Below are 115,343 nucleotides of genomic sequence, written 5' to 3'. Positions count from 1 at the left end.
CACAATGGCGATTGGCCCGGCGAGGCGAATAATAAAACCGCCGTCTTTGGTCATGGTAAACAGTGATTGGTAGGTGAACCATTCACTGACAAAACCATTGAATGGCGGCAGGGCTGAAATCGCCATACATCCCACCAGAAAGGCCAGTGCGGTATAAGGCATCATTCGGGCCAGCCCGCCCATCTTTTCCATGTCTTTGGTGTGTAAGCGATAAATGACCGCACCGGCCCCGAGGAACAGCAGCCCTTTGAAGACGGCGTGGTTAAGCAGGTGGTAGAGCGTACCCAGTAAACCCAGCGCGGCGAGTACTGGTTGATGGCTGGCAATGCCAATCATACCGACACCAACCCCCATCAGGATGATGCCGATATTCTCAACTGTGTGATACGCCAGTAGCCGTTTGATGTCGTGTTCGGCCAATGCGTACAGCACGCCCAGCACTGAGGACACTGCACCGAAGCCCAACACCACCACGCCCCACCACAGTTGGCTGGCACCGAGTAAATCAATGCCGACTTTGATGATGCCGAAGATGCCTATTTTCACCATGACGCCAGACATCAGGGCTGAAGCATGGGACGGGGCGGCAGGGTGCGCTCGGGGTAACCAGCCATGCAGTGGTAGCATCCCTGCTTTGGCACCAAAACCGAAGAAAGCCAATAAGAAGATAACCGAGGCCATAACGGGTTGTGGATTAGCCTGCCGGAAGGCGGCAAACTCCAGGCTGCCGCTCAGGCGGTACAGCAGGAAGAACGCAATCATAATTAGCACGGAACCGGCGTGGGCAATCAGAAAATAGAGCAAGCCCGCGCTGATGGCATCGTCATTTTGGTCAGAAATCACCAGGAAGTAAGACGCCAATGACATCATTTCGAAGAAGATAATAAAGTAGAAAGCGTTATCCACCACCACCAACGCCACCATTGAGGCGATGAACAGGTTCATAAAGACCCCCATTCCCCACGCCCCGCGCCCTTTGTATTCCTGTACATAGGCCAGTGAATAGAGCGCGGTTATCACCACCAGCAATGAGATGACCATCAGCATAAATGCGGCTAAGGGATCAAGACGTAAGCTGAATGCCACGAACGGGAATGGCCCGGCGGCAGTGAAGGTGATAATCCCGCCGCCAAGTAGGGTGGGGGCCGCGGCAAACAAGCCCGCAATGCCACCTAACAATGACGCCAACCCAGAAGCATAAATCGCCAGTGTTTCGCGCCGCGCCAGTAGCAGAGAAAGCAGTGCGCCAGCCAGATAAAGCAGTAAGGAGAGCCACAGTAGCTCAAGCGAATTCATCATCTTTTCTGCTCCTCGTGAGAGATAGCGGACGAATTGTCCACGGCCATAAAGGGCAGCTCGTTGGCAAACCCACTGGCGGCAGCCAGGCGCTTGGCGTGATTTGCCTGTTCAATGCTGTGCTCATCCACCAGCATCAAGGCGTTAGTCGGGCAGACCCGCACACATTCCGGCCCTTGAGATTGGAAGCTGCATAAGTCGCATTTCACGGCAACACTGCGTACTCCGGCATTCCAGGCAAGGAACGGATGCATGTTGGCCGAGCTGAATGGCACATCAGATAACAGGGTCATCGGTATGTATTCAGGGAAATTTTCTGGCACAGCCAAGGGTTTACTGCCAGCCGGTGTAATTGCGCCAAATGGGCAGGCGATACCGCAGAGCTTGCAGCCGATACAGGTGGTTTCATCCAATTCAACGGCGTTATTGGTCAGGGTGATGGCATTGACCGGGCAAACCCGCGCGCACCATGCATCTTCACAGTGACGACAGAGAATCGGTGCCGTAACCGTGGCATTACGCATAACAGTCAATCTGGGATGCTGTTGTAGACCCTTGGCTTTATGCACCTGGCTGCAAGCAGCCATGCAGGTATTGCATCCAATACAAAGCCTCGGTTCCGCAATCACAAAGCGGTTCATGGCCATACCCTCCGGGACAAAAATCTGGTGACAGTCAGGCTGATAGCAATCATTTCCCAGCTCCAAAGCATATTCTGTGCCAGCACGGTGGCCGGCAATACAAAAGAGTGGGGAAGCCGCGCCAGTAGCGCATTAAGGTGATACCAGACAAAGGGCAGGAATTTAAAAGGCAGTAAAAACAGAGGGATTGCCGCAGAGAAGTGTCGACAATAGTGACGAAATCCTCACTGTTTGATGACACTTCGACAGTGATTATTCATTTCGTGAATTCATACCTAAGCAGTACTGATAAATAATGATATTTATCAATCTGTTGTGTTGGTTATCGATTCCATGAAATAGCCAGTATTACTGGCATCGTCTTTGCATTAATTTTGCCAGAGAAATCCATACTGGGAGAACAGTCATGCATGAGATTACCTTGTGCCAAAATGCTATTGCCATGATGGAACAGCAGGCACGGTTGCACGGCGCACAGAGAATTACTGGCGTGTGGTTGGAAACCGGCGTCTTTTCCTGTGTCGAGCCGCAGGCGTTGGAATTCTGTTTTGAGCTGGTGTGCCGTGGCACTTTGGCGGAAGGCTGTGTTTTACATCTCAGCCAGCAGCAATCACAAGTGTGGTGCCATGACTGCCAACAACAGGTTAATTTGCTCAGCAGTAAAGTAACCCGTTGCCCATTGTGTGCGGGCAGCCATTTGCGTATTGGGGCGGCTGATGATGGCGTGATAATTAAGCGGTTGGAGGTGGAATGAATTTACTTTTTTTATGCCGTGACACTGCAGGAGCTGGATTATGTGTATAGGCATCCCCGGGCAAATTATCGTGTTGGATGACACTCAACCAGGCACAGCATGGGTGGATGTCTGTGGCGTGCGCCGCTCGGTCAATATTATGCTGGTGGCTGCGGATGAGCAGACTAGTGCAGGATTAATCGGTCATTGGGTTTTGGTGCATGTGGGGTTTGCCATGAGCCGGCTTGATGAGGATGAAGCTCTGGAAACGTTGCAGTTATTGCAAGAGATGGGGGAGGTGGAAAGTGATGTTGGGGCATTTTTAGGGCAAAGGGGGTAATTGAAAGCGCTTTTGATTGAACTTAACATTAAATCAAAAGCGCATTTAGAATCATGGTGCTGGTGCTGGTTTTTTCGCTTTTTCTTCTGCCAGTCGGTGTTCCAGTTCAACCAGTTGCTCAGGGGATACGGCGGGGTAACCTTGCGCATCATCCGGTATCACGTGTACTGCCGGAATAGGGATTAATGGCCCCAGGAAGCGTGGCTCGCGTTTCATAATATAGAGATCTGACAGCGCGCCGAGGCGGGCAAAGATCTCACGAACCCGAACATTGAGCATATCTTTGGGGGACGGCACCGCAAAACACTGCGCTTGAATCCCCATATGCATAGCGATAAACAACGCCCGCTCGCAATGGAAACGCTGAGTAATGATAATAAAATCATTGGTATCAAATACTTTTCGAGTACGTACAATAGAATCTAATGTGCGAAAACCAGCATAGTCCAACACGATATCAGAAGGCGCGACACCCGCTGCAATCAAGTCACGGCGCATGGTCATCGGTTCGTTATAACTTTGCAGGGCGTTATCACCGCTAAGTAGCAAGTAGCTTACTTTACCGCTGTTGTAGGTATTTAACGCGCCTTGAATTCGGTATTGATAAAACTGATTAATACCACCGGTTTTATAATACTTAGCCGTGCCTAAAACCACACCAACCTGCCGGTGCGGTAAGTCTTGCAGATCATCGTAGATAAAAGGGGCTGTTTTCCAGCTAATCCAGCGATCGAGTGCAATAGCTGTCACCATCAGCAACCCTGCGATGATAATTAAGCTAATAATCAGGCGTTTCCACATTCTCTGGCCTTTAATGCATTCAATTCACTGGCGATACTGCAAGGCTACTGTACCCACCGATATCATGCCAATAGTTTCTTCTTATTATATTAATGATTGAGGGGTAACTGATGACAGTAGCGTTAGACTATAAGCGGCCTGAGCAGTAGCGCAGGCCGGATAATAACTAGAACGAGGTTCGTTTATAAGTCCGATACTGCGGCTGCCAATAGTTGTGCTCAATGGCTTTAGCTAATGCTTCCTCAGAAGTGACAATAGCGACCCCCTGCAACTGCGCGGCTTTCCCTACTTGCATAGCGATAGTTTTTGAAACCGACTGAATATCATCGATATTGGGTAGTAATGCTCCTTCGCCGTTCTGCGCCAGCGGTGAGCACTCCGCCAATGCACGGCTGGCGGCCATCAGCATACCGTCGGTAACGCGTTTGGCACCGGATGCCAGCACCCCCAAACCAATGCCGGGGAAGATATAAGAGTTATTGCATTGTGCAATTGGATACAGTTTCTCTTTATAGCTGACAGGTGAGAATGGGCTACCTGTTGCGACTAATGCTGCGCCATCCGTCCAGTTAATAATGTCTTCTGGCCGTGCTTCTACCCGTGATGTTGGGTTCGACAGTGGCATCACTATCGGGCGCGCACAGTGCTTGTGCATCTCGCGGATCAACTCTTCGGTAAATAACCCCGGCTGGCCAGAAACCCCAATCAGCACGGTAGGTTTGGCATTACGGACCACATCCTGCAAAGAGATTGAGTCACTGGTCAGATTCCAGCTTTGCAAGGTATCGCTTTTTTGCACCAATTTACTTTGGAAATCTAATAAATTAGGCAGTTTATCAGTCAACAGACCGAAACGATCGACCATAAAGACCCGCGCTCTAGCCTGTTCTTCACTCAGACCTTCCGAAATCATTTGCGCAATGATTTGCTCAGCAATCCCACAACCGGCTGAACCTGCACCGAGGAAGGTGACAGTTTGGTCGCGCAACTTGCTGCCAGCGGCATGACTTGCCGCAATCAGGCTACCCAATGTGACCGCTGCTGTGCCCTGAATATCATCATTGAAACAGCACAGCTCATCACGGTAGCGGTTGAGCAGTGGCGTCGCATTGTTCTGAGCAAAATCCTCAAACTGCAACAACACATTCGGCCAGCGGCGTTTGACTGCCTGAATGAATTCATCAACAAATGCATAATACTCATCGCCGGAAATACGCGGGTGACGCCAGCCCATATAAAGCGGGTCGTTCAGACGTTGGGGGTTATTGGTGCCCACATCCAATACCACTGGCAAGGTATACGCCGGACTAATACCACCGCAGGCGGTATACAACGACAGTTTACCAATAGGAATACCCATGCCACCGATACCTTGGTCGCCAAGGCCGAGAATGCGTTCGCCGTCAGTAACTACGATAACTTTCACATTTTGCTTGGTGGCATTTTGCAGCATGTCATCAATGTGTTCGCGGTTTGGATAAGAGATAAATAACCCGCGCGCACGGCGATAGATATCTGAGAAGTGTTCACAAGCTTCTCCTACCGTCGGGGTGTAAATAATGGGCATCATCTCGCTAAGATGCGCTTCCAGCAGGCGGTAAAACAGGGTCTCATTAGTATCTTGAATATTACGCAGATAAATATGTTTATCGTCGTCATTTTTGAAATCTTGATACTGACGATAAGCACGTTCAGCCTGTTCTTCGATGGTTTCAACCGCTTCTGGCAATAAGCCGTGTAAATTGAAGTGGCTGCGCTCATCATTGGTGAAGGCGCTACCTTTGTTCAATAAAGGGAATTCTAATAGGATCGGGCCAGCGTAGGGGATGTACAGGGGGCGTTTACTTTCGTATTCCAGTTCCATGAGTTTCACTCTTAAACGTTATCAAGTCGTTACCCTGATCCTAAAAGATAAGAAAAAAATGTACAGCTTTTGTTAGTTAAATATGTTGGCTATCAGTAAATGTGGGCTGTGTCACATTCATGGGGTAAGTCCACAAAGTTGTATTTTGAAAAAATCCTCATACACATCTAAATGATTTAAATCGCAGTCTTGGAGCACATTTCCACCTGATTATTAGCGATAAGACAGCACTATTTATATAAATGAAACTATAACAGTTATTCAAAAACTCTTTTAATTTGAAGGGAAAAATGCGATTTTTATCCCCGAATTACAATAGTAAGAATTAATTAAATTAAAAAAATTTATTAATTAACAATTGAATGCCAGCAAAGAAGACTATGTAAGATGATTTATAATTTAAATTCCTATCGTAATTAATACGCAATTTGTAGTGTTAAAATAATTGATTAAAATAAAAATGGATAAATTCAGTGTTATTACTCTGATGCTTCTGCTATCAGGTTGCTCAAACTATACGATACCAGTAGAAAATTTATCTGATCTCTCGAATGATAATTTGTGCATCGCTTTGGGGGAGCGCAACGACAATGGGCCGATGGTTATTCGCATCACAAAAGAGATTGAAAGTCGGGGGGATGTAATTAATAAAGAGCGATGTTATATCGCCTCTTCAATAGCAATACAAAACAGTAAACAAGAGTTAGGAGCCACACCTTATCATCCACCCACTTCATACTGTGGGCTGGATCCTCAATGTATCCCCGTTCAACTGAGAGACATACTTTTATTACGTAATGGGAAGTAGTTAGCCAACAAATGACGTTGTACAGCGGGTGTTTATCGGGGCTAGCCAGGTAACCCCGTTGCGGTTTTATCTGTTTAAAATGTCACACGTTTTACATCGCTACAGCCTAATGCGGCCAACGTTGCTTGGGTGGCATTCCACTGCGAAAGCATAGAATGTTGACCTTCAACTAGCACCGCCCGGCGGATAGGGAGGTAATCCTTACCAGACATATTAGCCATAATTAATGCCGCTTGCAGCGGTGGCAAGCTTGGATTAAAAGCTGCATTTTCAGCATAGCGCCCGGTATAAATAATGCCTTCGGCGGTTTCCACTGCCACACCGCTATGGGAGTTACTGTAGGGTGCATGGCTGTGGTTCGCGCCCTCCAATGCGGCCTGAGTCAGATCATCAGCATTAGAAAGGGTATAACTGTGGTCAACAGGATCCATAAGTAGAGTCGTGATATTCAAATCTTTCGGGCCGAAAGCGTCTGGCAAATATTGCCCCAGAGTTGATGCTGGGCGATTTGGCAGATGAATATGCAGATCGGTTCCACTGTTTAGTTCATTCATAAATTGGCGGCAATGGCCACACGGCGTGTAATTGACGGTAATAGAGACAAGGCTGGCCTCATTATGCAGCCAGGCATGTGTTACCGCACATTGTTCGGCGTGGATAGTTTGTTGCAATGGGGTGCCACTAAACTCCATATTGGCGCCGAAATAGAGATTGCCGCTGATACCGCAAGCAATAGCCCCGACCTTGAAATTAGAGACGGGCGTTAATGCACAACTGGCGGCCAGTGGTAGCAATGCAAATGCTAGCGCATCATCATCTAACCCACTGTTGCTTTTCACCGCTTTCACTTGATCTGCTGTCAGCATTGCAGGGAAATCGTTTGCGCTCATGATTGGTTCAAGTGCGGATTGCAGTGAGGCGGGCAACTTAGCCCAAGCGTCATGAAAACGTGCTTGCATAGGGTTCTCTCCAATAGTTACGGGAAACTATTTTAGGCAGCTTGGGGCTTTCTTGGTGTGACGTGGATCTCGTTATATATGAAATTCATGCAAGTAAAATCTCAAATGAGAGATGTATCTCAAATTTATGCATAAATCCTCACTATACCCAATATATTTCAAGATGCAGGAAGGCGGCAAGCGAGAGAACCGCGATGAGCTTACATGAGTAAGTGATTCGGGCAAGTGCGCGCAACCAACACACCAGCAGTTTGAAAGATGATGGATATATTAGCCAAATAAATGTAGCAGCACTGGAAACAAAAAGGGCGCCAGCAGTGAGGTGATAATCCCGCAAATTACCAAGGCCAGTGAGCTGAATGCCCCTTCCTGAAAATCTAGCTCAGCACAACGGGCGGTACCCAGAGCATGCGATGCCGTCCCCATAGCCAGGCCGCGTGAAGCTTTAGTAGTGATTTTCAACAAATTCAACAAACTGTGACCAAACACCGCCCCCAGAATCCCAACAAAAATAACGCACACCGCGCTGATCGCCGGTAAACCATGAATAGATTCGGCCACCGCCATAGCAATAGGCGTGGTGACAGATTTAGGCAGTACTGACGCGGCAATTTCAGGAGTCGCCCCCATCCACAGGGCCACAGCAGTACCACTGACCATAGCGGTTATACTGCCGATAAAACAGATGCTAATGATTGATTTCCAGCGCGCGCGAATTTGATGCAATTGCTCATACAGCGGGAAAGCCAACGCTACGACTGCAGGCTGCAACAGATCGTTTAGGACTTTGCTACCAGCAAAATAATTGGCATAAGGCATATGTGTCACCAACAACAATGGAATGATAACAACCATTGATATCAGCAAAGGGTTCAGCAACGGCATTTTCAACCAACGGGCTAAACGGCGTGCACTGAAGAACACAATTAACGTGAGTGGCAGCGACCACCATAAGTTACTGATCATTTGTCCTCCTCGGAGTGAGTGGGAGAACCAATCACCTTGCGCTCACGATGGACATAATGCGAGCTGTAACCGACGACCAACATCACAACCAAGGTACTGACAACGCAGGAAACCACGATCGGGCCGAACTGCTTGGTGAGCTGGTCATAATATTGCATGACGCCAACACCGATCGGTACAAACAGCAGCGCCATGTAGCGGATTAAGAGGTGACAACCGGGTTTTACCCATGTCGAAGGCAAAATCTGTGAAGAGAGCAGGGCAAACAGAATCAGCATCCCGAGAATGCTACCGGGGATGCTGATGGGCAGCAGCAAGGCCACCGCTTTACCTGCCCACAAACACAGATAAATAATGGCGAAAGCCCGCAGATACTGCCAGCAAAGTGAAGTCACATTGCGCATAAAAAGAGTCCTGAGTGACGGAATACATTCATCATACAATTAACCTTGGCACTGTGCTAGGTATCACACTATGAATAATTTTTATGGAATGATGCCAATTACGACTCGTCTTGCAACTGAGAGGGTTGATGAGCTGGCGATTTTGCTAACTGGTAGCCGCGATAGAAAAATACCAGCCCCAAAATAGCCGCCACAATCAACATGTAGAACATCATCTCGGGTACGGCATAGGCCAACAGAAAGCCGCAGAGTACCGGGTTCGCAGCACCACCTAATTGACCGAGGTTCTGTACGCCATAGTAACTGCCTTTGAGATTCGCGGGTGCAATAAAATCGATAAACAGATATTCGACCGGGATAACAATAATCTCACCCAAGGAGAAAATCGCCATCGCTAGCATCCATATGGGGATTGACTGTTGCGCGGCCATAAATCCGAACAAACCAATAATAAAGAACAGCGTCCCCAGCATCAGCCAGCGCATTAAGTTCTGCTGATTCATACGGCGGCTTAATAGGTATTGCAAGGTAATGACAATGGCCGCATTGACTGTCATCACAGCGCCAATCACCTGATAGGCAAATTTGGCATCAGAAACAGTAATCAGGTATTGAGATAAATAGCCGGAGAACTGACCAAAGACAATGGCACTGAGCATGCTGCCGACGGTGAAATAGATCAGCCGTTTGTCATGGCGCAAAATACGAAACGTTTGGCGGAAATCTGGCACAGATTCAGTCTGCGTATGCTCCGTGACTGACATATCTGTACTGTCGATTCTGAATTTCAGTGTGATGGCAACCAACAACGCCAGTATGCCCGAAATGATAAAGGGGACTTGCGGCCCCATACTGACGACCAAAACACCCAATCCTGGGCCAACCGCCCAGCCAACATTGACGAGTGTGTAGTTGGCCGAGAAGGCTTTGATACGCTCATTGACTGGCAACCAGTCGGCAAAACAGGCTTTAATAGCGATGCTATAAACTGAGTATGCCGAATGCAACAATGCCAAAATCAGGATAATCCACGCCGGATGCTCAATCCACGGTAAGGTAAAAAAGGTGGCAGAAAACAGAGTAATTGCCAGCAAAATCAACCGCTTTTTATTGAATTTATCTACCAGATAACCGCCATACAGACTGGTGAAAATCCCTAAAGTCAAACTTGCTCCCAAGACCAGCCCTACCTTGTCTGGCGCTAGCTGAAAGTGTTCGGCCAAATAGATAGTGATAAACGGAAGTGTTACCGCTCGGCCAATGGTCAACACCAGCGAGGCAATCAGCAGGTTAGTGACACGCGATGGAAATCCTTTCATGGTATTTTCTTATTTTTAATTATGGGTAATAAGTTGTTTCTATGCGGATTGTTGCCAATAAAAAGGATGACACGCACAGCATTACGACGCGGCTCAGCCAATTACAGTAGACTATTGCAAGAGCGAAAGAGAGAGGGAGGAGGAAATTTTTTTGCAAATAGCAGATCGACCTGAATCGACCTGCCATTAATCGCGTTGTCCAAAGCTATTGGCGCTGCAGCCAGGTGGCCAGATAACCCCTGTGACTTTAAGGACCAGGGGATGATTAACCTAAATATTCGATGATAGATAGCCCGCCATTATAATCGGTGCTGTAGATAATCGCTTGAGCATCAACAAACACATCACATGACTGAATCACTTGTGGGCGACCGGGTCGTTTATCCATCATTTTTTCCGGTGCAGCGGGCACCAGAGCGCCAGTTTCTTTCGGCTGATAGGGGTTGCTGATGTCATAAGCCCGGACCCCCGCATTTTGATATGTGGCAAAAATCAGCGATGAACTGATAAAACTGCCAGGCCGGTTCTCATGCAGATTATGCGGGCCAAAATGTGCGCCTTTTTTTACATAATCTTGCTCATCCGGCACGGGGAAGGTTGAGATACTCACCGGATTGCTCGGCTCACGAATATCAAATACCCAAATATGTTTCTCGCCATCCTCTTGGTTATCCAGCACAGCTTCATCCAGTACCACCAGTAAGTCGCGTTCTGGTAGGGGAAGTGCAGTATGAGTCCCGCCGCCAAAAGGGGGACTCCAGTTACGATGACTGATCAGTTTTGGCTCAGTACGGTCGCTGACATCTAATAGTGTCAGGCCACCATCACGCCAACTGCCGTAAGCTGTATCACCACTGACAATGGCATGGTGTAATGCATAGCGCTTACCTTCAGGCCAGCTTGCTTGTTCCCCCACAGCGGTATGCATACCGGGTAAAGCATAACGCCCGGCAACCTGAGGTTTTTGCGGGTCAGCTAAGTCAATGGTCAGAAAAATATAATCACTGTAGCCGTCGAGCAGCGCAGAAACATAGGCCCAGCGCCCACCGACATACCAAATACGGTGGATACCGATGCCATCGAGTGGCAGAAAACTTATCTCGCGGGGCTTGTCCGGTAGCGAAATATCAAAAATACGTAAACCGGCACTCCAACTACGGCCTTCTTGTCGGGTACTGACCGTTTGGGCCACCGAGCGGGTGTAATACACTTTCTCTTCGGCAAAACTAGCGTCAGCAAACAAGTCACGGGCATTAATGACCAGTAGTAAGTCATCATGCGCTTGTAAGTGGACATTCCACGTATTGGGTGGCGCGGCGATAAAACCAGCCGGACGTGGTTTTTTTGCATCTCGTACATCAATAATCGAAACGCCCTGTGACACCATATGGCCGACATAAGCGAAACCACGATGCACCATCACCTGCACGCCATCGGGCTTTCCACCTTGGTCACTGTGACCAATCAGCCGCATATTGCGGCTGTATTCAGGTGTTGGCAAAACTCCTTGCGCTGCCATTTATTTCACTCCAAATCAATTTTTCGCATGAGTCTTTAATGACGTATTACGAGATTAATGACAAAGCCATTGATAGTTTGGCGAGTACATACCTAGGGGCACTTCGGCGGCTTGCGCCGCTTGTATTTAAAGCGAATAGCGACCCCAACGGCACGATTCTCCTTCTTGATTCTTTCAGCAGTCTGACTACTGACCATTTTTGGCAGCAAGGGTAGCAAACCAAGGTGAGTTGAAATCATCAGATTGCCCCCAGCCAGGGATGATTTTACTCAAACCCGAAACGTTAACTGGACCCGGTTGGCTCGCCAGCAGTGCTTGTGGAATAGAGGCTGCGCGGAATTCATAACTGGCTGGGGTCTCTTCACCGGCAATTTTCTTGGCAACCAGGCGTAAGTTAACGGCGCCAATAAGCTTAGGGTCGACAGCAACGCTGACTTTCCAAGGGCTATTCGCTTCGCGCATTAACTGCAAATCCTGATTCGAGATGTCAATACTGTACAATTTGATCTCTGTACGACCATTCTCTTGCAAGGCTTTATAAGCACCCTGAGTAAAGGCATCCCAAGTCCCCCAGATTGCATCGATTTTCCCTTTCGGGTATTTCGCCAAGACTGCCCCTACTTTATTTGCGGTATCGCCTTGAACATCGGATGAAACAGCACCTATAGATTCCAGTTCGGTAATACCTGGATTTTGTTTCAACAGGGCTTGATAAGCGGCCTGGCGGCGTTCCATCGGTGGGAATCCGGCTACCCAGAGCTTGATAATATTCGCTTTACCGTTGAAGTCCTTGACCAACTGACCGAAGGATTCATTAGTCAGTGAGGCATCGTCTTGCTGAGTGACGGTCAGACCGGGGATATCACCCTGAATGGCAGTATCAAATACAGACACAGCGATGCCGTTCGCCGCAATGCGTTTTACCAGTTCAGTCGAGTAGGGGTCACGGCCCTGAGAAAGAATAATCCCATCGTATTTCTGGCTAATAGCCTGATTCACAAAGTCCTGAAAACGCGCGTCATCACCATTGCTTAAGAAAGTATCGACTTTGAAACCCAGCTTTTTACCTTCTTTCAATACACCAGACAGGAATTGAGTGGTGTTATCGTCGGAACCTAAATTACGGATCACAGCAATTTTAATTTGCCCTTGATGCTTGGCAATAGCATCAGGAATAGGGGATACCGTGGCGGTGTCCGCAGCAAATACTGGCAGTGCCGTCAACAGGCCTAGGGCCAGTAATGGGAAAGTAATTTTTTTCATCCGGAACTCCGTCATGGTGTTGATAAGTGATGCAATGTGTACGGAACTATCATTCATTGTTATGGCTATCTTTGTGTCTAGACGTCTATCTGTCTCTGTGTAGCATCATAACCATAACTATTTTGATAAGGAATTAACTTTGTTATGAATTTTTGGATCGCGTTATATCTTTTAGTTTGGACAGCTTAAATAAGCAGCAAAGTACCGGAGAAAGTTGAGTATCATGAGAGCAAATAGAACTAATAACCTTTTGTTCTCAGTGGTTTTATTCCAGCGAAATTTTATAACCTTATTTTTATTGAGACAAATATTAGCGAGAATATTTTATTTCGCTACTTAGTCAGTCCTGATACTCTAAATAGGATTGAGTCATAAGAATAAAATAATAGTGGTTAATTACCATAAAAAAATGAATTTTCACCATTTTAAATTTAATGATATTTAAAGGATTAAAGTCACCATGGTTAAAGTTAGCAGCCTATATAAATAAAGAAAGGATAGCACTGATATAGCACAGCTGAATTTGAGTTATGACATTAATAATCCCACATTTCGTTATATGTCTCGTAGTGAATGTCTTGTTTTATTTTTCCGCTACGTGTTGGCACTAATGACAATTATCTTTCTGGTCACTATTTTATTTCCAGACTTGATTGATGAAATTGTGGATTTTTCTGTTTCGTCTTTTCTAGCGGTACTATCATTGGTGCTGTTGCTACCTTGTTCATACCGTTTGGCTAGTCAAAGGTTAAGCCCATATTTATTAATGTTTCACCTTCTTCCACTCGGGTTTTATTTCTTGCACAGCTTATTAGCATTAAGTTTATCAGGTTTCTTCTTGCTTTATTTTATTGCTATAAATATATATGACATAAAACCACCGACATGTGAACGCAGAAAAAATCTGGTTTCAGCCTTACCTAATGAGTACCCATTTGGGCTGACGCTGATATTTTTTAGCTTAATATACATAAGCTTCTTTCTGTTTCTTGAATTTGATGATGCCATCATTTCTCTGATGATATCATCGTGGATTTTCTTTTTACTGGCTAAATGGCATTGGCCGGTTGTGGTATTAAATATAGTGGGTTCTATCGGTGTATTCTGGTTTTTCTCGTCAGGTTTCGTGGAAGTAAAACATCATAAGAATATTATTATTAATGCTCTGGTTAAAATTTCTTTGCTGGATAATATTTTATTCCTGATTTTCTCATTAAGTTTATTTATTAATATGCTGTTTTGGTTGGAGACTTGGCAACGAGAGCGGCAACCTAAAGCTAAAAGTGAGTGAAAATATTTTTAGCTCATTAATAGGCAATAAAAAAGCCGGTCAGATTACCTTATGACCGGCTTTTTTACGTACTAGAGCATGATTACTTCACTTGCATACCTGGCTGAGCACCATTGTCAGGGCTGAGCAGGAATATGTCTTTGCCACCAGGACCAGCAGCCATCACCATGCCTTCTGAAATACCGAAGCGCATTTTGCGCGGAGCCAGATTTGCCACCATGACGGTGAGTCGGCCTTCCAATATTTTAGGATCAGGGTAAGCCGAACGGATACCAGAGAAGACCTGACGGGTTTCACCGCCGAGATCCAATTTCAGTCTTAATAGTTTATCTGAACCTTCGACAAAATCTGCTTGTTGAATCAGCGCGATGCGCATATCTACTTTAGCAAAATCATCAAAACTGATGGTTTCCTGAAGTGGGTCATCGGCTAATGGGCCGGTTACCACGGCGGTTGCCGCCATATCTTCTTTAGAAGAGGCAACCATTTCGTTCACCTTATCCACATCAATGCGGTTAAACAGCGCTTTAAAGGCATTAATCTGATGGCCTAACAGAGGTTGTTCGATGCTATCCCAAGTTAATTCGGTATTGAGGAAAGCCTCAGTGCGTTCAGTCAGTGCGGGTAGCACCGGCTTGAGATAAGTCATCAGCACTCGGAACAGGTTGATACCCATAGAGCAAATAGCTTGTAAGTCGGCATCACGGCCTTCTTCTTTTGCCACTACCCAAGGTGCCTGTTCATCAACATAACGGTTGGCAATATCGGCCAGAGCCATAATTTCACGAATTGCTTTACTTGATTCGCGATTGCTATACGCATCGGCAATACTGGCTGCTGCATCGGTGAAGGTTTTATATAATGCAGGATCCGCAAGGTGATCGGCTAACTTGCCAGCAAAACGCTTATTGATAAAACCCGCATTACGCGAGGCCAGATTGACCACTTTGTTGACGATATCGGCATTGACGCGCTGGACGAAATCTTCCAGATTCAAATCAATATCATCGATGCGAGAGGATAACTTGGCGGCGTAGTAATAGCGCAGACAATCGGCATCCAGGTGTTTCAGGTAAGTGCCCGCTTTAATGAATGTGCCACGAGATTTCGACATTTTTGCGCCGTTCACCGTGACATAACCATGAACGAATAGGTTGGTTGGCTTACGGAAGTGACTGCCTTCCAACATCGCTGGCCAGAACAGGCTATGGAAGTAAACAATGTCCTTGCCAATGAAATGATACAGATCGGCTTCAGAATCTTTACGCCAGAACTCATCAAAATCTAAATCGCCGCGTTTATCGCACAGGTTTTTGAATGCGCCCATATAGCCGATAGGGGCATCAAGCCAGACGTAGAAATACTTACCTGGTGCATCCGGTATTTCGAAACCAAAATAAGGGGCATCGCGGGAGATATCCCACTGTTGTAGGCCTGATTCAAACCATTCCTGCATTTTATTCGCAACTTGTTCTTGCAGTGCGCCGGAACGTGTCCAAGCTTGCAACATATCGCTAAACGCAGGTAAGTCGAAGAAGAAGTGCTCAGATTCGCGCATGACCGGCGTCGCACCTGAAACCGCAGATTTTGGATCGATAAGTTCAGTCGGGCTGTAGGTCGCGCCACAGACTTCACAATTATCGCCATATTGATCGGGTGACTTACACTTGGGGCAAGTGCCTTTAACAAAACGATCAGGCAGGAACATCCCTTTCTCAGGGTCATAGAGCTGAGAAATAGTCCGATTCTTGATATAGCCATTCGCTTTTAGACGGCTGTATATCAGGCTCGACAGTTCACGGTTTTCATCACTGTGGGTAGAGTGATAGTTATCATAACTGATAGCAAAACCGGCGAAATCTTGTTGGTGCTCCTGGCTCATCTCAGCAATCATTTGCTCCGGTTCGATACCCAGTTGCTGAGCTTTCAGCATTATTGGGGTGCCGTGGGCATCATCTGCACAGATAAAATGAACCTGGTTGCCGCGCATTCGCTGGAAACGGACCCAGATATCTGCCTGGATGTGCTCGAGCATGTGACCGAGATGAATAGAACCGTTAGCGTATGGTAGCGCGCACGTCACCAATATTTTTTTCGCGACTTGAGCCATAGTGGGAAATTGCTTTCTTTATGTCGATTAAAGGGTCTTTGATGTTAACCGATATACTGGCTTGTCGCTAGGGTAAGGCGGTCTGCGAATGGCCTTAAGTCATAACAATGTTGTTTTAGACCGTTTTCAGCATATTTGGTTATTAACAATTCAGTTATGTGGGCTGAACCCGTTTTCTCTTTATTAGGCTCACACAGGTGTGACGGAGTTCTGGTACACTATTATTGTCTAATAACGATAAGTTTTGTTGGTTAATAACGATAAATTCAAGGAGCCGGGATGAGCCCAAAATCCCCCGAGCAGACCACCCCTGACCTGCTGCAATCACAAATTTCAAAGGTTCTTGCTGCCTTTACACACCCAACTTTGCAAAAGAGCCTGACTGAGCTGCGTGCTATTCATCACTGTGCCTTATTGGACAATGTGCTACATATCGAGCTGGTGATGCCTTTTGCCTGGCAGTTCGGTTTTGACCTATTAAAAGAGTCCGTCAGCGGAGAATTGCTGGCAGTGACGGGTGCCAAGGCCATTGACTGGAAGCTGTCTCATAATATCACCACCCTGAAACGCGCCAATGATCAACCCGGAGTCAAAGGGGTGCGCAATATTGTGGCGGTCAGTTCCGGTAAAGGTGGGGTGGGGAAATCCAGCACCGCCGTGAACCTGGCACTGGCCTTAGCTGAAGAGGGCGCAAAAGTCGGTATTCTGGATGCTGATATTTATGGTCCTTCCATACCAAACATGCTGGGTACCACAAATCAGCGGCCAACCTCCCCTGACGGTAAGCATATGGCTCCGATCATGGCCCACGGTATTGCTACCAACTCGATTGGCTATTTGGTCACTGATGAGAATGCTATGGTGTGGCGTGGCCCTATGGCCAGCAAGGCCTTAATGCAGATGTTGCAGGACACCTTATGGCCGGATTTGGATTATTTGGTCATCGATATGCCGCCGGGTACCGGTGATATCCAATTGACATTGTCACAGAATATTCCTGTCACTGGCGCGTTGGTGGTGACCACGCCACAGGATATTGCCTTGATTGATGCCATGAAAGGCATCGTGATGTTTGAGAAAGTGCATGTGCCAGTGTTGGGCATCATTGAAAATATGAGTATGCATATTTGCAGTAATTGCGGCCATCTGGAGCCTATTTTTGGTACCGGCGGGGCAGAAAAACTGGCTCAGAAATATCATTGCAAACTGCTGGGGCAAATTCCGTTGCATATTTCACTACGTGAAGATCTCGATCGCGGCGAGCCAACGGTAGTTAGCCATCCTGACAGTGAATTTGCTGATATCTATCGTCAACTGGCATCCAACGTTGCGGCAGAGATGTATTGGCAGGGGGAAGCAATTCCGACTGAAATATCATTCCGCGCGGTGTAATAACCTCTATACCCCCTGCGGCGTCAAACGCAAAGGGTATAACCCAAAGTCATTGGCGTTGCAGGTAGGCAGCAAACGAATGAGTCCCGATGAGCTGACACAGGTCAGTGATTCGGGTGAGTGAGTACCGCTAACACCGCTGCAGCGTCAAAGACGCAGGGTATTGTGCTGGCATCAAACCCGTTAACTCCTTATAATTGGCGCGCTCAAAGCACCTTGTGTGCTTTGTCTCCCTTCACACTTCGTAATCAGGTCTTTAATTTTATGACTGACAAAGCACACCAGTGCGTCATTATCGGGATAGCGGGTGCCTCAGCCTCCGGGAAAAGTCTTATCGCTAGTACGTTGTATCGTGAATTGCGTGAACAGGTGGGTGACCAACATATTGGTGTCATCCCTGAAGATGGTTATTACAAAGACCAGAGCCACCTGTCGATGGAAGAGCGGGTCAAAACCAACTATGACCATCCCAGCGCCATGGATCACAATTTATTGTTAGAACATCTGCAATCGTTGAAAGCGGGCAAGCCGATTGAACTGCCGCTTTACAGTTACACCGAGCACACACGTAAAAAAGAAACCGTCCATTTAGAACCGAAAAAAGTGATTATCTTGGAAGGGATCTTATTGTTGACTGATATTCGTCTGCGTCAGGAGATGAACTTCTCGATCTTTGTCGACACACCGCTGGACATCTGTTTGATGCGCCGAATGAAGCGTGATGTCAATGAACGCGGCCGTTCTATGGATTCGGTGATGGCTCAATACCAGAAAACAGTGCGTCCAATGTTCCTGCAATTTATCGAGCCTTCTAAGCAATATGCTGACATTATCGTCCCACGCGGCGGTAAGAACCGTATTGCGATCGATATCCTTAAAGCAAAAATTAGCCAGTTCTTTGAGTGATGTTCGTCTGGACCTTTGCTTCTTTATATGGCAGTTTTCATAAAATGTGAGCTGTAACATACGAATTTTGATGGGGATTTTAGCAATGAGACTGTGCGATCGTGACATAGAAGCCTGGTTGGATAGCGGTAAGCTGGGGATTGATCCTCGCCCGCCAGTAGAACGAATTAATGGTGCCACAGTCGATGTCCGCTTAGGAAATCAATTCCGTGTCTTCAATGGTCACACCGCCGCATTTATTGATTTAAGTGGCCCGAAAGATGAAGTCAGCGCAGCGCTAGAGCGGGTGATGAGTGAAGAGATCAATTTACCGGAAGGGGAGGCGTTCTTCCTGCATCCCGGTGAGTTGGCGCTGGCAGTCACCCTTGAATCGGTGACTATCCCCGATGATTTGGTCGGCTGGCTGGATGGCCGCTCTTCATTGGCTCGTCTTGGTTTGATGGTGCATGTGACAGCCCACCGAATCGATCCCGGTTGGCAAGGCAGAATTGTACTGGAGTTCTATAATTCAGGTAAGTTGCCGCTGGCACTGCGCCCTGGCATGCTGATTGGCGCGCTGAGTTTTGAGCCACTTTCTGGCCCAGCAGCTCGTCCTTATAACAGTCGTCAGGATGCCAAGTATCGCGGTCAACAAGGTGCTGTAGCCAGCCGTATTGATAAAGACTAGCCATTTTTCTCGCTGATTTTTTAGCCTGTTTGGACGTTTTAGCCTGATTAGACAAGAGGATGTCATGAGACGATTACTAACGACGTTAATTATCCTGCTAGTGGTATTGGTAGCTGGGATGAGCGCATTGGTATTGCTAGTAAATCCTAATGACTTCCGTGCTTACATGGTCAAACAGGTCGAAAGAAAAAGTGGTTATCACTTGCAACTGGAAGGTGATTTGCGCTGGCATGTTTGGCCGCAACTGAGCATTATCGCTGGCCGGACGGCGCTAACCGCCCCTGGCGCTAAGGCACCTGTGGTCAGTGCTGAGAATATGCGCCTTGATGTCAAACTTTGGCCGCTGCTGTCGCACCAACTTGATGTTAAACAAGTGATGCTAAAAGGGGCGGTTATCCGCTTAACCCCTGATAGCGAAGCACAACAGCAACCAGGAGCACCGGTTGCGCCGACGGGTAATGCACCGGTTAATGAGCAACGCGCCTGGAAGCTTGATATCAACAAAGTTCAGGTTGCCGACAGTTTGCTCATTTGGCAGCGTACAGATAATGATCAAGTCAATGTTCGCGATATCAATCTTGAACTTCAGCAAGATGCTCAGCGCCAAATAAATGTGACGCTTGCCAGTCGTATTAATCGCAATCAGCGAGATGTAACTTTCTCTATGGTTGCTGATGTAGATATGAGTCATTATCCACAGCAATTCGGCGCAAATATTAGCCAGTTCAGCTATAAATTGGAAGGAGCGGATATTCCTGTGGGGGGCGTCAGCGGCGAGGGTTTATTACAAGCCAGCTATCAACACGATATTCAGCAATTACTGCTCAATGATCTCAGTTTCACGGCAAATAGTAACCAGTTGACCGGGAGTGTCAAAGCGACTTTTGGCCCAGTTCCTGAATATGTTATTAATCTGGCTGCTGATAATCTCAACTTGGACTCTATCTTCGGTTGGGAACCCAAAAATACCGTCAGCAATGAGAACACCGCCAAACCGGCTACGGTGACCGCGCCGGTAATTGCTATTCAAGCCGATGATGATGTCGGACAGGACTTACAAGCCTTACGTGATTTTACCGCGCAAGTTACACTCACTGCGAATAATTTGATTTATCGCGCAATACAAGTCTCTCAGCTCAATCTACAGGCATCAAACCAGCAAGGTGATCTCCAGATTAGCCGCTTGACTGGTAATGCATTGGGCGGAGATTTTTCGCTACCCGGTTTGCTGGATGTGACCGGTAAGAAGGTGATTGCTGCTATCAATCCAGTGATAAACCATATGGAATTAGGCCCGGTATTGGCAGCCGTGGGTTTACCTCAGACGATGACCGGTAAATTCTCCATGAAAGCACAATTATCTGGTGATGGGATTAATGTTGAGGCGTTTAACCATCACTGGAAAGGTAATGCGCAGTTCAGCATGAATGATGCGAGGTTAGAGGGGCTGAACATTCAGCAACTTATTCAGCAAGCGGTCACGCGTAGTTCCAACGATGTTAAAGGCCAAGACCGCTATGAACGTTATACGGCGGTTAAACAATTGCAAGCGAATCTGGCCTTGAACAGAGGAAAGATGAATATCAGTGACCTCAGTGCCGATTCCGAATTGATTGCTATTAATGGTAAAGGTGAGCTCAACTTACCGGCACAGCAATGTGATATGAATTTGTCGGTGCGAGTGATACAGGGCTGGAGTGGTGAAGATCGCTTGGTCAAGTTTTTACAAAACACTAATATTCCACTGCGTATCTATGGTTCCTGGACTCAACTGAGCTATCAACTGAATGTTGAGCAGCTCTTACGGAATGAATTACAACAGCGCGCTAAAGAAGCACTGCGCGATTGGTCCTCCCGCAATGAGGATAATCGGGCTCGTCAGGATCTGAAAAAGCTTATTGATAAGCTTTAATACGGCATCACCCTCAATAGTAACAAGGCTATAGGGGGTGATAGTTTCTCTTTGTTATTTTCCTGTTATTGAATTGTTCGCCAATATCACCTGTCTAAATATAAAATCCTCTCTCCTGCTCACAAACTAATATTTGTTTCTAAAATCTCTTTGAATTATTGATAGATGTCATAAACTCGCCGGTGGACTTTGGGCAGAGTGCAGAGCGATTTCTGCGTTTTAACAATAATAATGACTGATACCTGAAGTCATCGGCATGCCGCTGGTTGCGATGTTATGCCGAAAGCAAAGGGTATTCAGCAACAAATGGGTATTCGGCGAGAGAGGCTATATGTTAGATCTTTTGATTGGGGTTGTAGTGGCCATCGGTGTCGGCCGTTATATTATTAAAGGCTACTCAGCCACCGGCGTACTCATGGTCGGCGGTTTACTGCTATTAATTATCAGCGCCCTCATGGGTAAAAACGTCTTACCTGCCAGTGCAACATCAACGGGGTGGCGGGCGACGGATATTGTCGAGTACGTTAAAATCTTGCTGATGAGCCGCGGTGGCGATCTTGGCATGATGATCATGATGTTATGTGGTTTTGCTGCCTATATGACCCACATTGGTGCGAATGATGTGGTGGTTAAGATTGCATCCAAACCACTGCAAATGATCAACTCCCCCTATTTATTGATGGTCGCCGCTTATATTGTAGCCTGTTTGATGTCTTTGGCTGTGTCATCGGCAACTGGATTGGGCGTATTGTTGATGGCGACATTATTCCCAGTGATGGTTAATGTTGGTATCAGCCGGGGTGCTGCGGCCGCAATCTGCGCATCACCCGCAGCTATCATTCTGGCACCCACCTCGGGTGACGTCGTATTAGCAGCAAAAGCCTCTGAAATGCCACTGGTCGATTTTGCCTTTAAAACCACATTACCGATTTCCATTGCTGCGATTGTTTGTATGGCCATCGCTCACTTTTTCTGGCAGCGTTACCTGGATAATAAAAGCCAGGAAAAGCATGAAATGATGGATGTTAATGACATAACAACCAATGCTCCGAGCTTTTATGCCATTTTGCCCTTTACACCCATTATTGGTGTGTTGATCTTTGATGGTAAATGGGGGCCAGAACTACACATCATCACGGTATTGGTTATCTGTATGCTGATTGCCGCAGTGATTGAGTTCTTGCGTAGCTTCGATGCGAAGACGGTATTTACCGGCCTTGAAGTGGCTTACCGGGGGATGGCCGATGCATTTGCCACTGTGGTGATGCTGTTAGTTGCCGCGGGGGTATTTGCGCAGGGATTGAGTACTGTTGGCTTTATCAGCGGTCTGATTGGATTAGCGCAATCATTCGGTACCGGCGGCATTATTATGATGTTGGTATTGGTCACCATCACCATGCTGGCAGCCATGACGACGGGTTCAGGTAATGCGCCGTTCTATGCGTTTGTTGAATTAATCCCGAAACTGGCAGCACAAATGGGGATTAATCCGGCCTATCTGGTGATTCCAATGCTACAAGCTTCAAATCTAGGCCGTACGCTCTCCCCGGTTTCTGGCGTGGTAGTGGCTGTGGCAGGTATGGCAAAAATATCCCCTTTTGAAGTGGTGAAACGCACCTCAGTACCGGTACTGGTTGGGCTGGTGGTGGTCATTGTTGCCACAGAAATTCTGGTTCCTGTACATTTATAATCTCTGACAGTAATAAAAAAGCCGGGTGGCAATAAGCGACCCGGCTCTACTCTTCACTGCTCACTCGGCCTGATAATTTTATATCGCCAAAGTATTACACTTCATAATCAGGGGCTGGAACTTTCAGCGGCGTTATCTTAACTTTTAAGATACGATGGCTGCTTACTTCAATTGGCTCAAACAGATAGTCACCAATTCTCAGTTGTTCACCGACTTTAGGTATCCGCTGGGTATACTCCATCAATAATCCGGCCAAGGTGTGATATTCACGTTTTTCATCAATCGGTAGCGGCAGGTAGAGCACCAAATCTTCCAACGGCATATAGCCATTCGCCACCCAACAGCCATCATCAGTTTGCTGAATGTCATGACGGGCATCTAGCTCTTCACCCGCTACAGGCAGGTTACCTGCAATCGTTTCCATCACATCGGTCAGGGTGACGACCCCTTCAATAGAGCCAAATTCATCCACCACAAAGGCAAAATGGGTTTGCGCCTGACGGAATTGCTCCAAGGCCATCAACAGCGAAACCTGTTCAGGGAAGATTAATGGCTGGCGAATCAAGGTCCGTAAATCGAGTTTTTCGTTCGCTAATTGCTGCTTTAATAAATCAATGACGTGAATGACACCCAGAGGCTCATCTGTTGAACTATCTTCAGTGACGACAATTCGGGTATGCAGGTTTTTCGTCAGTAACTGAGTCAGCTTCTCGGGTGGATCATTCAAATCGAGATACTCCACATCATGGCGAGAAGTCATGATGCTGCTGACTGTTCGTTGTGCCAGCCCCAATACCCGCTCAATCATTCGGCGTTCTTGCTCGTTGAAGACCTCTTGGCCCACACTGGTATTATCAGCAATCAAACTGGCCGTATGGTTATCCAATTCAGCTTCTTCGTGTTTACCACTCAGCATTCGCAGCACTGCTTCTGCTGTCCTCTCCCGTAGTGGACGGACGGTCGACAGGAAGCGGCGGCGGTTGAATTGTGCAAACTGATTCAACGACTCAATAATTACTGAGAAGCCAATCGCGGCATATAAATAACCTTTCGGAATACGGTAGCCAAAGCCCTCAGCCACTAGACTAAAGCCGATCATCAGTAAGAAACTCAAGCACAGAATGACAATCGTGGGATGTGCGTTTACAAAGCGAGTTAATGATTTGCTGGCTAACAGCATCAGACCGATTGCGATACAAACTGCTGCCATCATGACCGCGAGGTGATCGACCATACCAACAGCGGTAATCACCGAATCGAGAGAGAAAATAGCATCCAAAACCACAATCTGTGCAACAACCGGCCAGAACCGCGCGCCTTTACGCTGCTGATTTTGTTGGTGATCTTTGCCCTCAAGCCGCTCATTAAGCTCCATAGTGGCTTTGAAGAGCAGGAATACCCCGCCGATCAACATGATTAAGTCACGCGCACTGAACGGATGATTAGAGATTGTGACTAATGGCGCGGTGAGTGTTGCTAACCATGAGATACTTGCCAATAACACCAGACGCATGACGAGTGCGCACAGCAGCCCAGTGACTCTGGCCTTATCTCGTAGATGACGTGGTAGCTTCTCCGCCAAAATGGCAATAAATATTAGGTTATCAATACCTAACACAATTTCGAGCACAACCAGCGTTGCCAGCCCAGCCCAAATAGTAGGATCTGCGATCCATTCCATATATCTAACTTCACCTTTTATTTCTACGGCTTATGCCACTAAAGCGAATAATGGGCCTATAACATGAAATTTTCAAATCTAAATATAAAAAAAGGATGATATTAATGGTAAAAAAAACAAAAATGAAAAAGAAAGAAAATAATCGTAACATATTGAAAGTAAAGGTTTTTTATGATTCTTCAACAGTATGGAAGTAATGTAAACTAACAGACATTTCCTAGTTAAAATTAATGCTATATAATAGATAATCAGTAGGAATGATTATGTGAGTATAATTTGCTCAGAAGAATCATACATCTATAATTAAGTGACATTCATAATATGCTGCAATTATGACCAAATAGCTATTGGTAGCTGTAAAGCCAAGGGCGGTAGCGTTGTTAAACCAAGTGATTACACAGATTATTATTCCAAAATGAATAATTTTCATTCTCGTTTGAGCTGTAGTGCTTTTTAGTTCGCAACTTTATAGTGATAAGGATATGTAATGTTACTTCCGGTGATTATGGCTGGCGGAACTGGTAGTCGTCTGTGGCCGATGTCAAGAGAGCTTTATCCTAAGCAATTTTTACGTTTGCATGGGGTAAATTCGATGCTGCAGGAGACTGTAAATCGTCTAGAGGGAATTTCTGTTAGAGAACCAGTAGTCATTTGTAATGAAGAGCATCGTTTCTTGGTTGCTGAACAGTTACGACAAATTAATAAACTCTCCCATAATATAATATTAGAGCCAGTTGGACGTAATACTGCCCCCGCCATTGCATTAGCTGCACTAAATGCCATTTCTCAAGGTGACGACCCAATAATGCTGGTGTTGGCTGCCGATCACATCATCAATGATTGCGACGCTTTTCATCAAGCAGTCACCAACGCTATTCCATTCGCCAAAAAAGAGAGTCTGGTGACCTTTGGAATTGTACCAACTGGCCCTGAAACGGGCTATGGATATATACAGCGCGGTGAATCTACAGTTAATGATATTTCTGAAGCCTTTAAAGTTAAACGCTTTGTTGAAAAGCCTAATTTGGAGACGGCAGAGCAATATATTAATTCAGGCGAATATTATTGGAATAGCGGCATGTTTATGTTCCGTGCCAAACGATATATTCAAGAATTAGATAAGTTCCGGCCAGATATTCTTGAAGCCTGCAAAGCAGCAATGAAAGATTCAGATTCAGACAAAGACTTTATTACCATAGATAAAGATAAATTCAGTGCCTGTCCGGATGAGTCGATAGACTATGCAGTGATGGAGCAAACCAGCAGTGCCGTTGTAGTGCCGCTTGATGCAGGTTGGAGTGATGTCGGCTCGTGGTCTGCGCTCTGGGATGTAAGCAATAAAGATAAATTGGGTAATGCCGTTACGGGCGACACATTCCTGCACGATACACAGAATTGTTATATTAATACTGATGAGAAATTAGTTGCCGCTGTAGGGGTGGATAACTTAGTTATTGTTAGTACTAAAGATGCTGTATTGGTGGTAGATAAATCTAAAGTGCAAGATGTAAAAAAAATTGTTGAATATCTCAAGCAAACAAAACGCAGCGAATATCGTCGTCATAGAGAAACATACCGGCCTTGGGGCCGTAGCGATATTATTGTTAATGAGCAACGTTTTAACGTCAACCGTATTACCGTCAAGCCAGGTGGTTCGTTTTCTATGCAGATGCACCATCACCGAGCAGAGCATTGGATCGTATTATCAGGTACGGCAAAAGTGACAATCGGGGACAAGACCTTTTTAATCACAGAAAATCAGTCTACTTTTATTCCTATTGGATCTCTTCATATGCTAGAAAATCCAGGCAAAATTTCACTGGAACTGATTGAAGTTCAATCAGGCTCTTACCTGGGTGATGACGACATCATTAGAGTTAAAGACCATTATGGCCGTTGCTGATTTAGAGGAAACAATGAATACCTTAACTTGTTTTAAAGCGTATGATATCCGTGGTCAATTAGGCTTAGAACTAAATGAAGATATCGCGTACCGTATTGGGCGTGCTTTTGGCGAATATTTAAAACCAAAAAGGATTGTTGTCGGTGGTGATGTCCGCTTAACCAGCGAATCATTAAAAATGGCCTTAGCTGAAGGACTAATTGATGCTGGTAGTGATGTTTTAGATATCGGTTTAAGTGGTACTGAAGAGATTTACTTTGCAACTTTTCACTTAGGCGTTGATGGCGGAATTGAAGTGACAGCCAGCCATAATCCAATGAATTACAACGGCATGAAGTTAGTGCGGGAAGATGCAAAACCTATCAGTGGTGATACCGGTTTACGTGATATCCAAAGACTCGCAGAAGAAAATAATTTCGTAGCACCGGATCAAAGTAAAAGAGGAAGTTATAAGAAGATTTCGATCCTCAATGAGTATGTTGATCATTTAATGGGCTATATAGATTTTAAAAATTTCACCAGCCCTTTGAAACTTGTAATAAATTCCGGTAATGGCGCAGCCGGACATGTTATTGACGAAATTGAAAAACGTTTTACAGCTGCTAAGCTTCCTATCGAATTTATAAAAGTCCATCACCAACCTGATGGCAATTTCCCTAATGGTATTCCTAATCCGTTATTGCCTGAGTGCCGAGCCGATACAGCAAAAGCTGTTTCTGAATCTGGCGCAGATATAGGGATTGCATTTGATGGTGATTTTGACCGTTGTTTCCTGTTCGATGAAAATGCCCAGTTCATCGAAGGCTACTATATTGTTGGTTTGCTAGCAGAAGCTTTCTTGAAAAAAGAACCCGGAGCAAAAATTATTCATGATCCGCGTTTGACCTGGAATACAATAGATATCGTTGAAAAAGCAGGAGGTATTCCTATTATGTCAAAAACAGGACATGCCTTTATAAAAGAAAGAATGCGCAAAGAAGATGCAATATATGGCGGAGAAATGAGTGCTCACCATTACTTCCGAGACTTCGCCTATTGCGATAGTGGTATGATTCCTTGGTTGCTGGTGGCTGAATTACTGTGCGTTAGAAATATGACCTTAAGCCAATTAGTTGGTGACCGTATGAAAGCATTTCCGGCATCAGGTGAAATCAATCGTAAGCTGATGAACGCTAATGAGTGTATTGCTAAAATTAGAGCTATTTATGAACCTGATGCTATTAATGTCGATTTAACCGATGGTATCAGTATTGAATACAGTGATTGGCGTTTTAATTTGAGAACTTCTAATACAGAGCCGGTTGTTCGTTTAAATGTCGAATCGCTAGGAAATGTGGTGTTGATGAATGAAAAGAGCCAAGAAATTTTAACATTGCTGTGCGGGGAATGATTTTGAAAGAGTTTTTTCAAGCAATTTATCATTATCGAGGTTTTATATTTGGCGCGGTTAAGCGAGATTTTCAGTCTCGCTATCAGACAAGTATGCTAGGCGGTATTTGGCTTGTCATTCAACCACTCGCGATGATAATCGTTTATACTGTGATTTTTTCAGCAGTAATGAAAGCTAAACTTCCTGAAGTAAATGGAACTTTTGCTTATAGTATTTATCTATGTACAGGGATTTTGCTTTGGGGACTTTTCTCTGAAGTTGTCAGTAAAACAATGTCCGTCTTGATAGATAATGCAAATCTACTGAAAAAATTAAACTTTCCACGAATCTGTTTGCCAATCATCACCGTTAACATAGCATTATTGAATTTTTTAATAATATTTATTCTATTTGTTGTTTTTCTGATCGCGACTAATAATTTTCCTGGAACAGTATTTTTCTTAATTATACCTATAATTATAATTCAACTAGTATTTTCAGTTGGCCTAGGTATGACCTTGGGTATTCTTAATGTGTTTTTCAGAGATATTGGTCAACTTATGGGAGTAATACTTCAGTTTTGGTTCTGGTTCACGCCGATTGTTTATCCGATTAGTATTCTACCTGATTCAGCTAAAAAGTTGATGAGCTATAATCCTATGGTTGCGATTGTTAATGCCGCTCACGGTATAATGGTTAATAAAGTTGCTCCGGAGTGGTCAACACTTGTACCAATAATACTATTAGGAATAACGTTTATTCTAATTGGTTTATTTCTGTTCAGAAAGCATGCCAGTGATATAGTGGATGAACTGTAATGAATATTATTTCTATTGTTGGGGTTGGGAAAGCTTACAAAAAATATCCTTCACGATTTTCAAGGCTTATCGAATGGTTACCTTTTTGTAAAAAAAATAGGCATACATTGAGATGGGTTCTGAAAAATATTAACATACAAATCAAACAAGGTGAGTCTGTAGGGATTGTTGGTGTAAACGGTGCTGGTAAAAGTACTTTATTAAAAATGGTGACGGGCACCACTCAACCAACAGAAGGTAAAATAGAGCGGCATGGCACAGTGGCTGCGCTCCTTGAACTAGGTATGGGATTTCATCCTGATTTTACTGGTAGACAGAATATCTATATGTCTGGGCAGTTGCTAGGATTGAGCGATAAAAAAATATCAGAGCTAATGCTAGAAATAGAGGCATTTGCTGACATCGGTGATTATATTGATCAACCAGTGAGAGTTTATTCCAGTGGTATGCAGGTTCGGCTTGCCTTTAGTGTTGCAACAGCTGTTAGACCCGACTTACTGATCGTTGATGAGGCATTATCTGTTGGTGATGTAGCATTTCAGGCTAAATGTTTTAGGAGAATTAATAGTTTTAAAGAACAAGGAACAACTATCCTTTTTGTAACTCACTCGCTGGAGGATGTTGTCAAACATTGTCATAACGCAATTTTACTCGATGATGGTAAAGTTGCTATGTTTGGTGAACCAAGAGAAGTTATTAATGAGTTTAGAGATAGAATGTTTGGCAAAACAATCAAGCGCTCCACACCGACATCAGATATGAGTGGGGGCATTGGACTATCTACTGAAGATATTTATCACACTAAACCCTATTATCAGAGAATTGAGCATCGTTGGGGTAATCAAGATGCAACTATTACCGATGTCATAATATCTACGGATAGTGATGAGTTTCCCCCAACGATAGATACAAATGATCTTATAAGAATAAGATTTAGAACTGTTTTCCATAAAGATGTCAAAAACCCTGTTTTTGGTTTACTGATTAAAACACTAGATGGGCTGAATATTTATGGAACAAACTCTGAAATTATTAGTGGTTCGAAATACGGAAATGTTGCTGCCGGAGAGATTATCGATAGCGAGTTTTCTCTTAAAGCCGTAATGAACTCGGGGAATTATTTATTATCTTTTGGGGTGACAGCACAAGATGAAGATGGAAATGATATTCCTCTAGATAGACGATATGACTCTTTACTGATCAATATACACAGCGATAATATTTTTGTCGGAATATGTGATGCGCAAGCAAACTATAACACTAAGAGTTTCAAATGATGAATATTGAAAAATACGTAGCATCATTGCCTGAATGTTATCAACTAATTTATGGGTATCCAGAATTAGAGGTTATAACATCCAGGAACTGCAATGACAGACTTGTTATTGTTGAGAATGTGGTTAAAAAGCTTCAACAAAAATTGCAGAGGCCAATAAAATTATTAGACTTAGGGTGTGCGCAAGGTTTTTTCTCTCTGAGTTTGGCAAAGTATTGCAGTAAAGTTAAGGGAGTGGATTTCCTAGATAAAAATATAGAACTTTGCAATGCGTTGGCTGAAGAATTCTCGATTGGTCATGTAGAGTTTTATCAAGGTACAGTTCAAAGTGTTATAGAATCAATTGATTATGCTGAATATGATCTTGTTCTTGGTTTCAGTATTTTTCATCATGTTTGTCACAATGATGGTTATTTATCTACCAAAAACCTAATCAACTCTCTGGCAAATAAGGCCGCTGTTCTTTTGTTTGAGTTAGCGGTAAAAGAAGAAGGTCTATATTGGGCAGAGCAGTTACCAGAACATGCCGATAGTATTTTAGATGATATTGCATTTAGCTGGAAATTAGGTGAGTTTGGCACCCATCTTACCGACGTAAAAAGACCTTTCTATTTCTCGAGTAGTAAATATTGGTTCATCGATAATGAGATAGAACCCATAAATGATTGGTCGAAAGAGTCCCATGAGTTTGCCCATGGTATTCACCAAGATTCTCGACGTTACTATCATTCTAACGACAAATTTCTGAAGGTGTATAGTTTTGTAGGTGAGCTTGCTGATTTCAATAGAAAGGATCTTGAGAAAGAGGTTGAATCCTTGCAAATCCTTTCTCAATTTAATCTTAAAAAGGTTAACTTACCTCATCTGTATTCACACATCGAAGAGCGTAATGTTGGATGCTTAATCTATAGCCTTATTCCTGGTGACCGCCTGAGCCGATTTATTTTTCAACATAAATATTATAATCCGTTAAATATTTGCCGTAGCGTTTTGGAACAACTGTGTGAGCTTGAATTTCATGGTTATTATCATAATGATGTTCGCGTATGGAATGTTTTGATAGATGATGATAACGCAAGCCTTATTGACTTTTCCTCAATAGGAAAGAATAAGTCAGACGTCGTGTGGCCTTATAATATTTTTCTGAGCTTTATTATTTTTATAAATGAAGTTGAACAGCAGAAAGAACCTGTTTTGCTGCCTAATCGTAGCCCGTTATTCTTGCTTCATTGGCCAAAGTGCATTGAGCTAAAGTTATGGCTGTCGAGTATTTGGGAGTTACCAGCAAATGAGTGGTCATTTACTAAATTTAAAGAGTTGTTAGACTTAGTACTCGACACGGCATATGATGCGAATGAAAGATTTTTACCGCCCATCATTCCTGGAATTAATATAGCTTTATGGCTATCAGCTAATGAGGCTCTTTTCAAAGAGACTGTTATTGTAAGGGATTATTTAGATACTACTTGTGCACCAATTAACATCGATTTTACTTCAATTGATGAACAAGATGGATTGCAAAACAAACGAAAAGAATTGATCAAAGTCATTAAACAAAAAGAGACCGTCCATCAACAGCTACTAAATAATCTTACTGACCAAGATGAGCGACAGAAACAGTTGATTGAGCACAATAAACAGCTAGTATTGGAAAATGCTTCATTAAAAGAATTGATAGGAAATATTTATTCAAGTACATCATGGTTAATAACGAAGCCATTGAGACTGATCAAGCGAATATTTATTAAATAGTTAGATTCTCTGATGAACTCATAGAATTAGGAATATATGAAAAGTAAAAAATGGTTAGATTTGACAACCTCAATGCTTTGGGCTGGTGGTGTCGTTGGAATTGTTCGTGCAGAATTGGAAATTGCCGCAGCTTTAGGTAAACTCGATAATGAAATTTCTTTCAGCATGTTTAAAGATGGAAACTTCATCGAGATTCCGCATCAGGACATTCCTTGGATATTTAGTGATGCTAATGTTACAGATGAATATTTGGCTAAAAGAACTTGGGGCCAACAATCTGTACAAATTGAGAAAAATAATATCGTTCAAGCGACACAAAAAATTAATAATTTTTTATCAAGTTTGAATGCCAGTATGCCAAGCCGTGGACGCCGTCTGCAGCACTCGCTATCTCTTATACTGCAGGAAACACCAACTAGCTTACGCCCTATTGTACGTGTTTTAGCTTGGCTACCTTCCAAGATCATTGGTATGGTAATCAAAACTCGTGAAGTATTGAGCAATAGTAGCCAGATGGCTCAGAGTCCAGCTAGCAGTGATCCAAATGCATTTAACCATCCTTATCAAGCGAATGATATTATTCTAAGCGTCGGTTGGTCTGATAGTGGTAAAGAAATCTATTTTACTAAACTCAAAAAACAATTACCGACCATCAAAATAGGTTACATGGTTTATGATACGATCTTAGTTGGTGAGACAACGCATCATTTGTATCGTCCGCAGGAAGAGGAGAACTTCCGTCGTTACTTTAGTTGGATATCTGAAAATTGTGACTTTATCTTATATGGTGGTATTAGTCCTCAGAATGACGGGACCACATATCAGAAAAAAATGGGATGGAGAATTCCCGCAAGCACTGCAATTCCTTACGGTGGAACCGATCCTATTAAAGTTAAAGATACCTCAAAAGACGAGGAAATATTAAAACGGTTGGGTATCTCATGTGATTTTATTATAACTGTCGGTACGATAGAAATACGAAAAAATCATGATGTTTTATATAAAGCATTTACATTATTGGTAGATGATGAAATAGAAAATCTGCCGCAAATGGTATTTGTTGGCAAACCCGGTTGGCGCACTGCAGATTTGATCGATACTATCCGACGTGATCCAAGGATCGGTAATAATATTCTAATTTTGTCACCTAATGACGAAGAGCTAGATGTATTGTATCGTAACTGTAAATTTACTATGCTTCCAAGTTTCTACGAGGGATGGGCATTACCTATGCCTGAAAGTTTCAGCTATAATAAGCTTTGTCTGGCAGCAGATGTGGAGCCATTGCGTGAAATTGGAAAAAATTGTGCGGTTTATATCGATCCATTAGATGTTGTTCAATGGGCTGAGAAAATTAGTTACTATATTAACAATCCGAGTGAGCGCGAAGCTCGGGAATTATTAATTAAAGATGAATGGCACTCAACTTCGTGGTTGGAATGTGGTAGCAATATCTTAGGTGCTGTAAATAAATATAATGATGCATCTTTCCCTAGTTATACTCCTCTTAATATGTGGTTTGATTTAACACTTTCTTATTCTGTATGGCGTGGTGGCGTAACAGGGATTATTCGTAGTGAGTTGATACTTGCACATAATTTGGAAAAGCTTGTTCCAAGTTTAAGATTTTATGCATTTTATGAGGGGCGTTTCTTTGAGATTCCGCGTGATAATTTAATCTGGTTGTTCGCGTCACCCGATGTAGGAAGCCAGTACGCTGATTTCCAGCGTTTCTGGGCAGAAGCGGAAGCCTCTGGTCGTGGGAATAGAATACCTTTTGATTGTTTATTACCGTTACCTGTTCCTGCTGAAACAGAAGCTGTAGATGATAAGAATCTATACAAACCACAAAAAAAATCGGTCTTCAAGAGGTATACGCAATCTGGAGCTTATTTTATCAGCATCTTACCCAAGGCATTGCGAGATAAAGCCATTCGCATTGCTGATAAACTCGGAGTTATTCCGGATAGTGCCTCTCCGGAGCGTATTGTGGAAACCTCCCAACTCTCTGCAGCGGAAATCAATTCACGTATGATGGAAGAAGTTGCCAGGTTATGTTCTGGTCCAGCTCAGGCAATTCCATTCGATACGGGAGATATTGTTTTTTCTGCTGGTATAAATTGGGATCCAAGGCCACTTGCTGAAATAATAAAAGCGAAGAAAGTTATTGGCTTTAAGTTTAGTCAGGTTATTTATGATGGGACACCACTCATTACGCCGCAATTACACGCTGCTGAAGCATATGAATGGTACAATCGGTTCTTCTACTTAGCAACATTAGCAAGTGATTGCATCATTTATGGCGGCGAGACAGCAATGCGGGACGGTAAAGTTTGGCAGTCTTCATTTGGCTGGCCAGTTACTGATGGGATAGCACTCAAGTTTGGTTCTGATATAACTCCACAACTCGAACACTCTCAGGATAAGACTATTTTGCATGATATGGGAATAACTAGCCCATTTATATTGAGCGTTGGAACATTGGAAATACGTAAAAACCATGAAACGCTATATAAAGCCTATCTCAAGTTATTAGAGGAAGGTTTTGAACAGATCCCGCAACTTGTCTTTGTTGGTGGCCCTGGCTGGAAAGCAAAGGATCTCTTCGATATCATTTCCCGTGACGACCGAGTTAATGGGAAAATTCTCATCCTCAGAACGACTGATCAGCAGTTGGATGTTTTGTACCGTCATTGTAAGTTCACTTTACTGGCTAGCCTATATGAAGGTTGGAGTTTGACCTTGCCAGAGAGTCTTGGCTATAAAAAATTCTGTTTAACCTCTGATGTTGATCCGCTTCGGGAAATTGGACGCGACTTGGTGGATTATATACATCCTTGGGATGTGGCTGGCTGGGCTAGTAAAATCAAATTTTACTCAGTGCATGAGGATGAACTACAACGTCGAGAAGAGCGCATTCGCAAAGAATGGGTGCCGATCTCTTGGGTTGATTGCGCTCACAACGTTATTGCAGATTTAAAATCGATTGTAAATAAAGGATTGGGGGTTAAATGAACGGGACTCGAGTATTAGTTACTGGTGGCAGTGGTTTTATTGGCCAGTATTTAATGGCTGAATTAAGAAAGCGTGGGGCCATTGTTATCGGCACTTGTATTGGCTACCAGCATAAAGAAGATTTTGTTCCTGTCACTCTGTTCGAGACGGAAAAACTAAAATCTCTGATTGAAGAATTCAAGCCTGACTGGATTGTTCATTTGGCCGCAATAGCCCTTGTGACACATGGCGATATTGAACAGATTTACGGTGTTAATGTATTAGGGACAGAGAATTTATTTAATGCTGTTTTGAGTGTTGATATTGAGCGACCTAAGATGCTTCTGGCTAGTACCGCAGGTGTATATGGTAACCAGGATGCAGAGTACTTACATGAAGGATTGCCCTACAATCCAGCAAACCATTATTCTTACAGTAAGATGGTTATGGAAATGCTGGCGGAAAGATATCGTAATGACATAACTATTCATATAGTGCGGCCATTTAACGTCATTGGGGCAGGCCAGGCTGAATCTTTCTTGGTACCTAAAATTGTTAGACATTATTTTGACCACAAACCTGTTTTGCAATTAGGTAATATTGACTCTGTGCGTGATTATGTAGAGGCCAAACGCTCTGCATGGATGATTTCTGAACTAATGTCTCGTGGGCATCAAGAGCCATTCACTGTTAACTTGTGTTCAGGGCGAGGTTGGACAGGTCATGATGTACTTGATTATCTTGAGGAAATAAGTGGTTTTAGACCCAAAATAGAAATTGCCAACCAATATATTCGTAAGGATGAAGTATGGCGGCTGGTGGGAGATCCATCATTGCTGACTAAGTACCTTGGTCAAGAGCCTAAGTTGCCTGACCTGAAAACAATATTAGCGTCAATGTATTCGGCAATGGTTTAGGTAATGAGTAATGTTACACTAATGCAATTTGCCTTTCCCTGATAATAATATTCTACTCAGCTGCTTGTTTCATCGTCTCAAACCTCTCGATTTGGGTTTGAATCGAGAGAACGATGAATCGAAATTTTCTAGTTTTTTAGCAATACAAAGATGGCTACTGCTCTCATCTTTTTCCTGTTATTCTTACCCCTATAGTTTAGAATATGACATTTTTTTATGTGGCCTTATTATTTCTGAATCGTGTTACAGCGGTTAAGCTACTCGGCATATGTAATATTTACGATGGAATTCTGATTGCTGATTTTAGTTGTGAGTTAGAAATATAAAAAATAAATATTTTCAGTGATTGTTCGGTATGGCTAATAGCAATATAATACTACTAGCCTTTTTATCATGTTATTTATATGTGTTTTTATGATTAGTTTTTACAAAAAAATATAGACTTTCTTGCAACGGTTTTTGGGGGCATTTTTTTGATTAACTAAATATATACGGACAGATTAGTGTGGGTACCTTTGTAGTTGATGAGCAAGGTTAGCTACTCGTTTTTGAGTAATTGGTTGTTAACTTCCATGCGACGTAGATTATGGCGTGTTGGTTCCACTATTCTCAGTTTGTATGGGCATTGATAGCGACGTATTTGGTGATGATGCTAGTTAGTGCTATTATTTCGGCTATCACATATTGATTTATAGAAGAGTTTTCTGCCCCCACACTAATAACAAGTTATAGGGGATTATTTGATGCTACGGATTTGTCTAAAGCACTAATGAAATTATATAGTGAGGAAGTGATGAAATCAGCAGTTATTACTGGTATTACCGGGCAAGATGGTGCTTATTTAGCAGAGTTGTTGCTTGAGAAAGGGTATAAAGTATACGGCACCTACCGTCGAACCAGTTCTGTTAACTTTTGGCGTATCGAAGAATTAGGCATAGATAAACATCCTAATTTGCATTTAGTTGAATATGATCTCACCGATCTCTCTGCCAGTATTCGCTTGTTACAAGCTACGCAAGCAACTGAAGTGTATAACCTCGCTGCACAGAGTTTTGTCGGTGTTTCTTTTGATCAACCGGCAACAACGGCGGAAATTACCGGTATTGGGCCACTGAATCTGTTAGAAGCCATTCGTATCGTTAATACTAAAATTCGGTTTTACCAAGCTTCCACCTCTGAGATGTTTGGTAAAGTCCAGGCGATACCCCAAGTTGAGGACACGCCGTTCTATCCGCGTAGCCCTTATGGTGTCGCTAAACTATATGCGCACTGGATGACAATCAATTATCGTGAAAGTTACGGTATTTTTGGTTGCAGTGGCATTCTGTTTAATCATGAGTCTCCACTGCGCGGCCGAGAATTTGTGACTCGCAAAATTACTGACTCAGTTGCAAAAATTAAATTAGGCAAACTGGATATTCTCGAATTAGGGAATATGGATGCTAAACGTGACTGGGGTTTTGCCAAGGAATATGTAGAAGGTATGTGGCGTATGCTGCAAGCAGATGTCCCTGATACTTTTGTTTTGGCAACTAACCGTACTGAAACGGTACGTGATTTTGTTTCCATGGCATTCAAGGCTGCTGGTTTTAATTTGCGCTTTGAAGGTAAGGATGATAATGAAGTTGGGATTGATACAGAAACAGGAAGAATTTTAGTCAAAGTTAATCCGAAGTTCTATCGTCCTGCAGAAGTTGAGTTATTAATTGGTAATCCGCAAAAAGCCAAAGATGTATTGGGCTGGGAGCCAAAAACGACACTTGAAGAACTCTGTAAAATGATGGTTGAAGCTGATTTAAAAAGAAATGAAGCTGGGTTCTCATTCTAAAATAAATCCCTATCAAAATTGGTAGGGATACTTGGTATATAAGTATGAAAGTCATATTTGGTACTGACCCGATTAAATATCCACTAACAGGAATTGGTCGATATGCTTATGAGTTAGCCAACTGCTTGAATGAAAGCCCTGAGATATCTGAGCTTTCATTTCTTCAGGGACATAAGCTAAGTAAGATGATACCGCGAGCCAAGGAAACTAGTTCTTCGAGCCAGGGATTACGTCATCTAGCGCAAAAAAGTAAGATTGTTTCAGAATTATATCGGCTTACAGCTCCTTGGCTGAAAACGTTAGTACTTAAAAAACACCCCGATGCAATTTATCACGGACCTAATTTCTATTTGCCTCCTAAAGTTGGGCCTAGTGTAGCGACTTTTCATGACCTGTCCGTCTTTACATTGCCGCAATGTCATCCTCCGGAGCGAGTCCGTTTCATGCAGAAAGAGTTATTATTGACCATGAAGCGTGCAGACATCTTAATTACCGACTCAGATTTTACCCGACGGGAAGTGATCGAATACTTCAATTTATCCGACAATAAAGTTTATTCAGCAAAACTGGCCAGCAGTGGCGACTTTTATCCCCGGGATCCTGAGTTGATTGCTGCTGTGATATCCAGTTATGGTCTTCAGGCTGGTCAATATTGTTTATTTGCGGGCTCAATTGAGCCGCGTAAAAATATCGAAACGTTATTGTCAGCCTATGAAAGATTATCTCTTGGATTACGGCAAGCTTACCCGCTAGTGCTTAGTGGTTTCAAAGGGTGGAAAAGCGAATTATTGCATGCCCGTTTTGAACGAGCCGAGCGTGAAGGGTGGCTATATTATCTCGGGTATACTAAGTCGGTTGATTTACCATATCTATTTGCAGGTGCTAGAAGTTTTATTTTCCCATCGCTGTATGAAGGGTTTGGATTACCAGTATTGGAGGCTATGGCTTCGGGAGTTCCCGTGGTGTGCTCCAATAGCTCCTCTTTACCTGAAGTTGTTGGCGAATGTGCGCTTACATGTGCCGCTTTAGATGTTGAAACCTTGACGGTTTTAATTGAAAAAAGCATTGAGGATAAGGTTTGGCGTGAGTCTGCAATCACAGGCGGTTTAAATTGGGCTAATACCTTCTCCTGGAAACGATGTGCTCAGGAAACAATTAAAGCCTATAAGCAGGTATTATAATATAATGATAAAAGTGCTACATTTTTATAAAACATATTATCCAGATTCTTTCGGCGGAGTTGAGCAAGTCATTTTTCAATTATGTGAGGGTGGGGGAAGTCGTAGTATTGACTCGACAGTACTTTCTTTGAGTAAGCGAGGCTCTATTGTAAATCAAAAAATAGGATCACATACGGTATACTGCTCACCAGTGAACTTTGAGGCAGCATCGACACCATTTTCATTTCAAGCGCTTAAAGATTTTAAAAAACTGGCTAGTCAGGTTGATGTAATCCATTACCATTTTCCATTCCCTTTTATGGATATGCTTCACTTTCTTTCTGGTATTAATAAGCCTACAGTTGTTAGTTATCATTCGGATATTGTTAAGCAAAAAAATATTTTAAAAATATATGCACCGTTAATGAATCGATTTCTTGGTAGTGTTTCGCGCATTGTTGCTGCGTCTCCAAATTATGTCGCTACAAGCGTAACTTTAAAAAAATTCGCTAATAAAGTGAGTGTTATCCCTTATGGCCTTGACGAGAAATCTTATCCGATACCAACATTAGAACGCCTTGAATTATGGAAAAATAAATTTGGTTCGCGTTTTTTCCTGTTTGTGGGTGCCTTTCGTTATTATAAAGGCCTTCATATTCTTATCAAGGCAGCTCAAAACTCAAGTTATCCGATTGTTATTGTCGGGGCTGGGCCTATCGAGTTGGAACTGAAAAAACAGGTTGAAGAGTTAAAAATTGATAATATTCATTTTCTTGGGGCTGTATCCGATGAAGATAAAGCAGCACTTTTGACTCTCTGTTATGCAGTAGTTTTCCCTTCTCATTTACGTTCTGAGGCTTTCGGCATCACTTTATTAGAAGGTGCAATGTATGGTAAGCCTCTAATCTCAAGCGAAATCGGGACAGGAACAACATTTATAAATATTGATCAACATACTGGAATAGTTGTTCCTCCATCGGATCCTACAGCATTGAGAATTGCTATGGATAAATTATGGGATAATGTTGAGCTATCAGAACAATTTGGTCACAATGCGAAAAATCGTTATTTAGAAAACTTCACCTCTGAAAAAATGGTTTCAAGCTATATTGATTTATATAATGAGATTATTAAAAAATAATTTTTGGCTTTAGTACTCATATTATTTAATAAGACTTATTTTTATTAATAGTCTAACACTTATTCAACTTCCTATTCATGAAACCAGACGAAATATTTACTGATATTCTAATAAAGTAATCAGGAACATTCTGATGTAAGCTTTAACGTAGATGAATAATGAATAACTCAAGCTTATTTTTCTTAATCCGCAGAATTAATCTAACCAGATTTAACTGTTCAAAGTTGAAGAGGTCATCGCAATGAAGTGTTTAAAAGCAGTCATTCCTGTTGCCGGGCTTGGCACCCGCATGTTGCCAGCGACCAAGGCGATTCCGAAAGAAATGCTGCCAGTAGTCGATAAGCCCTTGATTCAATATATTGTTAATGAATGTGTTGCTGCCGGGGTCAAAGAGATTGTATTGGTAAGCCACTCGTCCAAGAATGCAATAGAAAACCATTTTGATACATCGTTTGAACTGGAGGCGGCACTAGAGTCACGGGTCAAGCGGCAGTTATTAAAAGAGATTAAAAATATTTGTCCGCCGGACGTTACTATTATGCAAGTGCGTCAAGGTCACGCCAAAGGGTTAGGGCATGCAGTACTGTGTGCTCAACCGATGGTGGGCGATAATCCCTTTATTGTATTGTTGCCAGATGTGTTACTCGATGATTCAACAGCTGATTTGTCGACAGAAAACCTTGCTAGCATGATTAAGCGCTTTGAGGAGACCGGACGTAGCCAGATCATGGTGGAACCGGTGCCTCAAGCAGATGTTTCCAAATACGGCATTGCTGATTGCGGCCATGTCGATTTAGCACCGGGTGAAAGTACTCTTATGACTGCGGTGGTAGAGAAGCCTTCTATGGCTGATGCGCCGTCTAATCTCGCTGTGGTTGGGCGCTACGTTTTGTCCAAAGATATTTGGCCACTGCTGAAGAAAACTCCGCGCGGTGCTGGTGATGAAATTCAACTGACTGATGCTATCGCGATGTTAATGGAGCAAGAACCGGTTGAAGCTTTCCATATGACAGGTAAATCCCATGATTGCGGCGATAAATTAGGCTATATGAAAGCCTTCGTGACTTATGGTGTTCGTCATAATACTGAAGGTGAAAATTTTACAGCTTGGCTGAAACAGCAAATCAACTAATTCTGTTGTCATCGACAGAATATGAATAGATTTTTATTTCGCTTTATATAATCAGTAGGTTAATTATGACCAAATTGAAAGCAGTCATTCCAGTGGCAGGTTTAGGCATGAGAATGCTGCCAGCAACGAAAGCCATTCCGAAAGAAATGCTGCCAATTGTTGATAAGCCATTGATCCAATATGTGGTTAACGAATGTGTTGCTGCTGGCATCAAAGAAATTATTTTGATAACCCATTCGTCCAAGAATGCAGTCGAAAACCATTTCGACACCTCTTATGAACTGGAAGCCATGTTAGAGGCGCGAGTCAAGCGACAGCTATTGGATGAAGTGCAATCTATCTGTCCCCCGGGTGTGACTATTATGCATATTCGCCAAGGGCATGCTGAAGGATTGGGTCATGCTGTGCTATGTGCAAAGCCACTGGTGGGTAATGAGCCATTTGCAGTGTTGTTACCGGATGTATTGATTGATGATGCCAAATCAGATCTGACTAAGGATAATTTGGCTCAATTGGTTAAACGCTTTGATGAAACCGGTGTCAGTCAGGTATTGGTACACTCGGTCGAGCCAGAGGCATTATCTAACTACTCGGTGATTTCCTGCGAAAAGTCCGATTTGGCGGCGGGTGAAAGTAGCCAAATTAAAGCTATGGTCGAGAAACCACAAAGCCCAGTTGACCTACAGTCAAACCTGTCTGCTGTTGGGCGCTATGTTCTGTCTGCTGATATTTGGCCACTGTTGGAACAAACAAAGCCAGGTGCCTGGGGACGAATTCAACTGACTGACGCCATTGATGCATTGACGGAGAAGGTGCCAGTGGATGCTGTGGCCTTGACCGGACAATCCTATAACTGTGGTGAAAAACTCGGTTACATGCAGGCATATGTCGCTTATGGCCTGCGCCATCCGCAGCAAGGTGCTGAGTTTAAAGCCTGGCTGAAAGAATTTATGGTTTAACCAATGGTTAGAACAATGAAAAGCAATCCATGTGGTTGCTTTTTTTTTGTATAAAATTGGCGCGATAAATAAATCAGGTTGGCCGTTATCTCTGATAAAGCAAACGTGTGCGAACAGCAACTGGTCAGTTGTGCTATCTATCGCACCAATCACTACCCAGCTGACATAATCCTGAGTTAACATGTTTCCCACATCAAAAACCTGTTGGTCTTAGGGCCGGTAACAGGTGTCATCTCTCAGACAGGAGTTTTTTAATGTCCAAACAACAGATTGGCGTTGTCGGTATGGCGGTGATGGGCCGTAACCTGGCGCTCAATATCGAAAGCCGTGGTTATTCCGTTTCTATTTTTAACCGTTCATCAGACAAAACTGACGAAGTCGTTGCCGAGAATCCAGGTAAAAATCTGGTGCCGAGCTATACCGTAGAAGAATTTGTTGATTCACTGGAAAAGCCACGTCGTATCCTGCTGATGGTGAAAGCGGGTGAAGCTACTGATAAGACGATCGCTTCACTAACGCCACATCTTGATAAAGGTGACATTCTGATTGATGGCGGTAATACTTATTACAAAGATACCATTCGCCGTAACCGCGAACTTTCTGCACAAGGCTTCAACTTTATTGGTACGGGTGTTTCCGGTGGCGAAGAGGGCGCATTGAAAGGCCCATCTATCATGCCTGGTGGGCAGAAAGAAGCCTACGAGCTGGTTGCTCCTATTCTTGAGAAAATTGCTGCCCGCGCTGATGATGGCGATGCTTGTGTGGCTTATATCGGTGCAGACGGTGCTGGCCATTACGTTAAAATGGTTCACAACGGTATCGAATACGGCGACATGCAGTTAATCGCCGAAGCTTACTCTCTATTGAAACAGTCTTTGGGCTTGAGCAACGAAGAGCTGGCAAGCACCTTTGCTGAGTGGAACAAAGGCGAGCTGAATAGCTACCTAATTGATATCACTAAAGATATCTTTACCAAGAAAGACGAAGCCGGTAAATATCTGGTTGATGTTATTTTGGATGAAGCCGCGAACAAAGGTACTGGCAAGTGGACTAGCCAAAGTTCTCTGGACTTAGGTGAGCCACTGACACTGATCACTGAATCTGTATTTGCCCGCTACTTATCCTCTCTGAAAGATCAACGCGTTGCGGCCTCTAAAGTGCTGACTGGCCCAACAGTGAAACCTTTCGAGGGTGATAAAGCTGAGTTTATCGAGAAAATCCGTCGCGCATTGTACTTGGGTAAAATCGTGTCTTATGCGCAAGGTTTCTCTCAGTTGAAAGCCGCTTCTGAAGAAAATAACTGGGATCTGCATTACGGTGAAATCGCTAAGATTTTCCGTGCTGGTTGCATCATTCGCGCTCAGTTCTTGCAAAAAATCACTGATGCGTATGCCGAGAATGCTGATATTGCTAACCTGCTGTTAGCACCTTACTTCAAGCAAATCGCTGATGAATACCAACAAGCATTGCGTGATGTGGTGTCTTATGCTGTTCAAAACGGTATCCCAACACCGACATTCTCTGCGGCGATTAACTACTACGATAGCTACCGCTCAGCGGTGCTGCCAGCCAACCTGATTCAGGCACAGCGCGATTATTTTGGTGCGCATACCTATAAGCGTACTGATAAAGAAGGTGTTTTCCATACCGAGTGGATGGAGTAATCATTTTAACGGATTACGCGTTGTCTTAATTTTTTTGGCAAAGAGGATTCGATGACTTAAAACAGGTGGAATGCTCAGAAGAGTACAGCGTCCGCGCCAGGACGGTGCGGCTCGAGCCTCCAGGAATGGATTAATGGCGTCTTTACGATCTGAGTGTTTGTCCTGTCTTACTGCGGGCAACCAAAACGTCAGTATTTGATATTTGCCTTAATAAAAACGCCCTAGATGCTGAGTCGAGGGCGTTTTTTGCTGATAAGAAAAGCAATCAGGTAATTACTTCTCGTGACGTTCGCGCAGGCGACCTATCACTTTACTGAGATTCAAGTCCTGATCCTGCAATAACACCAGCAAGTGATACATCAGATCTGATGCTTCATTTGTTAGCTCTTCGCGGTCATTCACTGTCGCGGCGAGGGCAGTTTCTACCCCTTCTTCACCCACTTTCTGCGCGATACGTTTAGTCCCGCTGGCATACAGTTTTGCAGTGTAGGAACTGGCTGGATCTGCAGACTTACGCGAGGCTAACAACTGTTCTAGTTGATACAAGAAGCCCCAATCACTGGCAGCTGGCGCAAAGCAACTGTTATTGCCTAAATGACAGGTGGGGCCGATAGGATTGACCAGAATCAGCAGGGTATCATTATCGCAGTCTGGGTAGATATTAACGACATTGAGGAAATGGCCAGAGCTTTCGCCTTTGGTCCATAAACGCTGTTTAGTGCGAGAGAAAAAAGTGACTTTGCCGGTTTCTTCTGTCACAGCCAGCGCTTCTTTGTTCATATACCCCATCATCAGAACTTCGCCAGATATGGCATGCTGAACGATGGCTGGCATCAGATTGTCCACTTTTTCCCAATCCAGTTGGGTAATTTGTTGTTCGCTTAACACACTCTTATCTCCACGCCTTGTTCAGACAAATACTTTTTCAATTCGCTGATATTAATGATTTGCTTATGAAACACAGAGGCTGCCAGCGCGCCATCGACATCCGCATCACGGAAGGCTTCCAGGAAGTGCTCTGGTGTTCCGGCTCCGCCAGAGGCGATCAGTGGAACATGGCAGATAGTGCGCATCTGTTTCAATTGACGCAAATCGTAGCCATTACGCACGCCATCTTGATTCATCATATTCAGCACAATCTCACCGGCTCCGCGTAACTGGACTTCTTTTATCCAATCTTCGGTCCGCCAGGTGGTGGCTTTGGTCCGTTTTTCATCGCCGGTAAATTGATAAACCTGATAACTGTCACTTTCTTCGTCATACCAGGTATCAATACCTACCACGATGCATTGTACGCCATAGCGATCGGCCAGGCGGGTAATCAACGTCGGATCAGCCAGTGCTGGTGAGTTGATTGAGATTTTGTCCGCACCGAAAGTTAGGATTTGACCGGCATCTTCCACACTCTTAATGCCACCTGCGACGCAGAACGGAATATCAATCACTTCCGCAACTCGTGATACCCAACTTTTATCAACAACCCGTCCATCAGATGAGGCAGTGATATCATAAAATACTAGCTCATCAGCGCCTTCCTGTGCATAGCGCTGTGCCAACGGCACGATATCACCAATGATTTCATGATTGCGGAACTGGACGCCTTTAACCACTTGGCCGTCTTTTACATCCAGACAAGGAATTAACCGTTTTGCCAGCATGCAATCGCCTCCTTCACGTTAAATTTACCGTCCAAGAGTGCACGGCCGACAATCACACCTTGCACACCGCTGCTACGCAAACGGGCAATATCATCCAGGCAACCAATGCCGCCAGAGGCTTGGAATGCCACTTGTGGGTAGCGCTGGCACATTTCCTGATACAGCTCGACATTCGAGCCACTCAAGGTGCCATCGCGGGAGATATCCGTGCATAACACATGCTTTAGGCCGAAAGGCAGATATTGTTCGACAATCTGCTCCAATGTGGTGTCGGAGTTTTCTTGCCAGCCACTGATCGCCACTTCTTTGCGACCTGCATCATTAATACGTACATCTAGTGCCAATACAATGGCTTCAGCACCGTAGCGTGCAAACCATTGTTGCACCATTTCCGGCTGTTTAACGGCGGTTGAGCCAACGACAACACGCGTTGCACCAGCGTCCAGCAGTGCGACAACATCTTGCTCATTACGGATACCACCGCCAACTTGCACCGGGACATCAACACCAGCCAGTAGCTCACGCAACAGCGGGATCTGGCGGGCGGCGGGATCTTTAGCACCGGTCAAATCGACCAGATGTAATACTTGAGCACCTTGCTGCTGATAATCCTGCAAGCGCGGCAAAGGGTGATTGCCATAGTCGCGCTGTTGGCCGTAATCGCCCTGATGCAAACGCACCACCTTGCCTTCGATCAAATCCAAAGCGGGAATAATCATGGTGCTTACATCTCCAGAAAGTTTTTCAGCAATTGGGCTCCAGCGGCTCCGGAGCGTTCCGGATGAAACTGCACGCCAAAGAAGTTGTCTTTTTCGACAGCGGCGGTAAACGGCTCGCCGTAATTGGCTTGGGCGATGGTATTTGGGCATATTGGCATTGCATATCCGTGCACAAAGTAGAAATAAGTTCCGTCTGGGATACCGCGGAACAGATGATTGCCCGCCTGAGGCGTAATCTTATTCCAACCCATATGCGGCAGTGGCAAACCGAAGTCCATCATCTGTTTTACCGGCGTATCAATAATACCGAGTGTTTCAATACCGCCGCTCTCTTCACTGCTGGTTGCCAGCAATTGCATTCCGAGGCAGATACCTAGCACCGGTTGGGTGCAGCTCTTGATAAGTTCAATAAGATCACGTTGCTTCAACTGTTCCATCGCCGAGTGAGCTGTACCCACTCCGGGTAAAAACAGCTTATCGGCGCGCAGAACGATTTCCGGGTCACGGCTGATAACCGGTGCATAACCTAAACGCTGCACCGCGTAGGTGACAGAGGAGAGGTTGGCGCAACCCGTATCCAGAATCACCACATTCATCAAAGCACCCCTTTGGAACTTGGCAGAGTATTACCCTCAACACGGATCGCCTGGCGTAAAGTACGGCCAAACACTTTAAACAGACTTTCAACCCGGTGGTGATCGTTGCGGCCTTTGGTTTTCAGGTGCAGGGTGCAGGCCATGGCATAAGAGAGAGAGCGGAAGAAGTGCTCGACCATCTCGGTGCTCAGGTCGCCGACCCGCTGATAGTTAAACTCCGCTTTGTATTCCAAATGCGGCCGACCGGAAATATCCAGTGCGCAGCGTGCCAGGCATTCATCCATTGGCAGTACAAAACCAAAACGGCCAATCCCGCGTTTATCGCCCAGTGCGTTGTTAATCGCCTCACCCAATGCCAATGCAGTATCTTCTACGGTGTGGTGATCATCGATATAGAGGTCGCCACTGACCTGGATATCCATGCGGAAGCCGCCGTGAGTGGCGATTTGGTCCAGCATATGGTCGAAGAAGCCGACGCCGGTTTTTATCTTGCTACCGCCTTCGCGATCCAGCCAGACATCAACATCAATGGCAGTTTCTTTCGTGACACGGTTAACGTGAGCATGGCGATCGCGCTGGGTCAGTTGCTTGGCAATTTGTGACCAATTCAATCCATCGCGCTGATAACGCAAGCCACTGATGCCCATATTTTGTGCCAGTTGCAGGTCAGTCTCGCGGTCGCCGATAACATAGCTGTTGGCGTTGTTCATCACACCTTCGGCCAGATAGCTTTCGACTAATGCGGTTTTGGGTTTACGGCAAGCGCAGTTGTCCGCCGGTAAGTGTGGGCAAATTAAAACTTGCTCAAAATTGATCCCCTGAGAGCTAAAAATCTGCATCATCAGGTTGTGTGGTGGATCAAAGGTTTCTTGCGGGAAACTGGCTGTACCCAAACCATCCTGATTAGTGATCATCACCAAACGATAATCCGCTTTTTGCAGAGCTAATAATGCCGGGATCACATCTGGCTCCAGCGCCAGTTTCTCCAGCCGATCAACCTGATAGTCTTCCGGTGGCTCGGCAATCAGGGTGCCGTCTCTGTCAATAAAAAGAAATTTCTGGCTCATATCGTTTCCTTACGGAGGCTGGCAGTATTGGTATTATTCGGGCTATCAACACCTGGCAGGGGAATAAGGGCGGCAATCACGCGCTCACATTCCTGACGGGTACCAATTGTGATACGCAGGCAATTAGATAGGCTCGGTTGCTTGTTCTGATCGCGCAAAATAATGCCCTGATCCCACAGTGTTTTGAATACGCTACTGGAGGCGGTGAAGCGCGCTAATAAATAGTTACTTTCACTGATAAACACTTGCTCAACACAGGCGCAATTTTGCAACGCATTTTGTAGCCATTCACGATTAGCTTTCACTTCGCTTACCCGTTGGCGCATTTGCTCTAAGCCCTGCGGGCTGAGTGCCTGTGCGGCGATATCTGACACCGGTGTGGATAGTGGGTACGGCGCAATCACTTTAAGTAGCAATTGGATGATATCGCTGTTCGCCAGGGTAAAACCACAACGTAAACCAGCTAATGCAAAGGCTTTCGATAAGGTGCGCAAAATGACTAAATTCGGATAATCTTTTAGCCAACTGCTCACCGAAGCTTGTGGACAAAATTCAATATAGGCTTCGTCGATAACCACAATAGCGCGGCCTTGTGCCAACTCCAGCACTTCGCGCAAATCAGCCGGGTTGATCAAATTACCGGTTGGATTATTGGGGCTGCAAATATAGATCAGTTTTACCCGATCTAAACTTGCTTTAATCGCCGGTAAATCTAGCTGCCAATCCGCTTTGGTTTGTACGGCGCGCGATTCAACACCAAAGGTTTCGGCGCTGACGGCATACATACCATAGGTCGGTGGGCAGAACAGAATGGCATCTTGCCCCGGCTCGCAGAAGGCGCGGATTAGCAGCTCAATTCCTTCATCGGCTCCACGGCTGACCAAAACTTGATCCGTTGCTAAACCGGCATAAGCAGCGTAACGCTCGATAACCCGTTCAGGCTGGCATTCAGGATAACGGTTAAAGGTCTGCGCTGTTAGCTGATATTCTGTCGCTAATGGATATTCATTGGCATTGAGCCACACATCGCCATTACCGCCCAGACGGCGGGCAGACATATAAGGTGTCAGGGCACGGACGTTGGCGCGGGCCAGCTCCGTGACATTGGCAGATTGACTCATGTTTGCTCCTTTTGGGCGGCTGTCAGGGCAGCGACGCGTAGGGTAACGGCGTTTTTGTGGGCGGTCAGTTGTTCAGCCTGAGCCAGCGTTTCAATGGTTGATGCCAGACCCAGCAAGCCTTGCGGAGTTAATTGCTGCACGGTCATACGCTTAACAAAATCAGCCAATCCCAAACTGGAATAGGTTGAGGTGTAACCATAAGTCGGTAATACGTGATTGGTGCCAGAGGCATAGTCACCCGCGGATTCTGGCGACCAGTCCCCCATAAACACTGAGCCGGCATTATCAATTTTATCGATAATATCTTCCGGCTGACGTATTTGCAGAATCAAGTGTTCAGGCCCGTATTGATTGCTGATATCAATACATTGCTGCAAGTCTTTGGTGATAATCAAACGGCTACTTTCCAGTGCCTGACGGGCAATGTCAGCGCGGGACAATTGCTTAAGTTGTTGCTCAACTTCGACCGCAACGGCCTGAGCAATCGCGGCATCTGGTGTCAGTAAGACCACTTGTGAGTCTGGGCCGTGCTCAGCCTGAGACAGCAAGTCTGAGGCGATAAACGCCGGTGTCGCGCCGCTGTCAGCGATAACTAATACTTCTGATGGGCCTGCTGGCATATCTATCGCAGCACCATCTAAACGTTGGCTGACCTGACGTTTTGCTTCTGTGACGTAAGCATTGCCCGGCCCAAAGATTTTATTCACTTTCGGCACTGATTCGCTGCCAAATGCCATTGCAGCAATCGCCTGGGCTCCGCCAATTTGGAACACTTCCTGGATACCGCACAATTGCGCGGCATACAGAATTTCATCAGCTATAGGCGGAGGAGAACATAAAATAACTCGCTGGCAACCGGCAATGCGCGCTGGGGTGCCGAGCATCAATACGGTAGACAGTAGCGGAGCAGAACCGCCGGGGATATACAGGCCGACGGAAGCAATCGGGCGGGTGATTTGCTGGCAACGCACGCCCGGTTGAGTTTCAACATCCACCACTGGCATTTTCTGCGCGTTGTGGAAGATTTCAATATTACGCACCGCTTGCGCCATAGCTTGCTTGATGTCGTCATTCAAGCGGCTGGCAGCTGCGGCTATTTCATCGCTACTGATGCGAATATCAGCCACCTGCACGGTATCAAAGCGTTGGCTAAAATCACGTAAGGCGCTGTCGCCCTCGTCTTTCACCCGGTCAAGGATCTCACCGACTGTTGCGGTGATTCGCTCAGAAGCATTAATAGCCGGGCGGCTCAACAGCGCTTTTTGCTGTTCTTCGCTGCATTGCTGCCAGTCGATTAGGGTATTGAAATTCGTCGGCTGCATTCCTTACTCCATCATCTTTTCAATCGGTAATACCAGAATAGAGCTTGCACCCAGTGCTTTCAGTTTTTCCATGGTTTCCCAGAACAGAGTTTCGCTACTCACCATGTGCATCGCTACGCGGCTCTTGTCACCGGCCAATGGCAGAATGGTGGGGCGCTCGGCACCCGGCAGCAGCGTGATAATTTCGTCCAGACGTTCACTTGGCGCGTGCATCATGATGTATTTGGATTCACGTGCTTGAATCACACCCTGAATTCGGGTCATCAGGCGGTCAATCAGCTGTTGTTTATCAGCTGGCATTTCGCCATCACGCTGAATCAGGCAAGCTTTAGAGCGGTAAATTACTTCAACTTCGCGCAGGCCATTAGCTTCCAGGGTGGCACCGGTTGACACCAGATCACAGATGACGTCGGCCAAACCGGCACGTGGTGCCACTTCAACTGAACCATTGAGCAAACAGGATTTAAAAGTCACACCTTGCTTATCAAGATATTGCTTTAAAATGTGTGGGTAAGAGGTGGCGATACGCTTATTTTGTAAACATTGTGGGCCGGTATACTCGGTATCAAGCGATGCGGCCAGTGACAGTCGGCAACCACCGAAATCTAGACGGCGTAAGGTGAAGTAACGTGGGTCTTCACCTTGCGCACGGCGGCTCAGCAACTCTTCTTCCAGTACGTTCTCGCCAATGATCCCTAAATCAACCACTCCATCCATCACCAGCCCCGGGATATCGTCATCACGTACACGCAGGATATCGATTGGCATATTTTCAGCAAAAGCAATCAGGCGTTGTTGTTGTAAATTGATTTTAATCCCGCAGCGCGACAACAGCTCATGGCAATCGTCACTGAGGCGGCCTGATTTCTGCATCGCAATGCGTAAACGTGTTTTATCCAGCATGGTAATCCTCTTCTCTTTTAACTTTATAAAATGGTGAGCAACAAAAAAGCCCTCGGAAGATTATCTTCCGAGGGCTTTCTCTATTGCGTTCTACCGCCACCTGGAAGATTCGTTAACCGTCTTCCAGCACACATCGGCCTGCAAGACTAGTCAGGATGATGGTGATGATGGTGATTAAATTGAACGCGATTCATAGTAGCTTCTCTGTTTGGGCTTCCTGAGATAATCAGAATAGCCATATTTGTGACGTGCTATAATTTCTGTCAATCAACGTAAACCATCCTGCGGGTAGCGCGCAACCTTTTTTTCACCTGACGGCTTTACATCACGGTGATAAGTTGCGATTTATCGGTCAGTAATCGTTTTCTTTTCAGCGGTTATCTCTCATTTTTCTGTCAGTTTAAGCAGGAAATTGTTACGTATAGCCATTACACAGACAAATAAAAATACGTGCATAATATCGAGTCATTATTAGGTGACATTCGTTGGCGTAGGTTATTAGTATGGAGTGGGTTGTCGGTATGAACCGGTCGAGGGTAATTGAGATGAAAAAAGTAGCCATTATTGGTTTGGGCTGGCTGGGCATGCCACTGGCGCAATCACTGGTCCGACGCGGGGTGCAGGTCGTCGGAAGTAAAACCACGCTAGATGGCGTTGACGCTGCCAGAATGAGCGGAATTGATTGCTATCAACTGAAACTGACGCCGGAGCTGATTTGCGACCCGGATGACTTAGAACAGTTAATGACGGTAGATGCACTGGTTATCACCTTGCCAGCTAGCCGTACAGCTGAAGGGGGGGAACAGTATTTTCAAGCGGTGCAGATGGTCGTCGACAGTGCGTTAGCGTTCGGTGTACCTCGCATTATTTTTACCAGTTCTACTTCGGTTTATGGCGAAACTCGTGGCCGAATCAAAGAAGACTCCCCCCTGCAACCGGTGACCTCTGCGGGCAAAACGCTGGCAGAGCTCGAACTCTGGTTACACAAATTACCCAATACCTCGGTGGATATTTTACGTCTGGCGGGGCTGGTGGGAACAGATCGCCATCCTGGCCGTTTCCTTGCCGGTAAAACTAATGTTAAAGGTGGTTCGCAGGGCGTTAATTTGGTGCATCAGGAAGATGTCATTTCTGCCATCGAATTGCTGCTCAATCTGCCCAGAGGCGGCCATATTTACAACCTGTGCGCGCCAGCCCATCCGCGCAAACGCGATTTTTACCCTGAGTGCGCGCGTGCGTTACAACTGACACCACCTGAGTTTGCACCCGAGGAGGTGGAGGAAGCACCCCGCGAGATTGATGGGAGTAAGATTTGCAGTGAATTAGGGTTTGAATATCAATACCCAGACCCGGCAAGAATGCCTTTGAATTAGTCAAATGAAAGGGCTGCATACTACGTACAGCCTTTCACTTATCTGTATATCACCGCTTTTGATGAATATAGGTCAGTGCCAGCGCCATCGCGAGAACCAATCCTTTGATAATATCCATCGCGTAGTAAGGCACTGACAGCATCACCAGCCCATTTTGCAGTACACCAAGGATAATCGCACCAATTAAGGTGCCGAAGGCGTTGGGTTTACCGGAACCGGCGAGTGAAAAGCCAATATAGGCTGCTGCCACGGCATCCATCAGATAGCCGCCGCCGGCATTGACTTGTGACGAGCCAATCCTGGATGCCAGCAAAATTCCCCCCAGCGCCGCCAGCAGAGATGACAATACATAAGCCAGCACTCGATAACGCACCGTTCGAATGCCCGCCAAACGCGCCGCTTCCGGATTTCCACCGATGGCATACATCCGACGACCATGCTTGGTCAGCGACAAATACAACTGCACTACAATTGTTACCGCCAACATAATAAGCACTATCACCGGCACTTGACCCAGCGCTGAAAACATCTCAGGAATGACACCTTCCGCCATATCGCCGCTGGGTAGCAGCATATTCTGCGTAATAGAGCCACCATAGCTATACGTCATGGCCACGCCCTGAATCACAAAGAGGCTGGCCAAGGTTGCCAGCATATCGGGGATTTTCAGCACCACAATCAGAAAGGCATTAAACAGCCCCACCAGAGTACAAATAAGTAAGGTCAGGATGATGGCTCCGGTAGTGCCAAACCCGTACCAGACAAACAGTGATACTACGATGGCATTCGCCAGCGACGCGGTGGAGCCAACCGATAAATCAAAGCCGCCAATCGACAGGGAAATCGACACGCCGATAGCAATCACGGTCACAATAGCAATGGAGCGTAAAATGTTGATGATATTGTTGGGATCAAGAAAATTGTCTGAGGCTAGCCCAAATAACGCGATTAGCGCCACAACGGTGAGCAACATCCCCCATTTGTAGAGAAAATCAAACAACTGGTGACGCCACGGCTGTGCGTCTTGCAGGGGTATTTCTTTACTCACTGAGGGGTTCCTCCAGTTGAAAATAGTAATAATGTTTCTTCATCGATATCGGCGGCATTCAGTTCAGCCACAATACGCCCATCCCACAACACACAGATACGATCACATAAACCGACTAATTCAGAGAATTCACCGGAAGCATAAATAATACCTTTTCCCTGCCGTGCTAACCCATCAATCAGATTGAATAGATCCTGTTTGGCTTTGATATCCACCCCTTTGGTTGGCTCATCAAAAATCAGCACTTGGGCATTCCCGCGCAACCACTTACCGATCGCCACTTTTTGCTGATTCCCCCCAGATAAGCGGGCCAGTTTTTGTTGCGGCGAAGAGGTGCGGACTCCCAGTCGCTGAATAAGCGCTTTAGCCCAACTCAACTCCTGGCGGCGGCTAAAAATGCTCCAGCGGGAAAAGCTGTCATCAGCGGCCACACTCAGGTTCATCGGGATACCTTCGTGGATAAAAATGCCTTCTTTACGTCGCTCTTCTGGTACCAAAGCCAACCCCTGCGCGACAGAGCGGTCTGGCGAACGCGGTTTCCACGGTTTGCCCTGTAATTCACCCCGATCAACACGGCTTGGCGTGGCACCAAATAAGGCTTTGCACAATTCGGTTTTACCCGCTCCAGCCAACCCGGCAATCCCTAAAATTTCTCCTTCATGCAATGTCAGCGAAATATCGTGTAACTTGTGTTGGTCATGTAATCCCTTAACGGACAATAAGGTTTTGTCGCTGAAAGCGGCTCGTCGAGGGGGATAAATATCATCCAAAGTATGGCCGAGCATTTTTTCGACAATTTGTTCACCACTCAGGTCACCCATTGCATCATGGCTGATCTTGCGGCCATCGCGTAATACGGTCAGTTGATCACAAACTTCCCGTAACTCATGAATGCGGTGCGAAATGAAAACGATGGCTATCCCTTCGGATTGCAGGCGACGAACCACTCTAAACAGACGCGCACTCTCTTCTTGATCCAGTGGCGCGGTGGGCTCATCCAGAATCAGAAAACGGCATTGATGGGAGAGGGCACGGGCTAACAGCACCTGCTGCTTTTCGGCTAATGTGCAGGATTCCAGACGCTGGCGCACATTCAATTTGAGATCAAGTTGCCCGAGTAGCGCTTCTGCCTGACGGTACAGATGCGGCCAGTTAAACAGATGCCCCTGTTCAGCTAGCGTATCCAGCATAATATTTTCTGCTACTGACAGCGTTGGAATCAGCGCAACATCAACTTCTTGCTGAACCACATGAATACCATGCTGTTTTGCCTGACGGGGTGAGTGAATATCTACCTGCTGACCATCAATGAATATCTCACCGCGATAGTGATTGTGGGCACCGGAAAGGATCGCCATCAAGGTCGATTTACCCGCCCCATTAGCACCGACTAATGCATGTGTCGACCCACCTTCCAGTGTAAAATCAACTTGTTGCAAGGCATGAAATCCAGAAAACGAGATAGAGATATTTCGCATCTCAAGGCGGGCGGGAGTGATGGTAGACATAATTTCGATGACTGCCCTATAAAAGATTGTAACGAAACAGGCAGTCAATAATGCTGCTTATATCATTCTTTTTTAACACAGTTTCTATTATTCGCAACAAACTAAAATAGTTAAGGTATATCAAAAAATTATTAAACAATGCTAAGTATGCCCTTAAGATGGGAAAACGCAGATGACATCACAACTTAAAATAAATAATGATTGAAAAGGAACAGGGGCATGAGCACGAACGCAATTCGAGTGCAGGTAGGGCCTGCCAACTATTTTTCTTTTCCAGGCGCTATCGACAAACTGAGTGAGTTTTATCCTCGGGCGGCACGGGAAAATGCGCTGTGGATCTATGGCGAGCGTGCTTTGGCCGCGGCGATTGATTATCTGCCAGTAGAATTTAACAGCCCTCAGGCGGTGCGCGCTCCATTTTCGACCCATTGCAGTGAATCTACTGTTGCTGATTTAGTCAGCGCGGCGGGCAGTGATCGGCAAGTCGTTATAGGCATTGGCGGTGGGGCGGTATTAGATACGGCAAAAGTAGTGGCGCGTAAACTTGGTTTGCCGCTGGTGGCCATTCCGACTATTGCCGCGACTTGTGCGGCCTGGACACCACTGTCAGTTTGGTATGACGATGCCGGACAAGCACTGAATTTTGAAATATTCAAAGATGCCAATCACTTGGTATTGGTTGAGCCGCGCATTATTTTGCAAGCGCCAGCGGAATATCTGCTGGCTGGGATTGGCGATACCCTGGCGAAATGGTACGAGGCGGTGGTCCTTAGCCCGCAACCAGAAACGTTATCTTTGACAGTTCGTTTGGGGTTACAGGCCGCTTTGGAGATTCGCAATGTGCTGCTCAAACAGAGTGAGGCTGCATTGCAAGCGGTGAAACAGGGTGAGTTGACACAAGATTTCCTGGATGTGGTCGATGCAATTATTGCCGGTGGTGGTATGGTCGGTGGGCTGGGTGAGCGCTATACCCGAGTGGCGGCTGCGCATGCGGTACATAACGGTTTGACACTATTGCCACAAACTGAACATTTCCTGCATGGCACTAAAGTCGCCTATGGAATATTGGTTCAGACTGCCTTGTTGGAGCAGGATGAAGCCTTGCAATCACTGATTGTGGCATTTAATCAATTGGGCTTACCAACACATCTGGCGGCGCTGGATATTGATATTAATGACCGCGATGCCATTGAGTTGGTGATTGGCCGAATTCTGAAGCCGAGTGAGTCAATTCATTATCTGCCTGTTGAGCTGAATTCAGACAAAATGTGGGCTGCGATTGAGCGGGTGGAAATTGCCGCTCAGCGCTGATACAGCATAGAAATAGCCGTTTAGATCAAACTGTCATAAGAATATTGTTTCAAGCGGTTTAACATCTTGTTTTTTGCTCCCTAGTTAGGGCAAAATACACGACATGGAATAACCGACGTTTAAACGCGTCGGTTATTTTTTTGCATTCGTGTTTTCACAAATCAAGAGGCCGGACAACGATCCGGATAGATAAACAGGTCCGCGAGCGATTATTCACATACGAAAATCGCCGTTATGAGGAAAGAAAGATGGGGCAATTATTCACACTGGCGCCGGTGCCCACCGGTATGCGCTGCACATGCAGCGATTATGGAGCAACAGGTATAGCACATACCCGTTACACCGCTCTCGTTTCCCCACTTACGTATCCCAGGCAGATACGAAGTTTCCCCGTCACCTCTGACCTGCGAGCTACACTTGCAAATTGGGTTAAAGGTATGGGGAGGCTGAATCATGACGCATAATGCAACTGTTGCAGTCGGCACCAATCAAACTGGCACCAATAACCGCGTTCAACTCAGAAAAACACTGACGTTGGTGCAAGTTGTGATGATGGGTCTGGCTTATTTACAGCCAATGACCATTTTCGATACTTTCGGCATTGTTTCCGGCTTGACCGATGGTCACGTCGCGACTTCTTACGCCATTGCGTTGATAGCAGTGCTGTTTACTGCCATCAGCTATGGCAAATTGGTTAAGCGCTTCCCGTCTGCGGGTTCGGCCTATACCTATGCCCAGAAATCCATTAGCCCAAATGTTGGCTTTATGGTGGGTTGGTCATCATTGCTGGACTATCTGTTCATGCCGATGATTAACATTCTGTTGGCAAAAATTTATCTCGAAGCTATCTTCCCTGGTGTGCCATCGTGGATTTTTGTTGGCGCGTTGGTCAGCTTGATGACGCTGTTTAACCTGCGTGGTATCAACGTGGTAGCCAACTTGAACTCGATTATTGTTGTGGTTCAGGTGGCTATCATGGTGGTCTTTATGGGGCTGCTGATTCACGGTGTTTATCAGGGCGAAGGCGCGGGTACACTAGTTAGTCCACGTCCGTTCTACTCTGAAAATGCCCACTTGGTGCCGATGATAACCGGGGCCACAATATTGTGTTTCTCATTCCTCGGTTTCGATGGCATCAGTTCACTGTCTGAAGAAACCCCGAATGCGGGCAAAGTGATCCCGAAAGCGATTTTTCTGACGGCATTGATTGGCGGCGTGATCTTTATTGTCGTGTCTTATTTCCTGCAACTCTATTTCCCGGACATTTCACGCTTCAGTGACCCTGATGCGTCACAGCCGGAAATTATGTTGTTTGTTGCCGGTAAATTCTTCCAGTCAGTTATTCTGTGCTTCTCCTGTGTCACCGTATTGGCATCAGGTATGGCCGCGCACGCCGGTGTTTCCCGCTTGCTCTATGTGATGGGGCGAGATGGAGTATTCCCGGAGAAAGTGTTTGGTTATGTGCATCCGAAATGGCGTACTCCAGCCATCAACGTATTGCTGGTTGGCGGCGTGGCATTGTCTGCTATTTCGTTTGACTTGGTGACTGCAACGGCATTGATTAACTTCGGTGCGTTGGTAGCCTTTACCTTCGTTAACCTGTCAGTGATTTCACAGTTTTATATCCGTGAACGCTGTAACAAAACGTTCAAGGATCATTTCCGCTACCTGATTCTGCCTATGATTGGTGCAGGTACAGTTGGCGTGCTGTGGATGAATTTGGAAAGCAGCTCAATGACGCTGGGTTTGGTATGGGGTTCAATTGGCTTGCTTTATATGGTCTGGAAAACCCGTGCTTTCCGTCAGGCATTGCCACAGTTTAATGGCGAGCTGGCGCAGTAACTGTGTTGCTATTAAGTGATAATTGACTAGAACGGAGCCTGAAAATGGCTCCGTTTTTTATGGGCTATTCATCACGGGTGAGGTTAGCTCACCAGATCTCTGGCGTAGTCAAACAGGGCTTTCAGCAGTGCCAGCTTCTCTTTATCCTCCTCATGCTGGTTATATAACTCTTCCAGTTGCAGCACATAGTCTTGCACTTTTTCTGGATTAAGCGCTTCGCGACGATGCTCTAACCAGCGCTTTTGCTCACTGTCAGTCAACGTATTTGGATAATTACGTGCGCGGAAACGGAATAACAATGCTTCCAACCGTGGGTCTTGGAAGGTCAGATCAAGTGCTGGCAGATTTTGCGGCTCAGTTTGTAAAATGATTTTCATAGTAGCGCGGTCAGCATCACTGAAAAACCCGTTATACAGCTGAGCATCCACATCATCAGAAACGGCAAAAGGCTCAGCCTCAGCAAACAGAGCGACCACTTTTTCACGAACTTGCGGATTTTGCCGCAATAATTGCAAATTTTGCAGGCAACGCTGGCGATCAATACCTAAACGATCGGCATTTTCCGGTAGCAGGGTTTTCGCGGGGGCGAGAACCGGGCATTTATTGATATGCACCAGTTTCAGTGGCACGGCGACATCTTGGGCATTGAGTTTGTCGCGGCGAGTATAGAGACGTTCACGTAGTGTATCGCTATCCAACTCTAGCAGGGGTGACATATCACCCGCCAGATCGCACATAACCACCGCATTTTTATTCTCAGGATGCCATGCCAACGGCGCAACCCAACTGGTGTTACCTCGTGCCGCACCAAACATGCCAGATACATGAACCAGTGGCGTCATATCTGCAATATCAATCAATGCGTTGATTTTGTGTTTACTGCGGTGCTGATAGAGGTAATCAAACAGCCGTGGCTGTGCTTGTTTTACCAGCTTTGCCATAGCGATAGTGGCATACACATCAGACATCGCATCATGGGCATGTAAGTGTTCAACACCATTGGCTTTGGTCAAATGCTCCAACTTGAAACTGGGTAAACCCTCTTCGTTTTCCGGCCAGATAATACCCTCGGGGCGCAGGGCGTAACAGGCGCGCATCACATCGAGTAAGTCCCAGCGAGAGTTCCCACCTTGCCAGCTGTAGGCATAAGGATCATAAAAATTGCGGTAGAAAATATTGCGACTAACTTCATCATCAAAACGAATGTTGTTGTAACCAAGAATACAGGTACCAGGCACATTGAAAGCTTGATGGATTTGACGGGCAAACTCGGCTTCAGTTACCCCATTAGCTAAGGCATGTTGCGGAGTGATACCGGTTATCATCACGGCTTCCGGCTGCGGTAGGTAGTCATCTGCGGGAGCGCAGTAAATCACCAGCGGTTCTTCGATGATATTGAAATTCAAATCGGTACGTACCCCGGCAAACTGTGCTGGCCTGTCTAACGCCGGGCGCTGACCGAAGGTCTCATAATCATGAATGTAGAATGTTGGCTGCTTATTTTTATCTGACATTATGCGGTTTAACCCTTAATTCTCATATACTCGTCATACTCCGAGCTGCATGTGCGTTGGCTGTGTTCGTTATCCGGCTCGGCCTTTACGAGGCCGCTCCCAGCAGATTTGTCACCCGAATCACTTACAACACAGTAAACTCATCGGGATTAATGAGCCTCAACGAGGCTCACTCTACGGGCTAACATAAATGCTGTTCAAATCGGTTCTCACCGAGTTGTCGTTCACTGGCCGCCTTCCTGCAACTCGAATTATTTTGGGTATAGTTCTTCTTTATGATGGGTCACTGCCCGCGCTAAGCCGCAGTGACCCACGGCATTAGCGCTAGAATATCATTTCAGGCGAGTCGGGACGTCAGGATTTATTTTGAAATAATTATGTTTCAGCTAAAATGGATCGATCCAACTAATATTTACCTACCGTTTACTTAGCTATTTATACAATCCGCCTACTGAATATAATAAGTAGGATTCATGGTGAAAACACTTCTGTTAACCGGTGCCACAGGTTTTCTGGGCGGAGCTGTGCTCGAAAAGTTATTGTTGGAAAATTCAGATTTTAATTATTTATTATTAGTCCGGGCCAATACACCGGAACAGGGATTAACACGTATTCGTGAGAATATGGCGAAGTTTTATCTCCCTAATGGGCAACTGAGTAAGATTGATATTAGCCATATTTTATTAGGGGATTTAGCTGAGCCGGACAGTTTTATTAATGACCCGCGTATTGATGGGGTGACGCATGTTATTAATTGTGCCGCCGTCGCATCATTCGGTAATAACCCACTAATCTGGAAAGTGAATGTCGATGGCACATTAGCTTTTGGCAAAAGAATGTCGCAGGTTGCTGGTTTACAAAGATTCATCCATGTGGGAACGGCTATGTCTTGCACTCCCGATGCCGATACTGTGGTGAGCGAGCAGGTTTTATCCGCAGAAGATGACGCCCATTTGGTGGAATACACTAAATCTAAATCAGCAATTGAGCGCTTATTGGCTGAAGAATGCCCAGGGCTGCCCTTGGTATTTGCCCGACCATCGATTGTGGTTGGCCATACCCGGCTGGGCTGCCAACCATCCAGCAGCATCTTTTGGGTATTCCGCATGGCATTAATGCTACGTAAGTTCATGTGCTCTCTGGATGACTATATCGATGTTATTCCAGTCGATTATTGCGCAGACGCTTTAGTGTGTATTTTACTGCATCCAAACTTACCCGATAATATCTATCATATTTCAGCCGGCGAGAAAAATAGCGTTAGTTTTTCCCAGATTGATCAGGCGATGTCAACCGCTGCCCGAGAGAAACCTATGGGTGCGGATTATTGCCAGGTCGAATACAGTGCATTGGTACAAATGCGTAACCAACTGAAAGGGATTTTTGGCCCCTGTAATGAGCGCCTAATGCTAAAAGCCATGCGCTTATATGGTGCATTTGCCATGCTTAACGTACGGTTCAGTAATGAACGTTTGCTCAGCTTGGGAATGCCGCCGTCGCCACGGTTCACCGATTATATTGCTTGTTGTGTCGAGTCCAGCTTTGGCGTGTCTATTGTTCAACAAATGGCGGTTGACTTTAAATAAGCTAATTTCCCCGATTGGCAATACCCAACGGGGAATACTTATTCCCCCCCATTTATTCCTGCTACTTTTGGTAACGGTTAATCCGATGCCATTGCGCAATAACTCGGCTAAACTTAGGTTTTGGTATCTTATTGGAAGTAGGTCTGTGTGCGCCTGAATAAAAAAATATCGCCATTGGATAACCTGATCTACACCCATTACCGCATCACTCACGCTTTACGTATTACATTAGCGTTTATCTTAACATTTCTGATTATTCGCTTACTGGCTATTCCGGAAGGTACCTGGCCGCTAATCACATTAGTGGTGGTAATGGGGCCGATATCCTATTGGGGCAATGTACTGACCAGAGCGATGCAGCGTATTGGCGGTACTGTTTTTGGTGCGATATCCGGCTTGATTGCTCTGTATCTGGAGTCTTATTCCTTAACACTTATGCTGGCCTGGTGTGGGGTTGTGATGTTCCTGTGCGGCTACCTAACGTTGGGCAAGCGCCCCTACATGGCTTTGCTTATCGGTATAACTCTGGCGGTGGTGTGCGGATCTGCCCCTGGAGATATGACTACAGCTCTGTGGCGTAGCGGCGATGTTATTTTTGGTTCATTATTGGCATTGGTCTTTACCAGCGTCTATCCACAACGCGCTTTTACCCATTGGCGGATGCAGATGAGTGATAATCTGCGGACCATTAGTCAAGTCTATGCGGCTTATTTATCGCCCAATGTTATCGAGCGCCCACGGTTAGAGCCTAAATTAAAAACTGCACTCAGTCAGTCGGTTAAAATGCGCACTTTTATTGCGCCTGCCAGTAAAGAATCTCATATTAATAAAGACGTTTTTGAGGCTATTCAAACACTGAGCCGTAACCTGATTTGCACGCTAGAATTGCTGGTGGATGCTTATTGGTCATCGCGGGAGAGCCATTTTATTATGCTCAATGCCAAGGGTTTGCGCAGTACTCAGTTGATGACAATCCGCACTTTGAATACATTAAGTGACAGCCTGCGCGATGGTTCTCCTGCCCGTGAGCGGGAAGTTGCCGGTGAGCTGAGTGAAATATCTACTGAGTTGAAATCATTGATGTTGGTCGTGACACAAGAGCAGCAGATAGAAACACCGATTTATGGCTATGTTTGGCTGAGTATGGAGTTAACTAAACAGCTTGAGGAATTAGACGATCTGATTAATATGACTTTACGCAGGTGATCTATTGTTGGATTCAGGAAGATGATATTTCTGTCTGACGGGTAAAGCAGGTAAGATAAGTCTAGCCAATGAATCTTGTCATCAGGCACAACAAAGCGGTATGGTTCACATAGCCTGGTCACCAGCAATTGAATTTGTGTAAAACTTAAGTGAAGGTGTGAAAATGGATAATGCAAGTAAGCCAACTTTCCAGGACGTTTTGGAGTTTGTGCGTATGTTCCGTCGCAAAAACAAGTTGCAGCGTGAAATCGTTGATAACGAAAAGAAAATTCGCGATAACCAAAAACGCGTTCTGTTGCTCGATAACCTGAGTGAATACATCAAGCCAGGGATGAGCATCGAAGAGGTTCAAGCCATTATCGCTAACATGCGTGTTGACTACGAAGATCGTGTCGATGAATACATCATTAAAAACGCAGATCTGTCTAAAGAACGCCGTGAATTGTCGAAAAAACTGAAAGCGATGGGCGAAGTTAAATAACTTAAGCTCAACGTGAAATAGCTTATTTTACCGCTATTAATAGAAAGGCTGGCATTAATCGCCAGCCTTTTCTATCTATCAATATCTTAGCTTGATGGTTTGTTCTGGCGTAAGAAACGAAACGCTGGGATCTTCGCACCTTTAACAAAGATAAATGCCAACAGCAATGAACCCCACAGCGCCATGGTGATATAACTACTCACGCCCATGATATTCAGCCCGCTCTCCAGCATTTGCAGCAGGAACAGCGCTAACACGATGCCGAAAATCTTACCAAACCCGCCATCAGGATTAACCCCGCCTAAGACCGTTGCCAGGATAGTAATAAGTAACAGTGATTCGCCATAGGAGGCTTTGGCCGAGTTTAGCTTGGACATCATCAACAAGGCCGCGACGGCGCACAGTAACGATGAAATCACGTACACCCAAACCAGCGTGCGGCGAGTATTAATTCCGGAGAAGAAAGTGGCTTTCTCATTGGAACCGGACAGGTATATCTGCCGGCCAAGCGGGGTTTTGGCTAAAATAAGCCAGATAACCAACGCCACCGCAGCAAACAGATAAAGTGGTACCGGAACCCCAAGAAAATAGCTGCGATCCAACGCCAGCACATAGTTAGGGAAATTAGAGATCGCCGATCCTTTGGAAATAAGTACATTCACGCCTTTGAGCAAGGTCATGATACCCAGTGTGGCCAAAATAGGAGAGACACGCACCACCGAGATAAGCACCCCATTGATAAGCCCTACCACCAAAGCGACCGAAGTACCTGCCAGCAACATCAATACCATTGAGCTGAATGTGGGCTCCAAATGGGTACACACCCAGGCCATTACCAGTGCACTGGCATTTGCAGTAGCTATAATTGAAAGGTTGATACCGCCCGTCAGCATGGTAATCGCCATTGCCAGTGTTAATACTCCGGCAACCGGGATTTGTGAAGCGATAGATTGGAAGTTAGCCGTCGACCAGAACACATAAGGAATAAACAGGCTAAACCCGATAGAAACCAGTACCAGTAAAGCCAATAACCAGCTCTCGGTATGATCACGTTGCGTTGTTTTCGACATGGCTATATCCCTACCTTATGACGTTGGCCCCAGGCGGTCATACTGATACTGATGATGATCACCAGACCGATAACCACGGTATGCCAGTACGACGAAATACCCAGTAAATTCAAACCATTTTGCAATATCGCCAGCAGGATCACCCCCAGCAGCGTGCCGGTTAGGGTGCCGCGTCCGCCAACAATACTGGTGCCACCCAGTACTACCGCTGCCAGCACGGTGAGTTCATAACCGAGCAATGAATCGGGCGCTACCGTCAAGACGGTATAGGACTGCACCACTCCGGCAATGCCGGATAAAAAGCCCATATAGCCATAAACAAACAGTTGCAGCTTGAGGATACTGAACCCCATGCGGGAAGCCGCTTCCTGATTGCCACCCAATGCATAAATTTGCCGACCAATACTGGTGCGTGTCATCAGCAGAGCCGTGACAATAATGGTCGCAAGCAATGTCAATATGGGCAACGAAAGACCATAGTCATAGCCATCGGCGGCGGTGAAGGAGAATAGCATTGGTCCATGTTCGAACCATTCCGGATAGGTATATAGCCAGACACCACGACTGAGATACAGCAGTAATCCATAGAATATATTCAGCGTAGAAATGGTGATAATGATAGACGGGACGCGCAGACGATTAACCAACAGCGCATTTATTAACCCTAATAATAAACCGATACCACCGGCCAGCGCGAAAGCCACCGGGAAGTTGCCACCGAACTTCACAATTAATGTCACCATGACATATTGCGAGATAATGGTCATCGCTGGGAATGAAATATCAATACCGCCAGAAATCAACACGATAAATAAGCCACAGGCCAAGATAGTCAACATGGCATAGTTATTTATCAAGTCATAAATATTGGCGAGCGTCAGAAAATCTGGGCTGGTGAAAGCAAGATAAGTCGAAATAATTAATATGGTGAAAGCCAACATCACTTCATGGCGTTTCAGATGTTCTTTATTGAATAGACCTGTTTTACCAACATCAGGTCTATTGAGTGCATGGGGATTAGCCATTTACTACCTCCGCAATGGCTGCTTCGCTGCTGTTACTTGGCAAGAACTCCTGCACCAGCCGCCCAGACCGCATCACTAAAATACGGTGGCTATTAAAGTAGGCTTCATCAATCTCATCACAAACCATTAATACCGCAATCCCCCGAGCAGCCAGCGCGTTGATAATATTATAAATACCGGCTTTATTGGCGATATCTACCCCAACGGTGGGTGAGTCGAGAATCAATATTTGTGGGTCAGTTGCCAGCCATTTGGCAATAGCAATACGCTGCGCATTCCCGCCAGATAAGGTATTGACCGGTAAATCGCTATTACCAATTTTGATAGATAGATGCTTAACCATGTCTTCAACCAATGTATCGACTCGCTCGGTACGCATCAGATGGAAAGTGTTTTTAAGCCGGTGTAAAACGGTGGCGCTGATATTGTCGCGAATTGATTGTTCCATAATCAGTCCGGTACTCATGCGATCTTCCGAGACATAACCCACGCCAGCGGCGATAGCATCGCGGTTGCTGGTAAAATACATCGCCTTATCATTGATACGAATGGTGCCTGACTCTGGTGCAGTTAAACCAAATAGACTAAGGCACAATTCTGTGCGGCCAGAACCCAATAAGCCGACCAGTGAGACAATTTCACCCGGATGCAATGTCAGTGAGATATCGTGATATTCGTTGCCACGGGAAAGCTCTTCCACTGCCAGCACTGGCGCAAGCGAAGCGCTATAGGGTGGCAGAACCTGAAAATCAAACTTCATACCGGTCATCAGCCAGGCCAGCCGTGTATTATCAACTTCAGCGGCAGGGTAGGTTCCGACCCAGTTACCATCTTTGAGCACAGTAATACGGTCTGAAATTTCCAGTACTTCGCTCAACCGGTGGCTGACAAATACTACGCAGATATTGCGTGATTTCAGTTCATGCACCACCCGTAGCAAGCCGTTAACTTCTTGCCTTGTCAGAGATGCGGTCGGTTCATCCATCACAATTAGCCGGGCATCCTGCGCCAGCGCACGGCAGATTGCGACTAACTGTTTCTGGGCGATGGGGAGGTCTTCAACCAATTCATCCAGATTAAGATGGGCATCAATGCTCTTGATGACACGCTCGGCGGTTTCCCGCATCTGACGTTTGTTCACCCACAGATGATGGTGATAATGGTTCATGGCGATATTCTCAGCCACGGTCAAGTTGGGGAATAATGATAAATCTTGATAAATCACCTGAATCCCCAGCCGGACAGATTCAATGGGCGTCAGGGTTGAATAGGTTTTACCATCGATAGTCATCGTGGCGTCGGTATCGGGTTGATAAACACCGGAGATAATCTTGATCAGTGTGGATTTGCCGCAACCGTTTTGCCCTGCAAGGCAATGCACCTCACCGGGTAACAGGGTCATAGCCACCTTATCCAGCGCTTTGACGCCATAAAAGGTTTTACTGATATTTTCCAGGGTAATAAATGGCTGCATAGATCCTCTGGATATAAATAGATACTACCTAAACCATAAAAAACCAGATAAGGCACTGCAGCAATGAGGCTGTAGCAATATTAATTGAAGGGGGAAGCGTTCCGTTGGGGTCGTAGCGGCGTAAGCCGCCGGAGTGCCCCTAGGAGCGTTAACCCCTTCTATCTTCTAAACTTATTGGCTGGCTTTTTTATTAATTGCAGAGCCAAACTGGAGTCCGGCCCTGCAATAACTCAGTGAATTAATACAGTGAATCCACGTTGTCTTTGGTAACTCGTAACACATTATGGAACTGAATCAGGTGCTTAGCTTGATCAACTTCCGCTTTACCTACTCCTGGGATCTCCATGCCTGTTTCGATTTTCTCGCCTTTCAGCACTTTATCAGCTACCGCTGTCATGGCATAACCGGCAGAACCTGGGTCATAAGTCACGCCCATGGCAATATCGCCACTTTTAACCAGTGATGCAGCCTGAGATGGGATCATCATGCCGAACACATGGACATTGTTTTTCGCCCGTTTTTCTTTCACTGCACGGCCTGCACCAATCGGGCCTTGTGAACCGAAAGCAACAATACCTTTCAAATCACTATGCGCTTTCATCAAATCCAGTGTGGTACGGCGTGAGTCATCAATGCTCTCAGCGACCGGCATACGGCTGGTCACTTCAAACATTTCCGGGTAATGCTCTTTCTGGTATTTAACAAACAAATCGGCCCACAGGTTATGTTGTGGCACGGTCAGGCTACCCACATAAATCACATAGCCACCTTTACCGCCCATAGCTTTCGCCATTTCTTCCACGTTATCGGCAGCGAATTTGGCGTTATCAATGATTTCGATATCCCAGTTAGCGCTAGGCTGCCCCGGAGATTCGTTGGTTAATACCACGATGCCAGCATCGCGCGCTTTCTTGAATACCGGTTCCAACACATCGGCATCGTTTGGCACGATACTGATGGCGCTGACTTTTTTGGCGATTAAATCCTCAATGATCTTCACTTGTTGTGGGGCGTCGGTACTGGATGGGCCGACTTGATAGGCTTTGATCCCGAGATCTTTACCGGCGCGTTCCACACCCTCGCCCATGCGGTTGAACCAGGGCATTCCGGCGATTTTCGAAATATTGACGACTTCGACTTCTTGCGCCAAAGCACTGCCTGAGCACACCATCATGCTAAACAGACTGGCCGCCAATAACGTTTTTACACTCAGTTTTTTCATCTAAGGCTCCCGGAGCTAATGTAGGTTGAGGCTATCGTAGTTAGGTGTTGACGCAATATTCTGTATATACCCGTCGCCCTTCAAGATGCAGGGGTGTTGGCTGCCCTAACTCACCCCAGTTACTTAGTTATCTAAGCTCCTGGGGATTTGCGCGGTTGCCGCCTACCTGCATCTCGAAGTAACTTGGCTATGACTTAAGTTTTATTTATGTTTTTAAAAAAATGAAGATTTATCAGGAAGCAGATTTTACATCTGCACTACATTTCCTGTAGAGGGACTCTACTGCCCCAATAGCCATTTTCCCCATATCTATAAATGCTATTTACATGGATAAAATAGCTGCTTTCCCTGTTTGTGACTGGCGTCATGATTCTGAGGGGGAGAACAAAGAGAGTTGCACAGAAATGGTAGGCAGAAGGGTAATAACAATGTTTTTTACATGGACATTCTGGTTTGATGAGTTTGACGGTGACCTGAATTGGATGGCAGCTTGATGGCGTTACCGCACTCCGCCGGGCACCATCGTTAATAAGTGCTGGCTCGGGTAGTTTTGCGTGATATTGCGCTGTTGTAATTGCCAATAAAGCTGTTCCACATCATGGCGTTGACGGTCTAATAATAACCCCACTACACTGCCGCTGTGTGCCACATTCAGTCCATATAAATCTAGTTCTTCGACTAATTCCAGCAGAGCGCAGAAATCGGGTTTAACCAGTAGGTGCTGGCTAGCCTGTGCGCTAAGTGTGGTGGACTGGCCTAGCAGGGCGCAATCATGGCGCTCAGCGGCCTGTGTAAACAGTTGCCATGCCTGTTCTAACGATGGAGCGCTTGCCAGCAGGGCTGTCTGGCGATGCCGACGATGATAATCCTCGGTGTTGAGGCATTGTGGGCTTTCCAGCAGCAGAATATCCATGCTGGGTTGCCAATCATAAGAAATCTGTGTGGCGGCGGTTTGATGATCAAACAAGGTCAGCCGTTGAAACAGGGTGCTGTCAGTGGGTTCAAGGCTAACACACAAGGCAGCCAGTACGGCTTCATCCAGTGTTTCCCCCAAGTGACGTGCGGTTGCCAGAGCAGTGGCGGCAATATCTGCGGTGCTGCTGGCTAATCCTTTTGCCACCGGAATGGTGGAATCAAAATTGATGTGTAGGCCACGGGCCATCTCTGCTGGTTGGTCAAAATAAGCCAATACTGCTTTCAGCATTTGGCGCATCCGTGGTCGTTCGCGACTGCCCGGCACACCGTCGGTCACTGATACCGTACTAAACCAGTTTATCGGGCAAGAAATGAGCTTCTCCCCACCCAGTATCCAGCCCTGAATCAACTCACCACAGGAGGCGGGGCAACGGGCCTCAGCCATGGCTAAAAACCTGCTGTAACGCGGTGACCAGCCGTTGATTGTCCGTTGCACTTTTGATAGCCACACGATAGTGGTCGCGGGTCAGTCCGGGGTAATTGGCGCAATGGCGAATCAGAATATGGTGCTGTAATAATGCCGGTTGTAGCGCTATTTCCGGCCTTAAACAGCGCAAGAAAAGATAGTTGGCGCAACCTTGCCACACCTGCAATGCGGGAATAGAGCATAATTGTTGATAGAGCCAATGCTGCTGCTGTGCCAACCATTCATGAGTGGCTTGAATATAAGGCTGGTCATCGAGAATAATCTCACCTGCCAATGCGGCGAAGGCATTGATGGTCCAGGGTTCGCGCTGCTGTTTCATGTGCTCGATGCCTTTCAAATCACCGCTAAGCAAGTATCCCAACCGTAACCCCGGAATAGCGAAAAACTTGGTCAGTGAGCGCAATATATAAAGGTGCGGGAAATCAGCCAATTGCGGGATAAGTCCCGGCGCATCAGGGAGGAAATCAATAAAGGCTTCATCAACAATTAACGCAATTTGGTATTGATGACAGCAGCGTATAATCGCTTGCAGCAGGTCAGCATCTGGCATCAGTCCGGTCGGGTTATTGGGAGTCGCCAGAAACAGGCAGTCAGGGCGCTGCTGTTCTAATACCGCCAGCAGTCGCTCATCGGGCTGATAGCCATCAGCTTCACTCATCGGATAATCATCAATCTGGCAACCGATCCGTTGCAGGGCGCGACGATATTCAGCAAAACCCGGTGTCAGCAGCAGGGCAGTGCGAGGTTGCAGGTAGTGCACTACGGCATAAATGAGTTCGGTTGCACCATTGCCTGCCATGATATTTTCGGGCAAACAATGGTGAGCGCGGGCCAGTGCACTGTGCAGTTGGCGATACTCAACATCAGGGTAGTGTTCCGCGCGTGCTAACTGTTCAACAATGGCGGTTTTTAGGGAGTCTGGCATTCCCAACGGGTTAATATTGGCACTGAAATCAATAATGTTCTCTGCGTTTGTCCCGATTTTCAGTGCCATTTCCAGCACATTCCCGCCATGTTCGCTCATTACCGCGTTATTCCCCTATTTAGCATGTGTGTTCAGAGTACCATACCCTTCGCCCTTGATGCTGTAGGGTTGTTTGCTACACTCACTCACCCGAATCACTTACTTATGTAAGCTCATCGGGATGTGCTCACTTGCTGCCTACCTACAACACCAATGACTATGGGTATATCAGCGAGGGAGTTGAGTTTAGCGACAACACTTCTGGTGTGAATGCCAATATCTCGCGTAGGCGCACCACATCACCAATAACAATCAGTGCCGGGGATGATAATCCTTGCGCCGCAACTTGATCAGCTAACGTGGTCAGAGTGCCACTGGCCACTTGCTGCTGTTGGTGGCTGGCATACATCACCACCGCCGCAGGTGTGGTGGGCGCTTTGCCTCCAGTAATCAGTTGCTGACAAATGGTGGTCAGTTGCGTCATGCCCATCAGGATAATCAATGTACCTTCCAGTTTTGCCAGTGTTGCCCAATCCTGTGGCTCATTGCCCTGACGTAGATGGCCGGTAACCACATGAAAACCGGAGGCATAATCACGATGGGTCACCGGGATACCCGCATAGGCTAATCCACCGATAGCGGAGCTGATCCCCGGTACCACTTCAAACGGAATATCCGCCAGAGCCAGTGCTTCGGCTTCTTCTCCGCCACGGCCGAAGACATAAGGGTCACCGCCTTTTAGCCGCACCACATTCAAGCCGCGTTGAGCACAATCTACCAGAATTTCATTGATTTGCGGTTGTGGTACCAAATGATGGTTGGGTGTTTTGCCCACATTAATCATTTCACAACCGTCTGGTGCTTCAGCTAATAATTCCGCACAGACTAACCGATCATAGACCAGCGCTTCAGCACGACGAATGGTATGTAAGCCTTTTACTGTAATCAGTGCTGCATCCCCCGGCCCCGCACCGACTAGCCAAACTTTTCCACTTTTCATATTGCCTCTCATTGTGTGGCGAGGGCCGGTTGTACCGGCAGGTTGAGTGCCACGCGCAAGACATCACGGGCTATCATTAATTCTTCATTGGTATTGACGATGGCAACTTGTACCGGTGCGGTATCTTGCTGAATAAAGAACTCATTTCTCATGTTCTTTTCTTGATCCAGTTCAATACCCAGGAATGCCAGCGCTCGGCATATCTGCTGGCGGGCGCTACGTGAGTTTTCACCAATGCCGCCGGTAAAGATAAGCGCATCAATCCCCCCCAATTGCACGATATAGCTGCCAATCACTGCGCGGATCCGCTCAGCGAACAGTTCAAGAGCCAATGCTGCACGACGGTTGCCGTTGTCGGCTGCTTGTTCCACATCGCGATAATCATGAGAAATGCCGGAGATACCCAGCAAACCGGATTGGTTATTGATTAGATGGTTAATTTCAGCCGCACTTTTACCTTCTGTTTGCTGAATAAAAGGCAGAATAGACGGATCAATATCGCCGCTACGGGTGCCCATCATGACTCCTGCCTGGGGAGTAAATCCCATTGAGGTATTGATGGATTTCCCGTGGTCAATCGCGCAAATACTGGAACCATTGCCGAGATGGCAGGAGACAATACGTAGCGCTTCCAATGGCTGGCCCATGCGCTCAGCGCAGACCACACTGACATATTTATGACTGGTGCCGTGGAAGCCGTAACGACGAATTCCCAATTCTTCGTAATAGCGCCACGGCAGCGGATATAGATATGAAGCCTGACTCAATGTTTGATGGAATGCCGTATCAAATACGGCTACGGCACTGGCATGGGGTAGGGCAAGCTGGAACACACGAATACCTAATGCGTTCACCGGGTTATGCAGCGGCGCTAATGTGCCAAGCTGTTCAATTTTATCCAGTACTTGCGGGGTAATCAGTACCGAATCGGCAAAGGTTTCACCGCCGTGGGCAACACGATGACCGACGCCAATGATTTCGTCTAATGAGTCAATAATATTGTGCTCAATCAGCGCCCGAAGCAGGTGTTCAGCGCCTTGACGGCAATCCGCGATGGGTAAGGTTTCTCGCCATTGCACATCACCGACTCGCAGGTTAAATATCGCATCATCCATCCCAATGCGTTCAATTAATCCCTGACATAACACCTGCTCGTGATGTTGGCCGGTCTGTTCATTTAGCATGGAAAACAGCTGAAATTTCAACGAAGAACTGCCGGCGTTAATCGCCATAATCTTACCGGGCATGCGACTCTCCACAATTTTTTAAATAAGTCATAAGGTCAGTTAACCCCTCGCCGGTTTGCGCCGAGGTGATAAAAATATGTTGTGCGCCCGCTTGGGTCAGGCAATCCGCCGCCCAGCCCAGTTGGTCGGTGTGGCTGGCGGTATCGGCTTTACTGATGATGCCAATCACCGGTTTGTTGAAAACCTGCGCCAGCATTGGCGCAAACCAGCTTTGCGTGGCATCGGCATTTTGTACCAACCCCACCACATCGGCTTCACAAGCACTGGCTAATAACGCGCTGTATAAACAGCGGTTTTCCAGATATTCACCCGGCGTATCTATGGCATTGTCCTGCCAGATAATGGACTGGGTTTTCTGGTAGTTCAGCGCCTCACCGCGTAAGCGCTGAATCAGCGAGGTTTTGCCGCACTGACTGGGGCCAATCAACATGATGCGTTGCATGGCATCATGTCCGGGTCATCGGGCAGGCAGTGAATTTCATCATGTCGCCTAAGGTGTGAATCACCTGTTTCAACGCGTATTCCACCGCGGAAACATCGCCGGTAAACACTACGGCACCGGTAAATCGGTCAATAAAACCAATCTCGACTGCACCGGATTTGGTGGCGATATCACTGGCAATAATCGAGGCTTCACTGGGGGTAATAGTCAAAATACCAATGGCGCTGCTGACATCGTTTAGCCCTAGTTTTTTATAAAGCGCCTTGTTAGGGTTAGCTATCAGGTGCGCCAGGGTTATCTGTTTACCGGGAACATATTCCTGGATCACGCGCTCGGGGGTGCTATTTGCTTCCATCATGCCTCCTGAACTAACTGACGCCACAGCGCCTCATGGGGCCGTGGGATCACTGAGCTGTATATCAATAGTCCCTTTTCACCAGCACATTGGCTGGCGACCTCGACGGCGGTTTGCACATCGGCAATGTCACCGCTAAGCACCTGATAGCATTTGCCACCGATACCAAAAGCCATATGAATACGTACCAGAGTGACATTGGCGGCTTTCACTGCACGGTCGGCGGCGGTAATGCAGGCCACAACACTCCAGGTCTCCACCACACCTGCCGCCTGACGGTTTTCCACCGGATTCAGGCCACTGATGGCGGGTAATACTGATGGATGAAGATTGGGCAAAACGATGCTATCGACCAATAAATGACCGCTGTGCCGTTCGCCATTTTGTACCGACTGAGTCACCGCCCCGATATCACCTCCCACCATCAGCAAATATTTGCCGGGGCACAGGGTTTTGCTGACCAACAGGTCGACGTTGGCACTTTTTAGCATCAGGTCGCAGACTTCCATCCCTTTGGCAATACTGCTTAATTCAACAATTCCAATGGCTTGTGACATGCCGATTCCTCTTTAAAAAATACGGTTAGCCGCGACTTACAGTGATGGCACTGCCACTGATGGCGGTAACCACGCCGCTGATACTGGCGTGCAGTGGTGCACCCAAGGCGTTATGCGGGATTTGCCCAATTAATTGGCCCTGTTCTACTCGATCCCCCACTGCGACGAGGGCCTCTGCGGCAGCGCCGATATGCTGGCGCAAGGGCAATATCACCTGTTGCGGCTGATAGGGCTCCTCACTAAACGGCGCAGCCTGATACCAGTCGGTTAAATCCAAGCGGGCGATCAGCCGTGCTGTTGGCACCATGCGATATTTCGCCATCGGGTCAGCTTCGCGTAGTTCGCCTTGATAGCGGGCACCCTGCGCACGTAACTGAGTTTTCAGCAGGCGGTTAACGCGCATTGGCGAGATATCCACCGGGCAGGCATAGCTTTCACACAGACTGCATTCAGAGCAGGTCAGGGCGCTGAGCAAAATATCTGGCGTGGCGACTTGCTGATAGATAATCGCCCGAACCAACAGGTGCGGCGGTAATTCATGGCCGATAAGGTGACGTGGGCAGAGTTCGGTACACATGCGGCACTGTTCGCAGACGGTACGGGCGATGGCGAGCACATCCTTATCACTGCGGGCACGGCGGGTAATCAGCAAATGATCAGCAGGCAGTACCAGTAGGCCGCCAGTAGTTTTGGTGACGGGCTGATCAAGGTCATATAGGGCATGGCCCATCATCGGGCCACCATTAATATAAGCGGAATTATTAATGGTCGTGCCACCCGCCAAAGCCAACACTTCCCGCAGTGACGTGCCCAGTGGCACCGTCAAGGTTAATGGTCGAGCAACGGCGCCGTTCACTGTGAGAGTTCGGCGGGTGACCGGCCACTGCTGTTCAACGGCGCGGGCCACGTTGAGCAGGGTTTGCACGTTATTCACCACCACCCCAATGCTGATGGGCAGCGCCGCAGGTGGAACCCGGCGTCCGGTTGCCAGCCAGATGGTGATCACTTCATCTCCGGCGGGGTAAACATCGGGTAAAATATGCAACCGAATCTGTGGTGGCAGCAGCGGTGTCAGCGCTGCAACGGCCTCCTCATATTTAGCTTTCAGCGCAATGATGCCTTCGCATGCACCGGTGGCTTTCATGCCATACAGTACGCCGCGCACCAGCCGTGCCGCCTGACGTGGGATCAATTGCTGATCCACTTTCAACATCGGTTCACACTCAGCGGCATTGACCAGGAAAATCTCGGCCTGTGCCTGTAACTTCACTGCCGTGGGGAACCCGGCACCACCGGCTCCGACCACACCGGCGTCACGCACACGCTGTTGGATAGTCGCTGCATCACAGGGTGTCAGTTCGCCATAAGCGGGTGGCGAGTGCAGCACGTTGGCCTCTGGCATCTGTATATCACTCATAAAGCGCCTCGATAATCTCGCGGATATCCTGGTCGCTAGCTGGGCGCGGGTTGGTGCGCAATGTGACGTCGGCAAGGGCTGCTGCAATCATGTCGGGGAGATGTTGCTGCAATTGGCACTCATTAACTTCCATTGCCGCCAATGGCTGAGGTAACCCGCATTGGCGTTTTAGCTGCTCAATTTGGTGAACCAGCTGATTGACTGCACTGCGATCATCGCCATTGGCCGGGCTGAAATGGCATAATTTCGCCAATCTTGCATAGCGCTTACGCGCTCGCGCATCCACTGCGTTAAAGCGAATCACCGGCACCAGTAGCAAAGCATTCGCTAAGCCGTGAGCAATATGGAATTGCCCGCCCAGTTGGTGGGCGATGGCATGATTGATACCCAGCCCTGCCTGACTGAATGCTATGCCGGCCAGCGTCGAGGCATTGTGCATTTTGCCGCGGGTTATCAGGCAGTCACCTTGACGGCAGGCGGTTGCCAGATGGCGAAATACCAGTTGCACCGCTTTTTCTGCCAATGCATCGGTAAAATCACTGGCGCGTGGTGATACATAGGCCTCCAGCGCATGAGTCAACACATCCAATCCGGTATTGGCGGTAATGACGGGGGGGACGCTTGTCACCAATGCGGCGTCCAAAATGGCGATATCAGGATAAATTTCATCGTCAAATATCGGATATTTAATACTTTTCTCTGGATCACTTATTACACAAGCGCTGGTGACCTCAGAGCCAGTCCCGCTGGTGGTCGGGATGGCGATACAGGTTTCTATCTCCAGCCCTTGTTTACGGCTAAACCAGACAATGGCTTTGGCGGCATCCAGTGCCGAACCACCGCCAAAACCGATCACTATGTCGGGGCGCAGTGCTTGCATCTGCTCAATCCCCTTTACCACGGTGGCGATATTCGGATCCGGCGTGATATCGCTGAACAGGGTAATCTGGTTATCGGCTGACAAGGCTTGCCTCAGTTTATCCAGCAGCGGAGAGGTGGCTAAAAAGCCATCGCAAACTATCCAGATTTTGCGCTGATGAAAGCGTTGCAGCACCTTGAGGCTGCCCTCCCCGCTATAAATGCGTGTTTGCAGGAAAAAAGTTTTCATACATCCTCGCTCAGCGAATAGAGAAACCATTAGTCAGTACACAGCGGCGTTGACGTGCAAAGGTACGCGCCGAGGTAGTACCCTCACCGGTCGGGGTGGCAATAGTAAAGGTGGTAAAGCCTTCACCGCCGACACCTATCCCGGCATAGGACGGACCATTTTTGACAAAAATGGAGGTTTGCAACAAACGTGCAGCCAGATTCAAGCGCGAGACATTTTGCGAGTGCATGGTTGCGGTATGATGCAGACCGCCCTCGACGTGCAATGCCAATGTCAGGGCCGCATCAAAATCCTTTACCCGCACCACCGGTAACAGCGGCATCAATTGTTCAGTGGTAACCAGTGGGTCGTCACCAGCCACTTCGACCAGCAACAGGCGCGGGGCTTTAGCCGGGCAGGTGATGCCAGCTGCTTTCAACAGTTCAACCGAGCTTTTACCCACCAAATTTTTATTGGCATGGCCCTGCGGCGTCAGACAGGCTTTGCGTAAGCTGTCGACCTCTTGCGGATTGCTTATCAGTAATGCATCAAAGGCCTGCATCTGTTGCAATAAACGGTCAGCAACACTTTCCACCACGATCAGGCTTTTTTCTGCAATGCACGGCAGGTTGTAGTCAAATGAAGCCCCCGCCACGATATCCTGCGCCGCTTTAACTAACTCAGCGGTTTCATCTACCAGACAAGGTGGGTTACCCGCCCCGGCACCAATCACTTTCTTGCCGCTTTTCATGCCCATCGCCACAATGGCCGGGCCACCAGTAATCGCGAGCAAGGCAATTTTGTCGTGTGCCATCATCTGTTGGGTGGCTTCGAAGCTCGGTTCTTTTACTGTCACCACCAGATTGCGAATGCCGCAACTGTTGAAAATGATCTCTTCAATTTGGGCGATGAGATCCAGTGACACGGCTTTAGCGCCAGGATGGGGGCTGAAATAGACGGCATTACCCGCAGCTAACATACTGATACTGTTATTAATAATAGTTTCGGTTGGGTTAGTGCTGGGGGCGACGGAACCAATAACGCCGAAGGGTGAATACTCGAATAACACCATGCCGCCATCACCGGTCAGGGCGGTGGTAGATAAGTCTTCAATACCCGGTGTGTTTTCCAGTGCAGCTCTGTTTTTCAGGAGTTTATCTTCTTTATTACCCATGCCGGTTTCACTGGCACCGCGCTCGGACAGAGAGACAAGTTGTGGTTTTAATTGCTCACGGATAGCGCGGATAATGGCGCTGCGAGTTTTCATCGGGCTTTGCTGATAGCGCAAAAACGCGCTGTGAGCAGCATTAATGGCTTCATCCACGCTGGCAAAAATAGCGCTGGAGGCAGAAGCCTTGACCGGCGTCAGTTGCTCGGTGAGGATAGTGCGAATGAGCGATTCAAGGTCATTGGTATTCATTATTCATTCCTCAGATGTAAAGCCGATATGGCCGCTTCTGCTATGTGCATATCTTGTTTGACGCTACCGCCGCTTATCCCTAAACCGCCCACCAATTGGCCGTCGAGCCATAATGGGTAGCCACCACCAAAACTCACCACTTTGCCGCCAGTGCTGGCTTCTAACTGGAACAAATCGGCCCCCGGTTGAATAGCAGCACTGAGTTGGTGGGTAGCGGTTTTCATAGCGACAGCGGTCCAGGCCTTTTTCGGTGCCAGCTCGCTGCTTACCAGCAGGGTATCGGGCATGCGGTAGGTCATAATCATGTTGCCGTGGCGGTCGGCCAGTGCCACAACCACGGGAATTTGTAATTTCATGGCGGCTTCAACCGCTAACTTAACCAGCTGGTGAACGTCAGAAAATCCAAGTCCAGCGCTCGCGGGCTGGGTGGTCGTTACGGGTTTCTCAGTGGTTGCGGCTAAATAGCGCGCCACCACGGTTTGTGCTGTTTGTTGCAATGCCTGACGTTGGTCTTCATCGCGGGCCAGGGCATACAAGCAGTCCGACAGCCGGTTGAGATACTGCAATAACACCGGACGCACCGGCACTTGCTCGGCCAGTTCGATTAACCGCCGCTCGCAGCGCCGCGCCAAGGTGCGGGCAAAATGTAAGCGGCTCCCAGCTTCAGTGTTACCGGGCAAGATAAAACCGTGCACCGGTGGCAGTTGCGCCATGCAGCGGTCTACCGCTTGTTCCAGCGCTTGAATGTCGGATTCGCGAATACTTTTTCGCCCGCTGGGTGGGGTTTCGATGCCCTCACTGGCCAGCTCGGCGCTGAAATAAAACAGCTGATGTTGTACGGCATCGAGTAACTGAAGGTTTTCTTCACCTTGTGCCACGCGGGCACACAGGCTCAGTGCTGCATTCAGTTCATCCAAGGTGCCGTAGGTTTCCACCCGAGGATGACTTTTTTTGACGCGTTGCCCGGTGAACAGGGCGGTAGTGCCCGCATCACCTGTTTTGGTATAGATGCTCATATAATCACCGCTTAATCAGTAAGAGCATTCATCGACGATGGCGACAATCGCCAGGTCGATGGCATCATTCGGTTCGGCGAAAACGCGCCGAGCGCTGGAACCACCGGACAGCAGCACCAACTCACCTTGACCTGCGCCAACAGAGTCGACCGCCACTTCATCCGGCGTGTTGCTGTCCGGGGGCAATGAGCCATCACCGGCGACACGGCGCACCAGCAGCAGTTTCTTACCGATCAGCGTCGGCGACTTTTGTGTTGAAACCACCGAACCTACCACTCGGGCCAGTTGCATGATTTACTCCTGCCTTAATAGTTGAATGTGACGGGCTGGCAGTGTTTCCTGCGCCAGCGATGTAACCAACGTAGAGCTGGCAATCAGCAACCAGCCGGGGTCAAGTGTGGCAATATCCCGATAACTCAATACCTTCCCGGCATATAGCCGTACCGCCAGACCTTGGTTGTCACTGAAAGTTAGCGGCAACGGGCGCAGTGCCGTCATGGGCAGGGCGGGTAGCAGCTGACGGTGCAGGCTGATATGCACTTTCATGCCCCACGACCAGGCCTCGTTCAAGGCCACCACCGCAGGACAGGTGGTATCGAACTGTGCCAGCTGATAGATAAACGCCAAATCCGGCAACATTAAATGCAGCGTGGCATGGTGCAGGAATACCGATGTATCCAGCCCGGCGCGTAGCTGAGGCAATAGCAGGGCGTGAACCCGGCGTTCGCGCTCAGCCAACCGCGTGACAATCTGGCTGACCAGCTGTTCGGTTTGCGCCTGAGTCAGATTCATGGCTGCGTTGTCCGTGTAAGGGGGAGCAACGTTGCAAAAGCCGCCGGGTCATCGGCTCCGGCGGCATTGGCCTCGTCGGTATCAATGTGCATTTCCAGTTTCATCTGGGGTGAAACGCGGATAGCAACATCATCCATGATCAACCGGCGGCCACTGCCGTGGATGGCCACTTGCACCCGGTCGCCGTGTTTGACCCGATAGATAAGGGCATCCAGTGGCGACATATGGATATGGCGTAATGCCACAATCACACCCTGTGGCAATTCCAGCTCACCATAGGCGCTGACCAGCCGTATAGCTGGCGTGTCGTCCAGATTGCCCGACATCCGCAGGGGAGCATTGATACCCAGAGTGCGGGCGTCGGTACGGGAGATCTCAACCTGACTGTGGCTGCGCAGTGGCCCCAGAATACGGACATTCTTCAAGCTGCCTTTCGGCCCGACCAAGATCACTGTCTGAGCGGAGGCGAACTGGCCGGGCTGGAGCAGTGATTTTTTCTCAATCAGCGGCTGATCGGGGAACAATTGTTGGTAATCCTGCACCGAGAGGTGCAGGTGTCGATTGGAAACCCCAAGCGGGATCGGACGAAGACGCATTTCGTCGAGGATCTTACTGACAACGGTTTCCAGTAACGCTTTTTCCATCAGACTTTTCCTCGTTTACCCAAGTGAATACAGCGAAAGCGAGGCTCACCTTTATGGCGTCGGCAAGCCGGGTCGAGGCAGAGATTGCAGCTCACACGAGGAGCTGGCGGGGCCTCACTTTCTGCACTTTGTCTTGCGACATTCAAATCCATTATTGCCACACCCAAGGCAATTTCTGGTTCATCGTCGGTGGCGATATCAGCAGGTCGTGGGGCTTCTGCTTGATCGCACTCCTCGATAGTAGGGCTTTCTGTAATAACCTCTTCGGCGACAACCTGTTGTGCAGGTTCGCTTAAGGTGGTGGCTTCAGTAGCGGCTGGCTCAAGGTGTGGCGCTTGCCAATACGCCATTAGGGGATCTGCCGGACGGGCCAGCACCGCACTTGAGACCAGCCCTTGATGCAGTTGGGCAAAGGCGGCTCCGGTACTGATTGCCGCCTGAACGGAAGCCACATCACCGGTCAGACGGATTAACATCCAGCCGGAGCCGTTGGTTTTTTCTATTCCGCTAAGGGTGACGGATGCCGCTTTTGCCATGACATCCGCTGCACCAATCGCCAGCGCCAGACCGCTAACTTCAAGTAAACCCAGTGACGTTTTCACGCGGTGCTCCTCTTCTTACCCTTAGGCAGAGGTCGGTAAAATGGCTTCTACATCGCTGTGTGGGCGTGGGATCACATGGCAAGATTTCACTTCACCCACTGCGCTGGCCGCCGCAGAACCGGCATCAACCGCCGCTTTAACTGCGCCGACATCGCCGCGAACCATGACAGTCACCAAGCCGGAGCCGATTTTTTCGTATCCGACGAGCTGTACGTTGGCAGATTTGACCATGGCATCAGCCGCTTCGATGGCAGCGACCAGCCCTTTGGTTTCGATTAATCCCAGTGCGTTGTTCATAGATATGAGTTCCTTGTTAATTTGAAAGTGATTACTTAAACGGTAAACCTTTGACTAATCGGGCGGCGTTATTGCCTAGCCGCCGCAATGGGTCTTCGTCTTGTGCCAGTGGCTGCCGGAACAGCGGGCTGGCGGGGGGTAAATGACGAAAATGCACGATAACTTCGTCGGCAGAACATGCCAGCCCTACCAATAGTGGTGAGCGGGTCGCCGCCTGCCAGGCGCGGAGAATGGCATCCGTGTCATCGTCTTGCTGCCACTGCCAGGGAATGCCTTCTTCCTCAATCCCGAGTAACACTTGGTGCCAGACCGCCTCGGGTGTTGGCGAGGTCAAGCTGATAACAATTGCGGGTGCATCTTGGATAAAGTTCATACGTGATTCTCCCGTTGCCAGGACAGAATCAATCCGGTGGCAACCGCATTACGCGGGCCTTCGCTAGCGCGGATATTGCCGCGACCGGCCACCAGCTTGTAGTGAGAAAGGGCATCGGTGACCAATTGCGGGATTTCGAAGTCCAGCGACGAGCCGCCAACCAGCACCACGAAGGGGATATCGCGGATATTGCCGGTCGGACTGACTTGACGTAGAGCGCGAAGCGCATTGGTGACAAACACTCGCTCTTTAGCGCTGCGGCGGATATTGCGCACTTTTTCCAGCGCGTAATCTCCCGGCAGTGGCACCAACCCTTCCGGTTTAACCACCACTAATCGGGCAAAAACTTCGGGTGGCAGCGGTTGTGGGAAGAACTGAACGCTGCCGTCTTCGTGGCGCAGGTGGAACAGACTTTCCACTTTTGCCAAGGGGTATTTTTTGATGTCTTCGGCCAAATAGCGGTCTTGGAGATCCAGCTCAGAGGCGATTATCATCGTGACCATATCGCCAGCACCCGCCAGATGGGTGGCAACAATTTGACTTTGCGCATTGATGATTGAGGCGTCGGTAGACCCGGCCCCTAAATCGAGGATGGCGAGTGGCCGTCGCGTCCCTGGTGTGGTCAGCGCGCCGAGTATCGCCGCTTCGGCTTCCGCCCCCCCGACCTGTACATCAATATTCAGCGTCTTTTCGATTTCACTGGCGATATGTGCCATTTGTAAGCGGTCAGATTTCACCATAGAGGCAATACCCACTGCCTGTTCGAGTGAGAACTCACCCGCCAGCCCCCCAATGACATTGATCGGCACCGCCGTATCAACTGCCAGCAAATCCTGAATGAAGATCTCATTGGTCGGTTTGTTGGTCAGTTCCGCCATCGTTTGGCGGACGTGTTCGAGCATGCCGCCGATATTAGTCCCCGCTTCGCCACTGACATTATCCAGATGTCGGAAGCTGTTGACGGCGGTCATGATGGCTTCAGCACCGGTTGCGACATCCACCCGTACTGTGCGACCGTTAGCAAATAGCTCCAGATGCCCAGCCGGAATGGCGCGGGCTTTAACATCACCCTCCGGGGTTTTCACCACCACCGCGGAGCGCGTGCCAATCAAAGCCCGCGCCACCGGAACGATATTTTTGGTTTCTTCAGCACTCAATCCGAACACCGTGGCAATACCATAAGGGTTAGAGAGGGTTTCAATCACCTGACCCGGCATGGCTACTTCAACCGCCGCCAGCATCCCCATTGGGATCCGGTCGATATGCAGCACCTCATCCACGATGGGCATGGGTTGTGTGAGGCGGTTACTGACCAGTACACCATCATCCCGTTGCAGGATAATCGCGGTAATGCGGTATCCCGCACCGTTAGCAGCATTGACCACGGCCGCCACATCAGCAAAGTCAACCGCAGAGGGCACCACCAGAATGTAAGGCTGGTTAGGGTCTCGTGTGACTAACTCATCAATCGTGATGGTCAGCCCAACGCCTAATCCCAGCCCACCGGGAGTTTTAGGGTTGTGACCGATCATGGTGGATTCAGTGATAATGGTTTCAGTTATGGTTTCCATCGCCACATCACCAATAACCGGGGTCGCCTCGTTGATGCGGATAAGATTGATATCGCTGAGTGCGATACCTGCCTTTTCCACCAACATATTCAGCGCCTTAGTGATGCCAAAAATGTTGCGCTGCGTCCCTTTGATACCCGTAGTTTCGGTTAGGGTACTGGTAACAAAGTGCAACTGACCCTCAGTCGTGCATTGTGCCAATGCGACTTCTGTTGATGAGTTGCCGATGTCGACCCCGACGATGTAATCCATATCCCGTTCCTCTATACCCTTCATCTTTCGAGTTGCAGCGGTGTTGGCTGCGCTCAGTTACCCCAGTCACTTACTTGAGTAAGCTCACGGGAATGCTTTCTCTTACCGCCTACCTGCAACACGAAATCTAATGGGTATAACAATTGGCCAATTGATTAACCTATACTGCTGACATATCCCGAGGCCTCGATCTGGAGCAGAGAGGATAGGCAGAAGAGTAAAGCGTCCGCGCCAGGACGGCGCGGCTCGAGCCCCAAGGAAGGGTTTACGGCGTCTTTACGATCGGCCTGTTCTCTCTGCCATGGGCACATTGTTATAACCCTCTGAGAAATTGATTAATCGTCGCCTTTTAGCTTTTTGCGCTGGACATACAAAACGGCAGCTTCGCGCACGAAAGCGGCACAAATGGTCGCTTTGTAGGTCTGTTCCAGGTCATCGGCGATGGCATTCAGCTCTTCTTTACTTGAGCGGAATGGTCGCAAGGCGTTATAGATATCCAGTACCTTGTCATCCGGTACGGCGGTCAGTTCCGCTGCGCGTTCGAAGTTCATTGCCAACAGCGGGCGGCCTGCGTCTTTGGCAATGGATGCCTGAATTCGCAGAATTTCCGGGGTAATACGTAAATCTTGTGAAGTCACACTGCCGTTTAAAACATTCGCCAGTGTCAGATCATCCAGTGTTTTATTGGTGGCGGTTTTCACCCAGTCAGGGTGTTTATTCGCCAATGGATAATCAGATACTTTGGCATCACTGCGCGAGCTGGCCGCTGGAGCACAAGCGGCAGTTGGCGTTTGGCCTTGCAAGCTGTTCATCTTGCTCAGCACATCGCGAACCATGGATTCAATAGCTTCGGAATTCATTGTGTTTTCCTTTGTTAAAGCGCCACCCGGAGTTCCTGAGGATTCTTGCCGGTCACCACATATTTGGTTTCTTTAATGTGCAGAATCGCGGATTTGGCCTGATATTTTGGTCGTGCCATTTGATCATTCAGGGTCGGAACCGGTTGTGGTGATTCCCGTTTAGCGTAGCGAGCGGCGTTTTTACCAATCAAACGATAGGTTTCCAGCGTCAGCAGCGGGGCCTGTGGGAACAGCTCCAGGTTAGAAAGTGGCGGCAGACCTTGCTGATGGATGACCGTGGTACCTTTTGACTGGATGCCAATAGAGATCCCCGAGCCACTCAGGCGGTTACCCTCGACAGCAACAAAAGCCACATCGGAGGATTTAAAGCAGCGGATAACCCGCGCTTTTATCCCTTCCTCTTCGATACCGGCAATCAGTTCACGCAAAATATTCTTGTGCGGAATGCCAACGATATTGGCTGTTTGCGACAAGCCAAATGCCGGGCCGACAGCAATAATCACTTCATCTTGATGGGTACCGGGGCGGGCTTCACCCACTTCAGTGAGAAAATCCCCTGACGCCACGGCAGTCGCTGTCGTAGGTTGGGTATCTTGCTTAAAGGAGACGGTATTGTTGTCCCCCTGCATTTCCTGCAATACGCCTTCAATAATTTGGCGTAACAGTTTTTCGTTAATATCCACCATCTCGTGAACCCCTTAGCCAAGCTCATTCGGATCAAGCGCGTTTGGAATATTTTTAATTTCTTCCCAACGTGCACCTTCCAGCCGGTAACCGGTAGCTGGCCCCGCGTAGTCATTGACGTCATTCACCGCTGACAACACCTGGTTATCACCTTTGATGATCGCCGAGGTATGCAGGTAGTCGCCGGCGATTTTGGCTTTCTGGATGTTGAGCATGTCCTGCGCCACATCTTCAAAGCCGCCTTGCGCCAAGGCTTTCACCACTTCCAGACCGGTGCGGTTTTTGCTGATAATTTCCTGAGCGAACTTGATATCTTCAACAATATTGCGTTCCGGCATGTCTTTTGAGCCGTGGGCGTAGGTCGCCGCAATCACTTCTTCGTCGGTAATTGGGGGTAAACCCATCCCAGCGAATACCGCTTGCAGAGCGCGCGCAGCTTTATTACGAATTGCCACGACGTCGGCTTCCAATACTGGGCGCAGGCCACCATCGACTTTCAGGTCGCGCTGCAACACGTTGTAATCGTCAAAGTCTTCGGCATCTTCGTTGGAGCCAGCGAACATGTTGTCGTAGTTCGGCACCGCGGAATAACCAGAGGAGATAAAGTCAGTCCCTGGCAGGAACTGCATTAGCAGGCGAGCGGTACGACGCATATCCGAGTGAGTAAAGGTTTGGTCGTTACTGGATGCACATTCCAAATCCAGCGCTGAGCAAATCAGGTTTTCTGCCAAAATGGCGCGAATGCCCGATGGCACCGCTGACGGCACGCCGACACAACTGACGGAGCCGTTTTGCAGCCCCTGAACCCCGGCAGCTTTGGTGATATAAATACAGCGCGCTTCGAGATACAGCATGGATTTGCCTTCGGCATAGCCCATTTGCACTTCGGAGCCAGAGCCGGAGGTGAAGCGCATTTTCAAACCGCGTGATGCATAAGACGACGCGAGGAAACCTTTCGACCACGGCGTGTCATCGCCGTCGGTAAATACCGGTTCAGTGCCATAAACCGAGATAGTTTCGGCATAACAGGTGTGGCCCAACATCCCCAGTTTCAGTTCAGTGGCTTCTTCGAGAGAACATTGCGTCAGTACCCCTGGGCGGCCAACTTGCGAACCGACCAACAGTGCAATGGCGTTGAATGGCGCATAACGGGCTACCGCCACCGTAGTTTCTTGCTCATCGAAACCACGGAATGCGCCTTCCGCGGCATCGGCGGCAATTTGCACCGGGTTATCTTTTACGTTGGTGACGTGAGCTTGTTGTGATGGTGTCCGACGAGCGCGCATTTTCTGCATCGACATCATCATCTCCACCACGTTCATGTGCGACACCACCTCGACGATTTTGGCCGGTGTCATGGCGGTCGTCAGCGGAACAATGGTGCGGCGCGACACGTTGGGGTCACACAACATATTGGCCAGCTTGATGGAATCCATCTTCATCACTTCTTCCGCATGGGCCAGATTGATACCGTAGCGGGCGATAAAGTGGTCGATCAGGTCAAAACTGCTTTGTGGTTTGCGATCAAGTTCTGTTACCACACCATTGACAATCTTGATGGAAGGTTTCGGATCATTCGGGCTTTCCATGGCAATAAAGCCTTCCTCGATCCACTCTTTGACAAAACCGTCCTGATTAACCGGGCGTTTCGCCAATGCTTCAAATCTTTTCGATTTCATGAAACAGCCTCACTGTGGCGTCAGATATAAGAAGGGCGGTCGTTTTTCGGTTCAGCACCTAAAGTTGCTAATACCGTTTTGCCGATCTCACGGGCAGAAATCACTGCCTGACGGACTGCACCAGAATCGCCGGAGATAACCAGAATCACTTCGTTACTAAAGCTGGTGCCCTGCGCGGGAGAGCTGTAAGCCACCACATCAACATTGGCGGATTTCACTGCGGTATCGGCCATCAGAACACCAATGGAAGCCGGTGCGCCGACAATCACGCCGCAAGAACGGCCCAGCGGTGCACCGAATGCTTTTTCCAGTGCATGGCTGGCACGCGCGCTGTATTGCAATTCGATATGACCCGCTTCATTGGCATAAACATCACCAAATGTGCGGTCTAGCTCTTTCAATGCCACTTCAACGGCACGTTTCACGTCGGAAACATCGTCACCACCGAAGATAATGAGCGAGCCATGACCAGCACCGCCTTTGGTATCGCGTGGTAATTCAATGCTGACTACTTCGGTATTGGTGGCTTTTACTGCTTCATCGGCGGCCATAATGTGCGGGCCAGCACCAGTACGAGCGCCCAAAATACCAATGGAGCGATAGCGTTTTTCTAGCTTCATCGCGTCCAGCAGGGCGCTGTCGACGTTGGCGATCACCAGTCCGACCGTGTCACCGATCGCGGTTCCAACAAATTCCGTTAAACTGCAAGTTTTTTCAGCCATAGCCGTATCTCGTTGTTTATAGGATGGTTGTTTATAGGATGGTTGTGCAGAAGACGCCGGGGCGTGTTCACTCACTTTTGCTATCACCTGCGCCATGATTTGGTCGACCAGGTCATTGCTTTTCATTAGCTATTTCCCTTTGGTAAGTTTCCTTTGGGAAGAAAGGCCTCAACATCGGTATGTGGCCGTGGGATCACATGAGTTGATTTCACTTCACCTACGTTGGCAGCCGCGATAGCGCCTGCATCAGTGGCCGCTTTAACCGCTCCCACATCACCACGGACGATGACAGTGACCAGACCGGAGCCAATTTTTTCGTAGCCTACCAACGTCACATTGGCCGATTTCACCATGGTGTCAGCAGCCTCGATGGCCGCAACCAGCCCTTTGGTTTCCACCATTCCTAGTGCTTCTTGTTGCATATATACCTCGACGAATATCAGGTGCCCTTACCCGTCATACTTCAAGCTGCATATACGTTGGCTGCTTTCGCTCACCCGAATCACTTACCTGAGTAAGTTCATCGGGATTGACTTAATTGCGACCTTCCTGCAACTCGAATTATGTAGGGTATTGTTTTAACTTGAATTGTTATGTTCAGTTATATTCAGTAATAACGTTGTCAGGTTCGTGCTGAGACTGAATATACAAACAAGCAATGAAAAAGAATGGCTGTATTGAATTTACTGGCGGGAATGGTTAGCGACGAAATAACAAATTATTGTCATGAGATAATTTAACTGATTATTTTATAAGCCTATTTATTAATGGATAGGTGACAATAATTAGTTTTTACATATTCAGAATTACAAATAAGTCGGTGACAACTCTTATTTTCTTTGATAATCACGCACGCGCACATAAAAATGGTAACTGGCTCACATTAAAATAGAAATTGCGAGCTTGCTAACAATAACTGAAAGAATAAATGACAAGAAAGTCACATTATTTAATTAGGCGATAAGTTGCTTGTTTACAGGGTCTTGATGGGGTTCTGGGCCATGTAATAGCAATAATTTGCTATAGGAGCTCTATTTTTTGTTTAATTAATGGTTAATCAGGACAACACTTTCATTTTCCGTCTCTTTATAGTGATCAGGTCAAGGGCCGTGCAATACCATACCCGTCATATTTCGAGCTGCATATGCGTTGGCTGCTTTCGTTCACCCCAGTCACTTACTGCTATTGATCTTAAAATCAATAAGCTCCTGGGGATTTACTCAATTGCCGCCTTCCTGCAACTCGAATTATTTAGGGTATATAACGTATTAATTTAACCGCAAGCAGGGTAACCCTATGAACGACTCGCTCAAAGCTCAGTGTGTAGCAGAATTTCTTGGCACCGGGCTGTTTTTGTTTTTTGGTATTAGTTGCCTGGCGGCGATGAAAGTGGCCGGTGCTAGTTTCGGTTTGTGGGAAATCTGTATTGTGTGGGGGTTGGGGATTTCACTGGCGGTTTATCTGACCGCTGGCATTTCCGGGGCTCACCTCAATCCCGCGATTACCATTGCTTTATGGCTGTTTGCCTGTTTCCCCGCGCGCAAAGTCATTCCCTACAGCATTGCACAAATTGCCGGTGCTTTTGGTGGAGCGGCGCTGTCTTATATGTTGTATCACAACTTATTTACTGATTTTGAAACTGCCCATCAGATGGTGCGTGGCAGTCTGGAAAGTCTGCAACTGGCCAGTATTTTCAGTACGTTCCCCTCACCGGCTATCAGTGTATGGCAAGCCGCATTTGTCGAAATCATTATTACCTCCATTTTGATGGGGCTGATTATGGCGTTGACAGACGATGGTAATGGGGTGCCGCGTGGTGCATTAGGGCCGCTATTGATTGGTATCCTGGTGGCGGTAATAGGGGCTTCAACCGGACCATTAACCGGTTTTGCTATGAACCCCGCGCGTGATTTTGGCCCTAAATTATTTACCTTCTTTGCCGGCTGGGGAAAAATCTCAATGACTGGCGGTCGTGATATCCCTTATTTCATTATCCCGATTGTCGCCCCTATTATTGGTGCCTGTCTCGGTGCGGCGGTTTATCGCTTCTTCATTGGCAAAAACCTGCCTTGCAATACTTGTAAATTAGAGGATGAGAAAGCCAGTTTATAACTCAACATGAGTTTCCTCATCTTGAATCTATGAAACGAGATGAGGAAATTTCGTGATCTATTCTGGTTAATGGGCTGATTATAGTCCCCTGTTGATTATGACTCTGGTAAGCTGAATTGTTATTCTCCTTCATTTTGCCAGGGTCTAAACCTTCACAGGGAAATAGGTTTTCCACTTGCTGATAGGAATGCAAATATAACAAATTAGTAACACGTAGTTTATTACAGGGATGATTTATAGTAACAAACGAAACTTAATAACAATAAATTAACTGAGAGGTTTTATCATGATTTCTGCCAGTTCTCTAAACTCAGAGCTCATCAATAAAATCGCGCAGGATTTTGCTCAGGCTACTGGGCTGGCCGTGGTGGTAGTGAATATTCACGGCGAAGAGATTTCTGATCTTTTTAACTTTACGCCATTTTGTCAGTTGATGCGCCAGGACCCGGTGAACCATCTCCGTTGCCGAATGAGTGATCGTTGCGGGGGCCTTGAAGCTTCAAAGTCCAATGAGCCTTGTATTTATCGCTGCCACGCAGGGTTAACTGATTTTTCTATTCCACTGGTCATTGCCGGCCATTTAGTGGGTTTTGTGTTATGCGGCCAAGTACGGTTGCACTCAGATGTTTATCTGATTGATATCCTTAATGTCGATAATCACTGGCAGCAGAATCCGGCACTGATGGATGAGTTCCACAATGTGCCTGTTATGGATTTTTCACGGGTGATTGCATCGGCAGATTTATTGAAGTTGATTGTTGAGAATTGCCTCAAAAAACATCTCAATTTTGTGGTGATCAACGACAACATGGGCAGCAAAGAACCCGGTAGAATACGACCGGTTCATCCCCATGACAGCAAAATGAAAAAAGCACTGCGTTATATTGATACGCATTTATCGGAAGAACTACGGCTGGAAGAAGTGGCGGCTAAGGTCTATCTCAGCCCGTACTACTTCAGCAAATTGTTTAAAAAATATCAGGGCATCGGATTTAATGCCTGGGTCAATCAGCAGCGGATGGCCAATGCCAGAGAGATGTTACAACACAGCGATTGGAGCATTGCCAGCATTGCCAAGAATCTGGGTTTTTCCCAAACCAGCTATTTCTGCAAAGTGTTCCGTCAGACCTACAACGTGACACCGCAGGTATTTCGCTCACTTTCTTCTGAACGCAGCGAAATGGAATGACAGTTATTGATCTAATATCAATTAGTCATGCGATTCATTCAAGTTTGTCTATTTAAATATCCAGTATGTTATTAAAAGTATAAAATAAATAATAACAATTTTTTTGCTATTTTTTTAAATGGAATTATTCATATAACTTGTTGTTTTTATTTGGTTGTTACTTGATTTGATAGCAATTATTTGTTGTGAGGATACAAAAAAATCACTAGCAAAAAATGAAATTAACCATTTTTTATGAACAGAAAAGCGTATATTAATTTCAAGGAAGTCGATCAGGCTACTAATTAATAAATGCTCTGTTATAACCGTGTAAATAAAGAGATAAATTAAATAACGAAACAATAAATTAAATAACAGAATCTACTGTAATTAAATACTGAAACAGGTATGTCGTGGATAACACGATTGGGAAGGGGGTGTAAATCCCCCGCAGCCCCCGCTGCTGTGATGCTGACGAACCCGCTGAGACCACTGATCCATAGGATTGGGAAGGTAGCGGGGGAGAGTGACGCTAAGCCAGAAGACCAGCCAGATCAGTAAAGAGTTTCAACTCCTTCGGTGGGAAGCGGGTTGTCATCAGATGCGCGCAGCGGTGACGTTGCGCAGATGCACCTTTTTGACACTACATATCCCGCTTGAAATGGCGGGATTTTTTTATGCAATGCTCAGGCAAACAAGCATTTATCATCGCAGGAACCGGCAGCGGCTGTGGTAAAACCACCGTGACGCTGGGTATTTTGCGGGCGCTGATGGCGCGCGGATTGTCGGTGCAGCCGTTCAAAGTGGGGCCGGACTATCTGGATACTGGCTGGCATACTGCCGTCAGTGGTGTGACATCGCGTAATCTTGATGCTTTTATGTTGCCGCCCGACATCCTCAATGGGTTGTATAATCAGCATATGCGCCATGCCGATGTCGCGGTAATTGAAGGTGTCATGGGGTTGTATGACGGCTATGGCACTGACCCCGATTATTGCAGCAGTGCAGCGATGGCGAAGCAGTTGGGCTGCCCGGTTATCTTGCTGGTGGATGGTAAAGCGGTTTCGACATCCATTGCCGCAACGGTACTGGGCTTTAGCCAATTTGACCCCAAGCTGACGATTGCCGGGGTGATTGTTAACCGCGTCAATTCAGAAAATCACTATCAACTTATTCGCCATGCTATCGAACGTTATTGCGGCATTCCGGTTTTGGGCCGCTTGCCGGTCATGGACGATGTTGCCTTGCCATCACGCCATTTGGGGCTGATCCCGGCACAAGAGCGAGGCGGTGCACTATCCAAACAGCCCGATAACTCGCCGCGTTGGCAACAATTGGCCCAGCAGGTCGAAGCCTTTATCGATCTGGACCGATTGCTGACCCTGACTTCATGCACTCAACGCCCTGTTGGAACCCCTCCCGCGTTACCTTCTCAAGCTTTGGCCGACGGGCTGACATTGGCCTTAGCCGAAGATGAAGCTTTCAATTTCTACTATCCCGATAATCTTGACTTGCTGGAGCAAGCTGGCGTTCGCATCCAGCGTTTCAGCCCGCTGCATGACCGCCATCTGCCGGCTTGTCAGATGATTTATCTGGGGGGAGGGTATCCGGAGATCCACAGCCGCGCATTAGCAGAGAATACCGCGATGCATGCGGCGTTACAGCAAGCCCATCGCCAGCAAATCCCGATGTATGCCGAATGTGGCGGCTTGATGTATTTGGGGGATGCTTTAACGGATGAAAGTGGACAGCGCCATCGCATGGTGGGGGTTTTAGCCGGAGAAAGCCGGATGGGAAAACGTCTGACTCGCTTTGGTTACTGTCAGGCCGAGGCCCGCTGCGACACATTACTAGCCGCGTCAGGCGAAATTCTGCGCGGTCATGAGTTCCATTACTCCGATTTTACCAGCCCACTGACCCCCGTTTTCGATAGCAGTAAATGGCGCGATGGTGAAGTTATTCAGCGCTGGCACAGTGGCTATCAAGTGCAACGGACTCAGGCCAGTTATCTGCATATTCACTTTGCCCAGCGGCCCGGATTATTGGATGGCTGGCTGACCGTTGCCCGGAGAGTGCTATGACCCTGAGCGCGTGGTTTGTTGCTTTCCTTCTGGACCATTGGCTCGGAGATCCGCCGCGTTGGCCACATCCGGTGCGCTGGATAGGTAATCTGATCACGCTGTTGCAGCGAGTGATTCGCGCCACGTGTCATAGCGAGCGGGCACTCAAATGGGGGGGGGCGGTGCTGTGGTTACTGGTGGTGGGGATCACCTGGCTCGTCAGCTGGGGATTTTTATGGCTGATGACAGAGATTCATCCGTGGCTAGGCTGGCTGGCACAAGTGTGGATGATTTACACCTTACTAGCCGGACGTTGCTTGAGCGACGCGGCATTAGCGGTTTTTGATGCGCTACAACACGGAACCCTGGCGCAAAGTCGCGAAAAGCTGTCATGGATTGTTGGGCGTGATACTTCGCAATTGGAGAAACCACAAATCACCCGTGCGGTGGTAGAGACCGTGGCCGAAAACAGTGTCGATGGTGTGATTGCGCCGCTGTTTTTCCTGATGCTGGGGGGCGCACCGCTGGCTATGGCTTATAAGGCGGTAAATACCCTTGATTCGATGGTGGGATATAAAACGCCTAAATATCGCTCAATTGGCTATGTTTCTGCCCGTATGGATGATGCCGCCAATTGGCTTCCTGCGCGCCTTAGCTGGCTGTTACTCAGTATCGCAGCCTGGTTGATTCAGGCCGATTACCGTCAGGCGTTGCGCATTGGCTGGCGCGACCGTTATCAACACTCCAGCCCGAACTGTGCCTGGTCGGAAGCCACGGTGGCGGGAGCGCTGGGCATCCGCCTGGGTGGCCCGAATGATTACTTTGGTGAGCGGGTGGAGAAGCCGTGGATCGGCGATGAGCAGCGTGAAATCGCTCTGAGTGATATTCCACGCAGCATTCATTTGATGATGATGGCGTCGCTATTGGCCCTGTTATTGTTCGCTCTGACGCATCTGCTGTTGGTCGGTATTTAACAAGGATAACCCCATGAACTATATAAAAAACCCGCAGGAAATCGAGAAAAATAGCTTCGTTATCATTGGCGATATTATCGCCGCTGAGCGGCCAGAGACTCGGTTTGCCAGTGCGATGCATGAAGCGGTGATCAAGCGGGTTATCCATACTACCGCCGATTTTGACTGGCTCGATATTCTGCATTTCTCCCCCGATGTGTTGGCTCACATTGCTGAGGGCATCCGCCGAGGATGCACGCTATACACCGACACGACTATGGCGATGTCGGGCATTAACAAAACGCTGCTCAAGCAGATGGGATGCGAGTGCCGCTGCTATATCAGTGACCCGCGCGTGGTGGAAACTGCGCCTGTGCAGGGCATTACCCGCTCGATGGCGGCGGTGGATGTGGCGCTGGCGGAGCCGGGCGAAAAGCTATTTGTGTTCGGCAATGCGCCGACCGCGTTATTCCGTTTGTTAGAGCGCCAAGTGACCCCGGTGGCGGTCATTGGGGTGCCGGTGGGGTTTGTTGGTGCGGCGGAATCCAAAGATGCGTTGGTGGAAAGTGGTTTACCGTGCATTGCCGCGCTGGGGCGCAAAGGAGGCAGTAACGTGGCGGCAGCCATTATCAACGCCATCCTCTATCAGTTACAAAGGACGCAACTACGGGGGGCGCTATGAGCGACGGTCTGGCCAGTGATAGCCCTGTAAATGATGATATTACGCTGCAAAATCAGCAATTAGACAGCATTTGGCACAACGGCAAGCAATATCGTAAAGGCTATACCACCGGTTCCTGTGCCACGGCGGCGGCCAAAGTGGCGGCGCTGATGGTGTTGCGTCAGCAAGTGATTGATCAAATTTCTATTGTGACGCCTTCCGGCATCACCTTGTGTCTGAATGTTGAGCAGCCGTTGATTGAAGGTCAGCAAGCTACCGCCGCAATCCGCAAAGATGGCGGCGATGATGTTGATGCTACTCACGGCATGCTGATTTTTGCCCGCGTGACCCTCACGGAACAGACCGACATTACTCTGCGAGGCGGCGAAGGAGTGGGAACCGTCACCCGCAAAGGGATTGGGTTGCCGGTCGGCAGCAGCGCCATTAACCGCACTCCGCGCCAAACCATCGAAGCCGCAGTGCGTGAAGTCATCGGCCCATTGCGTGGCGCAGAAATCGAAATCTTCGCACCAGAAGGCGAGGAGCGAGCGAAGAAAACCTACAACGGACGGTTGGGGATCCTGGGCGGGATTTCCATCATCGGTACCACCGGTATTGTGACGCCGATGTCAGAAGAGAGCTGGAAACGCTCACTGGCCCTGGAGCTGGAAATGAAGCGGGCAGCCGGTGAAGAACGCGTCATTCTGGTGCCGGGTAATCACGGTGAGCGCTTTGTTCGCGACCACCTGGGGCTGGATAGCCAACGTGTGGTTACCATGAGTAATTTTGTCGGCTATATGCTGCAAGAAACCGTGCGCTTGGGGTTCCGCCGCGTTCTGTTAGTGGGGCATCCGGGCAAATTGGTCAAAGTGGCCGCCGGTATCTTCCATACCCACAGCCATATTGCTGATGGACGTATGGAGACGCTGGTGGCGCATTTGGCCTTGATGGGGGCACCCCATGCGCTATTACTTGAAGTTAATCAGTGTGATACCACGGAAGCGGCCATGGAGTTAATTGACGAGCAGGGTTGGCAGGGCGTCTATTCGCGTATCTGCGAGCGTATCTGCGAGCGTATCGCTGAGATGATGCGTTTCTCGGTTAATCCACCACAGTGCGACGCCATTTTATTCTCTTTTGATAATCAGGTGCTGGGTAGCAACCGGCCACTGGATGAGATTGTGGAGGCGTTACGATGATTACGGTGGTGGGGATTGGCCCCGGTGATACTGATTATCTGACACCCATGGCACGGCGGGCTATCGAACGCGCCGAAGTACTGGTTGGCGGTAAGCGCCATCTGGAGACACTGAGTTGCGATAGTAAAGAGTCGCGCTTGTTGGATGCCGATCTATTAGGGCTATTGGAGTGGCTGGATAGCAATAAGCATCGCGCTATTGTGGTGTTGGCCTCGGGAGATCCTTTGCTGTATGGCATCGGCAAATTGCTGGCAGCAAACTTTAGCGCCGAGGAGTTGCATATCGTTCCCGGTATTAGCGCGATTCAATATTTGTGCGCCAAAGCTGCGCTGGATATGAACGACCTCTTTCTTACCAGCAGTCATGGTCGTGAACCCGATTTTGACTGGATCTTCCAGCACGACAAAGTGGCGATGGTGACCGACGGCATCATTGGCCCAAGAGTTATTGCTGATGCGCTACAGCAACGTGGTCTGTCCCGTACCTTGATTATTGGTGAAAACCTTTCGCAATCCAACGAACGAATTTATCGCCTGCCAGCAGAGCAAGTGGCAGCCCGCTATGACCTGAATGTGGTGGTGATCCTCAATGAGAGATGAGTTGTTCCTACGTGGGCAAACAGTCCCGATGACCAAAGAGGCGGTGCGAGTATTGGCACTGGAACGGCTGAGTTTGTCAGATGCGACTCACTTGATTGATGTGGGGGCGGGTACTGGCAGTGTGGCATTGGAAGCAGCTTTACGTTTTCCTGATTTGCGGGTGACGGCGATTGAACGGAATCCGGTAGCACTTGAGTTGATTAATGAAAACCGCCAGCGGCTCGGGTGTCGCAAGGTAGACATTGTTGCCGGAGTGGCTCCTTTACCTTTATCCGATAAAGCCGATGCCATCTTTATTGGTGGCAGTGGCGGCCATCTGACCGACCTTATCGACTGGTCATTGATGATGCTAAATCCCGGTGGACGCCTGGTATTGACCTTTATTTTGCTCAATAACCTCAATGAAGCATTAAGCCATTTACAGACCTGCGTCGTGAGCGAGCTGGATTGTGTGCAGTTGCAACTCTCCACTCTGACCCCTCTGGGCAGCGGGCACTATTTTAAACCGAATAATCCTACTTATCTTATTTCCTGCCACAAGGAGGCGAGCCATGTCTGAGCATCCTAATGCCGTATCAGCACCTGTTACACACTCCCCTGTTACACACTCCCCTGTTATACCGACCTGGGATACGCAAAAGGTCTGGTTTGTGGGTGCCGGGCCGGGTGACAAAGAGCTGATTACGCTAAAAGGCTACCGCTTGCTGCAACAGGCACAGGTGGTTATCTATGCCGGATCACTTATCAATACCGAGCTGTTGGAATATTGCTCTGCCGAGGCTGAATGTCACGACAGCGCGGGCTTAAATTTGGAACAAATCATCACACTGATGGTGGAGGGGGTGCGGGCGGGCAAGCTGGTGGTGCGGTTGCAAACCGGTGATCTCTCTTTGTATGGCTCTATTCGGGAACAGGGCGAAGTCTTGGGCGAACACGGCATCGGCTTTGTGTCAGTACCCGGTGTCAGTGCTTTCTTGGGCGCCGCGGCACAACTGGGGGTGGAATACACCGTGCCTGAAGTGGCGCAAAGCTTAATTATCACCCGTATCGAGGGGCGCACTCCGATGCCGCCACTAGAACAACTGGAAGCTTTCGCCGCCCATCAAACTTCAATGGCTATTTTCTTGTCGGTACAGGAAATGGACAGAGTGGCGGATCGCTTAATCGCCGGTGGTTATCCCGCAGATACACCAGTTGCAGTGGTATACAAAGCGACTTGGGCTGAAAGCCGTACCGTACGCGGGACACTGGCAGATATCGCCGAGTTGGTTCGCGCGGCAGCCATTCATAAAACTGCTCTGATTTTGGTGGGGGCATTCCTCGGTGATGAATACCACTATTCCAAACTCTATGACGCGGGGTTTAGCCATGAATATCGTCAAGCCTGAATCCATCGCGGTATTTTGCCTGACACCCGGTGGTGTACGGCTAGCGCGGCGCTTGCTAACCCAATTGCCGCTGACCTGTTTTACCAGTAACAAATTGCTGGAAGAGGGTTTTTTGCCCTTTAACGGCAGTTTTGGCGACACCCTTCGTGAAGCATTTAAACAGTACTCAGCACTGGTGGTGGTCGGGGCGATTGGTCTTACGGTGCGGGTTATCGCGCCACTGGTAAACGACAAAATGACTGACCCTGCGGTGGTGGTGATTGATGAGCGCGGGCAACACGTCGTCAGTTTGCTGTCGGGGCATGTGGGAGGGGCGAATACGCTAACCCGTTATCTTGCTGGCATTTTGGGCGCTGATCCGGTGATAACCACCGCCACTGATGTCAACGAGATGGCTGCGCTGGACACACTGGCGACCCAACTGGATGCCGAAATGCAAGATTTCCGCCATGCGGTCAAAGTGGTCAATCAAATGTTGGTCAGTAACCAGAAAGTTGGGCTGTGGTGGGACACGCCGCTGTTGGCGGAACGTGATCGCTGCGACACGCGCGGGTTTGTGCCGGTTGATTGTTTAGATCAACTTCCCCCACTAGACGCCTTGGTGTGTATCACGTTGCGCGACACGCTACCGCTGCCCGCTGAACAACTGGCGACGTTGCCCGTGTATAAGCTGGTGCCGCGCCGGGTCGTAGCGGGAATTGGTTGCCGCCGTGCCACCTCTCTGCAAACGCTGGTTGAATTACTGCAACAGCAAATGGCCGAAAATCATTTTGACATCATGGCATTACGAGCGATTGGCAGCGTCACTATCAAAAAAGATGAACCGGCGCTGCATCAATTGGCTCAATGCTGGCGAGTTCCGTTCGAACTGTTCAGCGTCGGCGAACTGAGCCGCCATGAACAACGTTTCCCTGCTTCTGATTTTGTCCGCCAAACGGTGGGTGTCGGCAGCGTTTCACAACCGGTCGCCTGGCTGATGAGCGACGGTAAATTGGTTGGCAATACTCTGCGTCAGCAGGGCGTCACCATCACTCTGGGAGTATCGCATTAATGTTAACCGTGATTGGCATTGGGCCAGGCAGTGAATCAATGATGACGCAGGACGCTATCGCTGCTATTCGCGAAGCAGAAATTATTGTCGGCTACAAAACCTATACCCATCTGGTCAAATCCATGACCCTGGATAAACAGGTGATCAAAACCGGCATGTGCAAAGAGATTGAGCGCTGTCAGGCGGCGATTGACCTGGCACTGGCCGGTCATAACGTGGCGCTGATCAGCAGTGGCGATGCCGGTATTTATGGCATGGCGGGCTTGGTGTTGGAGCTGGTGACACAGCAACAGTTGGCGTTAGAAGTCCGTCTGGTAGCCGGTATCACCGCCAGTATCGCGGCGGCCTCACTGCTCGGCGCACCGCTGATGCATGACTTTTGTCATATCAGCCTGAGTGATTTGATGACGCCGTGGGAAGTGATTGAAAAACGCATTATCGCGGCGGCACAAGCCGATTTTGTTATCTGCTTCTATAACCCGCGCAGCCGTGGCCGCGAAGGGCATTTAGCCCGGGCATTCGAGCTGATGCAGCCGTGGAAGAAAGCCGCAACGCCAGTGGGTGTGGTGAAGGCGGCAGGGCGTAAAAAACAGGAAAAATGGCTCACCACAATAGGTGATATGGATTTTGAACCGGTGGATATGACCAGTTTGGTGATTGTCGGCAATCAGGCTACGTATTGCCGCAATGGACTGATGATCACGCCACGGGGCTATTCATTATGACGGGCGATTCATTATGACCCATGACCATCCGCCGATTCATATTTTTGGTGGCACCAGTGATGCCCGGTTGATTTGCCAATTGCTGGACGAGTTTGGCGAGCGTTACAGCCTGTCGGTCGCTACCGATGCGGGCAAACAACTGGCGGGTGATATTGGCGGCGAGGTATTGGTCGGGCGGATGAATTCAGTGCAAATGGCCGATTTTCTTATCACCAGACAGGTGCAGTGGGTCATTGATGCTTCACACCCCTACGCCGATCTGCTCAGTGACAATGTGGCCGCCGCTTGCGGGCAATCAAATGTAGTACTGACGCGTTATCAGCGCCCGAGTGAAATTGACGCTATTCATCATCCGCAGCTCTACAAAGTTGACAGTGCTGCAGCAGCATGCGCCGTGGCGCAAGGTTTAGGGCAGCGAGTGCTTTTGACCACCGGCAGCAAGCAGTTGGCGGAATATCAACAGTGGCTGACCGGTAAAACCCTGTTAGCGCGCGTGCTGCCAACCGCTGAAGTGCTGAGCCAATGTGAAGCTCTGGGGTTGGGAGTAGACAATATTATCGCACTGCGTGGGCCATTTACCGCGCAATTCAACCACGCGCTGTATGAGTTTTGCCAGCCAGATGTGGTTATCACCAAGGAGTCTGGCGCACAAGGTGGCTACCAGGAAAAAGTGGCTCCCTGTCTGGCACTGAATATTCCCTGCATTGTGGTGCGCCGTCCGGTCGCCGTGGTGTCGGGCAGTCTTGGACAACAAGTGACTTCATTGGATGAATTTACCCGGCATCTGATGTATTGGCAGCAATCTGACCACTGGCAAGAACAACGAGGACAATAAAATGAAAAAAGCACTGTTGGTGATCAGTTTCGGCACCAGTTATGAACACACCCGCCAAAAGAATATTGAAGCTTGCGAGCAACAATTGTCGGCGGCTTATAGCGATCGCGATGTGTTCCGCGCCTTCACCTCAGAAATGATCATTCGCAAGCTACGTAAACGCGATGGTTTGTTGATCAATACCCCGCGAGAAGCACTGAAACAGCTGGCTGAACAGGGTTATCAAGATGTCGCTATCCAATCACTGCATGTGATTAATGGCGATGAATACGAAAAAATCGCTAATGAAGTACGCGGTTTTAGCGATTGCTTTCATCATCTGGCATTGGGCACACCACTGTTAAGCAGCTTTGCCGATTACCAACAATTGTTGGTGGCACTGCAAGCACAAATGCCTCCGCTGGTGGCGGATGAGCGGGTAGTGTTCATGGGCCACGGAGCCAGTCACTTCGCCTTTTCTGCTTATGCCTGCCTTGACCATTTAATGACCTCTCTCAACTTCCCTGCTTTGGTTGGCGCGGTGGAAAGTTATCCGGAAATCGGCCATATCATTAGCCGCTTGCAGCAGCAGGGGGTGCGCAAAGTGCATCTGATGCCATTGATGCTGGTAGCCGGTGATCACGCCATCAATGACATGGCTTCTGAAGAGCCGGATTCATGGCGCTCACAACTGGAAGCTGCGGGTATCAGTGCGCAATCATGGCTGCAAGGATTGGGAGAAAACCCATTGATTCGCCAGATGTTTGTTCAGCATCTGGCGAGTGCCTTACAACAAAAACAGCAGGAGGCAGCGTAATGAGCGGCAGACTTTATGCATTGGGTGTCGGTCCCGGAGCCAGCGATTTAATCACCGTACGGGCAGCTCGGATGATAGCCAAACTGGATGTGCTGTATGCCCCGGCAGGGCGTAAAGGCGGTGACAGTCTGGCACTGTCAATTGTGCGCGAATATTTATCACCTAACACCGAAATCCGCACCTGCCATTTTCCGATGAGCGCCGATGACAGCGAAAAGCAGGCGGTGTGGGATGAGGTGGCACAACAGCTACAAGCAGAAGTTGCGCAGGGCCGTCAGGTGGGTTTTATCACCCTCGGCGACGCCATGTTATTTAGCACGTGGGTATTTTTGCTAGAACGTATTGGTCGGCCAGATTGGTTGGAAATTGTCCCCGGAGTCACTTCCTTTGCCGCGATTGCCTCACGTGCCGCACTGCCCTTGGCGATGGAGCAACAATCGCTGGCGGTTATGTCTTGCACCGCCCCAGAAGCCGAGTTGGAACGCGCTTTGCGCGATCATGACTGCGTAGTGCTGATGAAAGTATATGGCCGCTTTGCACAAATTCAGGCGCTATTGGGCCGGCTAAATCTGTTCCCGCATGCGCTGTTGATGTCGGAAGCCTCATTACCGGGCGAGGTGTGCTGGCGTCAGTTGGACACTATTGCCGCTGACCAGTCATTGCCTTATTTCTCGACTATTTTAGTCAATAAACAGCAGCGAGTTATTTAAAAACAAATAGTTATCTGATTTTATTTGATACTCAACGTTATAGGAGTCACTCATGGAAATGGAAAGGCAGTTAAAAAAACTATCGCTTACCGGGGTTACTATGGCAGTCCTGCTAACGATTGCCCCGAATGATGTTTTTGCCATGCACATCATGGAAGGTTTTTTGCCGCCGATGTGGGCGCTGGCCTGGTGGATACTGTTCCTGCCGTGTTTATTTATGGGGCTGGTTCGTTTGAAACAGATTGTCGCTGAAGACAGCAATCAAAAAGTCCTGTTAGCGCTGTGCGGTGCCTTTATTTTCGTGCTCTCTGCATTGAAAATCCCATCGGTGACCGGCAGTTGTTCGCATCCGACCGGTGTCGGGCTGGCGGTTATTCTGTTTGGGCCGGTAGTGGTGGCGGTGTTGGGGGCTATTGTATTGTTGTTCCAGGCATTATTACTGGCGCACGGTGGCCTGACAACGTTGGGCGCTAACGGCATGTCAATGGCAGTTATTGGGCCAGTAGTGGGTTATCTGGTATGGAAGTTGGCCTGTAAAGCGGGATTGCGCCGCGACGTCGGGGTATTTCTTTGCGCCATGCTCGCAGATTTAACCACTTACTTTGTCACCTCGGTACAGCTTGGTCTGGCCTTCCCTGACCCGCAATTTGGTGTCAGCGGTTCGATTATCAAGTTTATGGGGGTGTTCTGTATTACTCAGATCCCGATAGCCATCGCTGAAGGCTTCCTGACTGTGATGATTTACGACCAATTAACTAAACGCCAGTTAATCCACGCAGGGACTCACTAATATGAAAAAGACGCTTATTTTGCTGGCGATGGTTATCGCTCTGGTCATAATGCCCTTCTTTATTAATCACGGTGGTGAATATGGTGGCTCAGATGGTGAAGCTGAAACTCTGATTCAGACTACCGCACCTCATTATCAGCCGTGGTTCACGCCGTTATATGAACCGGCCAGTGGTGAAATTGAAAGCCTGCTGTTCACCCTGCAAGGTTCGATTGGGGCGGCAGTGATTTTTTATATCTTAGGCTATTACCGGGGGAAACGCGGTGAGCATGCTGGGGATTGATAAACTAAGTTATCAAAGCCGCTGGCGACAGGCTGATCCAATGGGGAAACTGGTGCTATATGCCGTTTTCCTGTTGACCGCCATGCTTAGCCCGCCGATGTATCAGGCGCTGCTATTAGTGTTTATCGCCGCCCTGACATGTTATTTGTTGCGGGTGGGGCCGCGCCGCTATTTACGCTGGCTGGCAATACCACTCTCTTTCCTGTTGGTGGGATTGATCACTATTGTGATATCACTCTCGCGCCAACCTGAGAGCTTGTGGTGGGGCGTGCAGATAGGGCAGTGGTGGTTGGGGCTTGATAAAGTCGGATTAACCACTGCCAATCAAACACTATGGCGCAGTTTGGCGGCATTGGCCGCTACTTTTTGGTTTGTGCTGAATACGCCATTTCCGCAGCTTATCCAAATATTGAAGCGCTGCCATGCCCCCCGATTGCTGACCGAGCAAATCCTGCTGACCTGGCGTTTTATTTTTATTTTGATTGAGGAGGCCGCCGCGATCCATCAGGCGCAGTCTCTACGATTTGGTTATATCTCATTGCGTACCGGTTACCATTCGCTGGCAATGTTGGTCGGTATGCTATTTACCCGCGTGATGATTCGCTATCAGCAAATGGTCATCTCGCTGGATATGAAACTCTATCAGGGCGATTTCCACCTGTAAGGCAGGATGTAATGTTAGCCACCAGGCAGTTAGGTTTCAGTTATCAGGAAGAGCAGGTATTGCACGACTTGACACTGGATTTCAGTCAGCATGCGGTCACCGGTGTCTTGGGGGCTAATGGTTGTGGCAAATCCACCTTATTTATGAACTTGACCGGTATTTTGCAACCGCAGCAGGGCGCAGTGTTGTGGCAAGGTGAGCCGCTCAGTTATAAGAAATCCAACCTACGTGAATTGCGCCAGCGCGTCACTACGGTATTTCAAGATCCGGAACAGCAGATTTTTTATACCGATATTGATAGTGATATCGCCTTCAGCCTGCGTAATTTGGGGATGCCCGAAGAGATTATTGCGCAGCGGATTGACCGGGCGTTGACCTTGGTGGATGCACAAGGATTTCGCCATAAATCAATCCAGCACTTGAGTCATGGGCAGAAAAAACGCGTAGCCATTGCCGGTGCGCTGGTGATGGAGGCAGAGTATCTGCTACTGGATGAACCCACTGCCGGATTAGACCCCGCCGGTCGGCAGCATATGATTACTATCATTGAACGTATTGTCGCAGAGGGAAAGCGCGTTATTCTCTCCAGCCATGATATTGATTTGATTTATAAGGTCTGTGATTACCTTTATGTCTTGTCGCACGGCCACCTGATGATTGCCGGTGAAACAACCGAAGTGTTCCTACAACAGGAAAAACTGCGGGCTGCCGGGCTGGTCCAGCCGTGGTTGGTCAAAATGCACAGTGAGCTAGGTTTGCCGCTGTGCAAAACGGAAGAACAACTCTTCGCGCTGATGCGTCAATGCGAAATGGAGGAGGTGCGATGAGTCGGCCAGTGATGAGTTTATCGATAATGGTGCAGGGCACGGCATCTGACGTGGGTAAAAGTGTGTTAGTGGCAGGGCTATGCCGCATCTTTATGCAAGATGGCTATCGCTGTGCGCCGTTTAAATCGCAGAATATGGCACTTAATTCGGGCATTACCCCTCAGGGGGAAGAGATGGGCCGGGCGCAGATTTTTCAAGCCGAAGCGGCCGGAATTGCCCCAGATGTTCGCATGAATCCAGTGCTGCTCAAACCTACCAGTGATCGTAAGGCACAGGTGGTTTTAATGGGCAAAGTTGCCTGCAATATGGATGCGGTGGAATATCATCAGTATAAACCGCAATTGCAGCAACAAATCAGCGAGGTTTACCACAGTTTGGCACGCGAATATGACGTCATGGTGCTGGAAGGTGCTGGTAGTCCGGCGGAAATTAATCTGCGTGACCGCGATATCGTCAATATGGGCATGGCTGAAATGGCAGACGCGCCGGTATTGCTGGTGGCGGACATTGACAGAGGTGGTGTGTTTGCGTCTATCTATGGCACTTTGGCGCTGTTGCATCCACATGAAAAAGCTCGCGTCAAAGGGGTAATAATCAATAAGTTTCGCGGCGATATCGCACTGCTGATCCCTGGTCTGGAACAGATTGAAGCCCTGACCCATGTCCCTGTACTGGGGGTGATGCCGTGGCTGGATATAGATTTAGAAGATGAAGATGGTGTTGCTCTGCAAAATGGCAAATATCAGGATACGGCAGAGAAGGAACTGGATATTGCAGTGATCCGCTTACCTCATATCGCTAACTTTACTGATTTTAATGCGCTGGCCGCGCAACCTGATGTGCGCCTGCGCTATGTATCGCAGTTGTCGGCGTTAGGTCAGCCGGATTTGATTATTTTGCCGGGCAGCAAGAATACGCTATGTGATTTGCAATGGCTGCACCACTGCGGGTTGGCGGCAGCATTACTGGCGCTGCATCAACGTAAGGTACTGGTGATAGGAATTTGCGGTGGTTATCAAATGCTGGGAAAACGCATTATTGATGGCGTGGAGTCGGGCCTTGAACAGATGGATGGTTTGGGGTTGCTAGATGTGGAAACTGAATTCTCGCCAGATAAAGTCACCACGCGCGTTAGCGGTTATTGTCAGATTGGCCTACCAGGTATATTGAAAAACTGTTGTGAGCACCCGCTTGAAGGTTATGAAATTCATATGGGGGTCTCCCATCTGGGCAGTGATGCCATCCCTTTTGCACAGCTAACTTTACGTAACGGACAAGCCGAGCAGTGGGTGGATGGCGCGGTGAATGGCGATGGTAGCGTATTGGGCAGCTATATCCACGGGCTATTTGACAGCCACTACTTTACCCGCGCGCTATTAGATAGCCTGCGTCAACGCAAAGGGCTGTCAGTTTTTGACGGTGTGACAGTAAATTATGCTGAACATAAACAGCAGCAGTTCGATATTCTGGCATCACAGATGCGCGAGTATATTGATATTGATAGGATTTTTAAACTGATGAAACAGCATCAGCAGGAGCGCGTACAGTGATTTTGATCACCGGAGGGGCGCGTAGTGGCAAGAGTTCATTGGCCGAACGTTTGGCGGCGGAAGCGGCCGAACGGGTATTTTACATTGCGACCTCAGTGGTAACAGATACGGAAATGGCTGAGCGGGTTGCATTACACCGCGCCAGCCGCCCGGCGCATTGGCGTACCTGGGAGGGCTATCGTGATCTCGGTATGGTGCTGGAAAAGCACGTCGAACCGGGCGAAGCCGTCATATTGGAATGCATTACCACACTGATTACCAATTTGCTGTTTGAACTGGCGGGGGATACACCACCGGAACAGATGGATTTTACCGCGCTTGAAGAGGGTATTTCGCAGCAAATTACTGAGTTGCTAGCGGCTTGTGCTCACAGTAGTACGCCTATTTATCTGGTGACCAATGAGTTGGGTATGGGGATCGTACCGGAAAATCGCCTGGCGCGGCATTTTCGTGATATTGCCGGACGAGTCAATCAGCGATTGGCGGCGGCGGCTGACGAGGTGTTTTTAGTGGTTTCGGGTATTGAGGTTAAGATTAAATGAGCCTGCGTCTATTTCTCGCAACATTGCAGTTTATGACCCGTATTCCGGTGCCAGAGCGCTGGACGCAAGGACTGTCGCTGGATAACTACGAGCGCGGAATTATCGGCTTTCCGTTTATCGGCCTCATTGTTGGGGGGATCGGTGGGGTGGTTTTCATTCTGTTGGCTCCGTGGTGTGGTGTGCCACTGGCAGCGTTAGGATATGTCTTGGCGTTGGCGCTGGTTACCGGTGCTTTTCATCTCGACGGACTGGCAGATACCTGTGATGGGGTGTTTTCTGCCCGCAAGCGCGAGCAAATGCTGGAAATCATGCGCGACAGCCGTCTCGGTACCAACGGCGGTTTGGCGCTGATATTTATCGTGGTAGCAAAAGTGCTGGTAGTCAGTGAGTTGGCGCTGCGCGATGCGCCAATGCTATTGATGCTCACTGCTGCCTCAGTGGCCAGTCGCACGGTGATTGTGCTGTTGATGTATCGCCAACGCTATGCGCGAGAAGGTAATGGATTAGGCAATATTTACATCGGTAAAGTGACGGGAAAACAAACACTCGTCACCTTGGCCGGTGGCGCGATATTAACCCTGCTACTTGGTCAGGGCGCAGCGCTGTTAGGGTTGGTGATTAGCATGGTGGTGGTGCTGTTATTGGCAACCTACCTGCGCCGCCGTCTGGGCGGGCAAACCGGTGACACGCTAGGAGCGGCGGCCGAAGTAGGTGAATTGGTATTCCTACTGGCGTTGCTGTAACACGACTTATTTTCGAACACTCTTGATGAGCCATTCTATGCGACTATTTCTGGTGCGCCATGGGCAAACCGAAGCCAATTTGCGCGGTGTTTTTTGCGGCGTGACCGATTTGGCGTTAACGCCACTCGGCATCGAGCAGGCCGGTGATGTCGCCCGTTGGTTGGCTGATGTGGCGTTTGCTGATGGTGTTAGTAGCCAGTTGCTACGCGCGCGGCATACTGCCGATATTGTGCTGGCGGGGCAACCTCTAAATGCGGGTATTAATGACCAATTAAATGAAATGAATTTTGGTGAGTGGGAAATGCGCCATCACCATGATTTACAGCGTGAAGACCCTGATGCATGGGCGACCTGGGTAGCTAACTGGCAACAGGCCAGCCCCACTGGCGGGGAGTCTTTTATACAGTTTTCAGACCGAGTCGAAAGCGTCGTTCAATCACTGCTTTCAACCAACAATCAGCAAAAAAACAATCATGATGTCAATCAATTGCTGGTTGCCCATCAGGGAGTATTAAGCCTGATGCTGGCGCGTTTACTGGCGATGCCAGCCGCCGCCATGTGGCATTTTCATTTTGAGCAGGGGGCATACAGCGTGTTGGAGATCCATGATGGGTTTGTCACGTTGCGTGCGTTCAATAGCCGGGCTGCCTGCAGCCTGCACCACGAGGTTAAATAGATGCAAACACTTTCATCAATTCTTCGCACCATTGCTCCACTGGATAGTAAAGCGATGGCCCGAGCTAAAACACGGCTGGATGGTTTGCTAAAACCGCAGGGCAGCCTGGGGCGTTTGGAGCAGTTGGCGGTTCAATTAGCCGGAATGCGCGGTTTATATGGGCATCAGGTTGATCGCAAACAAATCATTGTAATGGCAGCTGACCACGGTGTTTACGACGAAGGTGTGGCTATCTCACCTCGTGTTGTGACAATGGTTCAGGCACTGAATATGGTGAAAGGGATAACTGGTGTTTGTGTGTTGGCGACCAATGCCGGTACAGAAGTCAAGATAGTGGATGTGGGTATTGATAGCGATACGCTGCCCGGCGTGGTGGATCTGAAAGTAGCGCGGGGCAGCGGCAATATAGCCCGCGGTGCTGCCATGACTCGTCAACAAGCCGAAGATTTACTGGTTGCCAGTGCAACACTGACACTGCAACAGGCCGCGGGCGGTGTGAAAGTGTTTGGCGTGGGGGAGTTGGGTATGGCGAATACCACCCCTGCTGCGGCGATGGTCAGTGTATTTACCGATACTGATCCTGAGTTGGCTGTTGGAATCGGGGCTAATTTCCCTAGCGAGCAATTACATCACAAAGTAGCCGTCGTACGGCGCGCAATTGAAACCAATCAGCCAGATGCCAGTGATGGGATTGATGTGCTAGCAAAAGTCGGTGGTTTTGATCTGGTGGGTATGACCGGAGTGATGTTAGGCGCTGCCGCTGCGGGCTTGCCGGTGGTGTTGGATGGTTTTCTCTCCTATGCTTCTGCGTTGGCTGCTTGCCGTATCGAACCCAAGGTACGTGATTACCTGATTCCATCTCATCTATCAGCTGAAAAAGGCGCGGTTATCGCACTGAAACATTTACAGTTGGAGCCCTATTTGCAAATGGGTATGCGGTTAGGTGAGGGCAGTGGTGCGGCGTTAGCCATGCACTTAGTGGATGCGGCCTGTGCGATGTATAACAATATGGGGTCGTTGGCCGAAAGCAATATTGAGTTGCCAGTGCCCGTTCACACTTGAAATTGCAGGGGTGTTAGCGACATCTACCTGACAATCGAATAGTTTTGAATTGTCAGGAGTGTTCTAGTCATAGGATGCTCAGATAATATTATTATTATCAAAATGACCCATCCGGTTCGTAAGTTTAAGCTGGTGAGATGCGAGTTTTTATTCTGTACTAACGCGGCCGGTCTATTACGACCAGAAGGATTACCAGCTTGAGTTGTGATGCTTAGAGATCATATTCATACCCTGCCGGGAATGTTTTTGATTGGAGCTATAATGATCGTTTTATTTAGTCTGGCAAATGCCCATGATAAAACGTTGCGTACCGATGTGGCGAATATTCCCCAGTAAATTAATATTCCACTGACAGAAGGCGTGTTTATTTCATATTCAAGGCCGTGTTTTGAAATGCCTACTGAAATTCGCATGATGCAAATCATTGGTAGTAATGTCGTTAGTATGTCAGTGGTAACTAAGTGCTTTCTGCGGCATGTCGCGGTTTAAAAGTTATTTATGGTGATTCATTTGTAGTGGTATTATTTTATTACTTCTATCAATAATTTTTTGTGATTAACCTATTGATTTATATGGTTTTATTGTGATTGGCATATCAAGGGTAGGTAAGTCATAATATTAGAGGCAGTGTTTATGGGGTGTTCATGACTATGGTTTACGGTGTTGATGTATACGTTTTTTCTATTCCAGATTGGGATGTTGTTGATTATTTTACAGCGATTTTCGTAAAAGAATGGAATAGTATTTGACTCTCATTCTCTGCTTGCACACTTATTTTTTTTGTTATTTTATTTTTTATTTTTCAATATAACCGTGTAGCTATGGAGATAAAAGAATTTCAGTTATAATATTGATTATTGTATCTATATTGTTTGAGTCTTCCGGTACTGTAGATATTTCCTTGTTAGCACGACGTTAATCTAGCAGAAAGAGGAGAAACGCTCTTCCTCGGGTTTATATTGTGTATTATTCGGCACTCTATTTGGTCACATCCCACATTCGCTTTTATTGACTTTATCTCTGTCCACTGAATGGCTACTTATGATGTAGCTGATATTTATATTATATAATTAAATTTGATTGGTATCACCGATCAATTTTATATTTCCAAGCTATAAAAACGATTATCTTTCTGGTTGGCTGACAATATATACTGGCTGGTGGCATAGCACCCATAGAGAATGTGTGGGTTTATTTTGTGTCTTTGCCATTTACTAAACTCATAAAAAAATTATTATCGATTTACCATGTTTTTGGTAAGGATATTAACATCAATAAATTTTAAAAGTCATTCATGTACTTTTGTCTTATCAAGAATCTCAGTCTTGGCTTTAAATCAAGGTAATCTATTGTTACTAAAGGGAATGTAAAAAGACAGCCAAAGCGTTTGAATCAATAACGGTATACGGTAGCAAACGCAATGTCCTTTTTATGACAACGAATCTTTACAATACGTGTAAGAAAAATCCGACAAGGTTGGTGGCGGTATTCCCATATACTTTTACTTCTCAGTGTTGTTTAATTGCCATATTGAATTTTTATGGTCGAGGTAATATTTGACAATCTGTATTGTTCATAGGTGAGAGGTTTACGTTGATAAATGAAATAAGTATTTTAAATTTAGAATTTCCTTCAGATATATGTACTTCCCTCAATTATCGAATTTTGAGTAAAGTTAGTTCTATCTTTCGGGTTTTAACTTTTCACTTATCACATTACTGAATTTTTCAGTTAAAGCGTGACAATCGCAAAGATAAAATTCTGCAAATGACTATTTGTCATCAGCATTTCTATTCAAAATTCGTTCAGCCTGTCCTGACTGAGGATAGTGGGTAAAAATAAGGAACGTTTCAAATGTTAAGTTTAGCGATTACAACCCAAAATGCTTTCTATGAGTTAGGTTTGCATTCTCTACTCCAGAAGGTTTTTAATAAAGATGGCGTTGAGGATTATTTATTCCTTAATCCGCATGAAAAAAAATCGATACATCGGGCTAATGTGATATTTAAAGATTTTATGGTGATCGTCAATATATACCAAGAGAACGGGTTTATCGCGAAGTGTACCAGTAGTAATCATACTCCGATGATGACAGTCAACATTCCTTTTAATAGCAGTCAGCTCGATATCTATGACATCATCTCTAAAATCAAGAAAGTTTTGGCCATTGCACGCCTCAGTCACTGCAATATGATGAACAGCGATATATTTAGACGGTTGGGACTTAAGAATTATATCCAACTCTCTATCACTGAAAGTCGAGTGGTAGAATTGACAGGACAAGGTTATACGATTACGGATATTTCAAATATACTTGAACGCTCTGAAAAAACAGTATTAACCCATAGGAGAAATGCGATAAGAAAGCTGGGTGTGTTAAATCGCTTAGAGTTTTATAATTATGCTTCACATATGAAAAATTATAGTAATAAAGAAGCTGTTTTTATTTGCATCTGATTGACAATGTATTGCCCGTACCGATATATCATATGCTGTTTTTTTTAGTAAATTGCCTTAACTCCCCGCATCATGGTGAAATTATCACTTCACGCTATATTGGATAATATCGCGCGAAGTGATTCTTGGCTGATATTAACGTGCAGATATAATTTTTGGATTAAAGCTATTAATAATTTGTACGTAATGTTTACGTTGATGTTCAGTAAACTCCCCCCCGGTCGTAGTCAAAGTGAAAATAAGTACCACACGATTAGCTGGATTTGAGATGGCATGATGCGGCAGTAATACGATAGATTGTACCTGGCGAGTAATTTCACCATCTTGCAAAAAATTGTTTGCCACTTGTACTACGGGAAGTTTCGCCGGACCAAGCTCATGTTTGAGCAATTTCCCCTCAATTTGAAATCCAGGTAATTTATTGCGTAATGCTTCCATCTCTTTTTCACAGAAATCTTCAGGTGTTTGTTCTTCATCTAATAAAGCACGGTTAATGATAATGGTATATTCGTGATTATCAGGATCTCTGAACATTAAAATGTTCACTGACTGATCCAGAACCGGGGCCGTTGTCAGAAAGGTGCCCTCAAAAATAGAATAAGTAGAAGAAATAGCACTCATAGGATTTTAAGCTCCTGCATTTTTGTTATGTATTGGTAATAACAGCACTTCAACGCGCCGATTTTGATCTTGTCCTGCTGGTGTATCATTTGATGTGATCGGTTCTGATGCACCCATTCCTCGGATAATGAAATCTTCTTTTGCCAGTGCACTGTTTTTGATCAGCCAGTCCCGAACTACAACTGCGCGTTGTTCGGAAATTGTCATATTGAATGCTGCACTACCGGTATTGTCCGAATGACCGATAATGAGAATTTTTCTTCCTTTATACTGTTCTACCAGAAGTAACAGGGATGCCATAGTTTCGTTTGTTTGCGCATTGGGTTTCAGCTTTATGCTATTTGAATCAAACATTGGAGCCATTTGGGTAGAACTAAACGCAGGAATATCTTGATAACGTTCAATTTGGTGATTTGTTTTATCTAATAGCGGCGCGCATTGAGATAACCCCCATCGTGTAATGTTGATTATATTCAAACAGTTAGAATAAACTTTGGCCCTGTCAGTTAACTTCGAAATATTATCAGTAATATGTTGTATGGATATATCGTTCATATTATCCAAAGTAACCATTTGTTGGCTAAATTGGTCATGGCGATTTTTTTCTTGTGATAAAGAATAGGCTATGTGTACTGCTAACAGTAGGGTGGCAAAACCTAAACTCCATAACCATCTCGGCGGTGTTGGGGTTTCAATAGCAGCCGATTTCACTACTGGAGCTATCAGTGGTTTTCGCCAATTAATAACTTCCGGGAAAGGTGGCCGTGATAGTGATGAGGCCAAACCAGGCAGAATCCCCAATGTTTTCTCTAGCCATACCGACCAGGCACCATGCTTGATAAACCCTTTTCCGTTATCGGACAAAATTACATCAGTCAGCTGTAATGATGTGTGGGAAAAGAGATTTTTTAAGCTATTTGTCACGCCAGATTCGTTTAACCAAATAAACAGATTATGTGCAATCGCGTGACGCTGGGATGAGAATGCTGTACTGCTAGTTTCTTGCAACTCAAGTTTTTGGCTCAATGCTTGGAAAGCAGCCGTGATATCGATCTCTTTTTTATTGGCGAGATTAATATTTCCAGTCCAATATGCATTATCAGGATTATGGCTAAGGCGTTCCTCACTTAACTGAATATAGATAGCAAACACGCAGGATAGGGGAGTTTGCAGGGGTAATGCCGAAAAGCTATTCTGCCATTTTGTTAGTTGTGAAATGATAATTGATGTACTTTCATACACGTCAGGCAAGAACGGGAAAAAAGCCAATACCTGCGCAGATGGATGATGTGTCGCTATATGTTTGAGCCTTTTTTGCAATGATTCCGGATCAGGAATTAAGATCCAAATAGCCTGACTGGAAAAACGCGTATTATCGGTAGCTCCCGGATGACTAAACCATTTGGCGGCATAGGGGCCAAGAATCAAAATGACGGTATTCCCCTGATGCGCAGTTTCTACAACCACCGGCTGAGGGGGCTGTTGTGGTTCTGGCGGAGAGGGTTCTGGTTTAAGGGTGTAATGTTGCCAGACTGTGAGCAGCAATAGAGCTAGGAAAGCAATAAAAACAGCATTATTCCATAACGTATTTTCATACAAAGCCAGACTTGCTATTAATGCGCCACAGGTTGCCAACCAGAGCAGTAATAGCGACTTATTTAATTTGAGCTTAAACATTTAAGACAGATCACCTAAATAACGAGAGCACAAAAACCAAAACGCGCCCAGCGATAACAGGGCTGTAAAGAGAGGTAAGCCTAACGATCGCCAAATTTGACGTGGCTCAGATGTTTGTTCTATTTCGAGAGGTTCTTCATTGTGACCTGTTTCCTCCGGCTCCGGCTCTGGCTCCATGTGAAGATAATCGTTATCCATAACCAGATTAGGCTGTAATAGCTTATGCCCATACTGTGCAAATAATTGCTGTGATTTCACATCACGGATGGGTAAATTACGCGAGAGGACGAGTATTTTTAGCGTATATTGGCAGATGATTTCGTCATCGCTATTTAATAACGCTTCCAGGCTGACATTATCAGTAGGAGCTGGTGTACTGTAACCATAGAAATAGTCTAATAACAAATAGCCATCCCAACTTAACCCCTTATCTTTAATTGTATTTTCAGTACGTTTATCCAAATAGTGGCAAAGCTGGTGACATAACCTGTCGACTTCGATAGGGGGATGTTGTTCTGATTTCAGTGTGATGCAAAATGCCTCGACCTGCGCAATCAGTTTTCGCTGGAAGCCGGATAATGACGGAATAATGCCATTAAAAGATAATAAGGTGTCAATGCTTAAAATCTGCTTGAAAATGTCTTCGCTTTTCACCAGGGTTTCTCCACAACATCACCCCAACCCTGCAATCGAATATAAGGACATATTCTGACAGAGCATGGGTTTGAATCCGTTTCGGTATTAAAGGCCAGTTTTAACTCAAAACTTGAGTCATCGGTTTTGGTAATGATTTTATTCATGTTGCTGATATCAACATTTTCCGCCATAACTTGAGTATTTTTCGCGTTATAAACACCTATGTGCCACCACTCCACATCTTCACGGGTGAAATCGGCTTCGCTCTTCTCTATTTTTAGCGTTTTTTTATTGACCAGAATTAAGGATTCTAGCCACTGCTCGTGGGCGGTTGGGAGATCAGTGAAATAGCTCACTTTGTCGGTGCCGACGACATCTTGATGTACAGCTCGCTTGCTAAAACTAACCCCGAGACGATATTCAAATTCTTGTAAGGTGCGTTGTGAGCCCAATGTATAACAGCCAAGTTCTGCGTTGCTTTGTTCAGTGCCCAGAAGAGTACGGACACGACTTTTAGCGATTTTGTCCCGTTCCCACCAGGCAAGTTCCACCGCGCCAGATTTCTTGGCCTCATTATTGTGATCAGACCAAACTTTGCTGTGCTTGCTGCGAGTATAGAAATGCCACAGCAGGATTTTGTGCGGAGCGTAACAATCATAGCCATGAGTAAACGCACGGGCAGCCATGGCAATTTCTTCGCCTAGAAAGAAAATGTCTGGATCGTTGGCGACATCACGGACAAAGCTGCCATCGGTGAATATGAAGCCAGCGGCTAAATATCCGCAGCGCACGGGAGCATTTTCGGTAAAAGGCGTGGACATCATTTGCACCATGCCTTCAGAGCTAAAAGTATTAAAAATCAGCCGACTGACATAATCTTTTCTGTTTTCATTCTCACCGGGTTCATAACCTGGGGGATAAGCGGATAACACTGGCTTAGGGCTTTTGTCTCGCAGGCTATTTAACATCGTGACCATTTCATGATCCCAGTGTTGAATAAATCGGCAATGGGAGTCTATTTGCAAGAAGTAGGCTTCATCCTGAAAGAGTCCTTCAGCCATATGCCTTGCCCAACAAGCTCCTTTGCTCTGATAATAATGCACAGCTAAAACCCATATATGCGCTTGGTTATATTCCAATTGATGTAATGGGTAGCCAAGATGGGTTTTACTTTCTATCAGCCGCATGCCCTGGTTAATGAAAGTATTAATGTCATTTTCATCTTGCCAGAAAACCGCAATATTGAGATTTTTGGGGCTTTTAGCTGTATTTATCATGTCATGTAGCGTCGGGATCAATTCTGAATCCCGATAGCTCGCAATGCTCACAAAAATAGAAGATACAGACTGCATATATAATCCGTGTAAATTAACAGTGTTAACCAAATGGGTTAATTAACTTGCAAAATAATTTCTGCGGCGGCACTAAAGTTGCCGTTAGCGGGTTTGGCTGTGGCTGATACCTGTTCAAGGGTGGCTTTCCACTTGAATTCAGCCGTTGTCGCACTAGCGATATTGAGTTTTTGCTCAATATCATTGCCATTAGGCGCCAGTAATTTCCCGTTACCGTCGCTGATTTTTATGCGCATCCGATCATCCTGGCCATCCTTGTCTTTGACTTTAATGTAATTTCCATCGGCAGTTGGCGTTTGCGT

General features: G+C 47.4%; 106 protein-coding genes, 2 pseudogenes, 1 riboswitch and 1 other annotated feature (2 of these 110 cut by a window edge). Of the genes and pseudogenes, 52 read left to right on the top strand and 56 right to left on the bottom strand.

Features of this window, described 5'->3' with window-relative positions; translation table 11 throughout:
• Positions 1–1,299, bottom strand: the 5' portion of a protein-coding gene (hyfB, locus tag ACF3VQ_RS13725) for a hydrogenase 4 subunit B (protein WP_392431592.1). 729 nt of this gene lie to the left of the window's left edge; only the first 1,299 of its 2,028 coding nucleotides appear in the window; it begins with the start codon at positions 1,297–1,299; the stop codon falls past the left edge of the window.
• Entirely contained in the window at positions 1,296–1,937 is a 642-nt protein-coding gene (locus tag ACF3VQ_RS13720) for a 4Fe-4S dicluster domain-containing protein (RefSeq protein WP_392431590.1), read from the bottom strand. The genes hyfB and ACF3VQ_RS13720 overlap by 4 nt, the downstream gene beginning before the upstream one ends.
• A 406-nt stretch (positions 1,938–2,343) precedes the next feature.
• On the opposite strand from ACF3VQ_RS13720, the gene hypA reads away from it, so the two are divergent.
• Together hypA and ACF3VQ_RS13710 are read left to right on the top strand one after the other, a co-directional pair.
• Positions 2,344–2,691, top strand: coding sequence for a hydrogenase maturation nickel metallochaperone HypA (hypA, locus tag ACF3VQ_RS13715; protein ID WP_392431588.1), 348 nt, complete (start codon positions 2,344–2,346; stop codon positions 2,689–2,691).
• 40 nt (positions 2,692–2,731) lie between these two features.
• Positions 2,732–3,010 carry a HypC/HybG/HupF family hydrogenase formation chaperone gene (locus ACF3VQ_RS13710; RefSeq protein WP_392431587.1) on the top strand — a complete coding sequence of 93 codons (279 nt, stop codon included), beginning with the start codon at positions 2,732–2,734 and terminating at the stop codon, positions 3,008–3,010.
• A 51-nt stretch (positions 3,011–3,061) separates the two neighbouring features.
• Here the strand turns inward: ACF3VQ_RS13710 and sanA are convergent, their stop codons facing one another.
• The 8 genes from sanA to ACF3VQ_RS13670 all read right to left on the bottom strand — a co-directional run bounded on the left by sanA (position 3,062) and on the right by ACF3VQ_RS13670 (position 12,913).
• A complete protein-coding gene (gene sanA / locus ACF3VQ_RS13705; RefSeq protein ID WP_392431585.1) occupies positions 3,062–3,811 on the bottom strand; it encodes an outer membrane permeability protein SanA in 750 nt (249 codons plus the stop codon).
• A gap of 166 nt (positions 3,812–3,977) precedes the next feature.
• Complete coding sequence (locus ACF3VQ_RS13700) at positions 3,978–5,675, bottom strand: NAD-dependent malic enzyme (protein ID WP_392431584.1); 1,698 nt, start codon at positions 5,673–5,675, stop codon at positions 3,978–3,980.
• A gap of 882 nt (positions 5,676–6,557) precedes the next feature.
• Positions 6,558–7,442: a cytidine deaminase gene (gene cdd / locus ACF3VQ_RS13695; protein ID WP_392431582.1), complete on the bottom strand. Its 885-nt coding sequence runs from the start codon at positions 7,440–7,442 to the stop codon at positions 6,558–6,560.
• Positions 7,443–7,712: 270 nt separating this feature from the next.
• Positions 7,713–8,408 carry a CidB/LrgB family autolysis modulator gene (locus ACF3VQ_RS13690; protein ID WP_005162334.1) on the bottom strand — a complete coding sequence of 232 codons (696 nt, stop codon included), beginning with the start codon at positions 8,406–8,408 and terminating at the stop codon, positions 7,713–7,715.
• Entirely contained in the window at positions 8,405–8,812 is a 408-nt protein-coding gene (locus ACF3VQ_RS13685; RefSeq protein WP_392431580.1) for a CidA/LrgA family protein, read from the bottom strand. Before ACF3VQ_RS13685 ends, ACF3VQ_RS13690 begins: the two co-directional genes overlap by 4 nt.
• Before the next feature lie 98 nt (positions 8,813–8,910).
• Complete coding sequence (locus ACF3VQ_RS13680; protein ID WP_392431578.1) at positions 8,911–10,131, bottom strand: MFS transporter; 1,221 nt, start codon at positions 10,129–10,131, stop codon at positions 8,911–8,913.
• Between the two features lie 265 nt (positions 10,132–10,396).
• A complete protein-coding gene (locus tag ACF3VQ_RS13675; protein ID WP_392431576.1) occupies positions 10,397–11,650 on the bottom strand; it encodes an LVIVD repeat-containing protein in 1,254 nt (417 codons plus the stop codon).
• Positions 11,651–11,836: 186 nt separating this feature from the next.
• Entirely contained in the window at positions 11,837–12,913 is a 1,077-nt protein-coding gene (locus tag ACF3VQ_RS13670; RefSeq protein WP_392431574.1) for a sugar ABC transporter substrate-binding protein, read from the bottom strand.
• A 508-nt stretch (positions 12,914–13,421) separates the two neighbouring features.
• Here ACF3VQ_RS13670 and ACF3VQ_RS13665 point away from each other — a divergent pair.
• Entirely contained in the window at positions 13,422–14,204 is a 783-nt protein-coding gene (locus tag ACF3VQ_RS13665) for a hypothetical protein (RefSeq protein WP_392435589.1), read from the top strand.
• 82 nt (positions 14,205–14,286) lie between these two features.
• Here the strand turns inward: ACF3VQ_RS13665 and metG are convergent, their stop codons facing one another.
• Positions 14,287–16,314, bottom strand: a complete 2,028-nt coding sequence (metG, locus tag ACF3VQ_RS13660) for a methionine--tRNA ligase (protein WP_392431572.1) — start codon at positions 16,312–16,314, stop codon at positions 14,287–14,289.
• A 279-nt stretch (positions 16,315–16,593) separates the two neighbouring features.
• On the opposite strand from metG, the gene apbC reads away from it, so the two are divergent.
• The 5 genes from apbC (at position 16,594) to dcuC (ending at position 22,881) form a co-directional block, all read left to right on the top strand.
• On the top strand, positions 16,594–17,706 hold the full coding sequence (gene apbC, locus ACF3VQ_RS13655) for an iron-sulfur cluster carrier protein ApbC (RefSeq protein ID WP_011816717.1): 1,113 nt from the start codon (positions 16,594–16,596) through the stop codon (positions 17,704–17,706).
• Positions 17,707–17,970: 264 nt separating this feature from the next.
• The gene (udk, locus tag ACF3VQ_RS13650; protein ID WP_005162352.1) at positions 17,971–18,612 is read left to right on the top strand and encodes a uridine kinase; all 642 of its coding nucleotides are present in this window, start codon (positions 17,971–17,973) and stop codon (positions 18,610–18,612) included.
• A gap of 85 nt (positions 18,613–18,697) precedes the next feature.
• A complete protein-coding gene (gene dcd / locus ACF3VQ_RS13645; RefSeq protein ID WP_005162354.1) occupies positions 18,698–19,279 on the top strand; it encodes a dCTP deaminase in 582 nt (193 codons plus the stop codon).
• A gap of 64 nt (positions 19,280–19,343) precedes the next feature.
• A complete protein-coding gene (gene asmA, locus ACF3VQ_RS13640; protein ID WP_392431569.1) occupies positions 19,344–21,191 on the top strand; it encodes an outer membrane assembly protein AsmA in 1,848 nt (615 codons plus the stop codon).
• Positions 21,192–21,522: 331 nt separating this feature from the next.
• Entirely contained in the window at positions 21,523–22,881 is a 1,359-nt protein-coding gene (gene dcuC / locus ACF3VQ_RS13635) for an anaerobic C4-dicarboxylate transporter DcuC (RefSeq protein ID WP_392431567.1), read from the top strand.
• A 94-nt stretch (positions 22,882–22,975) separates the two neighbouring features.
• Here dcuC and ACF3VQ_RS13630 read toward each other — a convergent pair whose 3' ends face one another.
• A complete protein-coding gene (locus ACF3VQ_RS13630; protein ID WP_392431565.1) occupies positions 22,976–24,562 on the bottom strand; it encodes a TerC family protein in 1,587 nt (528 codons plus the stop codon).
• 487 nt (positions 24,563–25,049) lie between these two features.
• Between ACF3VQ_RS13630 and ACF3VQ_RS13625 the strand changes: the two genes are divergently transcribed.
• From ACF3VQ_RS13625 to gndA, 13 genes are all read left to right on the top strand, one after another.
• Positions 25,050–26,465 (top strand): mannose-1-phosphate guanylyltransferase/mannose-6-phosphate isomerase, encoded by a 1,416-nt coding sequence (locus ACF3VQ_RS13625; protein WP_392431564.1) that lies wholly within the window; start codon positions 25,050–25,052, stop codon positions 26,463–26,465.
• 13 nt (positions 26,466–26,478) lie between these two features.
• Positions 26,479–27,855 carry a phosphomannomutase CpsG gene (gene cpsG / locus ACF3VQ_RS13620; protein ID WP_392435587.1) on the top strand — a complete coding sequence of 459 codons (1,377 nt, stop codon included), beginning with the start codon at positions 26,479–26,481 and terminating at the stop codon, positions 27,853–27,855.
• A gap of 2 nt (positions 27,856–27,857) precedes the next feature.
• A complete protein-coding gene (locus tag ACF3VQ_RS13615) occupies positions 27,858–28,652 on the top strand; it encodes an ABC transporter permease (RefSeq protein ID WP_392431562.1) in 795 nt (264 codons plus the stop codon).
• Complete coding sequence (locus ACF3VQ_RS13610; RefSeq protein WP_392431560.1) at positions 28,652–29,929, top strand: ABC transporter ATP-binding protein; 1,278 nt, start codon at positions 28,652–28,654, stop codon at positions 29,927–29,929. The genes ACF3VQ_RS13615 and ACF3VQ_RS13610 overlap by 1 nt, the downstream gene beginning before the upstream one ends.
• On the top strand, positions 29,926–31,680 hold the full coding sequence (locus ACF3VQ_RS13605; RefSeq protein WP_392431558.1) for a methyltransferase domain-containing protein: 1,755 nt from the start codon (positions 29,926–29,928) through the stop codon (positions 31,678–31,680). The genes ACF3VQ_RS13610 and ACF3VQ_RS13605 overlap by 4 nt, the downstream gene beginning before the upstream one ends.
• Positions 31,681–31,716: 36 nt before the next feature.
• Positions 31,717–34,695 carry a glycosyltransferase gene (locus ACF3VQ_RS13600; RefSeq protein ID WP_392431556.1) on the top strand — a complete coding sequence of 993 codons (2,979 nt, stop codon included), beginning with the start codon at positions 31,717–31,719 and terminating at the stop codon, positions 34,693–34,695.
• On the top strand, positions 34,692–35,591 hold the full coding sequence (locus ACF3VQ_RS13595) for an NAD-dependent epimerase/dehydratase family protein (protein ID WP_392431554.1): 900 nt from the start codon (positions 34,692–34,694) through the stop codon (positions 35,589–35,591). The genes ACF3VQ_RS13600 and ACF3VQ_RS13595 overlap by 4 nt, the downstream gene beginning before the upstream one ends.
• Before the next feature lie 793 nt (positions 35,592–36,384).
• Entirely contained in the window at positions 36,385–37,419 is a 1,035-nt protein-coding gene (gmd, locus tag ACF3VQ_RS13590; protein ID WP_392431552.1) for a GDP-mannose 4,6-dehydratase, read from the top strand.
• Between the two features lie 44 nt (positions 37,420–37,463).
• Positions 37,464–38,600: a glycosyltransferase family 4 protein gene (locus ACF3VQ_RS13585; RefSeq protein ID WP_392431550.1), complete on the top strand. Its 1,137-nt coding sequence runs from the start codon at positions 37,464–37,466 to the stop codon at positions 38,598–38,600.
• Between the two features lie 4 nt (positions 38,601–38,604).
• Entirely contained in the window at positions 38,605–39,720 is a 1,116-nt protein-coding gene (locus tag ACF3VQ_RS13580) for a glycosyltransferase family 4 protein (protein WP_392431548.1), read from the top strand.
• 241 nt (positions 39,721–39,961) lie between these two features.
• Positions 39,962–40,852 (top strand): UTP--glucose-1-phosphate uridylyltransferase GalU, encoded by an 891-nt coding sequence (galU, locus tag ACF3VQ_RS13575; RefSeq protein ID WP_392431546.1) that lies wholly within the window; start codon positions 39,962–39,964, stop codon positions 40,850–40,852.
• A 65-nt stretch (positions 40,853–40,917) separates the two neighbouring features.
• Complete coding sequence (gene galU, locus ACF3VQ_RS13570) at positions 40,918–41,811, top strand: UTP--glucose-1-phosphate uridylyltransferase GalU (protein WP_392431544.1); 894 nt, start codon at positions 40,918–40,920, stop codon at positions 41,809–41,811.
• A 254-nt stretch (positions 41,812–42,065) separates the two neighbouring features.
• On the top strand, positions 42,066–43,475 hold the full coding sequence (gndA, locus tag ACF3VQ_RS13565) for an NADP-dependent phosphogluconate dehydrogenase (protein WP_050162624.1): 1,410 nt from the start codon (positions 42,066–42,068) through the stop codon (positions 43,473–43,475).
• Positions 43,476–43,748: 273 nt separating this feature from the next.
• Here gndA and hisIE read toward each other — a convergent pair whose 3' ends face one another.
• The 9 genes from hisIE to hisL form a co-directional block, all read right to left on the bottom strand.
• Positions 43,749–44,363, bottom strand: coding sequence for a bifunctional phosphoribosyl-AMP cyclohydrolase/phosphoribosyl-ATP diphosphatase HisIE (hisIE, locus tag ACF3VQ_RS13560; protein WP_392431542.1), 615 nt, complete (start codon positions 44,361–44,363; stop codon positions 43,749–43,751).
• On the bottom strand, positions 44,357–45,133 hold the full coding sequence (hisF, locus tag ACF3VQ_RS13555; protein WP_392431540.1) for an imidazole glycerol phosphate synthase subunit HisF: 777 nt from the start codon (positions 45,131–45,133) through the stop codon (positions 44,357–44,359). Before hisF ends, hisIE begins: the two co-directional genes overlap by 7 nt.
• On the bottom strand, positions 45,115–45,852 hold the full coding sequence (gene hisA / locus ACF3VQ_RS13550; RefSeq protein WP_392431539.1) for a 1-(5-phosphoribosyl)-5-[(5-phosphoribosylamino)methylideneamino]imidazole-4-carboxamide isomerase: 738 nt from the start codon (positions 45,850–45,852) through the stop codon (positions 45,115–45,117). The genes hisF and hisA overlap by 19 nt, the downstream gene beginning before the upstream one ends.
• A 5-nt stretch (positions 45,853–45,857) precedes the next feature.
• Entirely contained in the window at positions 45,858–46,448 is a 591-nt protein-coding gene (hisH, locus tag ACF3VQ_RS13545) for an imidazole glycerol phosphate synthase subunit HisH (RefSeq protein ID WP_392431537.1), read from the bottom strand.
• Positions 46,448–47,515 carry a bifunctional histidinol-phosphatase/imidazoleglycerol-phosphate dehydratase HisB gene (hisB, locus tag ACF3VQ_RS13540; protein ID WP_392431535.1) on the bottom strand — a complete coding sequence of 356 codons (1,068 nt, stop codon included), beginning with the start codon at positions 47,513–47,515 and terminating at the stop codon, positions 46,448–46,450. Before hisB ends, hisH begins: the two co-directional genes overlap by 1 nt.
• Positions 47,512–48,636 (bottom strand): histidinol-phosphate transaminase, encoded by a 1,125-nt coding sequence (gene hisC, locus ACF3VQ_RS13535; protein ID WP_392431533.1) that lies wholly within the window; start codon positions 48,634–48,636, stop codon positions 47,512–47,514. The genes hisB and hisC overlap by 4 nt, the downstream gene beginning before the upstream one ends.
• Positions 48,633–49,958, bottom strand: coding sequence for a histidinol dehydrogenase (gene hisD, locus ACF3VQ_RS13530; protein WP_392431531.1), 1,326 nt, complete (start codon positions 49,956–49,958; stop codon positions 48,633–48,635). Before hisD ends, hisC begins: the two co-directional genes overlap by 4 nt.
• A gap of 3 nt (positions 49,959–49,961) precedes the next feature.
• The gene (hisG, locus tag ACF3VQ_RS13525; RefSeq protein ID WP_004388789.1) at positions 49,962–50,861 is read right to left on the bottom strand and encodes an ATP phosphoribosyltransferase; all 900 of its coding nucleotides are present in this window, start codon (positions 50,859–50,861) and stop codon (positions 49,962–49,964) included.
• A 40-nt stretch (positions 50,862–50,901) separates the two neighbouring features.
• Positions 50,902–51,032 (bottom strand) — a sequence feature (His leader region).
• A complete protein-coding gene (hisL, locus tag ACF3VQ_RS13520; RefSeq protein WP_002231208.1) occupies positions 51,008–51,055 on the bottom strand; it encodes a his operon leader peptide in 48 nt (15 codons plus the stop codon). Its footprint overlaps the feature before it by 25 nt.
• A gap of 351 nt (positions 51,056–51,406) precedes the next feature.
• Here hisL and ACF3VQ_RS13515 point away from each other — a divergent pair, with 351 nt between their 5' ends.
• On the top strand, positions 51,407–52,234 hold the full coding sequence (locus tag ACF3VQ_RS13515) for an SDR family oxidoreductase (protein ID WP_392431529.1): 828 nt from the start codon (positions 51,407–51,409) through the stop codon (positions 52,232–52,234).
• A gap of 49 nt (positions 52,235–52,283) precedes the next feature.
• On the opposite strand, the gene ACF3VQ_RS13510 is transcribed toward ACF3VQ_RS13515, so the two are convergent.
• Complete coding sequence (locus ACF3VQ_RS13510) at positions 52,284–53,282, bottom strand: ABC transporter permease (protein ID WP_392431527.1); 999 nt, start codon at positions 53,280–53,282, stop codon at positions 52,284–52,286.
• The gene (locus ACF3VQ_RS13505; RefSeq protein ID WP_392431525.1) at positions 53,279–54,790 is read right to left on the bottom strand and encodes a sugar ABC transporter ATP-binding protein; all 1,512 of its coding nucleotides are present in this window, start codon (positions 54,788–54,790) and stop codon (positions 53,279–53,281) included. The genes ACF3VQ_RS13510 and ACF3VQ_RS13505 overlap by 4 nt, the downstream gene beginning before the upstream one ends.
• Before the next feature lie 219 nt (positions 54,791–55,009).
• Between ACF3VQ_RS13505 and ACF3VQ_RS13500 the strand changes: the two genes are divergently transcribed.
• Positions 55,010–56,101: an oxidoreductase gene (locus ACF3VQ_RS13500; protein WP_392431523.1), complete on the top strand. Its 1,092-nt coding sequence runs from the start codon at positions 55,010–55,012 to the stop codon at positions 56,099–56,101.
• 453 nt (positions 56,102–56,554) lie between these two features.
• The gene (locus ACF3VQ_RS13495) at positions 56,555–57,943 is read left to right on the top strand and encodes an APC family permease (RefSeq protein ID WP_392431521.1); all 1,389 of its coding nucleotides are present in this window, start codon (positions 56,555–56,557) and stop codon (positions 57,941–57,943) included.
• An 83-nt stretch (positions 57,944–58,026) separates the two neighbouring features.
• On the opposite strand, the gene sbcB is transcribed toward ACF3VQ_RS13495, so the two are convergent.
• Complete coding sequence (gene sbcB, locus ACF3VQ_RS13490) at positions 58,027–59,457, bottom strand: exodeoxyribonuclease I (protein WP_392431519.1); 1,431 nt, start codon at positions 59,455–59,457, stop codon at positions 58,027–58,029.
• Between the two features lie 476 nt (positions 59,458–59,933).
• Between sbcB and ACF3VQ_RS13485 the strand changes: the two genes are divergently transcribed.
• From ACF3VQ_RS13485 to tmaR, 3 genes are all read left to right on the top strand, one after another.
• Positions 59,934–61,043, top strand: coding sequence for an SDR family oxidoreductase (locus ACF3VQ_RS13485; protein WP_392435585.1), 1,110 nt, complete (start codon positions 59,934–59,936; stop codon positions 61,041–61,043).
• A 147-nt stretch (positions 61,044–61,190) separates the two neighbouring features.
• Complete coding sequence (locus tag ACF3VQ_RS13480; protein WP_392431518.1) at positions 61,191–62,249, top strand: FUSC family protein; 1,059 nt, start codon at positions 61,191–61,193, stop codon at positions 62,247–62,249.
• Between the two features lie 163 nt (positions 62,250–62,412).
• On the top strand, positions 62,413–62,730 hold the full coding sequence (tmaR, locus tag ACF3VQ_RS13475; RefSeq protein WP_005157740.1) for a PTS system regulator TmaR: 318 nt from the start codon (positions 62,413–62,415) through the stop codon (positions 62,728–62,730).
• 86 nt (positions 62,731–62,816) lie between these two features.
• Here tmaR and ACF3VQ_RS13470 read toward each other — a convergent pair whose 3' ends face one another.
• The 27 genes from ACF3VQ_RS13470 to pduA form a co-directional block, all read right to left on the bottom strand.
• Entirely contained in the window at positions 62,817–63,800 is a 984-nt protein-coding gene (locus ACF3VQ_RS13470; protein ID WP_392431515.1) for an ABC transporter permease, read from the bottom strand.
• A gap of 2 nt (positions 63,801–63,802) precedes the next feature.
• A complete protein-coding gene (locus tag ACF3VQ_RS13465; RefSeq protein ID WP_392435584.1) occupies positions 63,803–64,741 on the bottom strand; it encodes an ABC transporter permease in 939 nt (312 codons plus the stop codon).
• Positions 64,742–64,817: 76 nt separating this feature from the next.
• Entirely contained in the window at positions 64,818–66,299 is a 1,482-nt protein-coding gene (locus ACF3VQ_RS13460) for a sugar ABC transporter ATP-binding protein (protein WP_392431513.1), read from the bottom strand.
• 238 nt (positions 66,300–66,537) lie between these two features.
• Positions 66,538–67,473, bottom strand: a complete 936-nt coding sequence (locus ACF3VQ_RS13455; protein ID WP_223300574.1) for an autoinducer 2 ABC transporter substrate-binding protein — start codon at positions 67,471–67,473, stop codon at positions 66,538–66,540.
• A gap of 547 nt (positions 67,474–68,020) precedes the next feature.
• The gene (locus tag ACF3VQ_RS13450) at positions 68,021–68,881 is read right to left on the bottom strand and encodes a GHMP kinase (protein ID WP_392431511.1); all 861 of its coding nucleotides are present in this window, start codon (positions 68,879–68,881) and stop codon (positions 68,021–68,023) included.
• On the bottom strand, positions 68,874–69,947 hold the full coding sequence (cobD, locus tag ACF3VQ_RS13445; RefSeq protein WP_392431509.1) for a threonine-phosphate decarboxylase CobD: 1,074 nt from the start codon (positions 69,945–69,947) through the stop codon (positions 68,874–68,876). Before cobD ends, ACF3VQ_RS13450 begins: the two co-directional genes overlap by 8 nt.
• A 157-nt stretch (positions 69,948–70,104) precedes the next feature.
• Positions 70,105–70,887: a uroporphyrinogen-III C-methyltransferase gene (gene cobA / locus ACF3VQ_RS13440; protein WP_392431507.1), complete on the bottom strand. Its 783-nt coding sequence runs from the start codon at positions 70,885–70,887 to the stop codon at positions 70,105–70,107.
• Between the two features lie 8 nt (positions 70,888–70,895).
• The gene (locus ACF3VQ_RS13435) at positions 70,896–72,134 is read right to left on the bottom strand and encodes an acetate/propionate family kinase (RefSeq protein ID WP_392431505.1); all 1,239 of its coding nucleotides are present in this window, start codon (positions 72,132–72,134) and stop codon (positions 70,896–70,898) included.
• A complete protein-coding gene (locus ACF3VQ_RS13430) occupies positions 72,124–72,576 on the bottom strand; it encodes a EutP/PduV family microcompartment system protein (RefSeq protein WP_392431504.1) in 453 nt (150 codons plus the stop codon). Before ACF3VQ_RS13430 ends, ACF3VQ_RS13435 begins: the two co-directional genes overlap by 11 nt.
• Before the next feature lie 4 nt (positions 72,577–72,580).
• Entirely contained in the window at positions 72,581–72,931 is a 351-nt protein-coding gene (pduU, locus tag ACF3VQ_RS13425) for a propanediol utilization microcompartment protein PduU (protein ID WP_005157716.1), read from the bottom strand.
• Positions 72,931–73,488: a BMC domain-containing protein gene (locus tag ACF3VQ_RS13420; RefSeq protein WP_004699367.1), complete on the bottom strand. Its 558-nt coding sequence runs from the start codon at positions 73,486–73,488 to the stop codon at positions 72,931–72,933. Before ACF3VQ_RS13420 ends, pduU begins: the two co-directional genes overlap by 1 nt.
• A 25-nt stretch (positions 73,489–73,513) precedes the next feature.
• Positions 73,514–74,905 (bottom strand): 4Fe-4S dicluster domain-containing protein, encoded by a 1,392-nt coding sequence (locus ACF3VQ_RS13415; RefSeq protein ID WP_392431502.1) that lies wholly within the window; start codon positions 74,903–74,905, stop codon positions 73,514–73,516.
• Positions 74,898–76,013, bottom strand: coding sequence for a 1-propanol dehydrogenase PduQ (locus ACF3VQ_RS13410; protein WP_392431500.1), 1,116 nt, complete (start codon positions 76,011–76,013; stop codon positions 74,898–74,900). The genes ACF3VQ_RS13415 and ACF3VQ_RS13410 overlap by 8 nt, the downstream gene beginning before the upstream one ends.
• Positions 76,014–76,023: 10 nt before the next feature.
• Positions 76,024–77,412 carry an aldehyde dehydrogenase family protein gene (locus tag ACF3VQ_RS13405; protein ID WP_392431498.1) on the bottom strand — a complete coding sequence of 463 codons (1,389 nt, stop codon included), beginning with the start codon at positions 77,410–77,412 and terminating at the stop codon, positions 76,024–76,026.
• Entirely contained in the window at positions 77,412–78,428 is a 1,017-nt protein-coding gene (locus ACF3VQ_RS13400; RefSeq protein WP_392431496.1) for a cob(I)yrinic acid a,c-diamide adenosyltransferase, read from the bottom strand. Before ACF3VQ_RS13400 ends, ACF3VQ_RS13405 begins: the two co-directional genes overlap by 1 nt.
• Before the next feature lie 15 nt (positions 78,429–78,443).
• On the bottom strand, positions 78,444–78,719 hold the full coding sequence (locus tag ACF3VQ_RS13395; protein WP_004699362.1) for a EutN/CcmL family microcompartment protein: 276 nt from the start codon (positions 78,717–78,719) through the stop codon (positions 78,444–78,446).
• 3 nt (positions 78,720–78,722) lie between these two features.
• Positions 78,723–79,220 (bottom strand): microcompartment protein PduM, encoded by a 498-nt coding sequence (gene pduM / locus ACF3VQ_RS13390; RefSeq protein WP_392431494.1) that lies wholly within the window; start codon positions 79,218–79,220, stop codon positions 78,723–78,725.
• Positions 79,217–79,864: a phosphate propanoyltransferase gene (locus tag ACF3VQ_RS13385; protein ID WP_392431492.1), complete on the bottom strand. Its 648-nt coding sequence runs from the start codon at positions 79,862–79,864 to the stop codon at positions 79,217–79,219. Before ACF3VQ_RS13385 ends, pduM begins: the two co-directional genes overlap by 4 nt.
• Positions 79,864–80,466 (bottom strand): BMC domain-containing protein, encoded by a 603-nt coding sequence (locus ACF3VQ_RS13380; RefSeq protein WP_392431490.1) that lies wholly within the window; start codon positions 80,464–80,466, stop codon positions 79,864–79,866. The genes ACF3VQ_RS13385 and ACF3VQ_RS13380 overlap by 1 nt, the downstream gene beginning before the upstream one ends.
• Positions 80,467–80,487: 21 nt before the next feature.
• Entirely contained in the window at positions 80,488–80,763 is a 276-nt protein-coding gene (gene pduJ, locus ACF3VQ_RS13375; RefSeq protein WP_004388818.1) for a propanediol utilization microcompartment protein PduJ, read from the bottom strand.
• A 31-nt stretch (positions 80,764–80,794) separates the two neighbouring features.
• Positions 80,795–81,136 carry a glycerol dehydratase reactivase beta/small subunit family protein gene (locus tag ACF3VQ_RS13370; RefSeq protein ID WP_392431487.1) on the bottom strand — a complete coding sequence of 114 codons (342 nt, stop codon included), beginning with the start codon at positions 81,134–81,136 and terminating at the stop codon, positions 80,795–80,797.
• Complete coding sequence (locus ACF3VQ_RS13365; protein WP_392431485.1) at positions 81,133–82,959, bottom strand: diol dehydratase reactivase subunit alpha; 1,827 nt, start codon at positions 82,957–82,959, stop codon at positions 81,133–81,135. Before ACF3VQ_RS13365 ends, ACF3VQ_RS13370 begins: the two co-directional genes overlap by 4 nt.
• Positions 82,960–83,294: 335 nt before the next feature.
• Entirely contained in the window at positions 83,295–83,819 is a 525-nt protein-coding gene (pduE, locus tag ACF3VQ_RS13360; protein WP_005157693.1) for a propanediol dehydratase small subunit PduE, read from the bottom strand.
• Between the two features lie 14 nt (positions 83,820–83,833).
• Complete coding sequence (locus ACF3VQ_RS13355) at positions 83,834–84,502, bottom strand: propanediol/glycerol family dehydratase medium subunit (RefSeq protein ID WP_392435582.1); 669 nt, start codon at positions 84,500–84,502, stop codon at positions 83,834–83,836.
• Between the two features lie 15 nt (positions 84,503–84,517).
• Positions 84,518–86,182, bottom strand: coding sequence for a propanediol dehydratase large subunit PduC (gene pduC / locus ACF3VQ_RS13350; protein ID WP_392431483.1), 1,665 nt, complete (start codon positions 86,180–86,182; stop codon positions 84,518–84,520).
• A gap of 20 nt (positions 86,183–86,202) precedes the next feature.
• Positions 86,203–87,030, bottom strand: coding sequence for a propanediol utilization microcompartment protein PduB (gene pduB, locus ACF3VQ_RS13345; protein WP_019080985.1), 828 nt, complete (start codon positions 87,028–87,030; stop codon positions 86,203–86,205).
• Positions 87,030–87,326 carry a propanediol utilization microcompartment protein PduA gene (gene pduA, locus ACF3VQ_RS13340; RefSeq protein WP_005157689.1) on the bottom strand — a complete coding sequence of 99 codons (297 nt, stop codon included), beginning with the start codon at positions 87,324–87,326 and terminating at the stop codon, positions 87,030–87,032. The genes pduB and pduA overlap by 1 nt, the downstream gene beginning before the upstream one ends.
• An 874-nt stretch (positions 87,327–88,200) precedes the next feature.
• On the opposite strand from pduA, the gene pduF reads away from it, so the two are divergent.
• From pduF to ACF3VQ_RS13215, 25 genes and pseudogenes are all read left to right on the top strand, one after another.
• A complete protein-coding gene (pduF, locus tag ACF3VQ_RS13335) occupies positions 88,201–89,016 on the top strand; it encodes a propanediol diffusion facilitator PduF (RefSeq protein WP_004699353.1) in 816 nt (271 codons plus the stop codon).
• Positions 89,017–89,302: 286 nt separating this feature from the next.
• Positions 89,303–90,205 (top strand): regulatory protein PocR, encoded by a 903-nt coding sequence (gene pocR / locus ACF3VQ_RS13330; RefSeq protein ID WP_005168458.1) that lies wholly within the window; start codon positions 89,303–89,305, stop codon positions 90,203–90,205.
• Between the two features lie 366 nt (positions 90,206–90,571).
• Positions 90,572–90,753, top strand: a riboswitch (cobalamin riboswitch).
• 108 nt (positions 90,754–90,861) lie between these two features.
• Positions 90,862–92,265 carry a cobyrinate a,c-diamide synthase gene (locus ACF3VQ_RS13325; RefSeq protein WP_392431480.1) on the top strand — a complete coding sequence of 468 codons (1,404 nt, stop codon included), beginning with the start codon at positions 90,862–90,864 and terminating at the stop codon, positions 92,263–92,265.
• A complete protein-coding gene (gene cbiB, locus ACF3VQ_RS13320; RefSeq protein ID WP_392431478.1) occupies positions 92,262–93,218 on the top strand; it encodes an adenosylcobinamide-phosphate synthase CbiB in 957 nt (318 codons plus the stop codon). The genes ACF3VQ_RS13325 and cbiB overlap by 4 nt, the downstream gene beginning before the upstream one ends.
• Positions 93,219–93,231: 13 nt before the next feature.
• On the top strand, positions 93,232–93,879 hold the full coding sequence (locus ACF3VQ_RS13315; RefSeq protein WP_392431477.1) for a cobalt-precorrin-8 methylmutase: 648 nt from the start codon (positions 93,232–93,234) through the stop codon (positions 93,877–93,879).
• A complete protein-coding gene (gene cbiD, locus ACF3VQ_RS13310; protein WP_392431475.1) occupies positions 93,876–95,057 on the top strand; it encodes a cobalt-precorrin-5B (C(1))-methyltransferase CbiD in 1,182 nt (393 codons plus the stop codon). Before ACF3VQ_RS13315 ends, cbiD begins: the two co-directional genes overlap by 4 nt.
• Positions 95,054–95,656, top strand: coding sequence for a cobalt-precorrin-7 (C(5))-methyltransferase (locus ACF3VQ_RS13305; protein WP_392431473.1), 603 nt, complete (start codon positions 95,054–95,056; stop codon positions 95,654–95,656). Before cbiD ends, ACF3VQ_RS13305 begins: the two co-directional genes overlap by 4 nt.
• Positions 95,646–96,215 (top strand): decarboxylating cobalt-precorrin-6B (C(15))-methyltransferase, encoded by a 570-nt coding sequence (locus ACF3VQ_RS13300; protein WP_392431471.1) that lies wholly within the window; start codon positions 95,646–95,648, stop codon positions 96,213–96,215. The genes ACF3VQ_RS13305 and ACF3VQ_RS13300 overlap by 11 nt, the downstream gene beginning before the upstream one ends.
• On the top strand, positions 96,208–97,044 hold the full coding sequence (locus ACF3VQ_RS13295; RefSeq protein WP_392431469.1) for a cobalt-precorrin-4 methyltransferase: 837 nt from the start codon (positions 96,208–96,210) through the stop codon (positions 97,042–97,044). The genes ACF3VQ_RS13300 and ACF3VQ_RS13295 overlap by 8 nt, the downstream gene beginning before the upstream one ends.
• Positions 97,025–98,095: a cobalt-precorrin 5A hydrolase gene (gene cbiG, locus ACF3VQ_RS13290; protein WP_392431467.1), complete on the top strand. Its 1,071-nt coding sequence runs from the start codon at positions 97,025–97,027 to the stop codon at positions 98,093–98,095. The genes ACF3VQ_RS13295 and cbiG overlap by 20 nt, the downstream gene beginning before the upstream one ends.
• Complete coding sequence (locus tag ACF3VQ_RS13285) at positions 98,095–98,820, top strand: precorrin-3B C(17)-methyltransferase (protein WP_077293739.1); 726 nt, start codon at positions 98,095–98,097, stop codon at positions 98,818–98,820. Before cbiG ends, ACF3VQ_RS13285 begins: the two co-directional genes overlap by 1 nt.
• A 13-nt stretch (positions 98,821–98,833) precedes the next feature.
• Positions 98,834–99,655, top strand: coding sequence for a cobalt-precorrin-6A reductase (locus tag ACF3VQ_RS13280; RefSeq protein ID WP_392431465.1), 822 nt, complete (start codon positions 98,834–98,836; stop codon positions 99,653–99,655).
• Position 99,656: 1 nt separating this feature from the next.
• Positions 99,657–100,451, top strand: a complete 795-nt coding sequence (locus ACF3VQ_RS13275) for a sirohydrochlorin cobaltochelatase (protein WP_392431463.1) — start codon at positions 99,657–99,659, stop codon at positions 100,449–100,451.
• Positions 100,451–101,161: a cobalt-factor II C(20)-methyltransferase gene (locus ACF3VQ_RS13270; RefSeq protein ID WP_392431461.1), complete on the top strand. Its 711-nt coding sequence runs from the start codon at positions 100,451–100,453 to the stop codon at positions 101,159–101,161. Before ACF3VQ_RS13275 ends, ACF3VQ_RS13270 begins: the two co-directional genes overlap by 1 nt.
• Positions 101,162–101,213: 52 nt before the next feature.
• A complete protein-coding gene (gene cbiM / locus ACF3VQ_RS13265) occupies positions 101,214–101,951 on the top strand; it encodes a cobalt ECF transporter S component CbiM (protein WP_392431459.1) in 738 nt (245 codons plus the stop codon).
• 1 nt (position 101,952) lies between these two features.
• The gene (locus tag ACF3VQ_RS13260) at positions 101,953–102,234 is read left to right on the top strand and encodes an energy-coupling factor ABC transporter substrate-binding protein (RefSeq protein ID WP_004699340.1); all 282 of its coding nucleotides are present in this window, start codon (positions 101,953–101,955) and stop codon (positions 102,232–102,234) included.
• The gene (locus ACF3VQ_RS13255) at positions 102,221–102,898 is read left to right on the top strand and encodes an energy-coupling factor ABC transporter transmembrane protein (RefSeq protein ID WP_392431457.1); all 678 of its coding nucleotides are present in this window, start codon (positions 102,221–102,223) and stop codon (positions 102,896–102,898) included. Before ACF3VQ_RS13260 ends, ACF3VQ_RS13255 begins: the two co-directional genes overlap by 14 nt.
• 11 nt (positions 102,899–102,909) lie before the next feature.
• Positions 102,910–103,725, top strand: a complete 816-nt coding sequence (locus tag ACF3VQ_RS13250; RefSeq protein ID WP_392431455.1) for an ATP-binding cassette domain-containing protein — start codon at positions 102,910–102,912, stop codon at positions 103,723–103,725.
• Positions 103,726–103,736: 11 nt separating this feature from the next.
• The gene (locus ACF3VQ_RS13245; RefSeq protein ID WP_392435580.1) at positions 103,737–105,275 is read left to right on the top strand and encodes a cobyric acid synthase; all 1,539 of its coding nucleotides are present in this window, start codon (positions 103,737–103,739) and stop codon (positions 105,273–105,275) included.
• Positions 105,272–105,817, top strand: coding sequence for a bifunctional adenosylcobinamide kinase/adenosylcobinamide-phosphate guanylyltransferase (gene cobU / locus ACF3VQ_RS13240; RefSeq protein ID WP_392431453.1), 546 nt, complete (start codon positions 105,272–105,274; stop codon positions 105,815–105,817). Before ACF3VQ_RS13245 ends, cobU begins: the two co-directional genes overlap by 4 nt.
• Positions 105,814–106,560 (top strand): adenosylcobinamide-GDP ribazoletransferase, encoded by a 747-nt coding sequence (gene cobS, locus ACF3VQ_RS13235; protein ID WP_392431452.1) that lies wholly within the window; start codon positions 105,814–105,816, stop codon positions 106,558–106,560. The genes cobU and cobS overlap by 4 nt, the downstream gene beginning before the upstream one ends.
• A 37-nt stretch (positions 106,561–106,597) precedes the next feature.
• Positions 106,598–107,232 (top strand): annotated as a pseudogene (locus ACF3VQ_RS13230) (adenosylcobalamin/alpha-ribazole phosphatase).
• 4 nt (positions 107,233–107,236) lie between these two features.
• Complete coding sequence (cobT, locus tag ACF3VQ_RS13225) at positions 107,237–108,298, top strand: nicotinate-nucleotide--dimethylbenzimidazole phosphoribosyltransferase (protein ID WP_392431450.1); 1,062 nt, start codon at positions 107,237–107,239, stop codon at positions 108,296–108,298.
• 102 nt (positions 108,299–108,400) lie between these two features.
• Positions 108,401–108,795, top strand: a pseudogene (locus tag ACF3VQ_RS13220) (purine-nucleoside phosphorylase); the annotation flags it as partial.
• Between the two features lie 1,357 nt (positions 108,796–110,152).
• On the top strand, positions 110,153–110,755 hold the full coding sequence (locus tag ACF3VQ_RS13215) for a LuxR C-terminal-related transcriptional regulator (protein WP_392431448.1): 603 nt from the start codon (positions 110,153–110,155) through the stop codon (positions 110,753–110,755).
• Between the two features lie 135 nt (positions 110,756–110,890).
• On the opposite strand, the gene ACF3VQ_RS13210 is transcribed toward ACF3VQ_RS13215, so the two are convergent.
• The 5 genes in view from ACF3VQ_RS13210 to ACF3VQ_RS13190 are tightly spaced (at most 38 nt apart) and all read right to left on the bottom strand, a layout consistent with a single transcriptional unit that may run on beyond the window.
• On the bottom strand, positions 110,891–111,376 hold the full coding sequence (locus ACF3VQ_RS13210) for a DcrB-related protein (protein ID WP_392431446.1): 486 nt from the start codon (positions 111,374–111,376) through the stop codon (positions 110,891–110,893).
• A gap of 6 nt (positions 111,377–111,382) precedes the next feature.
• Positions 111,383–113,053 carry an OmpA family protein gene (locus ACF3VQ_RS13205; protein ID WP_392431444.1) on the bottom strand — a complete coding sequence of 557 codons (1,671 nt, stop codon included), beginning with the start codon at positions 113,051–113,053 and terminating at the stop codon, positions 111,383–111,385.
• Positions 113,054–113,707, bottom strand: a complete 654-nt coding sequence (locus ACF3VQ_RS13200; protein WP_392431443.1) for a hypothetical protein — start codon at positions 113,705–113,707, stop codon at positions 113,054–113,056.
• Positions 113,704–115,041, bottom strand: coding sequence for a GlcNAc-transferase family protein (locus ACF3VQ_RS13195; RefSeq protein WP_392431441.1), 1,338 nt, complete (start codon positions 115,039–115,041; stop codon positions 113,704–113,706). Before ACF3VQ_RS13195 ends, ACF3VQ_RS13200 begins: the two co-directional genes overlap by 4 nt.
• A gap of 38 nt (positions 115,042–115,079) precedes the next feature.
• Positions 115,080–115,343, bottom strand: the 3' end of a protein-coding gene (locus tag ACF3VQ_RS13190) for a fimbrial protein (RefSeq protein WP_392431439.1). The gene runs 741 nt beyond the window's last position; 264 of the gene's 1,005 nt are visible here — the last part of the coding sequence; its start codon lies beyond the right edge, outside the window; its stop codon occupies positions 115,080–115,082.

It is taken from the genome of Yersinia fenwicki (assembly GCF_043099325.1).
Lineage (GTDB): Bacteria > Pseudomonadota > Gammaproteobacteria > Enterobacterales > Enterobacteriaceae > Yersinia.
The sequence above is the reverse complement of the archived record's forward strand: the minus strand, read 5'-3'. Positions and strand labels throughout refer to the sequence as shown.

Bases quoted from the DNA above. Each gene is read 5' to 3' on its own strand.
- ACF3VQ_RS13405 (WP_392431498.1), bottom strand. From the start codon at position 77,412: ATGAATACCAATGACCTTGAATCGCTCATTCGCACTATCCTCACCGAG.
- galU (WP_392431546.1), top strand. From the start codon at position 39,962: ATGAAGTGTTTAAAAGCAGTCATTCCTGTTGCCGGGCTTGGCACCCGC.
- cobT (WP_392431450.1), top strand. From the start codon at position 107,237: ATGCAAACACTTTCATCAATTCTTCGCACCATTGCTCCACTGGATAGT.
- pduE (WP_005157693.1), bottom strand. From the start codon at position 83,819: ATGAATTCCGAAGCTATTGAATCCATGGTTCGCGATGTGCTGAGCAAG.
- ACF3VQ_RS13720 (WP_392431590.1), bottom strand. From the start codon at position 1,937: ATGAACCGCTTTGTGATTGCGGAACCGAGGCTTTGTATTGGATGCAAT.
- cbiG (WP_392431467.1), top strand. From the start codon at position 97,025: ATGAATATCGTCAAGCCTGAATCCATCGCGGTATTTTGCCTGACACCC.
- cobD (WP_392431509.1), bottom strand. From the start codon at position 69,947: ATGAGCGAACATGGCGGGAATGTGCTGGAAATGGCACTGAAAATCGGG.
- ACF3VQ_RS13580 (WP_392431548.1), top strand. From the start codon at position 38,605: ATGATAAAAGTGCTACATTTTTATAAAACATATTATCCAGATTCTTTC.
- ACF3VQ_RS13250 (WP_392431455.1), top strand. From the start codon at position 102,910: ATGTTAGCCACCAGGCAGTTAGGTTTCAGTTATCAGGAAGAGCAGGTA.
- tmaR (WP_005157740.1), top strand. From the start codon at position 62,413: ATGGATAATGCAAGTAAGCCAACTTTCCAGGACGTTTTGGAGTTTGTG.
- hisD (WP_392431531.1), bottom strand. From the start codon at position 49,958: ATGCAGCCGACGAATTTCAATACCCTAATCGACTGGCAGCAATGCAGC.
- ACF3VQ_RS13630 (WP_392431565.1), bottom strand. From the start codon at position 24,562: ATGGAATGGATCGCAGATCCTACTATTTGGGCTGGGCTGGCAACGCTG.
- ACF3VQ_RS13300 (WP_392431471.1), top strand. From the start codon at position 95,646: ATGAGAGATGAGTTGTTCCTACGTGGGCAAACAGTCCCGATGACCAAA.
- apbC (WP_011816717.1), top strand. From the start codon at position 16,594: ATGAGCCCAAAATCCCCCGAGCAGACCACCCCTGACCTGCTGCAATCA.
- ACF3VQ_RS13415 (WP_392431502.1), bottom strand. From the start codon at position 74,905: ATGAGTGATATACAGATGCCAGAGGCCAACGTGCTGCACTCGCCACCC.
- ACF3VQ_RS13205 (WP_392431444.1), bottom strand. From the start codon at position 113,053: ATGTTTAAGCTCAAATTAAATAAGTCGCTATTACTGCTCTGGTTGGCA.
- ACF3VQ_RS13625 (WP_392431564.1), top strand. From the start codon at position 25,050: ATGTTACTTCCGGTGATTATGGCTGGCGGAACTGGTAGTCGTCTGTGG.
- ACF3VQ_RS13610 (WP_392431560.1), top strand. From the start codon at position 28,652: ATGAATATTATTTCTATTGTTGGGGTTGGGAAAGCTTACAAAAAATAT.
- pduM (WP_392431494.1), bottom strand. From the start codon at position 79,220: ATGAATCTGACTCAGGCGCAAACCGAACAGCTGGTCAGCCAGATTGTC.
- gndA (WP_050162624.1), top strand. From the start codon at position 42,066: ATGTCCAAACAACAGATTGGCGTTGTCGGTATGGCGGTGATGGGCCGT.
- ACF3VQ_RS13385 (WP_392431492.1), bottom strand. From the start codon at position 79,864: ATGGAAAAAGCGTTACTGGAAACCGTTGTCAGTAAGATCCTCGACGAA.
- ACF3VQ_RS13700 (WP_392431584.1), bottom strand. From the start codon at position 5,675: ATGGAACTGGAATACGAAAGTAAACGCCCCCTGTACATCCCCTACGCT.
- cobA (WP_392431507.1), bottom strand. From the start codon at position 70,887: ATGAAAAGTGGAAAAGTTTGGCTAGTCGGTGCGGGGCCGGGGGATGCA.
- hisH (WP_392431537.1), bottom strand. From the start codon at position 46,448: ATGAATGTGGTGATTCTGGATACGGGTTGCGCCAACCTCTCCTCTGTC.
- sbcB (WP_392431519.1), bottom strand. From the start codon at position 59,457: ATGTCAGATAAAAATAAGCAGCCAACATTCTACATTCATGATTATGAG.
- ACF3VQ_RS13595 (WP_392431554.1), top strand. From the start codon at position 34,692: ATGAACGGGACTCGAGTATTAGTTACTGGTGGCAGTGGTTTTATTGGC.
- ACF3VQ_RS13420 (WP_004699367.1), bottom strand. From the start codon at position 73,488: ATGTCACAAGCCATTGGAATTGTTGAATTAAGCAGTATTGCCAAAGGG.
- cpsG (WP_392435587.1), top strand. From the start codon at position 26,479: ATGAATACCTTAACTTGTTTTAAAGCGTATGATATCCGTGGTCAATTA.
- ACF3VQ_RS13365 (WP_392431485.1), bottom strand. From the start codon at position 82,959: ATGGATTACATCGTCGGGGTCGACATCGGCAACTCATCAACAGAAGTC.
- cbiB (WP_392431478.1), top strand. From the start codon at position 92,262: ATGACCCTGAGCGCGTGGTTTGTTGCTTTCCTTCTGGACCATTGGCTC.
- ACF3VQ_RS13270 (WP_392431461.1), top strand. From the start codon at position 100,451: ATGAGCGGCAGACTTTATGCATTGGGTGTCGGTCCCGGAGCCAGCGAT.
- ACF3VQ_RS13680 (WP_392431578.1), bottom strand. From the start codon at position 10,131: ATGAAAGGATTTCCATCGCGTGTCACTAACCTGCTGATTGCCTCGCTG.
- galU (WP_392431544.1), top strand. From the start codon at position 40,918: ATGACCAAATTGAAAGCAGTCATTCCAGTGGCAGGTTTAGGCATGAGA.
- ACF3VQ_RS13430 (WP_392431504.1), bottom strand. From the start codon at position 72,576: ATGCAACGCATCATGTTGATTGGCCCCAGTCAGTGCGGCAAAACCTCG.
- ACF3VQ_RS13435 (WP_392431505.1), bottom strand. From the start codon at position 72,134: ATGCCCGGTAAGATTATGGCGATTAACGCCGGCAGTTCTTCGTTGAAA.
- ACF3VQ_RS13470 (WP_392431515.1), bottom strand. From the start codon at position 63,800: ATGTCGAAAACAACGCAACGTGATCATACCGAGAGCTGGTTATTGGCT.
- pduB (WP_019080985.1), bottom strand. From the start codon at position 87,030: ATGAAAAGCAATGACCTGGTCGACCAAATCATGGCGCAGGTGATAGCA.
- ACF3VQ_RS13275 (WP_392431463.1), top strand. From the start codon at position 99,657: ATGAAAAAAGCACTGTTGGTGATCAGTTTCGGCACCAGTTATGAACAC.
- cbiD (WP_392431475.1), top strand. From the start codon at position 93,876: ATGAGCGACGGTCTGGCCAGTGATAGCCCTGTAAATGATGATATTACG.
- ACF3VQ_RS13515 (WP_392431529.1), top strand. From the start codon at position 51,407: ATGAAAAAAGTAGCCATTATTGGTTTGGGCTGGCTGGGCATGCCACTG.
- ACF3VQ_RS13605 (WP_392431558.1), top strand. From the start codon at position 29,926: ATGATGAATATTGAAAAATACGTAGCATCATTGCCTGAATGTTATCAA.
- hisA (WP_392431539.1), bottom strand. From the start codon at position 45,852: ATGATTATTCCCGCTTTGGATTTGATCGAAGGCAAGGTGGTGCGTTTG.
- dcd (WP_005162354.1), top strand. From the start codon at position 18,698: ATGAGACTGTGCGATCGTGACATAGAAGCCTGGTTGGATAGCGGTAAG.
- metG (WP_392431572.1), bottom strand. From the start codon at position 16,314: ATGGCTCAAGTCGCGAAAAAAATATTGGTGACGTGCGCGCTACCATAC.
- hisF (WP_392431540.1), bottom strand. From the start codon at position 45,133: ATGCTGGCAAAACGGTTAATTCCTTGTCTGGATGTAAAAGACGGCCAA.
- ACF3VQ_RS13505 (WP_392431525.1), bottom strand. From the start codon at position 54,790: ATGTCTACCATCACTCCCGCCCGCCTTGAGATGCGAAATATCTCTATC.
- ACF3VQ_RS13305 (WP_392431473.1), top strand. From the start codon at position 95,054: ATGATTACGGTGGTGGGGATTGGCCCCGGTGATACTGATTATCTGACA.
- ACF3VQ_RS13325 (WP_392431480.1), top strand. From the start codon at position 90,862: ATGCAATGCTCAGGCAAACAAGCATTTATCATCGCAGGAACCGGCAGC.
- ACF3VQ_RS13670 (WP_392431574.1), bottom strand. From the start codon at position 12,913: ATGAAAAAAATTACTTTCCCATTACTGGCCCTAGGCCTGTTGACGGCA.
- ACF3VQ_RS13195 (WP_392431441.1), bottom strand. From the start codon at position 115,041: ATGCAGTCTGTATCTTCTATTTTTGTGAGCATTGCGAGCTATCGGGAT.
- pduF (WP_004699353.1), top strand. From the start codon at position 88,201: ATGAACGACTCGCTCAAAGCTCAGTGTGTAGCAGAATTTCTTGGCACC.
- asmA (WP_392431569.1), top strand. From the start codon at position 19,344: ATGAGACGATTACTAACGACGTTAATTATCCTGCTAGTGGTATTGGTA.
- ACF3VQ_RS13215 (WP_392431448.1), top strand. From the start codon at position 110,153: ATGTTAAGTTTAGCGATTACAACCCAAAATGCTTTCTATGAGTTAGGT.
- ACF3VQ_RS13280 (WP_392431465.1), top strand. From the start codon at position 98,834: ATGACCCATGACCATCCGCCGATTCATATTTTTGGTGGCACCAGTGAT.
- ACF3VQ_RS13395 (WP_004699362.1), bottom strand. From the start codon at position 78,719: ATGCAACTGGCCCGAGTGGTAGGTTCGGTGGTTTCAACACAAAAGTCG.
- udk (WP_005162352.1), top strand. From the start codon at position 17,971: ATGACTGACAAAGCACACCAGTGCGTCATTATCGGGATAGCGGGTGCC.
- ACF3VQ_RS13600 (WP_392431556.1), top strand. From the start codon at position 31,717: ATGAAAAGTAAAAAATGGTTAGATTTGACAACCTCAATGCTTTGGGCT.
- pduA (WP_005157689.1), bottom strand. From the start codon at position 87,326: ATGCAACAAGAAGCACTAGGAATGGTGGAAACCAAAGGGCTGGTTGCG.
- ACF3VQ_RS13585 (WP_392431550.1), top strand. From the start codon at position 37,464: ATGAAAGTCATATTTGGTACTGACCCGATTAAATATCCACTAACAGGA.
- ACF3VQ_RS13455 (WP_223300574.1), bottom strand. From the start codon at position 67,473: ATGATGGTGTGCTCAGGCAGTGCTTTGGCGCAAGAAGTCGAAGTCGTC.
- cobS (WP_392431452.1), top strand. From the start codon at position 105,814: ATGAGCCTGCGTCTATTTCTCGCAACATTGCAGTTTATGACCCGTATT.
- pduJ (WP_004388818.1), bottom strand. From the start codon at position 80,763: ATGAACAACGCACTGGGATTAATCGAAACCAAAGGGCTGGTCGCTGCC.
- cbiM (WP_392431459.1), top strand. From the start codon at position 101,214: ATGGAAATGGAAAGGCAGTTAAAAAAACTATCGCTTACCGGGGTTACT.
- ACF3VQ_RS13495 (WP_392431521.1), top strand. From the start codon at position 56,555: ATGACGCATAATGCAACTGTTGCAGTCGGCACCAATCAAACTGGCACC.
- ACF3VQ_RS13255 (WP_392431457.1), top strand. From the start codon at position 102,221: ATGCTGGGGATTGATAAACTAAGTTATCAAAGCCGCTGGCGACAGGCT.
- ACF3VQ_RS13285 (WP_077293739.1), top strand. From the start codon at position 98,095: ATGTTAACCGTGATTGGCATTGGGCCAGGCAGTGAATCAATGATGACG.
- ACF3VQ_RS13245 (WP_392435580.1), top strand. From the start codon at position 103,737: ATGAGTTTATCGATAATGGTGCAGGGCACGGCATCTGACGTGGGTAAA.
- hisB (WP_392431535.1), bottom strand. From the start codon at position 47,515: ATGAGCCAGAAATTTCTTTTTATTGACAGAGACGGCACCCTGATTGCC.
- pocR (WP_005168458.1), top strand. From the start codon at position 89,303: ATGATTTCTGCCAGTTCTCTAAACTCAGAGCTCATCAATAAAATCGCG.
- hypA (WP_392431588.1), top strand. From the start codon at position 2,344: ATGCATGAGATTACCTTGTGCCAAAATGCTATTGCCATGATGGAACAG.
- pduC (WP_392431483.1), bottom strand. From the start codon at position 86,182: ATGAAATCGAAAAGATTTGAAGCATTGGCGAAACGCCCGGTTAATCAG.
- ACF3VQ_RS13690 (WP_005162334.1), bottom strand. From the start codon at position 8,408: ATGATCAGTAACTTATGGTGGTCGCTGCCACTCACGTTAATTGTGTTC.
- ACF3VQ_RS13410 (WP_392431500.1), bottom strand. From the start codon at position 76,013: ATGAAAACTTTTTTCCTGCAAACACGCATTTATAGCGGGGAGGGCAGC.
- ACF3VQ_RS13295 (WP_392431469.1), top strand. From the start codon at position 96,208: ATGTCTGAGCATCCTAATGCCGTATCAGCACCTGTTACACACTCCCCT.
- ACF3VQ_RS13710 (WP_392431587.1), top strand. From the start codon at position 2,732: ATGTGTATAGGCATCCCCGGGCAAATTATCGTGTTGGATGACACTCAA.
- ACF3VQ_RS13500 (WP_392431523.1), top strand. From the start codon at position 55,010: ATGAGCACGAACGCAATTCGAGTGCAGGTAGGGCCTGCCAACTATTTT.
- ACF3VQ_RS13210 (WP_392431446.1), bottom strand. From the start codon at position 111,376: ATGAGTGCTATTTCTTCTACTTATTCTATTTTTGAGGGCACCTTTCTG.
- ACF3VQ_RS13675 (WP_392431576.1), bottom strand. From the start codon at position 11,650: ATGGCAGCGCAAGGAGTTTTGCCAACACCTGAATACAGCCGCAATATG.
- ACF3VQ_RS13465 (WP_392435584.1), bottom strand. From the start codon at position 64,741: ATGTTGGCTTTCACCATATTAATTATTTCGACTTATCTTGCTTTCACC.
- sanA (WP_392431585.1), bottom strand. From the start codon at position 3,811: ATGTGGAAACGCCTGATTATTAGCTTAATTATCATCGCAGGGTTGCTG.
- ACF3VQ_RS13685 (WP_392431580.1), bottom strand. From the start codon at position 8,812: ATGCGCAATGTGACTTCACTTTGCTGGCAGTATCTGCGGGCTTTCGCC.
- ACF3VQ_RS13400 (WP_392431496.1), bottom strand. From the start codon at position 78,428: ATGAGCATCTATACCAAAACAGGTGATGCGGGCACTACCGCCCTGTTC.
- cdd (WP_392431582.1), bottom strand. From the start codon at position 7,442: ATGCAAGCACGTTTTCATGACGCTTGGGCTAAGTTGCCCGCCTCACTG.
- dcuC (WP_392431567.1), top strand. From the start codon at position 21,523: ATGTTAGATCTTTTGATTGGGGTTGTAGTGGCCATCGGTGTCGGCCGT.
- ACF3VQ_RS13315 (WP_392431477.1), top strand. From the start codon at position 93,232: ATGAACTATATAAAAAACCCGCAGGAAATCGAGAAAAATAGCTTCGTT.
- pduU (WP_005157716.1), bottom strand. From the start codon at position 72,931: ATGGAAGCAAATAGCACCCCCGAGCGCGTGATCCAGGAATATGTTCCC.
- ACF3VQ_RS13370 (WP_392431487.1), bottom strand. From the start codon at position 81,136: ATGAACTTTATCCAAGATGCACCCGCAATTGTTATCAGCTTGACCTCG.
- gmd (WP_392431552.1), top strand. From the start codon at position 36,385: ATGAAATCAGCAGTTATTACTGGTATTACCGGGCAAGATGGTGCTTAT.
- ACF3VQ_RS13450 (WP_392431511.1), bottom strand. From the start codon at position 68,881: ATGGCTGAGGCCCGTTGCCCCGCCTCCTGTGGTGAGTTGATTCAGGGC.
- hisC (WP_392431533.1), bottom strand. From the start codon at position 48,636: ATGAGTCAATCTGCCAATGTCACGGAGCTGGCCCGCGCCAACGTCCGT.
- ACF3VQ_RS13260 (WP_004699340.1), top strand. From the start codon at position 101,953: ATGAAAAAGACGCTTATTTTGCTGGCGATGGTTATCGCTCTGGTCATA.
- ACF3VQ_RS13460 (WP_392431513.1), bottom strand. From the start codon at position 66,299: ATGCAGCCATTTATTACCCTGGAAAATATCAGTAAAACCTTTTATGGC.
- hisG (WP_004388789.1), bottom strand. From the start codon at position 50,861: ATGCTGGATAAAACACGTTTACGCATTGCGATGCAGAAATCAGGCCGC.